The organism is Glutamicibacter uratoxydans (genome assembly GCF_006539925.1).
Classification (GTDB): domain Bacteria; phylum Actinomycetota; class Actinomycetes; order Actinomycetales; family Micrococcaceae; genus Glutamicibacter; species Glutamicibacter uratoxydans.
Window position 1 is genome coordinate 1 of record NZ_BJNY01000015.1, and the last position, 98,375, is coordinate 98,375.

Below are 98,375 nucleotides of genomic sequence, written 5' to 3' on the forward strand. Positions count from 1 at the left end.
CGGATTCCCGGGAATCCGCGCGCCGTGGGGTGTTTCACAAGACGAGACTTGCCTGACTTTTAAGCCCCCGAAGATGACTCGGATGCATTCACGGTACTAAGGTAAGTTCTGAAACATCACCGTAGACTCAAGGCCCGCGCCTACCAGCGCAAAACCCTGTGTTCTGCGACCCGATCCCCTGGTCGGCCAAAGCCGACCTCACTTAGCTAATTACGAGGGAGCGTTCACGTGGCCGATTCGGCAGCAACGCAAGAATTTGATGTCCTCATCCTCGGCGGTGGATCCGCTGGATACTCGGCAGCATTGCGCGCCATCCAGCTGGGCTACAGCGTCGGACTGATCGAGAAGGAGAAGCTGGGCGGCACCTGCCTGCACACCGGCTGCATCCCGACCAAGGCTTACCTGCACGCAGCTGAGCTTGCCGAGAACGCTCGCGAGGGTGCCAAGTACGGCATCAACTCCTCGCTGCAGTCCATCGACATGGCCGGAGTACGCAAGTACAAGGAAGGCATTGTTGCTGGCAAGCACAAGGGCCTTGAAGGCCTGCTGAAGATGAAGAAGGTCAACGTTATCACCGGTAACGGCCGCCTCGTCTCGCAGGATTCCATCGATGTCGATGGCACCATCTACAAGGGCAAGAACATCATCCTTGCCACCGGTTCCGAGTCCAAGACCTTCGGTCTGGAAATCGGCGGCCGCATCCTCACCAGCACCGAAGCACTGAACATGGAGTCGGTGCCGAAGAGCGCCATCGTCCTGGGCGGCGGCGTGATCGGCGTCGAGTTCGCTTCCGTGTGGAACTCCTTCGGTGTGGACGTCACCATCGTTGAGGGCCTGCCATCGCTGGTTCCTAACGAAGATCCAGCCATTATCAAGGTTCTGGAGCGCGCGTTCAAGAAGCGTGGCATCAAGTTCAACACCGGTGTCTTCTTCGAGAAGGTCGAGCAGGATGCCAACGGCGTCAAGGTCTCGCTGGCCGACGGCAAGGTTCTGGAAGCCGAGATCGTTCTGGTGGCCGTGGGCCGCGGTCCAGTTACCGCAAACCTGGGCTACGAAGAGCAGGGCATCACCATCGACCGTGGCTTCGTCATCACCAACGAGCGCCTGCACACCGGCGTAGGCAACATCTACGCCATCGGCGACATCGTTCCAGGTGTCCAGCTGGCACACCGCGGCTACCAGCACGGCCGCTTCGTGGCCGAGGAAATCGCTGGCCTGAAGCCAACCATCGTCGAGGACATCAACATCCCGAAGGTGACCTTCTGCGAGCCTGAGATCGCCTCCGTGGGCTACTCCGAGCCAAAGGCTAAGGAGAAGTTCGGCGCCGACCAGATCGAGACCACCGAGTACAACCTGGCCGGCAACGGCAAGTCCTCGATCCTGGGCACCAGCGGCATCATCAAGATGGTCCGCGTCAAGAACGGCCCAATCGTGGGCGTTCACGGCATCGGCGGCCGCATCGGCGAGCAGATCGGCGAAGCACAGCTGATCGTGAACTGGGAAGCATTCCCAGAAGATGTTGCACAGCTAATCCATGCGCACCCAACCCAGAACGAGTCCCTGGGCGAGGCAGCTATGGCTCTGGCCGGCGCTCCTCTGCACGGCTAACGACGCATTTGAGTCATTCAGGCAGCGCGTTTTCTGGCGCGCTGCCTGAATGGACTAGGCTCGGAGGCAACGCCTCCTACAGAATTCAAGCTTTATAAACGAGGAGATACGGGACGATGTCTGAAACCGTAAACCTACCCGCACTGGGTGAAAGCGTTACCGAGGGTACGGTAACCCGCTGGCTGAAGCAGGTCGGCGACCGTGTTGAGGTAGACGAGCCGTTGGTGGAAGTTTCCACCGACAAGGTAGACACCGAGGTTCCTTCGCCAGTTGCTGGCATTATTGAAGAAATCTTTGTCGCCGAGGACGAGGAAGCCGAAGTTGGCGCACCTCTGGTCCGCATTGGCGACGGTTCGGGCGCCGGCGAAGCCGCTGCCCCAGCCGCACCTGCAGCCGAAGAGGCGCCAGCTGCCGCACCTGCCCAGGAAGCACCAGCAGCACCTGCCGCTGAAGCTGCTCCTGCTGCACCAGCAGCCGGCGGCGCAGCTTCCGGCACCGAAATCACCTTGCCGGCACTGGGCGAATCGGTCACCGAAGGTACCGTCACCCGCTGGTTGAAGGAAGTCGGCGAAGAAGTAGCAGTCGACGAGCCTCTGGTTGAGGTTTCCACCGACAAGGTCGACACCGAGGTTCCTTCCCCGGTTGCCGGCACCCTGCTGGAAATCCGCGTCCCAGAAGACGAGACCGCTGAAGTTGGCGCTGTTATTGCTGTCATCGGTGCCGCCGGCGCCGCTGCCCCAGCACCTGCCGCCCCAGCCGCTCCAGCTCCGGCTGCAGCACCTGCACCTGCCGCTCCAGCAGCTCCAGTAGCAGCTCCGGCTCCAGCAGCCGCTCCTGCTCCTGCCGCAGCCCCTGCGCCAGCCGCCGCACCTGCACCAGCTGCAGCTCCAGCTGCTCCTGCCGCTGAGTCCAACGACTCCGGCTATGTCACTCCACTGGTCCGCCGCCTGGCCAACCAGCACGGCATTGACATCGCATCGGTCAAGGGCACCGGCGTCGGTGGCCGCATCCGCAAGCAGGACGTGCTTGACGCGGTAGCAGCCAAGGAAGCAGCAGCAGCTGCTCCGGCAGCCGCTGCAGCACCTGCTGCCGCAAAGCCAGCCGCACCAGCAGTCGAGGCTTCCTCGCTGCGCGGCACCACCGTCAAGGCTCCACGCATCCGCCAGGTCATCGCCCGCCGCATGCGCGAATCGCTGGACATCTCGACTCAGCTGACCCAGGTCCACGAGATCGACATGACCCGCATTGTGAACCTGCGCGCCAAGGCCAAGGCCAGCTTCAAGGCAACCAACGGTGTCAACCTGACCTACCTGCCATTCATCGCCAAGGCAGTCACCGAGGCACTGAAGGCTCACCCATCGGTGAACGCCAACTACGATGAGGAAAAGCAGGAGATCACCTACCACAACGCCGAGCACCTCGGCTTCGCGGTGGACTCCGAAAAGGGCCTGCTGGTTCCAGTTGTCTCCAACGCAGGCGATCTGAACCTTGCTGGCTTGGCCAACAAGATCGCCGACGTTGCAGCACGCACCCGCGGCAACAAGATCGGCCCGAACGAGCTGTCCGGCGGCACCTTCACCATCACCAACATTGGTTCGGTAGGCGCACTGTTCGACACCCCGATCATCAACCAGCCAGAGGTTGCCATCCTGGGCACCGGCACCATCGTGAAGCGCCCAGCGGTCATCACCGACGCTGAGGGCAACGACTCGATCGCCATCCGCCACATGATGTACCTGTGCCTGACCTACGATCACCGTCTGGTTGACGGCGCTGACGCCGGTCGCTTCCTGCAGACCGTCAAGGCACGTCTTGAAGGCGGCGCATTCGAAGGCGAACTGGGCCTCTAAGGATTCCAGATCACCCTAGACGCTAGGTAGAGAAGGTCGCTCCTCCCTTTATGGGGAAGGGGCGATTTTCTCGTTTTCTACGTTCGGTCGAATATCGATTAGGCTAGTAGTATGAACATCCTGTTTTCCATTCTGATTTTCGTGCATATCCTAGGCGCAGCAGCAATTTTCGGCGGCTGGCTGGCCAACTTCAAAACTCCAACCGTCACCAACTGGCAGTGGATTGGTGCACTGGTACAGCTGATCACCGGTCTGGCTATGGTCGGCCTTGCTGAAGCAAATGGCGGAGACGTCAACCACATCAAAATCGGCGTAAAGGCAGTAATCGCGATCATCGTCGTCGTAGCAGCTTTCATCGGCCGCAAGAAGGTCAAGGCAGGCGAGGAAGTTTCCAAGGGCCTGGCACACGCTGTTGGCGGCATGACCTTCATCAACATCGCAGTGGCAGTACTCTGGAGCTAAGCTGCTGAGAAATTCCACGCCCCGGCGCCTTCGAGCATAGGCGCCGGGGCATTTTTCTGCCTATTTTTGCCGGCTGATGACATTTCCCAGACGCCACTGCCCATCGACCAGTTTGACCTGCACCTTGATCCATTCCTCATCGCCGGCTTCAACTTCATGCCGCACCTTTCCTGACTTATCAGCATAGGTGTACCCGCTCATGCTCGACCTCGCGCCGAGCACAACTTCGTCGCCCTGTCCGCGTGCGACCACGTGCAAGTCCTGCAAAGAAGTGTGAAGACCCTGGATGTGCAATCCCAGTTTCCCTAGGTCCTCCACTGTCTTCTGGTCTCGGACAAGCTGCTCGGAGCCCTTCGCATAAATTCTCGACAGCGCCTTGGAATCCGAGGAATTGATCGCCTGGTCCCGTTGGTTCGAAAGCCTTACGAACGAGGAAATGACAGTATCCGATTCCATGGCACAGGCAGGTACTTGCGCGACGTCTTTTATTCGGCAAGGCTCCTGCATACTCGGTTCTGCAGCGACCGCTGGCGACTGCGCCTGTTGACCGGATGAAAGCAGCGAGACACCAAAAAAGCTCGCGGCCACCACACCGGCCGCAATCAAGACTGAAGCGGCAATCCTGCGGGCCCCAGGCGTCCTGTGCAGCGCGTGCCCCTGCCATCCCGGTTCCGCCTGCGTACCTTCTCTACGGCGCTTGGCTTCATGCCTACGCTTCTTTGAAGCCTGCACCGGGTGAATGGTTTCCATCAAGTGGTTTGTTTCGGTGTCGATACACCCTTCCCAATGAATCGGTTTCGCTTGGGTGCTGGAAAACAGTGTTCTAGCAAATTGCTCTGCGGTTGGGCGCTCATAGGGATCATCACACAGCGAATCAGCGATGAGGCACTGAATAATTTCGGGGACATCTGGAAATTTCAGCCGGACAGGCGGCCGACAGATCGTTTCCTCGGGAGGATTGCCCGAGAGCAAGAACCACAGGCAAGCTCCGAGTGCAAAAACGTCCTGCTCCCCCACTGAAGCTTCTGGGGCACCGCTGAATACCTCGGGAGCGATGAATCCCGGCGTTCCAGCCGGCTGCGTTGACTGCGCGGCGAGTGCGGACTCTTGAAAGTCAATAATCTTCGGCATCCCGGAGGCCGTCAGCAGGATGTTCTCCGGCGATATGTCCCCATGCCTGATACCGCCGGCATGAAGTCCACTGATAGTTTGCGCGATGGGTGCCAGCGCCGTCACCGCTTCGCCGAGCGATACGGCCGAGCGCTGCCTGACCAGCGAAGCCAGGCTTCCGCCCGGGCAGTACTCCATCAACAGCCCTTCGCCGAAATCCGTGCTGAGCATCCCGTAAAAATCGACGACATATTTCTGCTTCAGGCCGACGTTTTCTTGCATCAACGACGCAAGATTTTCCGAATCACCGGCAAGTTTGAGCACAAGATAAGTTTGGTCTGATTCTCGACGAATCAGCCAAACTTTACATGGTGACTTGGCTGTTAGCGGCTTTATTGTCATATACCCGGGGCACGTAGGCCACGCCAGGACGTTACCTATTTCACTCATATTTCCGTTGTACCGGAGAATAATAAAAAGCAAACTGGTTATCCACAGGCACTGCTACATTCCGTCGAATTAGCGAGGTTTCGTTGAACGGCGTAGGGTATTTTGCATGGCGATCGAATTCGAAAGAGTCGGACTCGGCACAAAATATGTACCTTATATGCAAGCCTGGGACTACCAGATCCAGTTGCATGATGCAGTAGCCGCGGACGAACAAACCCCCAAAGTCCTATTCCTAGAACACGAAGCAGTGTACACAGCAGGAAAACGGACTGAGCCTGAAGACCTACCCCTCGACGGTACCCCTGTTGTTGACGTAGATCGCGGAGGCAAACTCACCTGGCACGGTCCAGGGCAGCTCATTGGTTATCCCATAGTCAAACTACGCAAAATCAGCGCCATTCGACTGTATGTGGAAACCTTGGAACAAGCACTCATCAACGTCATTGATGAGTATGGAATCCCTACCGTTCAGGTCAAGGGCCGTTCCGGTGTTTGGGTTCCAGGCAAGGACGGAGAGCAGGACCGCAAAATTGCGGCCATTGGCATCCGCATCAACCACGGAGTGACAATGCACGGCTTTGCCCTGAATTGTTCGAATGATCTCACTGCGTACGAACAGATCATCCCGTGCGGCATTTCAGATGCCGGAGTCACTACAATGTCTAAGGAGCTGGGACGAGAAGTGTCTCCCAGCGATGTAGTCGATCGGGTGCAGGAAGAGATTGAGCGTCTCCTCAGCCCACAAGTCGTCTAGACAACAATTCCTTCCCTAAGAAAGAGCAGTCCATGAGCATCGAGCCAGAAGGCCGTCGACTACTTCGCGTTGAAAAGCGCAATGCTGCCGTTCCCGTTGAGCGCAAGCCTGACTGGATTAAGGCCAAACTCAATATCGGTCCTGAATATGTCAGCCTGAAGAACCTGGTGCAGTCCGAAGGCCTGCACACCGTCTGCGAAGAAGCAGGCTGCCCGAACATCTTCGAGTGCTGGGAAGACCGCGAGGCTTCGTTCCTCATTGGCGGTTCCGAATGCACCCGTCGGTGCGACTTCTGCCAGATCGACACCGGCAAGCCGGCTGCCTTGGATCGTTCGGAGCCATTCAAGGTGGCAATGAGCGTGAAGAAGATGGACCTGCGCTATGCAACCGTCACCGGCGTGGCCCGCGACGACCTTGAAGACGAGGGCGTCTGGCTGTACGCAGAAACCGTGCGCCGCATCCACCAGTTCAACGAGAACACCGGCGTGGAACTGCTGATCCCAGACTTCTCGGGCAAGCCGGAGAACCTGGACGCAATCTGCGACTCGGCCCCCGAGGTCTATGCGCACAACGTTGAAACCGTTCCGCGCATCTTCAAGCGCATCCGCCCCGCATTCCGCTACGACCGCTCCATGGATGTCATCACCCATGGCCACAAGCGCGGACTGATCACCAAGTCGAACCTGATCTTGGGCATGGGCGAGACCCGTGAAGAAATTTCCGAGGCAATGCGCGACCTGCATGAAGCAGGCTGCGATTTGCTGACCATCACCCAGTACCTGCGCCCAACCGAGCGCCACCTTCCGGTGGACCGCTGGGTCAAGCCACAGGAGTTCCTGGAACTGCAGCAAGAAGCCGAAGAAATCGGTTTCGCTGGCGTCATGTCCGGCCCCTTGGTCCGTTCTTCCTACCGTGCCGGCCGCCTCTGGGCCGGTGCTATGCGCAAGAAGGGCCGCGAGATTCCTGAGGCGTTGTCCCACATCGAATCCTCGGGCCACACCCGCCAGGAAGCTGCCTCGCTGATCAACGGCTAGTCACAGGCTAGCTGGCAGCTGCAGACGGAAAAGTCAGGGCTCTGGCGCCACCAAGTTTCTTCAAGCTCGGTGGCGGCGGAGCCCGACTACGTTGAGGCGGGCATCAGCTAGCTGCTGCGCACGTCGCAGCGTCTTCGAAAATGAACATAGAAATCTCGGGTAGAATTGAGGCACTATGGCCAAAAACTCCGATAACGATGCCGCCTCGCAGCCAAAGCGCGGTCTCTTTTCACGTAAACCAAAAGCTGAGAAGCAGAATAAAGAGCCAGGTCGCCTAAAGCAGATCGGCCAGGTCTTCCAGATGACCCGCCGCTACGACCCTATGGTCGTTTGGTGGATGTTGCTGGCAGCCTTGGGCGTTATCGCTGTAGGCCTGATCATTGGCATGTTGATCAACAACGTGGTCACCATGCTGATCATCGCCATCCCATTGGCACTGCTGGCAGCAATGTTCATCATGTCTCGACGAGCCGAGAAAGCCGCCTTCTCGCAGCTGGTCGGCCGCCCCGGCGCCGCCGGCGCAGCCATGAGCGTCCTGCGTCGCGGCTGGATCTTGAAGGAAGAACCGGTTGCCTACAACCGCCATCAGGACCTGGTCTTCATGGCGATTGGCCGTCCGGGCGTCGTGCTTGTCACCGAAGGTCCTACCGGGCGCGTGCGCGAACTGGCGATTGCCGAACGCAAGCGCATCGGCCGAGTGCTGAACAACGTGCCGATCCATGTCATCAACGCTGGCCAAGAAGAAGGCCAGGTTGAACTGCAGGACGTCGCCAAGAAGATGAAGAAGCTTCCAAAGTCGATCACCAAGCTCGAAGTTTCGGCAGTCGACAAGCGTCTTGGCACGCTGACTGCGAACCGCTTGCCTATTCCAAAGGGCATCGATCCAAATCGCGTCCGGCCCAACCGCCGTGCAACCCGCGGCCGCTAAAGCCCGATAAACCAAAAGAAACCGCCCATGAGCGGTTTCTTTTGGTTTAAGCCGAAGTTCGGCCTGGCCAGAAATGTTCCTATCTGATGTTGACCAAGATGCTCTTGGCAAGGCGGTCGTGCAATCCCCGCTGGTCTTTGTCGATCACGAGGGCTGGAACGAACAGGCACAGAAGCACAGATCTAATCAACCCCTGCAAGGACTTGAGCGCCTTGCCTTCCATGGATTGAACCTGCATCCCGAAGATGCGGTGCCCCAACGAGTGCCCTAGCAGGCCCACGCCCAAAAGCTGTCCGGCGAGGAATACTAGCAGGGTTGCTAATTCGTGGGAATTGAACAGCCAATAGCTGACCAGCATCGACAGGCCCCAGTCCAAGCAGACCGCCAGCAGCCTGCGGGGGAATCTTGCCACCGAACCCGGGCCGCGCTCGGGGCGGCCCAACCCTTCGCCGGGCCATTGCTGCGAGTTGAGCTGAGGCGGGCCTTCAAGCCACGAACTAAAGTCTTTACGTTCCACGCTCCAAGTCTATCTAGCCTGTCTGTGTAATCTTTCTGGAGCGTTACTGAGAAACAAACTGAAAATTAATTGGCTTGTTCCCCCAACTCAGAGACGTACGACACGCCCAAACTGCGCGCATGTAACGCGGATGAAACAATCGAGACACCATTGTGAAACGGATTCTAGGTAAAGTTGTCATGTAAGCAAGAGGACAGATCAGTTCCACAGATCGTTCCGTTTACCAAACTCATACCTCAACAGGGAGCAACCTGCACATGTTTACCAGTCCAGAAGAAGCTTTGGCCTACATCGCTGAAGAGGACGTCAAGTTCGTCGACATTCGATTCACTGACCTTCCAGGTGTACAGCAGCACTTCAACGTGCCAGCAAAGTCGGTCGACGCAGACTTCTTCGTCAACGGCCAGCTCTTCGACGGTTCTTCCATTCGTGGTTTCGCGGGCGTTTCCGATTCCGACATGCAGCTGATCCCGGATGTCACCACCGGTTTCATCGATCCATTCCGCCTGGAAAAGACCCTCGCGTTCAACTTCTCCATCATCAGCCCACGCACCGGTGAGCCATACCACCGCGACCCACGCGGCGTGGCAGAGCGTGCAGAGGCCTACCTCGAGTCGACCGGCATCGCCGACACCGCCTTCTTCGCTCCTGAAGCAGAATTCTTCATCTTCGAAGACGTCCGCTACGAGTCCAAGCCCCAGGGTGCGTTCTACAAGATCGATTCCGACGAGGCTCCATGGAACACCGGCCGCAAGGAAGAGGGCGGCAACCAGGGCTACAAGACCCCGTTCAAGGGCGGCTACTTCCCTGTCTCCCCTACCGACAAGCAGGCAGACCTTCGCGATGCGATCTGCATCGAGCTGGACAATGTCGGCCTTGAGGTCGAGCGCAGCCACCACGAGGTCGGCGCCGCAGGCCAGGCAGAGATCAACTACAAGTTCAACACCATGGTCCACGCGGCTGATGAGCTGATGCTCTTCAAGTATGTCGTGAAGAACGTGGCGGATGCTTGGGGCAAGTCGGCAACCTTCATGCCAAAGCCGGTCTTCGGCGACAACGGCTCGGGCATGCACGTGCACCAGTCGCTGTGGAGCAACGGCGAACCGCTGTTCTACGACGAGAAGGGCTATGCAGGCCTGTCCGACATCGCCCGCTGGTACATCGGCGGCATCCTGAAGCACGCCGACGCCGTGCTGGCATTCACCAACCCAACGGTGAACTCCTACCGCCGTCTGGTCAAGGGCTACGAAGCTCCGGTCAACATGGTGTACTCGCAGGGCAACCGTTCTGCCGGCGTCCGCATCCCGGTCACCGGTTCGAACCCGAAGGCCAAGCGCATCGAATTCCGCGCACCGGATGCCTCCTCGAACCCGTACCTGGCTTTCGCAGCCCAGCTGATGGCAGGCCTGGATGGCGTCAAGAACCGCATCGAGCCGGCAGAGCCGATCGACAAGGACCTGTACGAGCTGCCAGCAGAAGAAGCCAAGGACATCCAGCGTGCGCCGGAGACCCTTGAGCAGGCGCTGCAGGCTCTAGAAGCAGACCACGACTTCCTGCTCGAAGGCGGCGTTTTCACCGAGGATCTGATCCAGACCTGGATCGAGTACAAGCGCGAGAACGAGATCAAGCCATTGAGCCTGCGCCCGAACCCATACGAGTTCGAGCTGTACTACGGCTGCTAAGCAGCTGACGCGGGTCCTGCCCGCCTGAGTCCGCACAGAGTCCGCACGATTTGCCAGAGCATTGCTCCGCGCGAATCGTGCGGACTTTTTTGCGCCGGCACGCGGGCACAGGCGCAGCACGGCGGACGTTGGCGCTCTGGGCTATGGTGGTGAGTCATGGACACGTCAGATTGGGTCAGCGTTCAGCGCGAGGACGGGGAAACAGTCGGCTATCTGCAGCCTTTGGATCCGGCATACGAACAGGTGATAGCCCGCAACGTGCTCGGCCACGCGATCCAGAGAGGCATCGACTACCGCAGCGGGGAAGAACTGCTGATTGAACGGGGCATCAGCGAACTGATGAATGCGTGGATCATCACTGCTGGAGACCAGGCAGGCGATGAAGAATTCAGCATCCTGGAAGTCACCCCGCAGGAAATCATCCTCGGCAATGCGCTGCGGACCAAAGCGCTGGCGCCCACGCCGCGCATCAGCATTCCTTGGCCGGACACCGCACCAGTGCTTGCACGCGCTGGCCGCTAGGCGGCGCTAGTCGCACTCGGAGCGCAGAAGCTTGCCCAGCGGAGAAAGGTTCTGCTGCGGCGCGAGCGCCTGGCGGTAGCGGGCCCTCACTGCCTTCTGCGCGGCGCTGAGCATCGCGAAGCGCTTGCTCCACTCCCCCTTGGCCGCAGGCGCTGACAGTGAGCGGATGATCAGGTACACCTTGTCGCCGCGCTTATGCAGGATAAATGCCTCTTCGCCGTCGATCGGATGACCTTCGAGGGTCTTGTAGGCGTATCCGATCCGTTCAGGGCTCACCAGAACGTCGCAGACCTCGATGGGTTCATCAATGGTGACAGGTCCAATGGTCACCGAAAGCTTGGGGCGGGCGCCGAGCGCCACGGTGCTCTCAGGCTTGATGGTGAAACCGCTGCGCGTCTTCACCTTCCAGCGCATCAACGCGGCGGCCGCTTCCCTCCACAGCTCCTCGCCGGCGCCGAGCAGCGTTTCCTGTTCATAGACCTTGTAGCGCTTGTCGGTCGGGTTCCATTGGGCACTTGAAATATTGGTCAGCGACATGTGTGCACCTAGTCTTCGAATCCGTAAAAAAGTAGTTCAAAGATAGCCCGGGAGTGCCGGGTTGCGCGAAGGTAGTCTTCTTCCAGTTCCATCCCGGTGTTCGGCTCGTAGCCGCACCAGCGGGCCACCGCCTCCATTTCCCTGGCAGAGCTTGGCAGGACGTCGCTGGATCGGCCCGAGGTGATAATTTCGGCGCTGCGGATCTTCGTGGCCAGCCGCCAGGCGATGTCAAGCTGCTGGGCTTCCTGCTCGCCAATCAGCCCCAAGCCAGCCAGCTGGTCCAGCGCAGTCAAGGTAGAGGTAGTCCGCAGCTCCTCATGCTTCCAGGCATACTGCAGCTGATAGAACTGGACCAGCCATTCGACATCAGAGAGCGAGCCGCGGCCCAGCTTCAGATGGCGGTTGGGATCGGCGCCGCGCGGAAGCCGCTCCGCCTCCACCCTGGCCTTGATCTTCCTGATTTCGCGAATTTCTGCGTCATCAAGCCCGCGCCCATAGCGCAGCGGCTCGATCAACTTCATGAAGTCTTCTGCCAGCTGCTGATCGCCGGCGAAGGCCCTGGCACGCTGCAAGGCCTGGCGCTCCCAGACTTCCACCCAGCGTTCGTAGTAGGCGGCGTAGGAGTCCAACGAACGCACCAGCGCCCCCTGGCGGCCCTCGGGGCGAAGATCCGAGTCGATCTTCAGCTTGACTTCTGCAGGGATTGCCGGCTTGAGCGGCTTAGAGCTCCAAGAGATCAGGTCTGCCACCACCCGCGCCGCCTGTTCCTGGGCCAGCTGCGGGTCGGCCCCCTCCAGCGGCCGCTGGACGTAGAGCACATCGGCATCGGACCCGTAGCCGATCTCGTACCCGCCCTGGCGTCCCATGGCGATCACCGCAATGCTGCACTGGGCGCCATGTTCCTCGTGGTCGGCGCGCAGCAGCACCTGCAGTATCCCGTCGACCATTACCGAGTCGATATCCGACAGAGCCTGGCCCACCTGGTCCACGCGCAGCAGCCCCGCGCCGTCGGCGAGCGCAACGCGCAGGATCTCCCGGCGCCGCACCAGCCTGATCTGCCTGATGGCTGCTTCCGGCTGTTTGGTGCGTTGGATGATCGACGCGTTCTGCTGCAGCAGGCTGTCCCGGGTCTGGGGCGTGAGCGAGCTGTCGCTGCCCAGCCAGGCGGCGGCGGCCGGCTCGTTAGCCAGCAGGTCGGTCAGGAAGCGGGTATTGGACAGCAGGTGGCTCAGGCGTTCTGCCGCGGCGTTGGTATCCCTGAGCATGCCGAGGAACCAGTGGGTCTTGCCCAGCGCCTCGCTCAGCCTCCTGAAGCCCAGCAGGCCTGCATCCGGGTCGACGCCCCGGGCAAACCAGTCCAGGAGCACCGGCAGCAGCTGGCGCTGCAGCGAGGCGCGGCGGGACACGCCTCCGGTGAGCGCCTCGATGTGCCGCATGGCGGCCTTGGGGTCCAGGTAGCCCAGGGCGCTCAGGCGCGCTTGGGCGGACTCTGCGGTCAACCGCACTTCGTCCGCTGACAGGTTGGAGCTGCTGACCAGCAGCGGACGGTAGAAGATGCGTTCGTGCAGGGAGCGGACCAGCCGCTTGGTTTCGTTCCAGCGCCGCATCAAAGCTTCGGGGCTGGCATGCGCCAGGTCCCCGGCGCCGCGGATGGCGCGGGCCAGCACCCGCTGGGCGTGCTCTCCGCGCGGCATCAAGTGGGTGCGGCGCAGCTGGCTGAGCTGGATTCGATGCTCCAGCAGGCGCAGGAAGCGGTAGGAGCCGTCGAAGTTCACCGCGTCGTCGCGGCCGATGTACCCGGTGTCGCTCATGGCCTGGATGGCCAGGGTGGTGGTGGCTACCTGGATGCTGGGTTCGACGCGGCCGTGGACCAGCTGCAGCAGCTGGACGGTGAACTCTACGTCGCGCAGCCCGCCGGGGCCCAGCTTGATCTGCCAGGGCACGTCGTCCTTGCTGATGTTGTTGCTGACCCGCCGGCGCATTGCCTGCACTGACTCGACGAAGCCTTCGCGCTGCGAACTGGACCAGACCATGGGTGAGACCATGCGCTCGTAGGCCTGGCCCAGGTCCTTGTCTCCGGCGATGGCCCGGGCCTTGAGCAGGGCCTGGAACTCCCAGGAGTGCGCCCAGCGCTGGTAGTAGGCCTCGTGGGAGGACAGGGTGCGGGACAGGGCGCCGTCCTTGCCTTCGGGGCGCAGGTTCGCGTCCACTTCCCAGAGCATCGGCTCGGGGCCCGGGACCATAATGGCGCGGGCGGTATGCCCGCACAGCACCGTGGCGATGGCTCCTGCCTGTTCTTCGCTGATGCCGGGCAAGCTGCCGTGCACGTAGATGACGTCGACGTCCGAGATGTAGTTCAGTTCGCGGGCACCGCACTTGCCCATGCCGATCACCGAAACCTTGACCTGGTCGATGTCCTGGGCGCTGAATTGTTCTGCGGCTTCCGCGCGGGCGACGGCAAGCGCCGCTTCCAGGGCGGCGGCCGCCATGTCTGCCAGTTCTGCCGCAACCTGCGGCATGACCCACTGAGGCTGGGCGCTGCCCAGGTCCCGGTGGGCCAGGGACAGCAGCGCCAGCCGGTAGCCGACCCTCAGCTTGTTGCGGGCTTCTGCCCCGGTGCAGGAGGCCACCCAGTGCCCGTTGGGGCTTTGCACCGCTCCCACGGAGTCGAGCAGCGCGTTCTTGAGCGTCTGCGCATCGACGGGAACGAACCCCGTGGGCGGTGCGCTGCTGATGACTTCAAGCCCCTGGGCGCAGCGGATCAGGAATTCGCCCAGGGCCGAGGAGCTGCCCAGCAGGCGCACCAGTGCTTGGGCGCTGTGCGGATCGGAGAAGATCTTTACTGCCGCCGGGTGCTTGTCCACAAGGCGCAGCGCCAGCAGCAGCGCTTGGTCCGGGTCCGGCGCATGGGCCATCATCCTCACGATGAGCTCTGGATCTACGGTGGCAAGTTCCTTGGATTCGAGGAACTTCTTGGCCCGCTCGATGTCGGAGAATCCGGCGTTGATCAGTGCCCGTGAGGATATTACTGTCATGGCGTTGTTCTTGGCTCCTGCATTTCTTGCTGCGCTCGCGCGGAGGGGTTAAAGATTCCCCAGGTACTTGTCCAGTTCGTAGGGGGTGATGACCTGCCGGTATTCTTCCCACTCGGTGCGCTTATTGGCAAGGAATGAATTGAAGACCTGTTCTCCAAGGATTTCAGCCATCAGCTCGGATTCCTCCATGGCCCGCAGCGCATCGTGCAGGCTGCCGGGCAATGGCACGTGGCCCGAGGCGCGGCGTTCTGCCGTAGACAGGCTCCAGACATCGTCCTCGGTCGGATCCTCCAGCTCGTAGCCTTCGCGGATGCCCTTCAGGCCGGCACCCAACAGGCAGGCATAGGCCAGGTAGGGGTTAGCCGCCGAGTCGATGCCGCGGTACTCCACGCGGGCACTCTGGCCCTTGCCCGGCTTGTACAGCGGGACGCGCAGCAGGGCCGAGCGGTTGTTGTGCCCCCAAGAGCGGTGGCTCGGGGCTTCTCCCCCGCCCCACAGGCGCTTGTAGGAGTTGACGAACTGGTTGGTAATCGCGGTCAATTCCTGGGCGTGGTGCAGGATGCCGGCAATGAATGAGCGCGCTACGTCCGAGAGCTGGTATTCGCGTCCCGCTTCGAAGAAGGCGTTGGCATCTCCCTCGAACAGCGAAAAGTGGGTGTGCATGCCGCTGCCCGGGTGCTCGGCGAAGGGCTTGGGCATAAACGTTGCGTGAATGCCCTTCTGCATGGCCATTTCCTTGATGACGGTGCGGAAGGTCATGATGTTGTCCGCCGTCTGCAGGGCGTCGGCGTAGCGCAGGTCGATCTCGTTCTGGCCGGGGCCGGTTTCATGGTGGGAGAATTCCACCGAAATGCCCAGTGCTTCAAGGGTTGTCACCGAGGCGCGGCGGAAGTCCTGGCCCACCCCGTCGGGGACATGGTCGAAGTAGCCGCCGTTGTCGATCGGCTGCGGGCGACCGTGCTTGTCCAGCTCGGCGTTCTTCAGCAGGTAGAACTCGATCTCGGGGTGCGTATAGCAGGTGAAGCCCATGTTGGCCGCCTCGGTCAGCTGGCGCTTGAGCACCTGGCGGGGGTCGGCGTTCGACGGCTGGCCCTCGGGGGTGAGGATGTCGCAGAACATGCGGGAGGTCGGCTCGACCTCTCCGCGCCATGGCAGCAGCTGGAAGGTGGCAGGATCCGGCTGCAGCAGCATGTCTGATTCGGAGATGCGCGAGAGCCCGTCAATCGACGATCCGTCGAAGCCCAGCCCCTCTTCAAAGGCGTCTTCCACCTCCGCCGGGGCAAGCGCTACAGATTTGAGCGAGCCGACCACATCGGTAAACCACATACGCACGAATCGAACGTCACGTTCTTCAATGGTGCGCAGCACGAACTCTTGCTGACGATCCATCTTCCACCGCCTTGTAAATCCTCGAATCCGGCGCTTACTGGGCCGGTAGTAATCATGACCTGTTGCAAGACTATATCTTTTAGCACCCCCGCAGGTGCAAGCACCGCCAGCCTCAAGTGCGATACAGTCATTTCATGCCCCAACCATATGTAGCGAACCCTGAGAAAGGCCCGTCTCGCATTCGGGTTCACCACCTACAGCAAGCCAAAGAACGCGGCGAAAAATTCGCCATGTTAACCGCTTATGACGTCATGATGGCCGAAATCTTCGATTCCGCCGGCATTGAGATCCTGCTGGTCGGCGACTCTGCGGCGAATACCGTCATCGGCTACAGCTCGACCCTGCCGATCACCGTGGACGAAATGATCGTCTTCATCAAGGCCGTATCCAACGGCGCCAAGCGCGCCATGGTCGTAGCCGACCTGCCTTTCGGCAGCTACGAGCAATCCCCAGCACAGGCAGTCGAAACCGCCGTGCGCCTGATGAAGGAAGGCGGCGCCCACGCGGTGAAGATGGAAGGCACCGCCGCCTTTGCCGAGCACGTGCGCGCCATGGTGCTGGCAGGCGTGCCGGTCATCGGCCACATCGGCTTCACCCCGCAGGCCGAACATGCGCTGGGCGGGTACCGCATCCAGGGCCGCGGCGACGCCGCCGAGACCATGAAGCGCGATGCGCTGGCCTTCCAGGACGCCGGCGCGTTCTGCATCCTGATGGAAATGGTTCCAAGCCCGGTCGCTGCGCAGATCGACGAAGCCCTGCGGGTGCCGACCATCGGCATCGGCGCCGGAGCCTCGACCACCGGACAGGTGCTGGTCTGGCAGGACATGCTGGGACTCGGCGGACACCGCACCCCGAAGTTCGTCAAGAAATATGCGGACCTGCGCTCGGTGGTCACGGCGGCCGTGGGCGCCTACCACCAGGATGTGCTCACGGGGCAGTTCCCGAGCGAAGAATACGAGTTCGACAAGTAGCAGGCCGCGCAGCGCGATGAGGCTGCACCAGATGCCGCAGGCACCGGTTGGTTTCCCTTCCGGTGCCTGCGGCATTCGAGCTTAATCGTCTTCTTCGTCCTGTTCGTCCCAGGCCTCGTTGCGTGCCTGGACTTTGGCCATGGCATTGCGTGCTTCGTCTTCGCTGTCATAGGGGCCCAGCAGCTGCGACCAGTCGGACTGCGGGCCGCGTTCGATGGACTTGGTGGCCACGTTGTACCAATACTGGCCTTCGCCGGGGGTGCCAACCGAGCTCATGGTTTCTCCTTGGATCCAGGTGGGTTCTGTTGATCTCCACGCTAGCCTATCCGCAGTAGATTTAGCTCTCAATCAGGCCGGTGAAGTGCCGCATCGGGGCTCTTGACTGCCCCTCGGGCGCTAGAATGGGGCCATGGCAACTGCTGCAACTGCACCTATTGGAAATTTGATCCCGGGCGTCGTCTCCCCCCAGCTTCCCGTCCCGAAGCATATTGAACGACCTGAATATGTGGGCAAAAAAGAACCCGCAGAGAATACTGCCTCCGAGGTGAAGAGCCCAGAGGTCATCGAACGCATCCGCATCGCCTCGCGCATTGCAGCCCAGGCGCTGGAAGTAGTCGGCAAGGCCTGCCAGCCTGGCATCACCACCGATGAGCTGGACCGCATCGGCCACGAGTTCTTGATGGACCACAACGCCTACCCTTCAACCCTCGGCTACCGTGGCTTCCCCAAATCCCTGTGCTCCTCGCTGAACGAGGTCATCTGCCATGGAATCCCCGACTCCACGGTGCTGGCCGACGGCGACATCATCAACATCGACATCACCGCCTACATCGGCGGCGTGCATGGAGACAACAATGCGACCTTCCTGGTGGGAGACGTCGACGAAGAGTCCCGCCTGCTGGTCGAGCGCACGCAGATGGCGCTGACCCGTGCCATCAAGGCGGTGATGCCCGGCCGGGAGATCAACGTGATCGGGCGGACCATCGAAAGCTACGCCAAGCGCTTTGGCTATGGCGTGGTCAAGGACTTCACCGGACACGGCGTGGGCGAAGCCTTCCACTCTGGGCTGATTATTCCGCACTATGACGCGGCTCCTGCCTACAACACCCTGATCGAGCCGGGCATGGTGTTCACCATTGAGCCGATGCTGACCCTGGGCACGATCGAATGGGACATGTGGGCCGATGACTGGACCGTGACCACCAAGGACAAGAAGCGCACCGCCCAGTTCGAGCACACCCTGCTGGTCACCGATGACGGCGCGGAAATCCTGACCCTGCCATAGCCCGCGGGGAGCGTGCAACAAACAGCGAAGGGCCCGACCAGATTGGTCGGGCCCTTCGCTGTGGTGGATCTACTCTGCGCTCAGGGGGCGCTGGGTGCCCTTGGGCGAGCTGCTGCGCTGTTCGCGCAGCTTCTGCATGGCAGTTTCAAAATCCTGCAGGGACTGGAAGTTGTGGTAGACGCTGGCGAAGCGCAGGTAGGCTACCTCGTCTAGGCGCGAGAGCGGTTCCAAAATTGCCAAGCCCACCTGGTGGGCGGAAATTTCGGCGGCGCCGGAGGTGCGCACCGCCTCTTCAACTTCCTGGGCCAAGATCGCCAGATCGTGGTCTGTCACCGGCCTGCCCTGGCAGGCTTTACGCACGCCGTTGATGACCTTGTTGCGCGAGAACGGCTCCACTGCCCCGGACTGCTTCAAGACGCTCAGGCTTGCAGTCTCAATCGTGGTGAACCGCCGCGTGCACGAGGTGCACTGGCGCCGCCGCCGGATGGAGACGCCGTCGTCGGCAACACGGCTATCAACAACGCGCGAATCAGCGTTGCGGCAGTATGGGCAGTTCATGGCACCTCCAACTCATGGCAAACCGTGAAGTTGCGGACAAGCATAGCCGCACAATCCTCACATGTCATGTATTAGTTTAGCGCCTAGATGGCTTTCCTGATCGCGACCGCGTCGCCATGGGCCGGAAGGTCCTCCGCATTGGCAAGGTTGATCACATGCGCGGCCACGTCGCCCAGCGCCGCTTTGTCGTAGCTGATAACCTGGATGGCCTTCAGGAAGGTGTTCACGTTCAAGCCCGAGGCGTGCAGCGCGGTGCCGCTGGTGGGCAGCACGTGGTTGGAGCCGGCGCAGTAGTCTCCCAGCGATACCGGCGCAAAATCGCCGACGAAGATCGCCCCGGCGGCGGTGATGCGGGCGGCGTCCTGTGCGGACTGTGCAGTCATGATTTCCAGGTGCTCTGCGGCATAGGCGTTGCAGACATCGATGCCCTGTGCCACGTCCCTGACCAGGATGATGCCTGACTGGCTGCCGCCCAGCGCCGTGCGCACGCGCTGACTGTGCTTGGTGGCGGCCACCTGGACTTCCAGTTCCGCACGCACCTGGGCGGCGAGTTCGGAAGAATCCGTGACCAGAACCGCCGCGGCATTCTCGTCGTGTTCGGCTTGGGAGATCATGTCCGCCGCCACGAATCCGGGGTTGGCGGTGGAATCTGCCAGAATTGCGATCTCGGTAGGGCCTGCCTCCGCGTCGATACCGACAACTCCCTTGACCAGTCGTTTTGCGGTGGCAACGAAAACATTGCCGGGGCCGGAAACCACGTCCACCGGCTCGATGCCGCCGCGCGGGTCCCCTGGCGCCTCCACGCCGTAGGCGAAGGCCGCCACGGCCTGGGCGCCGCCCATGGCGTGGACTTCGGTGATGCCCAGAAGCTTGGCCGCGGCAAGAATGGTAGGGTGCGGCAGTCCGCCGAATTCCTTCTGCGGCGGGCTGGCCAGTGCCAGCGACGCAACGCCCGCCGCCTGGGCCGGCACCGCATTCATGATCACCGAGGAAGGGTAGACTGCCAGGCCGCCGGGCGCATACAGTCCCACTCGGCGCACCGGAACCCAGCGCTGGGTCACGCTGCCGCCGTTGCTGTAGCCGACCACCGCGTCGGAGGGAACCTGCGCGGCGGCGAATTCACGGGCGCGGGCGATGGATTCTTCCAAAGCGGCGCGGACCTGCGGGTCGAGTTCTTCTAGGGCCCGGTCAAGTTCGGCCTGGGCGACGCGGGTATGCTCCAGTTCCACATGATCGAAGCGCAGCGCCAGATCCTTCAGCGCCTGCATGCCATGGGCACGCACGTCGTCGATAATCTGTCCCACTGCTTCAGCGGCAGTCTGGGAATTGACTGCCGGCCGCGGCAGATGGGCCTTGAGCTGAGCGTAGGAGAAGTCCTGCTCGCGCCAGTCAAGGGTTGCCAGTTCGGAAAAGGTGGTTTCTGGGTTGGAGTTCACGATCCTTAGTTTAACGCCGAAGACCGGCAGAGGTATCTATTGATTACCTCCGCCGGTCATCTAACTTTCTCCGGGGCGCCGCGGCTATACGTCCAGGCAGTGCGGGCCCAGCAGCACCTTCAGGTCGCCGAAGAGTGCAGGGTTGGGGTTCACCCGGAAGTTCATTCCCAGGCGCATCAGCGAGGTGCCCCGGCTGCCGGAGAGCTTGACGCGGACCTCGGTGTTGCCGCGGTGCGTGCGCAGGACGTCGCCCAGCTGCTGCACCAGCGACTCGGTGGCCTTGTGCGTCGGGATGCCGATGACTACCGGTCCACCGTTGGCGTCCTCGGAGAGCTCGGGAATCATCATTTCTTGGGCGTTGAGGGTAATCGAGCCGTCGTCGCGCCGCTGGACTCGGCCCTTGATCACCACGATCAGGTCATCTGCCAAGATCTCGGCAATCGGCTGGTAGGCCTGGCCGAAGAACATGACTTCCATGGAGCCGGAGAGGTCTTCGACCTCGCAGCGTGCATAGGGGTTGCCGCTCTTCTTGGCGATGCGTCGCTGCAGGCCTGAAATCATGCCGGCAATCGAAATGATGTGTCCATCTTGCGGCCCGTCATCCGACAAAACATGGGTGACCGACATGTCGGCGTACTGCTCCAGGGCTGAGCCCAGTCCCTGCAGCGGGTGGTCCGAGACGTACAGGCCGAGCATGTCCCGCTCGTAGGCCAGCTTTTCCTTCTTCTCCCAGTCCGGAAGGTCGGGAATCGCCACGGCCATGGCATCGGAAGCTTCCGATGAGTCCAACGCGCTGAACAGGTCGAACTGGTTGGCCGCCTCGTTGCGCTTGAGCTGGATGACCGAATCCACCGCTTCTTCATGGATTGCCACCAGGGCGCGGCGCGGATGGCCCATGGAGTCGAAGGCGCCGGCCTTGATCAGCGATTCAATGGTTCGCTTGTTGCAGACCACTGCGGGGACCTTGTTCAGGAAGTCGCTGAAGTCTGCATACGCGCCTTTTTCGGTGCGTGCCTGGACCATGCCGTCAACCACGTTGGAGCCGACGTTGCGGATCGCTCCCATGCCGAAGCGGATGTCCTCGCCGACAGGGGTGAAGGTCAGCGCGGATTCATTCACGTCCGGCGGCAGCACCGTGATGCCCAGGTGGCGGCATTCGTTCAGGTACAGGGCCAGCTTGTCCTTGTCGTCGCCCACCGAGGTGAGCAGCGCCGCCATGTATTCAGCTGTGTAGTGCTCCTTGAGGTAGGCGGTCCAATAGGAGACCACGCCATAGGCCGCCGAGTGGGCTTTGTTGAACGCGTAGTCGGAAAACGGCAGCAGGATGTCCCACAGGGTCTGGACTGCCTCGTCCGAGTACCCGTTGTCGTTCATGCCCTGCTTGAAGCCGGCGAACTGCTTATCCAGTTCCGCCTTCTTCTTTTTACCCATGGCGCGGCGCAGAATATCTGCCTGGCCCAGAGAGTAGCCTGCAAGCTTCTGCGCAATGGCCATCACCTGCTCCTGATACACGATCAGGCCGAAGGTGCCTCCGAGGATTTCTTCCAAAGGCTCCGCCAGCTCAGGGTGGATCGGCACCACGTCTTGCAGCTTGTTCTTGCGCAGCGCGTAGTTGGTGTGCGCATTGGCGCCCATGGGGCCCGGGCGGTAGAGCGCCAGCACAGCGGAGATGTCTTCAAAGTTATCCGGGCGCATCATCTTCAGCAGCGATCGCATCGGGCCGCCGTCAAGCTGGAACACGCCCAAGGTATCGCCGCGGGCCAGCAGCTGGTAGGTTGCCGCGTCGTCCAGCGCAAGGGTTTCCAGGTCGATCTCGACGTTCTTGTTGGCCTTCACGTTTGCCAGCGCGTCGGAGATGATAGTGAGGTTTCGCAGACCCAGGAAGTCCATCTTGATCAGCCCCAGGCCTTCACAGGTCGGGTAGTCGAACTGGGTGATGACCTGTCCATCCTGGATGCGGCGCATAATCGGCACCACGTCGATGATCGGATCGGAGCTCATGATCACGCCTGCGGCGTGCACACCCCACTGGCGCTTGAGCCCTTCCAGGCCCTTGGCCGTTTCAAAGACGCGCTTGGCTTCCGGGTCGGTGGCGACCAGGTTGCGGAAGTCCCCGGCCTCCGAGTAGCGCTTGGAGTTCGGGTTCTCGATGTCGTTGAGCGGGATGTCCTTGGCCATGACCGCAGGAGGTAGCGCCTTGGTGAGGGTTTCGCCCATGCTGAAGGGGTAGCCGAGCACACGCGAAGAGTCCTTCAGTGCCTGCTTGGTTTTGATCGAACCGTAGGTCACGATCATTGATACGCGTTCGTCGCCATACTTCTCGGTCACATAGTGGATCACTTCAGAACGGCGGCGATCATCGAAGTCGACGTCGAAGTCGGGCATGGAAACGCGTTCCGGGTTCAGGAAGCGTTCGAAGATCAAGCCGTGCTGCAGCGGGTCGAGGTCGGTGATGCGCATGGCGTAGGCAACCATGGAGCCTGCACCGGATCCGCGTCCGGGTCCCACGCGGATGCCGTGGTCCTTGGACCAGTTGATGAAGTCGGCCACCACGAGGAAGTAGCCGGGGAAGCCCATCTTGATAATGATTCCCAGTTCGTAGTCGGCCTGCTTGCGCACATCCTCTGGGACGCCGCCCGGGTACCGGTACGCCAGCCCCTTGTCCACTTCCTTGATCAGCCAGCTGGTTTCGTCTTCCCCCGGCGGGCAGGGGAATTTCGGCATGTAGTTGGCGTTGGTGTCAAAGGTCAGCTCCACGCGGTCCGCAATGTTCAGCGTGTTGTCGCAGGCTTCGGGGAATTCCTTGAACAGCTCACGCATTTCGCGCGCGCTCTTGAGGTAGTAGCCCGAGCCGCTGAAGGCGAAGCGGCTGCCGCCCTGATCGTAGGTCGGTTCGTCCAGGGTCGAGCCGGAGTTGATCGCCAGCAGCGCTTCGTGCGCCTTGGCGTCGGCCTCATGCGTGTAGTGAAGGTCGTTGGTTGCGACCAGTGGAATCTGCAGTTCCTTGGCGATGCGTAGTAGATCCTTGGTGATTCGGCGTTCGATTTCCAGGCCGTGGTCCATCAGCTCACAGAAGTAGTTCTCCTTGCCGAACAGATCCTGGAATTCTGCGGCCGCGGCCTTAGCGGCATCATATTGGCCCAGGCGGAGCTTGGTCTGGATTTCTCCGGAGGGGCAGCCGGTGGTGGCGATGATGCCTTCGTGGTGGTCGTTGAGCAGCTCTCGGTCCCAGCGCGGATATTTGCCGAAGACAGAGTCCAGAGAGGCGCGCGAGGAGCCTTTGAAGAGGTTGTCCATGCCCTTGTTGTTGTAGGACAGCAGAGTCATGTGGTTGTAGAGGCCGCCGCCGGAGACGTCGTCGCTCTTCTGGCGTTCTTCGGTGCGCCACTTCACGCGAGTCTTATCGGTGCGGTGCGTGCCAGGAGCAACATAGGCTTCAACACCGATGATCGGCTTGACCCCGGCACCGGTAGCCTGGCGCCAGAAGTCGAAAGCTCCGAAAAGATATCCATGGTCGGTGATGGCCATGGCTTCCATACCTTGGCGGTTGGCCTCGGCGAACAGTTCGCCTAGTCGCGCAGCTCCATCAAGCATAGAGTATTCGGTATGGGTATGAAGATGAACAAATCCGTCACGTGTCGCACTCACCCATCTAGTCTAACGACACATTCTGGGTATTCAGTGGCTCTTGTCCCAAGTGTGCCCAACAGCAAAGGACCACCTGCTGCGGCTGGCAGCGGCGGCCCTATGCTAGAGGTTAGTAGGTTCCTTCGCGCAGCAGTTCAAGTGCTCCGTGAAGATCATCCGGGTATTGGCTTTCGTATTCGACCCACTGGCCTGTCACCGGGTGTTCGAAGCCCAGGCGCTTGGCATGCAACCACTGGCGGGTCAGGCCGAGCGCCGCCGAAAGCTTGGGGTCTGCGCCATAGGTCTGGTCTCCGGCGCAGGGGTGGCCGAAGGCAGAGAAATGGACGCGGATCTGATGGGTGCGTCCGGTTTCAAGATGCACTTCCACCAGGCTTGCCCTTCCGAAGGCCTCGATGACCTTGTAGTGAGTGACTGAGTTCCTCCCGCCGTCCAGGACAGCGAATTTCCAGTCATGCCCCGGGTGGCGGCCAATCGGCGCATCAATAGTGCCCTGCAGCGGATCCGGCAGCCCCTGGACCACTGCATGGTAGATCTTCTTCGGGGTACGCTCCTTGAAGGCACGCTTCAGCGCCGTGTAGGCGCGCTCAGTTTTCGCCACCACCATCAGCCCGCTGGTTCCAACGTCCAAGCGGTGCACAATACCCTGGCGCTCGGCGGCCCCGGAAGTCGAAATGTTATAGCCTTCGGCGATCAATGCGCCGACTACTGTTGGCCCAACCCAACCCGGGGACGGGTGGGCTGCTACGCCTACCGGCTTGTCGATGACGACGTAGTCCTCGTCGTCGGCAATAATCTTCAGGTCTTCCACGGCTACCACCCTAATCTCCAGCGGGTCAGCCTGCGCCGGGATGTCAACCGACAGCTTGTCGCCGGATTTCAGTTTCAATGATTTCGCAATTGCTTTCCCGTTGACCTGCACATGGGATTCCTTGCACAATGTCGAGGCGAGGGTGCGGGGAATCTGCAAGGTGCGGGCCAAATACGCATCCAACCGGGCTCCACTGTCGGCTGGCTCGACAACCAGTTCGTGGTGGGAAGCTTCAATGGCACCGCTCATGCTTCAGGGTCCGTTGGTGCGTCGTCGTTCTTGCCCGTGGCCTTGGGCTGATCGCCAATGCTTCCGTCAAAGTTGACGCCTCGGATCAGCAGGTAGGCCACGGCGATCATCGAGCAGACGATGAAGGAGTCGGCGACGTTGAAAATGGCGAAGTGATTGACCGAAAACATGTCCACGACGTGTCCGAAGCCGAAGTACGGTTCACGGAAGATGCGGTCTCCCAGGTTGCCCAGCACACCGCCCAGCAATGCGCCCAAGGCGATGGCCCAGCTGAGGATCTTGACCTTGCGGATCAGCAGGTAGGTGACGTAAACGGCCACGGCCGCCTGCAAGATCGCGAACAAGATCGTCAGGTTCTCCCCCATGGAGAACGCCGCGCCCGGGTTCAGGATGTAGTGGATGGAGAAGAAGCCCGGAATAACCTCGATCAAATCGCCAAGCTCCATGTTGGCGGAAACAAATGTTTTGACACCCTGGTCGAGGATCAACGCGATCGCAGCGATCACGAGGCCCAAGAGCAGATAGCTTCTTCTACTGGAGGCTGCACTGTCAAGTGGTGATTCGCCCACGCTGTTTCCCATCAAAATCCTTTTTAAACGTCAACAGTGGTGCCGGAGAATATCCGAGCACCACCGTTGATCTTACTTTATGACGTGTTCAGTTACTGAACGAACGGCAACTAGTTGGCCTTGCCTGCCGAGCCGTCGATCGAGCCCTGGGACTCGAGGTCGCGCAGCTGGCCTTCGATGTAGGTCTTCAGGCGGGCACGGTAGTCGCGCTCGAAGCCGCGCAGCTGCTCGAGCTTGCGCTCAAGGACGGACTTCTGCTGCTCAAGTGCAGACAGGGTCTTGCGGCTCTTCTCTTCAGCGGTATTGACCAGGGTATCTGCCTCGGTCTTTGCTTCGGAGATGATCTTGTCACGCTGTTCAACACCGGATGCAACGTATTCGTCGTGCAGGCGCTGTGCCATTGCCAACACGTTGGCGGCGGACTCTGCCGAAGGGGCAGGCGCAGCAGCAGCGGCTGGAGCAGCTGGGGCCGGAGCTGCAGCCTTCTTCTCTTCAACTGGCTTAGCAGCTGGAGCAGGAGCCGCGGCCTTCTTCTCCTCGACTGGCTTAGCAGCTGGAGCAGCCTTGACTTCCTCAGCAGGCTTAGCTTCAGGCTTCTTCTCTTCAGCTGGCTTGGCTGCCGGAGCTGCAGAAACTGGTGCAGGTACTGCCTGTTCCTTGGCAACTGCGTTAGCATCCTCACCGAGTTCAGCTAGGCGGCGGCGCAGGGTCTCGTTTTCACCGGTTAGGCGACGGAGCTCCACCACGATCTCGTCGAGGAAATCATCTACCTCGTCCTGGTCGTAGCCTTCACGGAACTTAGTCGGCTGAAAGCGCTTATTGACAACGTCTTCTGGCGTCAAAGCCATTTGGTCACCTCAATACTGGGTCATTTTCGCAGGGCCTGTGGTTTGCCATACGAAACACTTACCGTTCTTCAGTGTCGCGACCGGTGAAGTCGGAGCACTATTTCCTCAAGGGTATAACGATTTGGTCACTAATTACGAAACCAAGTCGCTCCCCCGAGTCTCATTTCTTTGAATCTACCTTGCCAAACACCTGCGGACAATCCCTCTGGTCAAAGAGAATTTCCTACTCAGATGCCTGTACTTGCTCCAATATTGGCGACGATCAGTTTTGCGATGATCACGACAATAAAGAAAATCAAAAAGGACAGGTCAAGCCGGATTCCACCGATATCCAAGGGCTTGATGCGACGGCGAAGCCAGCGCAGCGGCGGATCGGTGATCGAGACGATCACCGAGGCGACAATCAAGGCAATACCTTGAGGACGCCAATGCCGAGCAAAGTTTTCCGTAATGTCCAACACAATTCTCATCAAAAGGAGAATTTGAAGTACTGCTAAAGCGAGATAGATGATCCCGAACACCATGTTTGTGCGCTCGCTCCTGGCGTCTTAGCTCTGGTTGAAGAAAGTAGCCTGGGCTTCAGACTGCTTGCGGTCTTCACCAAGCACTTCGACGGTGGAAGGCGAAAGAAGGAAGACCTTGTTCGTTACTCGCTCGATCGAGCCATGCAGCGCGAAGACCAAGCCAGCAGAGAAGTCGACCAAACGCTTGGCGTCGGTTTCACCCATATCGGTGACGTTCATAATCACCGGAATGCCGTCACGGAAGTTCTCACCGATGATTTTTGCATCGTTGTAAGAACGAGGGTGCACGGTAGTAATCTGACGCAATTCGGAGTCCTCATCCCTCACTGAAGGGGCACGCTTGATGGGGGTCACCGGTGCACGATATTCGGCATCCGGTTCTGGAGTGGTTTGTTGCGGAGCTGCAGGTCGAACCGCCGGCTGGACACGAGGTGTCTCCACTGGCCGACTCGGCGCAGGGTCTTCTACAACGCGAACCTGAGGCCGCGGTTCTGGCTTTTCAACGGGTGCTTCATCCTGCTCGACGGCATCCGCCAAGCCAAGATAGACCATTGCCTTACGCAGTCCGTCAGCCACGATACTTCTCCTCGTTTGTCCCGTGCATGCGCCCCATGCATGATTCCGCTACTTCGACGCTATCGTAACGAATTCCAGTAGCAATGTTCATTCGGCTTTTTCTGTCCGGCGTGTCGCATCCGCATTGATATCACGCCATATCAGTCCTGCGAGCCTGCCTGATTTTTCGGATCTGCGATATGAGAAAAATCGCTCATCCTCTAGTGTGCACGCGCCGCTTTGCAGCACCTGAACCCCGAGGTTTTCCAATTCCTGCTGCGCCGAAGCCGGCAGATCCAGGGAATCAGTCCCCCAGCTGGTCGTTGTCCGGATTCCGGGACGCAATGATTCAGATTCTTCGGCCATCTGTACGGGCACCTCATAGCAGCGGCCGCAAATTGCCGGGCCGATGACGGCTTCGATCTGGGAGGCACCCAATTCATGAAGTCGGACCACCGTTCGTGCCAGGATCCCGTCAAGCAAGCCGCGGCGACCCGCATGGACTGCGGCCGTCACCGTAGGGCCGGACGGCCCACCGGTACCTACAAACAATACCGGCAGACAGTCTGCCACCATCACGGCAAGGGGCACCTCGCCGCTGGCGTCAATTAATGCGTCGCAGGTTGGCGCCGGAGGTTCGTTCCATTGGCTGCGCTCTACAAGTTCGGCGTCGTGCAGGATGTTCGAATGAACTTGGTTCATGAATTGCAAAGAGAAACGTCGAACCCCGATCCTGTCCTCCAATCTAGCTCGATTCTCCCCGACAGTATCGGGGTCATCGTTCACGTGCAGGGCGAGGTTTCCCTCGGACTGCGTGGTGAAAGCTAGCTGGATTCTCGGATCGAGGTTCGATGCGAAATGTAGCACTTCTGGTCTTCTTGCCGTGTTTACTTCAAGAAGTCCGGAACATCCAAGTCGTCGTTGGAACCATTCAGGTCTGAATCGACGACGTCTGGCAGATCCTGGAAGGAGCTGCGCTCGGCAGCGGCAGGCTTCTCCTCGGCTACAGGCGCCGGTGCCGGAGCGGCCGGCTCCACTGGTGCAGCAACAGGCTCTACCGGGCGGGACGCAACAGCGGGCTTAGCTGCAGCGGCAGGCGCCATTGGCTTGCTGGTGACATCAGGCTCATCGAAGCCGGCGGCAATCACGGTGACGCGTGCCTCATCACCCAGGGCGTCGTCGATCACGGCGCCGAAGATGATGTTTGCTTCTGGGTGGGCAACTTCCTGGACCAGGCGGGCAGCCTCGTTGATTTCGAAGAGGCCCAGATCCGAACCACCCTGAATCGAGAGCAGCACGCCGTGGGCGCCGTCGATGGAAGCTTCGAGCAGTGGGGAGGCAATAGCCAGCTCGGCCGCCTTCACTGCGCGGTCTTCGCCGCGGGCCGAACCGATGCCCATCAGCGCCGAACCTGCACCCTGCATCACGGACTTGACGTCGGCGAAGTCGAGGTTGATCAGGCCCGAGGTGGTGATCAGGTCGGTGATGCCCTGGACACCGGAGAGCAGCACCTGGTCGGCCTGGCGGAATGCATCCAGAACGGAGACGTTGCGGTCCGAGATGGACAGCAGTCGGTCGTTAGGAATCACGATCAGGGTGTCGACTTCGTCGCGCAGCGCCTCGATGCCGGACTCGGCCGAGTTGGCGCGGCGGCGGCCTTCGAAGGTGAACGGACGGGTGACCACACCAATGGTCAATGCGCCCAGGGAGCGTGCGATGCGCGCTACGACTGGTGCGCCGCCGGTGCCGGTGCCGCCGCCTTCGCCCGCGGTAACGAAGACCATGTCTGCTCCGCGCAGTACGTCTTCGATTTCCTCTACATGATCTTCGGCTGCCTGACGGCCAACCTCTGGGTTGGCGCCGGCGCCGAGGCCGCGAGTCAGCTCGCGCCCTACATCCAACTTGACGTCGGCGTCGCTCATGAGCAGTGCCTGAGCGTCGGTGTTGATGGCGATGAATTCAACGCCCTTCAAACCGACTTCGATCATACGATTGACTGCGTTTACACCGCCACCGCCGATTCCGACGACTTTAATGACCGCGAGGTAGTTCTGTGGAGCTGCCACGTCCCGCTTCCCTTGTTAGATGTGCTACATATTTCACGACTCAGGCGCGAAACCTTCACCTTTAGCCTTAAGGTTAGGTTCCTGTCAAGCTATCGCTAGTTAGAACGCTATGAGTCATGTCGTCTTAGTGCAACGACCGCTTCTAGGCGTGTCGTCTATTCAAGACTATCTTTCCAGAATTTTTCGCAAGAATGTTCATCCCGCGCCCGAGTGCTCCGACTTAATACGTCACCGGATTCTCCGGGTTTGACACGTCGATGGTCTTCTTCGTCAAAGTCTTTTCCTTCAATTCCTTGAGGAAGATCTTGGCCACCTCGTTCTTCAGCGCCGCATTATTTCCATTCCCCCAAATCAATACATGTTTATTGGGAAGAGCCAATTCGACGAAGCCGGCATCGGTCAGGCTCGCTGTGGAGACCTGCCCAAGGATCTTCTCGTCAACGCCCGAGAGGACGCTGGCCAGTTCCTTGAATTTCTCCGGGTCTTTCGTCGCGTCGGAAGCTTTGATCTTCGGCAACTTGGTTTTGTCCTTGCTGCCAAGCTTCTTCAGTTTCGTGCCCGTGTCGGAGACCAGGTAGTTGGTCTTTCCGTCGACCAGGATTGCCACCGGAGTCGATTCGAGGATTTCCACGACGAGCGTGTCAGGCATCTGCGCACGGACCACGACGCCCTCCAAAGCTGGTTGCTCACCCAGCAGCTCGGTCACCCTGGCCTCGGAAATTCTCGGCAGCGGCGTCCCCTCCAAGGGCGCCAGGGCCTTGAGCACCTGTTGTTCATTGATCAGCTTCGTGCCGGTGACCTTAATGTTTTTGGCGGCCAAAAGAGGCGAGAAGCTGAGCACCAATACGGTGATAAGGCTCAGCACGACGATGATCCCTGCGGTGATCAGCAGGATCTTGCGCCGCCTTTTCTCGGGGCTTTGAGGTAGTTCAACAACCTTGGCGTGATGGTCCATTGGTTCCTTTTACTGGCTCAGAGGGACTAGGACTTAGGCAAGCGCATCCAAGATCTGCGGGCCCAGGTAGGTGACATCGCCGGCGCCGACGGTCATGACGATGTCGCCTGCTTCCGCCTGCCCCGCAACATGCGCCACTGCCTGCTCCGGGGCGAAGACATGGGCCGGGACTTCTACGCGCTGGGCAATCAGCTCGCTGGTGACACCGGGAATCGGAGCTTCGCGTGCCGGGTAAATTTCCAAGAGGGTCACGCTGTCTGCCAAGGAAAGCTCCTGGGCAAACTGGCGGTAGAACTCGCGGGTACGGGAGAACAAGTGCGGCTGGAAGAGAACGTGGAGCTTTCCGTTGCCTGCCACGGCACGTCCTGCCTTCAGCGCCGCGGAAACCTCGGTGGGATGGTGTGCGTAATCGTCGTAGACCCGCACGCCTGAAGCTTCTCCCTTGAATTCGAACCGCCGCGCGGCGCCGCTGAAGCTGCCAAGGGCTTCCAGCGCTTCGTCGACGTCCATTCCCGCATTGATGCCGACCGACAGCGCGGCGGCGGCGTTGAGCAGGTTGTGCGCCCCAGGCACCGCAAGGTTCAAGACGTGTTCCTGGCCGCTGCCCCATTCGATGGTTGCGGCGAATCTGCCGCCGTCGCGCACATGCGCGTCGGAAAGGCGGCGGTCTGCATGCTCTGCAAAGCCGTAGGTCTGCACCCGCAGGTCGGGGCGCTTCAGGCGCATCGTGCGGGCCAGCTCGTTGGCCCCCGGGTCATCGGCGCAGCAGATCAAGAGGCCGTCCTCGGGCAGCAGGCTGGCGAAGTCGACAAACGCCTGATGCACTGCCTCGGCGGTGCCGTAGTGGTCAAGGTGGTCGGCTTCCACATTGGTCACGATGATGACATCGGGGCGGTAGTTTAGGAAGGAAGCGTCGGACTCGTCGGCTTCTGCCACGAAGTATTCGCCGGTGCCCAGCTCGGCGTTGGTGCCTAGGCTGGCGATATTCGCGCCGACGGCAAAGCTCGGTGCGGCGCCGATGGTCTTGAGCATGTGGGCGGTCAGCGATGTAGTGGTGGTCTTGCCGTGGGTTCCTGCCACCGCAACGATCATTTCATGGCCGCGCATGGTTGCTTCCAAGCCCTGAGAACGGTGCAGGATCTTCAGGCCTCGGGCCACTGCCTCGTCATATTCGGCATTACCCGGCTTGATGATGGATGAAACCACCACGGTATCTGCATCGCCCAGATTGGCAGGGTCGTAGCCGACGCTGATGCGCGCGCCGCGGGCGCGCAGGTCATCGAGCACTGGAAGGTCCTTGGCATCCGACCCGGAGACGCGCAGCCCATAGTCGAGCATCAGCCGGGCAACGGCCGATACGCCTACGCCGCCAACACCCATGAGGTGTACTTTGCCTAGCTCAGCGTTGAGCTCTTGGGCTCGATTCGACATTATTCAGCCTTCCTGTCCCGAGGTGCTGCGGGATGAAATTTCAGCGATGATCTTGCGCGCCATGTTCTGCGCTGCGTCGCGCCGGCCTAGGGCGGCCGCGGCCCGTGACATCTCTTCAAGTTTATGCTGATCTGCCAGCAGCGGTGCGACATGCCCGGCGATGTAGTCCTTGGTGAAGGCCTTGTCGTCCACCAGCACTGCTCCCCCGGCGGCCACCAGTTCGCGGGCATTGAGCTTCTGCTCGCCGTTGCCGATCGGCAAGGGCACCAGCACCGACGGGGTGCCTGCGACTTCCAGCTCGCAGACGGTGCCGGCTCCCGAGCGGCAGATCATCAGGTCTGCGGCGGCGTAGGCGTACTCCATGCGGTCGACGTACTCGACCTGATGGTAGCGTTCGTGGGCCAACAGCTGTCCGCTGGCATCCATGATCTGCTTGCCGCGGCCGGTGATGTGCACGACGTTGACCCCGGCATCGGCCAGCAGGCCAAGACTTTGGGCCACCGCGGTGTTAATGCTCTGTGCGCCCGAGGAGCCGCCGGTAACCAGCAACAGCGGGTTCTGGTCGCTGACGCCGAAGAAGGCACGGGCTTCTTCGCGCAGGGCGGCCCGGTCCATCTGGGCCACGTTGGAGCGCATCGGCATGCCCACCTGCTCCTCGCCGGGAAGCCCCGTATTGGCGAAGGTGGTGCCCACCGCCACCGCGGTTTTGGCGCCGACCTTATTGGCCATGCCCGCCTTGGAGTTGGCTTCATGGACAAAGATCGGCACGCCGAGCTTCTTGGCGGCGATATAGGCAGGGGTGCAGACGTATCCGCCGACTCCCAGCAGTGCCTGGGCGTTGCTTTCCTTCAACACGCGCTTGGCTCCGTTGACAGCCTTGATGAAACGCAGCGGGAACTTGAACAGGTCCAGGTTGATGCTGCGCGGCATCGGGGCTTTAGGGATCAGTTCCAGCCGGTATCCGGCCTCCGGCACCAGCTTGGTTTCAAGTCCGCCGGGAGATCCGATGGCGGTGATCTCCGCGCCCGGAATCTCATCCTTGACGGCATCCGCGATGGCGAGCATGGGCGAAATATGTCCGGCGGTGCCTCCGCCTGCGACGACCAGAGAAATCGTATCGCTCATGGTGGTGATCTGCTCCTTGGGTACGCTGCCAGTAGCTGGCGTGAAATCTTAAAAGTAGTGTGTGCGAAATAGCTGCAAAAGCTTATTCGTGGGCGTCCGGCTGCTGGCGTGGAGCCGGGGCTTCAGCCGTAAGCTGCGCCAGCTTCTGCTCCCTGGCGCTGGAGAGCACAAAGCCCATGGCGAGCATGACGGCGAGCATGGCCGAACCGCCGGAGGAAATGAACGGCAGCGGCACGCCAATCACCGGCAGCACGCCGGTCACGGTGCCTAGGTTCACGAAAGTCTGGCCGATGATCCACGCCATGAGGCAGCCCATGAGCACCTTGGTGTATAAATCTGCCGCGCGCGCGGCGATCCGATACATGGCAAGCGCGAGGACAGTGAACAGCGCCAAGACGAACAGCACGCCGATCAAGCCGAACTCTTCACCGAGGATGGAGAAGATGAAGTCGTTCTGCGCTTCGGGCACATAGGACCACTTCATGCGGGACTGCCCCGGGCCCACGCCGAACCAGCCGCCAGAGGCGAAGGCATGCAGGCCCATATTGGATTGGTAGCACTCATTCGAGGAATCGCACTGGCCCAGCCACGCCATTATGCGTGAGCGGCGGTTCTGAGAGCTGACGACAGCTACTGCCAATCCAGCGAAGCCAACAGCGCCCAGACCGAGTAGCCATTTCATTTTCATTCCGCCCATGAACATCGCCGTGGCGATAATCATCAACAGAACAAGTACCGTACCGACATCCTTGCCGACCAGCACCAGGCCGACAATGACTATGCCGACCGGCGCAACTATAGGCACCGCCAAATGCTTAAAGTTGGAAATCAAATGCTGCTTCTTTTCAAGCATGAATGCTGAAAAGACCGCCAGGGACAGCTTGGCGAATTCGCTGGGCTGCAGGCCGAAGCTGCCGATCTTGATCCAGTTGCGGTTGCCAAGCACGGTGTGACCCAAAGGCGTAAATGCCACCAGGAACAGCAAGAAAACCGCCGCGAAGACCGATGGCCAGGCAAGCTTTTTCAACGTTGCCGGCTTGATGAACTGCATGGCAAGCATGCAGCCGATGCCCACCAGGGCGAACACCGCCTGGGACAGGGCCACGGTGAAGCCGTTGCGTCCTGCGGCAATGGCCTCGACGGAGGCCGAAGACTGGACCATGATCACACCGAACACTGCCAGCACGATGGATGCCAGCAGCACCAGCCAGTAGTCGGTCACCGCCAGGCGCTCCCCACGCCTGCCTACCTGGTCCAGAAATTTCTGGGCCTTAGACTCGGTGGCATCGGGGCGGGGGCTGGCTGGATTCTGGCGTGCTGCCCCGGTTCGTCCTGGCTGCCTACGCTCTTTGGTCACCACCCATGCCCCCGTCTGTCTTTCCGGTCCCGCCATTGCGGGGAATCCTACTGCTGCTTGTTGTTGGAATCTTGATCCGAAGAATCACTATCCATCAGATCACCCACCGCACTGATAAAGGCGTTGCCACGCTGTGCATAGGAGGTGAATTGGTCCATGGAGGCGGCGGCCGGTGCCATGAGCACGGTATCCCCCGCGACCGCTAGTTCGGCCGCCTTGCGCACAGCACGGGTCATGACCTGCGTTCCGCTCGGCGCGGTGCCGTCGTCCGCAATGCTCTGCGCGGTGATGTCGAAGACCGGGACCTCTGGCGCCTTTTCGGCCAGTGCCGAGCGCAGCGACTGGATGTCGGTGCCGATCAGCAGCACGCTGCTCAGCCGCTGGGCATGCTTGGCGATCAGCTCGTGGTAGTCCACGCCCTTGGACAGGCCTCCGGCAATCCAGATCACCTTGGTGAACGCAGCCAGCGAGGCATCGGCGGCATGCGGGTTGGTGGCCTTGGAGTCGTTGATCCACAGCACGTCGTTCTTGCGGGCCACCGCCTGGATGCGGTGCGCGCCGGCGTCGAAGCCGCTCAAGCCCTTGAGCACCGCCTCGGGGTCCACCCCGTAGGCGCGGGTCAAGGCAGAGGCGGCAGCGGCGTTGGCGGCGGTGTGCCGCGGCACGATCTCGGAGATCTCATTCAGGGCGATCAGCTCCACCGCGCTATTGCGGCGGTCGTCCAGGTAAGCGCGGTCAACCAGCAGGCCCTCGACCACGCCGACCATGGAGATCGACGGGGTGTTGGTAGTGAAGCCGATGGCGCGGCAGCCTTCGATGACATCCGCATCTTCCACCATGGAGATGGTCACCGGCTCCTCGGCGTTGAAGATCGCGGCGACCTGGGTGCGCTCGTAGATCTTCGCCTTGGCTGCCTTGTAGTTCTCAAATCCGTCATGCCAGTCCACGTGGTCTTCGGCAATGTTCAGCACCACGGAGGCTACCGGCGAAATGCTGTGCGTGTAGTGCAGCTGGAAGCTGGAGAGCTCCACGGCGAAAACGTCGTACTCTACCGGGTCGCGCACTGCGTCGAGGATCGGGGTGCCAACATTGCCCACTGCGATGGCCTTCAGGCCCTGGGCCTGAAGGATCGCTTCGGTCATGCCCACGGTGGTGGTCTTGCCGTTGGTGCCGGTGATCACCAGCCACTTCGGCGCGGTGCGCCCGGCGCGGTTCTGCACGCGCCAAGCAAGTTCGATGTCGCTCCATACGGCGATCCCCGCCTCGGCCGCTTCGGCGATGACAGGGTGGCGCGGGTTCCAGCCCGGGGAGGCGATGACCAGCTCTGGGGCCTGTCCATCGATCTGCGGCAGGTGCGCCACATGCGCTGCACCGAGCAGCACCTCGTGGGCGCCGACGATCTTCAGGGTTTCGCCGCGCTGGCGGTTCAGCTCGTCGTCGCGGCCGTCGAGCACGGTAACCACGGCGCCGAGCTCGATCAGGGTGTCTGCGGCAGAGAAGCCGGACAGGCCCAGGCCCGCCACCAGAACGCGCAGGCCTGACCAGTTGGCATCCCAGCTGTTCAGCGCATCGAGTTTTTCATTGGCGTTTACGCTCACAGTGCAACGACCCATTCAGAGTAGAAGATGCCAAGTCCTGCGGCGACGAAGAGTCCTGCAAGGATCCAGAATCGGATGACGACGTTTTCTTCGGACCATCCCGACAGCTCAAAGTGGTGCTGCAGCGGCGCCATCTTGAAGACGCGCTTGCCGCCGGAGAGCTTGAAGTAGCCCACCTGGATGATGACCGACAGGGAGATGATCACGAACAGGCCGGCGATGACCACCAGCAGCAGTTCGGTGCGCGAGAGGATCGCGAAGGCCGCCACGGCGCCGCCGATGGCCAGCGAACCGGTGTCGCCCATGAAGATCTTGGCTGGCTTGGCGTTGAACCAAAGGAAGCCGATCAGTGCGCCGGAAAGGATGGCGCCCAGCAGGGCCAAATCCTGCGGGTCGCGCACGCTGTAGCAGACGTCCAGGGCGTTGACGTTGCTGCAGGCCTGGTTCTGCTGCCAGATGCCCATCAGGGTGTAGGCGCCGAAGACCATGATCGAAGCGCCGGTGGCCAGGCCGTCCAGGCCGTCGGTGAGGTTCACGCCGTTGGTGGTTCCGGTGATGATGAAGTTCGCCCAGATCACGAACAGCACCAGGCCCAGCATCGGTCCGGCGAAGGCCAGATCAATGTTGGTGTCGCGCAAGAAGGAGATCGCGGTGGAAGCCGGGGTCAGGTCCAGGTCGTTCGGGAACTGCAGCGCCAGCACGGCAAAGCTGATGCCAAACAGGCCCTGCAGCACGATCTTCTGCCAGGGGCTCAGCCCCAAGGACCGCTTCTTGAAGATTTTGATGAAGTCGTCGAGGAAGCCGACCAGCCCCATGCTGCCGAAGAGGAAGAGCACCAGCAGGCCGCTGGCGGTGATTCCGGAGCTGACCCTGCCCAGCAGGCCGAGGATCAGGTGGGTGGCGAAGTAGGAGATGAAGACCGCAAGGACGAACACCACGCCGCCCATGGTGGGCGTGCCGGATTTCACCGCATGCGAGTCAGGTCCGTCGTCACGGACCACCTGCCCGTATTGCTTCTTGGTCAGGAGCTTGATGTACAGCGGCATGAATACCACTGTGAGCAGCAGCGATAGGCCTGCTCCGATAATGAGTCCGATCATGCCCGGCTACCTTCCTGTCCGGAGGCCGCGATCTGGTCGCCCAGGTGTCGCAGTCCAGCACCGTTGGAAGACTTGAACAATACGATGTCTCCCGGTTCCAACTTTTCTTCCAGAAGCGCGCGCGCTTCCTGCGCATCTTCTACGTAGTAGGCCTCGTCGCCCCAGCTGCCTTCAAGCACGGCCGAGTTGTACGCCGCCTTGGCGCCGCGGCCGACGACCACAAGCTTCTTGATGTTCATCCGCACCGCCATCCGGCCGAGCAGGTCATGCTGGTAGATGGACTCTTCGCCCAGTTCCAGCATTTCGCCCAGCACCGCCCAGGTGCGGCGGGCCGGCGCATCGGCGCTGGGAAGGCCGAGCTCGGCCAGGGTGACCAGGGCCGCGCGCATTGATTCGGGGTTGGCGTTGTAGGCGTCGTTGATGATGCTCACGCCGTCGGCCCGTTCGATGCGCTCCATGCGCCAGCGGCTGCCGGCCGTGCGGCCGTCCAGGACGCGGGCGATCAGCTCCGGCGCTACGCCCAGCTCGTTGGCGGCGTTGGCGGCCGCAAGGATATTTGCCACGTGGTGGCGTCCGAGCAGCCCCGAGGTGATGCGCTGGCTGTAGCCGTTAGGGAATTCGAGGGTCAGCTCCGGCTGCCCGTTGGAGTTGACCAGCACGTCGCTGGCCCAGACCCCGGCGTTCTCCGGCTTGGCCGAGCCGCTGCCGAAGTAGCGCACCGCCGCGCCCGCGGCCCGCTGCGCCATACGTGCCACGCGCGGATCTTCGGCGTTGAGCACTGCGACGCCGTCGGCGCCCAGGGCCTCGACCAGTTCGCCCTTGGCTTTTTCAATGTTGTCCACTCCCCCGAATTCGCCGGCGTGGGCGGTGCCCACGCACAGCACGACGCCAATTTTCGGGTGCACCATGTCGGTGAGGTAGGTCAGGTGCCCCAGCCCGGTGGCGCCCATCTCGATGACGAGGTATTTGGTGTCATCGGTGGCGTTGAACACGGTCAGCGGCACGCCGACCTCTCCGTTGTAGGAGCCTATCGGGGACACCGTCGGGGCGACCTCGGAGAGGATCGCGGCCAACAGGTCCTTAGTGGTGGTTTTTCCGGCGGAGCCGGTGATGCCGATGACCTCGGCATTGTTCTTGGCTTTGAGGTAGTTCACGATGTGGGCGGCGATGCGGCCCATGGCTTCGACCGCGTCGTCGACGATGACCGCAGGGTGTTCCTGGCGGTGTTCGTCGTAGGTCACGCGTTCAGCCAGCGCGAGCACGGCACCGGCGGCCAGGGCCGAATCGATGAAAGCGTGGCCGTCGGAGAATTCACCCGGCTTGGCAACAAAAAGCGAGCCTTGTACTACTTCGCGGGAGTCAGTGGTTGCCGAAGAAACCACCGTGTCAGGCGCAACGCTGGCGGTTGCATGCCCTCCGGTGATCTTCAGCAGATCGGTCAGAGACAGTTCAATCATGGCATTAAGGACTTTACACTTGGGCGAGGATAAACGTGGACTTGGACGTACTAGTGGATGGTCACAAAACCATGAAGATTCAGCGCATTTGCCAGCTCCACCCGGTCATCGAGTTCCACGTCGATTCCTGCGACATCTTGGCTGACTTCGTGTCCGCGGCCTGCAACGAGGATCGCGTCGTTTTCCGCCGCCAAACTCACAGCAAACTCTACGGCTTTGGCCCGTGGCGCGAGGTTGAAAAGCTGCACCTTCGGACGTTCTGAGTCGATCACCTGCTGGGCTCCGGCGGCCACCTGGGCGCGGATCGGAGCAGGGTCTTCGCTGTGCGGGTCATCGTCGGTGACAATCACGATGTCTGCGTGGCGCGCCGCCACCGCGCCCATGTCCGGACGCTTGGTCTTGTCCCGGTCTCCGGTGGCGCCGAAGACGATGATGCGCCGGCCGTCTGAGCCCGGGCGCATTGAATCCAAGGCCTTGGCAATGGCGTCGGAGTTGTGAGCGAAGTCCACCACCGCTACCGGGGCGTGGCCGACGACCTGCATGCGGCCGGGCACCGCCACCGAGAGCGGGTCATTGGCGTCCAGTGCTGCCTGCAGCGCGTCCAGCTCGACGCCGCTGGCAAGGACCATCAACACCGCCAGCGCCGCATTGGCCACGTTGAACATGCCAGGCAGCGCAGTGCGTGCGCTGATGCTGCGCCCGTCGCGGTGCAGCAGGGTGAAGCTGTGGCCCAGGGCGAAGTGTTCCAGCTCGATGACCCGCCAGTCGGCCTTGTCATTGGCTTCGTCCAGGCTCAGTGATTCGGTGGGCACCAGCGCGCGCTGGGCCAGCTGCACCCCGTAGTCGTCGTCGACCAGCACCACTGCGCGCTGGCTGTGGGCCGGGGTGAAAAGCTGCGCCTTGGTCTCGAAGTACTCCTGCATGCTGCCGTGCAGATCCAGATGGTCCTGGGTGAGGTTGGTGTAGCCTGCCACCGCAAAGCGCAGCGCGTCCACGCGCCCGTAGCTGAGCGAATGGCTGGAGACCTCCATGGCCACCGACTGCACCTGCTGTTCGGCCATGCGGGCCAGCACACCGTGCAGCTGGGTGGACTCGGGGGTGGTGAGCACGCTGGGAATGATCTGCCCGCGGGCGGACATCTCAATGGTCCCCACCAGTCCGGTCTCCACGCCCAGGGCATCGAGGATGGATCGGATCATGAAGGTGGTGGTGGTCTTGCCGTTGGTGCCGGTCACGCCCAACAGCTGCGGGCTGCGCTCGGCGGTGCCGTAGACCCGCTGCGCAGCGGCCGCGGCGATCTTGCGAACATTGTCCACACTGGCCACCGGCAGTCCAAAGCCTTCGCCCAGGTGGCCGAGCCCGGCCTGGTCGGTAATCACTGCGGTGGCCCCGTTGGCCGCCGCGGTGGCGGCGAACTCGGCCCCGTGGCGCTTGGCGCCGGAGATGGCGAGGAATACGTCGCCGGGCTGGACTACCTGCGGGTTTAGGGCGACGCCCAGAATCCTGGGATTGTCCGTTGCTCCCGCCGCGGTCCGCTGACCGCCGATGGCTGCGCAGAGATCGTCGAAAAAGATGGTGGAGACGTCCTGTGGACGCAGATGCCGTTCCAGCTCGCGGGGCGTGCCGGGTTCCTGGACTACCAAGGTTTCTTCTGTTCCTTACCTATAAAGGCGTCGTACGCCTCAGATTCGGTCGTGCTCGGTGGCACATTGTATGTATGCAGGGTGTGGCTCATGACCTCGGTGAAGGTGTCGGCCACCGAGAACTGCTTCCAGTCGCCCTTCGGGCGGTACATCGTGGCGACCACTACGTACTGTGGATCATCCAGCGGTGCGACGCCGGCGAAGGAATAGGTGTAGCCGTCGTAGCCGCCGTTGGGTCCAGCCGCCTGGCCGGTACCGGTCTTACCGCCGACGCGGTAGCCCGGTATCTTCATTTTAGTACCGGTGCCGTGTTCGACGACGCCCTCCATGAGCTTGAGCATCTCGGCGGCGGTGGATTCCTTCACCACGCGCTCCTCTTTGGGATTCGCCGGGTCGGAAATCGAGCCGTCCTCATTCTTGTACCCCGAGATGAGGCTTGGCTGGATGCGCACGCCGCCATTGGCCAGGGTCTGGAAGATCGCCGCGGTATGCAGCGCCGACTGCGAATAGCCCTGTCCGAACTGGGTGGTGTACTGCTGGCGGCGGTCCCAGTTCTCCGGCGAGGCCAGCTGGCCGGCGGTGGCGCCGTTCAGGCCCACATCGATGGGCGAGCCCAGGCCGAAGGCGCGCATGTAGTCATAGCGGGTCTTGCTGCTGATCTTGTTGCCCACCATCACGGTGCCGGTGTTGTAGGAGCGGGCGAAGATGCCGGCGGCGGTCATGTCATAGGTGGCGTGTTCCAAGGAGTCGTGAATAGTTTCCTTGGTGAAGGTCTTGGCGTTGGGCACGGTGAACGCATCGGTGGGCTTGACCGCCCCGGCGTCGATGGCCGCCGCAAAAGTCGCGGCCTTGCCTGTGGAACCAGGCTCGAAAGCGCGGGTTACGGACACCGAACGGCGGAATTCAGGATCGGTGGCGCCGGGATTGTTCGGATCCAGCTCTGCGGAGTCGCCGATGGCCAGCAGCTTGCCGGTCTTGACCTCTTCCACAATGACGGTGACCCAGTCGGCGTTGAACTGCTTGCGCTTGGCTTCCGCGGCGCGCTGCGCCTCGTACTGGATGTCCGAGTCGAGGGTCAGCATGATGTCCTGCCCGTTCACAGCTGGAGTTTCATCCAGGTCGGTGGTCGGGATGCGCACGCCGTCGGCGCTGACTTCGTAGCTTCGCTTGCCCGGGGTGCCGGCCAGGTGCTTTTCCTGGCTCAGTTCCAGGCCTTCGGCGCCGACGACGCCGGTCTGATCTTCGGAGTTTCGGACGAAGCCCAGCAGCGGGCCTGCAATGACGCCCTGCGGGTACTGGCGCTCGCTGCGCAGCTGGGAGGACAGGCGCGGGATGCCGATTTCCATGGCCTCGTTGCGCACCTCGGGGGTGACGCTCTTGGCGATGACAACATAGCCCTTTGGCTTGGCGCCGTTCTGCGGGCGGATGGCTTTGGTCAGCTCATCGACGTCCTGGTCCAGCACCTCGGACAGTTCCTTGATCGCCTGTTCCCAGGAAATCTGTTCGCGCACATTGGAGCCGTCGCGCTTCTTGCGGCGGATCTGCTCCGTCTGCTTGCGCTGGTCCAAAACCAGGTCGTAACGGTCCACCGAAACCGCCAGCGTGGTCCCGTTCTTGTCGAGGATCGAGCCGCGGTTCGGCTGAATGACTTCGGTTCGGCTGCGGTTCTGCTGCGCGGTGTCGGCAACTGCGCTCATGTTAATCCCCTGCACCCAGAACAGGCGCAGAGCAATCACCACCAGCAGCGTGAGCGACAACAGCAGGACGAAGCGCATGCGCTTCTTCGCGGTATTGATAATCGACGAACTCACGCAGAACCTAACTTTCCGTCAACCTGAATTTCTAGCGGTGGTGAACCGTTCGTGACCAAGCTTAGAAAGACAAGCCTAGTTCGTTGGGGATTTCATGTTTGGCGCTGGAATCGTGCCCCCGTTGAGTTCCGCATTGGTGAATTCTGGGCGTCCGTCCTCGTTCACCTTGCGATCCACAGTGGCCGGCGCCTTTGCGGCATCGGAATCCGTGGTCTTCGCCTCTGCCTTTTTGCCCACTGACGTCTGCGGAGTCTGTGACTTGGCTTCCTGCTTTTCAGGCTTGGCCTTGGCCTTGGCGCCGTTGATCGGCTCGCCCGGCAGCGGAAGCGTCTCATACTTCTGCTTGGCTTCTTCGCCCTTGACCGCGTCCTCTGCCTGCTGGGTGATCTTCCCCTCAGTGAGGTCGATCATGCCCGGTGCGCTCGGTGCAACCAGTCCAAGATCCTTGGCCTTCTTGGCCAGCGCCTGGGGCGCGGAGAGCGACTGGGCTTCCTTGAGCAGTGCCTGGTTTTCCTGCGACAGCGCACGTTCTTGGTTGCGCAGCGAAACGATGTCGTACTGGCGCTGGGCTACCGAGGTATTCATCAGCACCAAGGTGACAATCAGGCCGACGAAGAGCATCACCATGACCACGGAGGTCACTACCACCGAACGCTTGTTGCCCTGGGTGATCCGCGGCACCAGGGAGAGGGTGACGCGATGCGGCGAGTCGACGACCGGCAGGTCGCTAGCTGGAACGGGCTCTGGGCGCACCGCACGGGCAACATTGCCGTCAACCATGGCTTGTGCGGTGACGGCGGCATTCTTCTGCACGCGGCGCTGGGCTCGTTGGCTCATGCTAGCTCCTCTTAAGAACTCGTTCCACGGCCCGAAGTCGGGCCGAGGCTGCACGGGAATTTTCTGCTATTTCAGCTTCGCTGGGCTTTTCGGTGCCCTTGGTCAGCACCCTGAATTCCGCTTTGTGCTCTTCGAGCTCTACTGGGAATCCTGGAGGGGCCGAGGATGTTGATCCTTGGACGAAGTGGCGTTTGGTGATCTTGTCTTCCAAGGAGTGATAGCTCATGACCACCACTCGGCCGCCGACGTTCAAGGACTGCATTGCCGCCGGAATCGCACGTTCCAACACGTCCAATTCTTCGTTGACTGCGATGCGCAAGGCCTGGAAGGTCCGCTTGGCGGGGTGTCCGTGGTTTCGGGCCGCCGCTGCCGGAACCACCGAACGGATCACATCCACCAGCTGCGCGGTGGTGGTTATTCGTTCTTTGGCACGGGCCTCGACGATCGCAGTTGAAATGCGTCCGGCGAACTTTTCCTCGCCCCATTGGCGAATGATCCGCAGCAGCTCGTCGCGTTCCAGGTCATTGACGAGATCCTCTGCTGTCGGTCCAACTGAGGTGTCCATGCGCATATCCAGCGGCGCGTCGTAGGAATAGGCGAAGCCGCGTTCACGCTCGTCAAGCTGCAGGGATGAGACACCTAGGTCGAAGAGCACGCCGTCGACACCCGGATATCCGAGGTCTTTGACGACGTCGGCAATTTCGTCGTAGACGGCGTGGACCAAATCCATGCGGTCCTGGAATGGCGCCAGCCGCGCACCGGCCAGTGCGTGGGCCTGCTCGTCACGGTCTAGGCCGATCAAGTGAAGATTATCGAAGCGCTGGAGGACGGCCTCCGAGTGGCCGCCCATTCCCAGGGTGCAGTCGACGACAACAGCTTCGCGTCCTTCTGCATTGGCCCGCTCAACTCCTGGTGCAAGCAGATTGACGCAACGGTCCAGAAGTACTGGAACATGTCGTTCGGATGCTGGTCGCTGGGAATCCTGATTCGGCACTGCGCCCCCTTTTCGCGTTCAAATCTGTTGCTGAGATCAGATCCCCCTCCAACCCTTTGGCGGTGAACTGTTCTGGCTCCGGGGAAGTGAAGCCAGAACATTTCCCCCTCAAGGTGGCTGGAGATCTCATCCCAGCATCGGCTACGTGGTTGATGTCCGGCGGTCGAACAATCAATCCTCGTCAGTGTCGGAAAATGCTTCTTCCTGTTCCTGCAAGTACTGCTGCCAGGCTGCTGTATCCCAGATTTCGATACGGTTGCCCGCTCCGATAACTGTGACTTCACGATCCAGTCCCCCATAGGTTCGGAGAATCTGAGGAATCGTGACACGGCCTTGCTTATCTGGAACCTCGTCTGAAGCACCAGACAAGAACACACGCGCATAGTCTCTGGCTTTTCGAGAAGTTAAAGATGCTTGAGCCAATTGCTCGTGTTGCTTCTCGAATTCTCGTTGGCTGAAAACGTAGATGCAGCGCTCCTGTCCACGTGTGAGCACAAGTCCATAGGACAACTCGTCACGGTACTTAGCAGGCAGAATGAGGCGGCCCTTTTCATCCAAGCGTGGTGTGTAAGTTCCAAGGAACATGCACACCGCCTTTCACGAAATGTGGTCGGAATCCCCAATTCCCTCTACTGCACTCCACTTTACTCCACAACCCTCCACTGTCAACGCGCCAACTGGGGTATCCCGAATGTTTAGAGATAAAAATGAGCGTATTTTCCAAGGTTTCTGGACGTTTTCGCAGTGGAGGGATCGGGAACTCCCTCGACTGCCACAAGCCCAGCAACATGCCTAGAACGGAAGTTCTTTCCCGTATTTCCGCGGATGACTGAACGAGTGGACCAGAATGGAGGACGATGGGGAGGAAAGTGGAGCGCTTTGGATAGGCGCTTTCGGACCTGAACCCTTGGAGTATGCCGAGAATCGCAACTCGCATTTTTCCGTGTGTCGATTGCACGCTGCGCGAAGGGCACGTGAACCTTGTCTGCTGCGCCGGCCGATAGCGGGCATAAAAAAATGAGGTGCAACCGATGTGGTTGCACCTCGCTTGAAACTAGTTGTCTCAGCCGTCAGACTGGTCTCGCTTACGCTGGTTCCATTTCTCTTCAAGCCCGGACATAAATTGGGAGTTGCTGCCCGATGCAGCCTTTGCGCCATGGACCCGCGCCTGGCCAACCTTCCCCGTTGCCGATTTCTTTAGCGCCAACATGACTCCACCGAACATCACTGCAAAGCCAATGACTCCTACGACGATGAGTTGCTGGGAAATACCGAACAATAGGCCAGCGAGCCCAAGGATCACTAAAAGGATGCCTAGAGCAATGTTTCGGGTTGAAAGCCGCCCCGTGCTAGCTGGGGCTTTCATGTTGGAGGCAAAGCGACGGTCTTCATGCAGCTGCTTTTCCAACTGCTCCAACAGACGCTGCTCGTGTTCCGATAGCGGCATCGCCTTCTCCTTCCAATGACTTTCTAGACGGTCATTCACCATCCCCCAGTTCAACGCATGACCTCGGAATTAAGTTCCCAGACCGGTGCTTGAACCTACTTCAAGGATAGTCTCTTTTGACTCTACCCTGCCAGTTGATCTTCCACACTGTTAACTAATACATAGGTACCGATAGGCGGCTATTTATCCTTCGTGTCCAAAAAACGCGCCGGGCCAAGTGAAGACTGCGGAAATTTCTGGATAATGAGATCCACGACCCGCTCGGCATCCCTCGTCTTTTCCTCCATCGGGTCCAAGCTCAGCTGGATTCCACTTTGGGGACTCTCCAACCGCTCAGCTTTAACCCCCAGCAAACGAATTGGCTGTTTGAGCGGGAAGAGATGCCTGAGCAACAGATTGGCTTCTTTTCCAATGGCTGAAGAAGAATCAGTGGCCGCCGCGAGTGTCCTGCTCCGATTAACCGTGCTGAAGTCCTGGTATTTGACTTTGATCCCAATGGACCGCGTGCTCTTGTCTTGGGCACGCAGCCGCTGGCCCAAGCGGTGGCCGAGCTTAAGTAGTTCGTGCTCGAGAATGTCCGGGGACCAGATGTCTTCAGAGAAAGTGTGTTCCGCAGAAATGCTTTTTTCTTCACGTATGGGTTGAACTGGGCGGTCGTCGATCCCCTGCGCCAGCAGATAGAGCCCCCGGCCATGCTCTCCGAAGTGCTGGGCTAGCCGCTTCTCACCCATCTGCGCGAGTTGTGCCACGGTATCTATTCCCAGTGAATGCAACGACTGCGCCGTACGCTTTCCCACACCCCACATCTTCGAGACGGGCAGCTGATGGAGAAACTCAACGGTACGCTCTGGCGGTACGACAGTTAAACCGTTCGGCTTCGCGTAGCTAGAAGCTAACTTCGCAACGAATTTGTTCTTGGCGATGCCTACGCTCGACGGCAGACCGAACCTGCTGGCGATTTCTTCTCGAATGCTTTTGGCAATGGCGACCGGCCCACCGAGCATTCGCATGCTGCCGGTGACATCGAGGAAAGCTTCGTCGACGCTGACCTGCTCCACCAACGGGGTAATCGATTGCAGATAGCCAATGATCTGTCGAGAAAACTGATAATACTGCTCGTGCCGCGGCTCGATAATCACAGCTTCCGGCATCAGCGCCATCGCCTGATTCATCGGCATGGCAGAGTGCACACCGCGAGCGCGGCAATCATAAGAGGCGGAGAGAACAACGCTTCTACCACCAGGGTATCCGACGATGACCGGTTGACCGATCAATTCCGGATGACTCAAGAGCTCTACGGAAACAAAAAACGCGTCCATATCGACATGGAGAATCGCTCGTTGTTCGTGCTCGGCCATACAAACAAGTCTAACTGCGCACCATAAATATTCGAAAGTGCATTCGAAAATCAATCGCGGCCTATCTCACCCGGGCCGGGTTTGCGTACCGTCGCCGCGGCACATTCCCGGTACAGTTGATAATAGACACCTAGTTCGAACCGCGTAGAAATGAATTTGCATGTCGATGCCTGAAAATACCTCGTCCCTCGAGTCAGAAGTCCAGGGACTGAGTCGGGTTTTTACGGATGCTGTCGCGCGCAAGCTAGAAGACTTCCTCGAAGCAAAGAATCAGGAAGTTTCTTCGATCACGACCAGCGCCACGGAAATCGTCAACGCCATTCGAGATTTGACGCGCGGCGGAAAACGCCTCCGGCCACTATTCGCCTACTGGGGTTTCCTGGGAGCTGGCGGCGATCCCTCATCGCCTGACGCGGTGCAGCTAGGCGCCGCCCTTGAGCTGTTCCAAGCAGCAGCCCTGATCCACGATGACATTATCGACAATTCCGATACCCGTCGTGGACGTCCGAGCGTGCATAAGCATTTCGAGGCGCAGCACCAGTCTTTGGGCCTTTCCGGCAGTGCCGAGCACTACGGCATGGCAAGTGCGATACTCACCGGCGATTTATGCCTCTCTTTAAGTGAGGAGCTCTTCGCCTCGATACCAAGCGTCAACGCGCCAACCCGCGAAATCTTCAACCGCATGCGCACACAAGTGATGGCAGGCCAGTACCTCGACGTCCTCGAAGAATCTGCGGGTCCCGCCTATGATCCTGCAGAAGCAGTCAAACGAGCCCGGACGATCGTCAGGTTCAAGTCGGCTAAATATTCCACCGAAAACCCTTTCCTGCTGGGAGGAGCGCTGGCACAAGCAAGCGCCCCACTGCTGGAAAGCTACAGCGCTTTCGCTCTGCCCCTGGGAGAAGCATTCCAGCTGCGCGATGATGTCTTGGGAGTATTCGGAGATCCTGCAATCACGGGCAAGCCCGCCGGTGATGATCTGCGAGAAGGAAAGCGCACCGAACTAATCGCCCACGCCTTGTCCTTAACGACAGCCGCCAATCAAGACTTCATCCAAACACGCCTAGGAGCCACCGACCTGAGCGATGCCGAAGTACAGAAGCTCAGCGAGATCTTGCGCGACAGCGGTGCACTGGAAGCGACCGAGCAGAGCATTAGCGAATTGACGGAGCAGTCACTGGAAGCACTCGGGAAGATTCCGGTCTCCTCACTGGCACTGGGCGGCATGAAATTCCTCAGCGACGCGGTGACCAAACGCAGCAAGTAGCCAGATGGCTAGGTCAAGAATTGATAAACAAAAAGTCTCGTTCATCCATTGGGGATGAGCGAGACTTTTTTGCTTTGCAGTGCGCTTGGCTACCAGGCCAAGGACTGGGCGCGGCGGCGAATTTCGGTCTTTCGCCCCGTGCGCAACGCATTCATCGGCGTACCAGGCAGCGACTCATCTTCGGTAAACAGCCAAGCGATGCTTTCCTCATCGGAGAAGCCAGAATCCTTCAGAACCGAAAGAGTACCCTTCAGGCTGTCAACGATCTGGTCATCTTGGAGAAAATCTGCAGGGATCGAACGCACTTTGCGATCGCCAATTCGCAGATCGATAATGGCTCGTTCATCCAGCAGCCGGTGCACTCGGCGGATATCAACGTCTAGGATCTCAGCAACAGTTGGCAAGTTGAGCCACTGGCCTACAAGGTTTTCGATGTCTTTCACCCTTTAAGGTTCCCACAAATCGTAAATAACCGCAGAAAATTGGCTAGATCGAGTCCCAGTTGTTCCCATGCGTCACTTAAGTAGTGTAAATTTTCATGTATCACTTTGATAACAATTGCAACACGATCCTCACTCAGCACAGTTGGGCTGGTAGTACGCGATCGTGATGGCAATCATCGCTACCGTACAACTGAGGAATGCCTACATGCCCCACGAAGCGAAATCCGCATCCAAGCACACGCTAGGCGTCGTTGCAGGCGCAGCGATCCCCGCCGCAGTGATTGGCAGCCTCGCGCTGGCTCCGGCGGCTCAAGCTGCTCCGGTCAGTCCTGTATCCACTCCAGGATCCGCTGCCAAGTCGATTACTCCCGAAAACATCAAGCTTGCTGAAGATCAGATCAAGGCTCATTTGATCGCTTCACGCGTTTCAACGCTTGGCCTCCCGGCCAAGGCAAGCGTGAAAGAAATCAAGATTCCAGCCGGAGCGACGCTGTCCGGCCTTGCCGCCGAATACAACACCACCGTCGGCAAGCTCAAGGATCTGAACCATCTGAAGAGCGATTTCATCGTTGCCGGCAAAACCTTGAAGGTACCCGGCCACGGCTCGTCCAGCAGCTCTTCCAAGTCCAACGGCTCGAACTCCTCCTCGAAGTCGCACACCGGCAGCTACACCGTCAAGGCTGGCGATACCCTCAGCGGCATCGCACACAAGCACAACATGAGCTTGTCCAGCCTCGTGGACCTGAACGACATCTCGGCCAATAAGACGATCTATCCAGGCAACAAGCTCAAGGTCAAGGGAGGGTCGAACTCCAACTCCGATTCAAACAGCTCCTCCAAGAGCTCGTCATCGTCGACCAAGTCCTCGGCAACCTACACGGTAAAGGCCGGAGACACCCTGAGCGGAATTGCCGCCAAGCACAACATGAGCCTGCAGGCGCTGCTGAGCAAGAACGGCATTTCGGCCAGCAAGATCATCCGCCCAGGCGACAAGATCAAGATCAACGGCAGTTCAAACTCCTCTTCGTCGAATTCAAAGAGCAGCGCTCCAAAGTCTTCGAAGTCCAGCGCAAGCTACACTGTCAAGTCCGGCGACACCCTGAGCGGCATCGCTGCCAAACACGATATGAAGCTTTCGCAGCTTCTTTCGCTGAATGGAATCTCCGCCAGCAAGAAGATCTTCCCGGGCGACAAGATCAAGGTATCTGGTTCGAATGGCTCATCGAATTCTTCCAGCAAGGCTCCCAGGAGCAGTGCGCCAAAGTCCTCCACCTATACGGTGAAGTCCGGCGACACGCTGAGCGGGATTGCCACCAGCCACAATATGAAGCTGGCGGCCCTGCTGGAGTTGAACCCATCAATCAGCACCCAAACGCCGCTGAAGATCGGTACCAAGCTCAAGGTCAACGGTTCATCGATTTCCTCTACGTCGGACAACTCAAAGCCGCGAAAGGTGCCTAACACCTTCTTGGGCCGCACCTACGAAGACCACGTGGTCAATGACGCCAATGAGAACAAGAACTACCTGGATTCCATATCGGTGCCAAGCCGCTCCGAGATGCAGAGCATCATTACAGCCCAGGCCAACCGCATGGGCGTAGACCCAGCGCTGGCTCTGGCTCATGGCATGCAGGAATCCGGCTTCAACATGCGTGCGGTCTCACCGGCCAACGCCATTGGCGCCATGCAGGTCATCCCAAGCACCGGAGAGTGGATTTCCGGACGCGTCGGCAAGAAGCTGAACCTCATGGATCCACAGGACAATGCCTTGGCTGGCGTCGCAGTCATCCGCTACAACTTGGACAACACCGACAACCTGGACGAAGCCATCGCTGCGTACTACCAGGGCCTGGGCGGCGTGCGAAAGTACGGCATGTATGAAGACACCAAGAAGTATGTTGCCAGCGTGAAGTCGCTGATGCAGCAGTACCGCTAGAAACCAAAGAAGAAGGCGAGCCGGGATGATTCCCGGCTCGCCTTCTTCTTTGGTTTGGATGACGTTTGGCCTGCGGCAGCAGCCTACCGGTCCAAGGTCAGCGGCATGTCAATGACAACGCGTGTTCCCGTCGGCTCGCCGTCAAGCCATTGGATCTCACCGGAGAGTTCGCTGTTGACCAGCGTACGCACGATCTGCAGCCCGAGGCCTTCACGCCGATCCCCCTGCGGCAGGCCGTGTCCGTCATCCTCAATGGTCACCCGCAGCCATTCTCTGGTGTCGGCTCCGCGATAGCGTTCGGCGATGAGGGCAACGTTGCCATCCCTGTGGGCCAAGCCGTGTTCCACGGCGTTCGTGACTAGCTCGTTGATGACCAGGGACAACGGGGTTGCCAGGTCCGCGTCAAGCATCCCGAATTTGCCTTCGCGCCGAGTTGAAACCTTCTGGCCCGGAGAAGCGATCTCCACGATAAGGCGGAACTGGCGATCCATGAGCTCGTCGAACTTGACCGTTTCGTTCAGGCCCTTGGAGAGGAAGTCGTGCACCGATGCGATGGTCGACACTCGGCGCATTGCCTGTTCGAGACCCTGCTTTCCTTCATCGGAATTCATACGCCGAGATTGCATCCGCAGGAGCGCAGCTACGGTTTGCAGGTTGTTCTTCACCCGATGGTGGATCTCGCGGATGGTGGCGTCCTTGGTGACGAGTTCCTTCTCGCGGCGGCGAAGTTCTGAAACATCGCGGCACAGGACCAGCGCGCCCCAGCGCCGGGACTGGTCGCGCAGCGGGATGGCGCGCAGCGAGAGCGTCACGCCGCGGTGCTCTACTTCAGTGCGCCACGGCATCTTTCCCTGCAGCACCAGCGGCAGGGTTTCATCGACGACGCGGCGGTCGCGCACCAGCGCCATGGTCAGATCCGCGAGGCGCTGGCCCTGCAGTACGTCTGCGGCGCCGAGCCGACGGAAGGCGGAGACGGCATTGGGGCTGGCGAATTCTACGGCGCCGCCTGCTTCAAGCCGGATGAATCCATCGCCGACGCGGGGTGCTCCCCGCCTAGACCCTGTGGGGCTGGCAAAATCGGGCCACAGCCCTCGGGTGGACATCATCAGCAAGTCTTCGGCGCTTTGGCGGTAGACCAGTTCAAGATTTGATGGGGTTCGCGATTGATTGCGGTCGAAATGAGAGGTGATCGCCGCGATGGTGCGGTTCTGGCGTACCAACGGTATCGCCTGAACACTTGTCAGCCCGGGAATGATCTCGGTGCCGGCCTGGTCAGCAGAACGCTGGATCTGCCGGGTCTTCCAGGCTTCATCCACCATGATGCGCAGATCCTTGCGGATCCGCTCGCCGACGAAGTCGGTATGGAAGGTCGTGTGCGAGGTGGAAGGGCGCACATGAGCCAACGCGGTATAGGAACCGTCGCCGGTGGGGAACCAGAGCACCAGGTCAGCGAACGCGAGGTCAGCTACCAGTTGCCAGTCCCCCACCAGCAGGTGGAGCCAGTCCTCATCACCGGGGCCGAGGTCGGCTTTTAGACGTAGATCTTCGGTGATGAGGGCCATAAGGGGTGATTACCTCCGGACGATGGAACGCAGCAGGCGAAGGGCGACGGACAGCGATGCCATGTCATCGCGTTCCAGGCTGTTCACTTCAGCGAACATTGCCTTCGCACGATCAAGATTAGCCGCGTTTGCTTCCTCCCACGCTGCAACACGCTCGTCAGCGGTGGCGAACTCGCCCTCGACGTCCAGCACGTTCGCGGTCATGTCGATGATCGTGGTGTACAGATCATCGCGCATGGCCGCGCGGGCCAGAGCCTGCCAACGATCCGAACGAGGAAGGTTGGTGATGCGGTTGAGCAGGTTGTCCACCTGGAACATGTCGTAGAGCACAAAGTAGGTTTCCGAAACCTTGGCCACGTCGTCCTGGCGGCGCTGCACCAAGTCTGCCACGTCCAGCAGCGCGTAGGACTCGAACTGCGAGGCCCACATGCTGGCGCGGCGTTCCCCGATGCCCTTCTCCATGGCATCTGCATGCCACTGCTGGAAGCGTTCCTGGTCGTTACCGCGCAGCAGGCTTGGAAGTTCTTCGCGCAGCTGCGTGACAATTGCCTCGTAGCGCTCGACAGCCTGGCTGACCAGCAGCTCCTGGTCGACGCGGTTGATGAACCAGCGGGTGGCGCGGTCGAGCAGGCGGCGCATGTCGTGGTGCTGGCGTCCCCAGTACTCGACATCCGTGCCGGCAGGCTGGGCGTTGATGGCCTCGAACTGCGCATCGAAGCGGTAGACCTCGCGCAGCGCGCAGAAGACCTTGGCGATCTGCAGTTCGCTGGCACCGGTTTCTTCCATGGCGCGGAAGACATAGGTGATGCCGCCGATGTTCACTACATCATTGGCGATCACCGTGGCGATGATCTCCTTGCGCAGCGGATGCGACTGCAGCTGGGTGCCGAAGCGCTCCACCAGGCGTGGCGGGAAGTAGCGGTGCATGGTCTTGGCGAAGTACGGGTCTTCTGCCAAGTCTGATTCGGTCAGCGCGTGGGCCAGCTGGATCTTGGCGTAGGCGGCCAGCACCGACAGCTCTGGAGCAGTCATGGCCTCGCCGGCGGCACGGCGCTCGTCCAGCTGCTCTGCGGTTGGCAGGAACTCCAGCGCGCGGTTCAGGTCTGCGTGCTCCTCCAGCCACTGCATCAGGCGCTCGTAGGCAGGAGCCCAGGTCAGCGCCGCATGCTTTTCGTTCAGCAGCAGCACGTTCTGGTTGAAGTTGGTCTGCAGCACCAGGTCGCCGACGGTGTCGGTCATCGCCAGCAGGAAGTCCTTGCGCTCCGCTGGGTCGATGTTTCCGGCCTTGATCTGGCGGTCGACGAAGATCTTGATGTTCACTTCGCGGTCCGAGGTATCCACACCTGCGGAGTTGTCGATCGCGTCGGTGTTCAACAGGACGCCCTTGCGGGCTGCCTCAATGCGGCCCAGCTGGGTCATGCCCAGGTTGCCGCCTTCGCCCACGACCTTCACGCGCAAATCTGCGCCGTCGACGCGGATGGCGTCATTGGCGCGGTCGCCGACCTGGCCGTTGGTCTCCGCCGAAGACTTCACGTAGGTGCCGATGCCGCCGTTGTAGAGCAGGTCTACCGGAGCGGACAGGATGGCCTTGAGCAGCTCGTTCGGGGACATTGCGGTCACCGAAGCGTCCAGGCCCAGGACCTCGCGGACCTCGGGGCTGACCGGAACCGACTTCAGGCTGCGCGAGTAGACGCCGCCGCCGGCGGAGATCAGCTCTGGGTTGTAGTCTGCCCAGCTGGAACGCGGGGTGAAGTACAAGCGCTCGCGCTCGTCGAAGGCCACCGCCGGGTTCGGGTTCGGATCCAGGAAGATGTCGCGGTGGTCGAATGCGGCGACCAGCTTGACGGTCTTGGTGCGGCGCAGGCCGTTGCCGAAGACGTCGCCGGACATGTCGCCCACGCCCACTGCGGTGAACTCTTCGCTCTGGGTGTCGATGCCCAGCTCGAAGAAGTGGCGCTTGACCGATTCCCAAGCGCCACGGGCGGTGATGCCCATGCCCTTGTGGTCGTAGCCCACCGAGCCGCCCGAAGCGAAGGCGTCGCCCAGCCAGTGGCCCTTCTCCTCGGAAATCGAGTTGGCGATGTCGGAGAAGCTTGCGGTGCCCTTGTCGGCGGCGACCACCAAGTAGGTGTCGTCGCCGTCGCGGCGCACAACGTTCTTCGGGGACTCGACGTGCTCGCCGTTCTCGTCGGCGACCAGGTTGTCGGTCAGCTCCAGCAGGGTGCGGATGAAGATGCGGTAGGCCGCCTTGCCTTCTTCCATCCATGCGCCGCGGTCCACTGCAGGGTTTGGCAGCTGCTTGGCGTAGAAGCCGCCCTTCGCGCCGGTAGGCACGATGACCGAGTTCTTCACCATCTGGGCCTTGACCAGGCCTAGGACCTCAGTGCGGAAATCTTCACGACGGTCCGACCAGCGCAGGCCGCCGCGGGCCACTGCGCCGAAGCGGAAGTGGGTGCCTTCGATGCGAGGCGAGTAGACCCACAGTTCGTGCTTCGGGCGAGGGAATGGAGCGAAGTCGATTTCCTCCGGTGCCAGCTTGAATGCCAGCGCCTGGTGTCCCTGGGCATAGTAGTTGGTGCGCTTGGTGGCTTCGATGACCTTCACGATGCGGCGCAGCAGGGTGTCGGCGTCCAGGGTTGGAACTGCTTCCAGCGCCTGGGCGATCTGCTCGTGGGCAGCTGCACGGGAAGCTTCGGACTGCTCGGCGGACAGCTGAGGGTCGAAGGTGGCGTGGAACAGCGCAACGATGCCGTGGGTGACGTCTGCGTTGTTGACCAGTGCGTTGGCGATGAAGCCGGTGGAGTTTGGCACGCCAAGCTGCAGCAGGTAGTGCGCGTAGCCGCGCAGCATGGCGACTTCTTCCCAGTCCAGGCCTTCGCGCAGCACCAGTGCGTTGAGCTTGTCGGACTCGGCGGCGTTGCGGACCACTGCCGCGTAGGCGGCGGCGAGCTTGTCCTGCACTGCATCGAAGTCGATGCTCTCATCGACCTTCAGGCCCATGTCATAGATGAAGCGCTGGCCGATGCCCTCTGGGTTCAGCTCGTAGGGGCGCTCGTCCACAACTTCCAGTCCCAGGTCCTGCAGCACCGGAAGGATGCGCGAGAGCAGCAGCGGGCGGTCGACGTAGATCTTCATGCGCTTGGAAACCAGTGCATCTTCGTCGTCGGTGCGCGGGTTGTAGAAGGAGACGACAGGGCCGTGGGCGGCCGATTCCTCATCCAGTTCGGCCAGCAGCTCGATGTCGCTCAGTGCATCGTCGATCTCGAACTGGACCTTGTAGGAGGCTGGGAAGGCCTCGGCCCACATGCTGGTCAGCGAGTTGGCCTCGCCCAGTTCAAGGTTGGCGCGTGCGGTGTCCACGATGGCTTCGGACCAGGAGCGCACTGCGGTGGCAATGCGGTCTTCCAGGGCCTTGCGGTCCACCACCGGGGCCAGACCGTGGCGCTGCAGGCGCAGGCGGTAGAACAGGCGGACCAGCGAGCCGGAGCCCAGCTGTGCTTCGTACTCTACGGATTCTGCGTTGAAGGTGTTCTGCAGCTCCTGCTCGACGCGGTAGCGCACCGCGGTGGAGAAGCGGTCGCGCGGGATGTAGACCATCGCAGTCACGAAGCGGCCGTAGTCATCGGTGCGCAGGAAGACCGAGGTGCGGCGGCGTTCCTGCAGGCGCAGGATGCCCAGGGCTGCTTCGGTCAGGTCCTCGACGCTGATCTGGAACATTTCATCGCGCGGGTAGGTTTCAAGGATCGTGGTGATGTCCTTGCCCGAGTGCGAGTTGGGTGCGAAGCCGGTGGACTTGAGCACCGCAGCAGCCTTCTCGCGGGCCACTGGTACGGTGTCCACACTCGAGGTGTACATGCTGGAGGAGAATAGGCCGATGAAGCGGCGTTCACCGTTGACCTCGCCGTTAGCGTCGAAGCTCTTGACGCCCACGTAGTCCAAGTACACGCCGCGGTGCACGGTGGAGCGGGAGTTCGCCTTGGTAACGATCAGTGCGCGCTTGTCGCGGGCCGTGATGCGGCCGCGCTTGGTCAGATGCTGCGGGCCCTGGTTTTCCAGGTCGCGCATCAGGCCCAGTCCAGTGCCTTCGTTGGGCACCAAGACGTCTTCGCCGTTGACGGTCTGCAGGTCGTACTGGCGGTAGCCGAGGAAGGTGAACTTGTCGTCGGCCATCCATTCGAGCAGCTGCACTGCCTGGTCCAGCTCGGCGATCTCGCCGGCATTGGCGGTCTGCGGCAGGCTCTGGGCAATCTCGCGTGCCTGGTCGAGCATGGCGGCCCAGTCGGTGACTGCAACACGCACGTCGTTGAGCACCTTGTGCAGGGTGGAGATGATCTCTTCTGCCTGCGCATCGTTCAGCTCGCGGGCGAGTTCAACGGAGATCCAAGACTCGACCTTGGTCAGCGAATTGGTCGAAGTCAAGGTGCTCAGGTCGGCCAGCGCAGCGGTGTCTCCGCTGGCAACATGCTGGGTGCCGGTGAAGCTCAGTTGGGAGATCTCGCCGTTGGCGCGGTCGCGCGCGACCACGAACGTTGGGTGGACAACCAGCTGGATTGGGGCCTTGAGCTGGACCAGCGCGGCGGTCACGGAGTCAACCAAGAATGGCATGTCATCGGTGACGATGTTAACTACCGAAACACCGGCATGACCGGTGATGGCGACGTTTGCTGTATCTGCTTCGCGCTGATAACCAATTTCCAGATGGGCGGCGACACGCGATTGGAGTTCGTCTGGCCGATAAGCCGCAACGTCCTCCTTCGCGATCTGGCCGTAGTACTCGCTCACCAAGGATGGGGTGAGAGTCGCATCCATGAATGATTCAGACATGCTGGATTCCGACGAGTTCAAGTGAACGCCTCCAAGAACGATGTTCGATCGGCCCGCGCCGTTGCGGGCCTATAGTTTTATCCACATTACATGTTTTCAAAGACTCGTTGTTCACCGGCTCCGCTCAAATCGACGGCTTGCCCCCTTTCGGGAAGAATCCGTAGATTTAATGCCAGCTAGTTGCCGGATTGAGGCGCGAAGTGAACTTTTTGGAGCGATCTCTAACAGTGGGCTTCCTGCCAAGATTGCAGCACTGCAGACCGCGTTGTCATTGGGCAAGAAGCCAACGATTAAGTGCGTTGGCCCAAAGCGCTCCCAAGCCTCTTCAACGCGGCGCTTCGGACTGCGTCCAGAGTTGGCCACTGCGACCTTGTTGAATATGATTTTCACCTCAATCCCAGGAACCCTTTCCTCCAGCTCGTCCAATGCCCTGATGGCGCGCGGAATTCCCAGGCTGTCGGCCGCGACCACCATAAATATCTCGTCTGCGCACTGCAGCATTTCTACTGTGACTGCGTTGCGCTGCGGCGCTTGGGTATCGAAGCTCAGCTGCTCGTCTAGTTCAATGCACGCGGCGACATCCACGACCACCATGTCGTGGTGGCTGCGCAGTGCTTGAATGGCGCGGCGCAGCGCCGCGGCGCGTACTTCCGGCCATCGGCTGGCACGAGGGATGCCGGTGGCAACCTGGATCACGAAGCCGCCAACTTGGACAGCCATGCAGGCAGCCTTGAGCCTTGCAGGATCGGCGGCGCCGGAATCTGCAACACGGCAGATCTGCGCAATGGAGGCTGATTCGTCCATCAAGCCCAGCTGGATGGCGATAGACGCGGCGTAGGTGTCGGCATCCACGATGACGACCGATTGCCCCTGTGCCGCTGCCTCAACCGCATAGTTCAAGGCGAGGGTGCTGCGGCCGGGCGAGCCTGAGGCACCCCAAAAGCAGACCATCCGCCCTTGATGTTCCTGGGCCTGCCGAGTCTGGGCGCTGGCCGCGTCGTGCGCGAGGTCATGATGTCCGTGCAGGAATTCTTGGGCGTGAAGGATCCGCGCTTCTAAATCGATCATGCTGATGTTGTCTGCAACCTCGATCAGGCCTGATTCTGCTGTTTGCTCCTGTGGGTCGGCATCACGCAAAACCACCACTGTACGTTGAAGCTTCAGGTCATCGAGCTGCTCCGGCGGCGGCACTAGGCTTCGCTGAGCAATGAGCAGCACATCAACTGCTTCCACAGTACAGACGGCTATTGCTTCGGGGACTTCATCGCAGACGCGCACGACGATCAGTTCTCCACGATATCCCTCGACCTCGCGCACCAGATGTTCTTCACGTCCCAGTATCACCACCGTCAGGCTCATGTCTGGTCCCCGGCAGGATTGTAGATCACCGTCAGCCGCGCGTCGTTGGCCAATGCTTGCAGGAACGATTCCAGTGCATCTGCTTCCACTAAGAGTTCGAGATTAGTGCCATTGTTTCCCACAATGCCGCCGGCACGGTCGCTGCGTGCCGAAACCTCAACCATGGTTGCAAGCTGGTCAGGAACGCCATAGGCTGCGCCGCCCGCTTCACGCTTAGCCACCCAGACATCCACGAATGTCCCCGGGGTGATCGCCTCGCTCAGCCCTGTGGGAAGCTCGATATTGACCGGTCTCCGCGAGCCCAGCTGGCTGCTGGTGATCGAGGTTTGCGGGATCAGTTCTCCCGCTTCAATAAATGTGTTGGCCCTTGCCTGTTCAAGCTGAGTTTCTTCGACTACCAAGTAGTGCTGCAGCGAGTCACCGAGCTGCACTTCCTTGGTTTTGAGGTTCTCATGGGTCAGCTGCTCCCCCAGGGTGATATTTGTTGCCGCAACGTAGACTGAGGTTGTCTCGTTCATTCCCCTGACAAGGAATACAGTTCCGATAACCGATGCAGTGATGAGCGCAGCTCCAAGCGCCAGTCTGGGATCCTTCCAACCAGGGCGTTTGACTCTCGCTGCAAGCTTGGGAAGCGATTCCTTGGAACGTTGTTCACTGGGCACAACCAACACCTCCATGCCACCGATGCATTTGATGTGAGCCTACGACAACTTCCATGTGCACGAAAGGCACTTTATCGATCTGTGGATTAAATCCCCTTGGGTATTACGACCCATCCAATGGCGTCCAGCGGTATGACTGCTTGCTCGCTCACCGCTGAGTCTCGGGCAAATTCGTCGCGCGGATGCACGAGCATGACCAAAAAGTCCTTTCCAACCTGGCCCATCGTCCCTTCGGCCAGTTCATCGCCGTTGAGGGCGCAAATCTGGACTCGGTTGCGGTCCCGCATGATGCCTCGCAACAGCGTTGGAAGCTTGATCTTCGACCGATTCACGCGGCATCGGCGCGTTCCAGCACGCGGTGCGGTAATGCTTAGGCGGCGCAGCGCCTGCAGGTTGATCACCCAATCTGCGGCCTCCGAATCGATACAGAGGTAGCCGTCGCCGAGTGGGCCGAGCCTTCCCGAAACTTCGAGCTTGGATCCCAGCTGCAGCCGCAGCATTTGTCCGGCCAGTTTTTCTAGACGCTCGGCTAACGTTTCTGTGGCCTGTTCGGCCCTGATGCTCTGCGTGATTTCTTCGCGAAGCTGCGCAGCGATTTCTCCTTGCAACTGCGATTCCAGATCATCGAATAGAGATTCCCACCGCATGTGCCCACTGTACGAGTCAATTCAATTTCTCGAAACCCTCTTCCCTAAATCACACGGAAGTGTCATTATGTGAATCTAACTTTATCAAATTTGATCAAACATCAGTGAATGAGGTTGTTGATGATGATTACGCAGAGGAAGCTGTTCATCTCCGTCACATTCTGCGGTTCAGCTGCATTTGCCGCCGCCGCAATTTCATACTGGTTTTTCAACACCCGGCCAGTTTTCAATCCCGAAGTCTCGGCCACAGACAGCATGCTGCTTCTAGTCCTAGCTGCCGGGCTAGTGCTCTGCCTGCTGGCCTTGCTGAGAGCATTGCTGGTATTGCTTGTGCGCTGGGCTGCACGCAACCACCATCATCGGCTTCTGCGGGCAGCCCACCGCTGGGCTCCTGCATTGACACAAGCAGTAGTAGGTACAGCCCTGAGCACCTCGATGCTTTTGGCTAGTTCACCTGCCGCAGCCGCGGCACCACAAAATCTGCAAGCTTCGTCAATCGACGCCACGTACACCGTCGCGGCAGATCAATCCCAGCAGGCGTCATCGGAGAACTCTTCGCTTCTGCCGACCCCTCGCTGGAGCGCAGAACCGTTGCCCGTTCAGCTTCCCCGGGTTCTGGGCGCCCCGCACTCCCAGCGGCAGGCACCGGACAAAGCCAGCACGGAAATCATCGTCAAGCCGGGCGACACCTTGTGGAGCATTGCCGATGCGCAGTTGGGAAGGCAGGCAACGATCGCAGAAATTTCAGCCTTCTGGCCGCGGATCTATGAAGCGAACCGGAAGATCATCGGTGAAAATCCGGATCGCTTGGAACCAGGAATGGTCTTGCAAGTACCCCACATTGCCTAGTGTGAGGCCCTTGCGCAGTGCACCGGGCCGCATGCCGTCCACCCACTACCTCAGGAGAAGTCCCATGAGCATCGACACCAGCTACCAGGATTTAATCCATGCCGAGTTGGCAGAAGTACAGCCGCAAGCTGAGCAGCCCGAAGCGCGCTCCAGCCGTTGTCACAACAGATTTGTCCAGGGACGCAACGATGTGCCGTCGCCGGATTGCATTGCTTTTTCAATGGATCACATTTTTCACCGCTGCGCCACCAGCGACCCGGAGAAGGTTTGCATTATCCGACTCTCACATGCGGTATCGCGGGCAGTCTTCGAGATCATTGCAGGATACCGCAGCGTGTCGCAATTGAGCTTCATTATGACTGCTGAGTGCATCAGCAAACTCCGCAATCAGGCCCTCATCGAAACTGACGGCTACAAAATCGACCCGGAACCCGGCACCAGCCATGGACGCGTCCAATCGATGCGTCTGCACTCCACCTTGGGCGGTGCGTGGGAGTGCACAGTGATTCTTGGCTTTAAATACCGCGTCCGCGCCGTAGCTCTTCGAATAGAGCCTTGGCACGGACGGTGGCAGGTGACGGGGCTAGAAATGCTTTAGCGCTTGTTCTTAGCCTTCTTCTTGTTCTTCTGTGGATTAGAAGCAGGCTCGCGGGTGGTGTTCGCGTGGCCGTCCTCATCCGGACCGGTGTACTGCAAGTTGGTTGCCGGGGCAGGTTCGCTCGGACCGGCCTGGGCAGCTTCCTCGGCGCCGGTGGGCACCTCAAGGTTGAACAGGGTGCCGATGCTTTCCTCGCGGATGCCTTCCATCATGGTCAGGAACATGGTGTATCCCTCGCGCTGGTATTCAACCAGCGGGTCGCGCTGAGCCATGGCGCGAAGGCCGATGCCTTCCTTGAGGTAGTCCATCTCGTAGAGATGCTCCTGCCATTTGCGGCCGATGGTCGACAGCACTACCCGGCGCTCCAGATCACGCATGACGCCGGAACCGATCTGCTTCTCGCGCAGTTCGTACTGGTACTGCGCGTCGGAAAGGATCTCACGTTCGAGGAACTGGGCCGAAAGATGGGCAACTCCCCCAGCTTCTTCGGTCACTTCACTCAGGGTGATGCCGATTGGGTACAGCTGCTTCAAGTTCAGCCACAGCTGCTTCAGATCCCACTCGTCAGGATTTCCAACCTGGGTTGCTTCCACAACCATGGCCTTGACGACATCTTCGAGGAAGTGTCCAACCTTTTCTTGAAGGTCGTTTCCTTCGAGGATTGCCCGTCGATCAGTGTAGATGGCTTCACGCTGGCGGTTCATCACGTCGTCGTATTTCAGCACGTTCTTGCGCTGCTCGGCGTTCACGCCTTCAACCTGGGCCTGGGCGGACTCGATAGCTCGGGAGACCATCTTCGACTCCAGCGCAACGTCATCTGGCATTGACGGATTGTTCATGATCCGCTCAGCCATGCCCGAGTTGAAGCGGCGCATCAAATCATCGGTCATCGACAGGTAGAAACGCGACTCGCCTGGGTCTCCCTGGCGTCCGGCACGACCACGCAGCTGGTTGTCGATGCGACGTGATTCGTGGCGTTCGGTGCCCAGCACATACAGGCCACCCAGCTCGGCAACCTCGATTGCTTCTTTAGCAACGGTCTTCTTTGCTTGGGCGAATACTTCGTCCCACTGCTTGTTGTATTCGTCCGCGTGGAGCTCTGCGTCCAGGCCTCGACGCTCCATTTCAGCAACCGCCAAGAACTCAGCGTTGCCGCCGAGCATGATGTCGGTACCGCGGCCAGCCATGTTGGTGGACACGGTGACCGCATTCTTTCGACCGGCCATGGCGACGACCGAAGCTTCACGCGCGTGCTGCTTTGCATTGAGCACTTCGTGGCGGATACCCTTCTTCGCCAACAGTCGGGAAAGGTATTCGCTCTTTTCCACGCTGGTGGTGCCCACGAGGATCGGCTGGCCAGTCTTGTGGCGCTCGGCGATATCCTCGACCACAGCATTGAACTTGGCGATTTCGTTCTTGTAGATCAAGTCGGCCTGGTCTTGGCGGATGGCGGGCTTGTTGGTTGGGATTTCCACGACGCCGAGCTTGTAGGTGCCCTGGAACTCCGCGGCTTCGGTCAAGGCAGTACCGGTCATACCGGAAATCTTGTCGTACATGCGGAAGTAGTTCTGCAGGGTAATGGTCGCCAAGGTCTGGTTTTCAGCCTTGATCGTAACATTTTCCTTGGCTTCGATGGCCTGGTGCATGCCTTCGGAGTAGCGGCGGCCTTCTAGTGCGCGGCCGGTGTGCTCGTCCACGATCATGACTTCGCCGTTGACTACAACGTAGTCCTTGTCCTTCTTGAAAAGTTCCTTCGCCTTGATCGCATTGTTCAAGAACCCGATCAATGGGGTGTTGCTGGCTTCGTAGAGGTTGTCGATGCCCAGGTAGTCTTCTACCTTCTCGATGCCTGTTTCGAGCACGCCAACGGTGCGCTTCTTTTCATCAACCTCGTAGTCGTCCTCGCGATCCAGCTTCGCTACGATCTTTGAAAATTCGACGTACCAGCGGTTGACGTCGCCCGATGCCTGGCCCGAAATAATCAAAGGCGTACGAGCCTCGTCAATCAGGATGGAGTCGACCTCATCGACGATGACGAAGTTATGTCCGCGCTGAACGAGTTCGTCGCTGCTCCAGGCCATATTGTCGCGCAGGTAGTCGAAGCCGAATTCGTTGTTCGTGCCGTAAGTGATGTCTGCTGCGTACTGCTTGCGCCGGGCTGCAGGGTCCATATTGGCCAGGATGCAGCCGCAAGTCAGGCCCAGGAAGCGGAAGACGCGTCCCATCAGGTCCGACTGGTACTGGGCGAGGAAGTCGTTGGTGGTCACCACATGTACGCCCTTACCAGTCAAGGCATTGAGGTAGGCAGGTGCGGTAGCAACCAGAGTCTTACCTTCACCGGTGCGCATTTCTGCAATGTTACCCAGGTGCAGTGCGGCGCCGCCCATCAGCTGGACATCGAAGTGGCGCATGCCCAGCACGCGGTCTGCGGCTTCGCGCACGACAGCGAATGCTTCAGGCAGCAGGGCATCAAGGGACTCGCCGTCTGCCAACCGGGCGCGGAACTTGTCAGTCTCTGACTTCAGCTCCTCATCGGTCAGTGCGCGAATCTCGTCTTCCAACGTATTGATGGTCTCGGCGTACTTCCGAAGAACCTTGAGGGTCTTCTTATCGCCGGTACGCAGAATACGTTCTAACAATGATGCCACGTGGTAGCTCCCAATATCTCAAGCACAGTAAATCTGGCGTATTTAGTCTACGTGAGGAAAACCGCCACGATGGCTATTTCCCCGTACCTTGCATGGTTCTTATGGCCAACAAAAACCACTTGAACAGTCGACTCACAGTTTATGCTCGACCTCATCCAGTCCCAGCCATGAAGCCATCATGGTAAGTTCACTGGCGAGTTGGCGCTCAATTTCAGGATCCGACTCTTGCTCATAGTGCACAGATTGCACTTTGAGCACTTGCTTCTGCCGTTCAGCTTTCAGATCAATACGCCCCACGAATTTCTCGCCGAGCAAAATCGGATACACGTAGTATCCGTAGCGGCGCTGCGGCTGCGGGACGTAGATCTCTACGCGATAGTTGAAGTCGAAGAACGCTTCTAGGCGCCGGCGATTGAAAACCATCGAGTCAAAGGGCGAGAGCAGGCGCAGGTCGTCATCGATTTTGCGTGGGATAGATGTACCAGGCAGCAGGTAGCATTGCTTGCTGATCCCCCGGACCGAAACTGACTCGACTTGTCCGCGCTGGCTCATGTGTTCGAGCTGGGCTCCAACCAGCTTGAGTGGAAGCCTGAAGTACTCTGCAATGCAGTGATCGGTCCCGATGCCCTGGGAACGCAGGGAACGAAGAATCAACCGCTCCAATGCGGCCTCTGGAACCACTGGCGCACCGTCTCCAGGCAGGACGTCCGAGGCCAGCGCAAAGCGGCGTTCGAACTGGCTGCTGCGCCCGAGCGAAAGAATCTTACCCTGCGCAAAAAGCGACTCGGTGACGTATTTCGTGTCGTTCCAGTTCCATCCCCAGTGCGTTTTCTCTCCCACCGGAGCGACGTTCAGCGCGCTGCTCAGCTCTCTTGCCGTAGTTCCAGGACACTGCCGCAGGTAGTCGATGACCTTCCGAGAAAGTTCATGATGCTCGGCAGTGAAATGCTCCGAACGGTCAATCCAGCGCCGCCGCTGCCAGGCAATGAGATCTGGCACGAGGTCGCTGCGGACATAGCTTGCCTCATGGGCCCAATATTCGGTGGTCCGCGCATGCTTTTTCGATACATGCGAGTCAAGCAGCGCGGTGTCGTAGCTTCCCAGCCGGCTGAACAGCGGCATGTAGTGGGCGCGTGTCACGACGTTAATCGAGTCTATCTGCAGTTGAGCGATCGAATCCAGGGTCGAATTGATCTTCCGGGTAGTCACCGGCTCACGCCGGCGCGCCCGGGACAAAGATTGGGCGGCCAGCGCAACCCTGCGTGCCTGAGACAGGCTGAGGGTGCGTTGGCCGCCCGCTGGTATCAAAGTGCTAATGACTAGCCCTCGGTCGCCATGGCCTTGTCGCGGTAGCCGCGAGTCTCCGTTGCGGAAACCTCATCGGCATTCAGCGATGCGTCCAAGGTGATGACGCCGTACTGGTACTGCGTGCGTCCGTAGACCACGGAGTGCTCACCGGTTGCCTCGTCAATGAACAGGTAGAACGGATGGCCTACAAGCTCCATGCGGTCAACAGCGTCGTCCACGCTCATGACCTCAGCAGGGAAGGACTTGCGGCGAATGACAACCGGCGAGTACTCGCGGTTTGCCTCGGCTTCTTCCGCTTCGCTGGCTGCACGGGCTGCCAGCGTCTCTTCAACCAGCGACTTCTCGGTAGAAACTACCGGCAGGGAGCTGGTTGCCTGGTGCACTGCAACCGGGGTGTGACTTCCGCGGTGGACCTTGCGCTTGTCACGAGCCTTGCGCAGGCGCTCGAGGAGCTTTGCGAAAGCGACATCAAAAGCGGCAAATTTGTCTGCCCCGCGAGCCTCAGCTCGAATGGCAGGTCCACGTCCGACGACCGTCAATTCCACGGAGAGTGCGGTGCTCTGGTCACGAGCATGAGCTTCCTTGACGACCTTCACGTCGATGCGCTGGACCTTCGTTGCCAGCTGGTCGACCTTGGTGATTTTCTCGTCAACATACTCACGGAAACGATCCGAAATGGTGATGTTGCGTCCGCTGTAGTTCAGCTCCATGGTGTCCTCCAAAATAGAGTCGGGTGACACAACAGTTGCGGAGTTTTCGCCTCCGAACTGAAGATGGGCTTTCGCTGCATCTCTAGGATGCAACCCATACTTCACTGTAGGCCACGTCGGCGAAGTTTCATATGCCCTTTAGCTACATTTCATATCGCGTTGAGCGTAATCACACCTCTTCCCCATCCGAAGGTCCCTTGGTAAGCGCCAAAACCACCGCACCCAGCACCTCATAGCCCGCGTTTTCACAAGTGATTGCGGCTTTTTTCAGAGTTGAACCGGTGGTCATAACGTCGTCAACCAGCAGAATCGGCTGTCGGCGAACAGCCGGTTCCTGGGCAATGAAGCTGATCTTCGCCCCTCGCCGGGCCGAGCCTGACTTACTTTTCTGGGTACCGGTGAACAGCTGGCCGGTGCTGTAGTGCAGCAGCGTGTCGATGCTCAATCCCCGAGCCAGCAGTCCGCGCTGTTCCGCCGCGCGCAACAACGCCAAGACCGGACGATAGCCCCTTTTGCCGACCGCCTTCAGAGAGCTGGGCATGGGAACCAATAGTGTTTGACGGTCCGCCGGTTGCGGAACGAGCATGGAGTTCAGGCAGGCAGCAAGATAAGGCGCAAAGACCTGGCGCAGGAAATACCGTTGATGATCCTTATAGGCCAAAACTGCGCGCGCCAGTTCATTGGCGTAGATTCCGGCGGCTGCCACAGGGATCTGCCGCTGCAGTGCGGCCAATTCTAGATAGACCTGCTGGCCGTGCGGCAGCGGAGGAAGCCGTAGCTGTTCGTGCAAGGCCCGCCTGCAGTCGCTGCACAGCCTGTGGTCTGCACGCGAGCAGACCGCACAGCTTGCAGGAAGCAGCAGGTTTGCTCCCTGTACCGCGGCGAATTCGATGCTGCGCACCGGGGCCGAATGCACCAGGCGGTCAAGTGCGCCGTCCCATGACTGGTTGCCCATACCCCCATATTGGGCCTGTCGGCCGTCAGCACAGGCGCTTCGGGTCCCAGGTGTGCATATCAGCCGGGGTAGGCAACATCCTTGGCGAAGTCGTCAAGGACATGCCACGAGTTGCCGACCCTGGTAAACAGCTGGTCGACGGTTTCTGCATAAACTTCCCGCTGGTCGCCGATGCCTGAGGTAATTCCTGTCATGCCCAGCAGCACCTGGAAGTCTTCGCTGCCTCCGGTGAAACTCATCTGCACGGGGGCAACCTGGTCGGTGCTGCTCAGGCCCGCCACGATGATCGAGCGGTCAGAAGCCCACACCGCAGTATTGACCGGCACGTGCGGGTACATCCTCATCGGGGACTTGGACAGGCCGCGTGGAATGCCCTCGGAGTCGCGGATGATTCCAGCGACATACACCGTGGTCGTCTCGTTCTTGGTGGCAACTATTAATGCCCGCGACCCGTCGCGGGAAATGCGCAGCGAATCCACCGTCGCGTTCTCCAGCCAGGAGACGTTGATGGGTCGGCCTTCGCCCTGGTTCTTGGCGTTGTCCGGAATCGCGTGGATGGGATTCTTTTCCTTGTTGTCGGCCGTCCAGGTCCATCCGGCCACGTCCATGGACGGCTGGATCAGCTTCTTGCCTTCCATGGCAAGGCTCAGCTTGCCGTCTTCCCCGATGGTCCACATTTGGGTCCGGGAGCCGTTCAAGAAGGCATAGCGGTTGCCCACCGGAGACATTGCAGGTTCCACCGGCTTGAACGCGGAGATATCCGGCAGCCCGCCGACGGGAATCAGCGACAGCCCCTTGACGTAGACCAGCGAGTTTTTCGATACGCCGATCAGCGTATCCGGGGAGCTTGGATTGATCTTCGCCTGTTCAATGCTCGTGCCCTGGTCCGCCAGGGTCACTTCGGTTTCATTCTGCAGCATCTTCACTTTGGTCACTGAGTTCTTCAAAGTGGTCAGCGTTGCATCCAGCTGCTGCTGCATGAGCAGCAGGGTCTGATCGGTGGCGTCTTCGAAGGTTGCCGCGTCGAGGTCTACCGTTGCGGTACCGTCGCGTACAGGCACCGCCGAACGCACCAGAGAGCCGGCGGAATTGAAGGCTGAGACTACCGAATTCTGCAGGTAGGGCGCCGGGCCCTTGAGCAGGGCCTGCACCATCGAGGTCGCTGTGCCGCTGCCGTTGGCGAACCAGCGGATGTCGGGAACCAGATACTTGTGGTTGAAGTTGTAGAAGTACAGGGTCTGGGCCGCGAAAATCTTGTTGAAGGTGGAGGCTTCGAGCATGATGCCGTTGGGGGCATCAGAGATCCGCCACTGCTCGTCGACCTTGCTGACCGCCACATCCACTGCCCTGGTCGAGTGGTCCGGGTACGTGGTGCGCACCCCGTTGGCATCCACGTCCCCGATGATTTCCAGCTGGATGGTGTACTGGTTGGTCCCTGCGCCGTTGACGACGTTGACAGCTTCGTAGATCAGCGTGTTGGTGTCTCCGCGCCACTTCTGGTTCAGCTCCGGGGTCAGGTATTCGCGGGCCACCGCGTAGTCCTCGTCCACCGAACGGCCGGCGGCGACGAAGCCGTCGACGATGGCGCGGGCATCAGCCCCGTCGGCCGGGCCGTCGGCGGTGTAGCTGTAGCTGTCCGGCCCGTCGTCATTGGAGTCCACGTCGATCTGCTGCACCGTGGAGGATCGCGGAATCGATGCACAGCCGCTGGCGGCGAGCATGAATCCAAGCAGCAGGACCAGGGTTCGAAGCAGTGAGCGTTTCATGAGTTCTCCTGGGCACCGGCGGCAGGGCCGGGTGCCGAAGGGTCGGTGACGTCGTCGTCGGCGTCCTCATCGGCAAGCACCAGCGGGGTGAATCCGATCTTCGGCACCTCGCCGGTCAGCGGGAAGCTGTCTGCGCCGCTGGCCACCGGCGTCGGCTCCGCGGTGGGCTCCAGCGGCAGCGGGGAGGAATCGATGGTGTCCGCAGAGGTGCGCGGCAGGGTCAGCCGGAAGACCGAGCCTTCGCCGATCTTGCCCCAGGCTTCCAGCCGCCCGTCATGCAGCCTGGTGTCCTCCATCGCGATGGACAGGCCCAAGCCGGAGCCGCCGGTGGTGCGCGCGCGGGCAGGGTCTGCGCGCCAGAAGCGGTCAAAAACGTGCTTGCTTGACTCTTCCGACATGCCGATGCCGTAGTCCCGCACAGTCACGGCCACGGCGGTTTCATCCCCCGCCACGGTGACGTCGATGGGCTTGGCCTCGCCGTGCTCCACCGCGTTGAGCACCAGGTTGCGGATCACGCGTTCCACGCGCCGCGGGTCGATCTCCGCCACGCAGCCTTCGGTCGGCGCATTGAGCCTGATGATTGTGCCGTATTCGTCGGCCACCGGGGTGGCGGTGACGATGACCTTGCCGACGATCACGTTCAGGTCCACCGATTCGCGGTCCAGCACCGCCACGCCGGCGTCGAAGCGGGAGACCTCCAGCAGGTCGTTGAGCAGGTTCTGGAAGCGCTCGATCTGGTTGTACATCAGCTCGGCAGACCGCGCGGTGAGCGGGTCAAAGTTCTCGCGGGCGTCGTGGATCAGCTCGGCGGCCATGCGTACGGTGGTCAGCGGCGTGCGCAGCTCGTGGGAGACGTCGGACACGAAGCGCTGCTGCATGGCCGACAGGTTGTTCAGCGCGGTGATCTGCTCCTGCAGCGAGGCGGCCATGTGGTTGAACGCCGTGCCCAGGCGCGCCACTTCATCGCGGCCGGAGACCTTCATGCGACGGTCCAGGTCTCCGGCGGCGATGCGCTCGGAGACATAGGCCGCGTCGGCCACCGGCCGGACCACGGTGCGGGCCACCGACCAGGCGACGAAGCCGACGACCAGCAGCAGCACCATGCCGGTGAAGGTCATGGCGCGGTTGATGAAGGCTAGGGTCTCCTGCACGCTGGACAGGTCGTAGACAAGGTAGAGGCCGTATTCGCGGCCCGGCGGGATCAGCACCTTGGTGCCGATGATGAGCCCCGGGTTCTTTTCATTGTCCGCGTTCAGCTGGATGGAACGCCAGAAGATGCCCTGCTCGGCCGCCACGCGTTCGGCCAGGTCCTGAGGGATGATGCGCGGGGTCAGCGACCCGGAGGCCATCGGCCCGACGTAGAGGTTTTCATCCCCGGCGATGGGCATGAGCACAAAGTCGCGGATGACGGTGGCGCCGTCGCCTTCGAGGGTGGCCAGGGTTGAGTTGACCAGAGCCTGGGTGGAGGCGCGGTCGGTGGTGGCGGCGGATTCAAGAATGGAGCGGGCCTGGGTCAGGCCGCGCTCGGATTCTTTTTCGATCTGGTTGAAACGCTCTTGGAAGAGCGTGGAGGCGATCTGGTTGGAGAGGAACGCGCCGGCGGCGAGCAGCGCCAGCGAGGTGAACAGCAGGGTCGAAATGACCGTGCGGTACATCAGATAGCGCTGCCAGCGGTTGCGTAGCACGTTGATGGGACGCTGGATCCAGTGCTTGATCCGGTAGAAGCGCGTTACCTGAGGGAGATCATTGACACGCACATCGACCGGCACCAGCTCTTTTCCGGTCGGGGCGTGACTGCTCAACTTTGCGAACCAGCCTTGTATCCGACGCCGCGCACAGTCTGGATGATCGCAGGCTTCTCCGGATCAACTTCGATCTTCGAGCGCAGGCGCTGCACGTGGACGTTGACCAGACGGGTGTCCGCGGCATGGCGGTAGCCCCAGACTGCCTCCAGCAGCTGTTCGCGGGAAAAGACCTGCCACGGCTTGCGGGCCATGGTGACCAGCAGGTCGAATTCCAGCGGGGTCAGGGACACGACCTGGCCCGAACGGGTCACGCGGTGGCCTGCGACGTCGATGCTGACCTCGCCGACCTGCAGGGTTTCAGCCGCATGGGTTTCGCTGGGGCGCAGCCGGGCGCGCACGCGCGCCACCAGCTCTGCCGGCTTGAAGGGCTTGGGCACATAGTCGTCGGCGCCGGATTCCAGGCCTCGCACCACATCGGCGGTGTCCGACTTGGCGGTGAGCATGACGACCGGGACGTCGGATTCGGCCCGAATCTGCTTGCAGACCTCGATGCCGTCAATCCCGGGCAGCATCAGGTCCAGCAGCACCAGGTCGGGGTTCGCTTCGCGGAATGCTTCCAAGGCGCCGGAGCCGTCATAGCAGAACGACGCGTCAAAGCCGTCGTTCTGCAAGACGATGCCGATCATTTCTGACAACGCCTCGTCATCATCAACGACCAGAATTCGTGCCTTCATGCAATTTCCCCCTGAAAATTTTGGTTCGGCGTTTTTGCTGCTGTCTGTCCAGATGTAATTCCTCGTCAGTCAGCTATCGGGATGATTTGAGTCATCTGGTGATCGCCGATATTCCTAAGATACATGAACCAGCCTTAAAGATGCCCTGAGACTGGCGCAATTTCCTCCGTTTAGCAGGCAAAGCCCAGCTAGGCGTCTACCCGCGTCTGCTCCAGCGCCTGCGCATAGCCGGTGATGTGCCCCAGCGTCTGAATGACCTGCGCCGCCGAAGACTCGGCAAAGCTGCCGCGCGGCATAAGCGTGAGCTGGCCCAGGCGATGCAGCGACAGGCCGAGCTGGCGCCAGGGGCGCAGGATGGTGTTGACGCCGTCGACGACGCCGGGGGCCTTGCCTCCCGGTTCCAGCACCTGCAGGAAGATCTGCCCCTCGGCTTCCACCAGCCCGGCAATGCGCTCCCATTGTCGGTGGCCCAGCCCGGCTGGATCGATGACCCACCCGCGGATTCCTGCCTGGTGCAGAATGTCGATGCGTTCGACCAGCTGCTCGTCCTGGCTGGGAAGGTTGGCCACCAGGTGCGCCGCATCCGACCCGAGCGCATCCTCAAGAATCTGGGTGAACTGCTGGTACCCGGCGCGGACTTCGCTGCGCGGTACCGAGCGCAGGGTGCGGTAGCCGCTGGCGGTGGGCACCGTGCCGTCCAAGACCGCTGGCAGCATCGGCTCGTCGAGCTGGATGGTGAAGTGCTTGATGGTGGTGCTCTTGGCCAGTCGCTGGATCTGCGCTGCCACCCCATGGGCGTAGGCTTCTATGACGTCGCGGCGGGCGCCGTAGTCGCTCAGCACCCGTTCTCCGCCGCTCAGGTAGAGGCCGGCGGCCAGGGTATAGGGGCCGGTCACCGTGGTTTTCAGCCGCTCCGGATGCTTCTTTTCTGCGCCGGCGATGTCGGCCAGCAGGTTTTCATCGCTGCGCAGCAGGCTGCGGGCGCGGCGTGCGTCAATGCCATCGGGCACGGCGATGCGCCACCCGTGCGGCTGCAGGTCAAAGCCCATGTCGGCAACCAACGCGGCGCTGCGTCCCAGCGGGTCGGCACCCACCCCGCGCTGCGCAAGCTGAGGAAAGACTGCAAGGTTCGGCTCGCCGAGTTCCCCGCGGATGACTTTGTGGATCTCCACCGGGTCGGTGCCTGGAAAATGGCAGAATGCCGTGGCGTGCACGCCGGCGTGCGGCCCGACCTGGCTGGCAGTGCTCGAATCAGGCATCTGCACCGTTGGACTTGTGCGAATCAGAGATGTGCTGGTGATGGCGGATGACCTCAGAGATGATGAAGTTCAAGAACTTTTCTGCAAACTCGGGGTCCAGATGCGCCTCGTGGGCCAGGCTGCGCAGGCGTTCGATCTGCGCTTTTTCACGGTTCGGATCGCTCGGCGGCAGCTGGTGGGTGGCCTTGAGGTGCCCCACGCGCTGGGTGGCCTTGAAGCGCTCGGCCAGCAGATACACCAGCTGGGCGTCGAAGTTGTCGATGCTCCCGCGGATGGAAAACAGCTCATCGAGCACTTCCTGCTGCACTTCTCCCTGCAGGGAGCTGGCATGCGGGTCGAAGGTTTGCGTTGACTCGTTCAGGTTCGGCTCGCTCATAATCTGTAGTTTACGTGGTCACCTGGCTCTTGACCCAGAAGGTGACGCCGGGCACTTAAAGGCGAAGAGCCCGCGGCGGACCACCGTGAATTCACAGTGGTCCGCCGCGGGCTCAGACCTGTTCGGGCACCGCCGCTAGGCCTGCTGGCGGTTCAGCTCCTCGATGCGTGCACGGCGCTGGGCCTGCTCGCGGGGATCTGGCACCGGAAGCGAGGCGATCAGGCGCTGGGTGTAGTCGTGCTGCGGGTTGGCCAAAACCTTGGAGCCCAGGCCTTCTTCCAGCAGGGTGCCGCGGAAGAGCACTCCGACCCAGGTGGAGAGCTGGTCAACCACCGCAAGGTCATGGGAGACGAACAGGGCGGCGAAGCCCAGCTCAGCCTGCAGCTCGCGGAACAGCTCCAGCACCTTGGCCTGCACCGACACATCCAGTGCACTGGTCGGCTCGTCGGCAATGAGCAGCTTGGGCTCTAGGGCCAGCGCGCGGGCCAGCGAGGCACGCTGCCGCTGGCCGCCGGAGAGCTCGTGCGGGTAGCGGTCGGCGAAGCCCGCCGGAAGCTGCACAGCTTCCAGCAGCTGGCCCACCTTGGTGCGGGTGGCGGAAGCGCCCAGCTGGCGGTGCACCATCAGCGGTTCGGCTACGCATTCGCCGATGGTCAGGTGCGGGTTGAAGCTGGCCGCCGGATCCTGGAACACGAAGCCGATCTGCTCGCGCAGCGGCTTGAAGGTGCGCTCCTTGAAGTTGGCCATCTCGTAGCCCAGCACCTTCAGCGAGCCGCCGGTCATCTTGTTCAAGCCGGCGATGGTGCGTCCAATGGTGGTTTTTCCGGAGCCGGACTCCCCCACCAGGCCGTAGACCTCGCCGGCATGGATCTTCAAATCCACCCCGTTGACGGCGGTGAATCCCGGGGCGCCCATGCGCCCTGGGAAATGCACCACCAGCTCCTTGGCTTCCACCAGCACCTCGGAGCCGGCTGCGGGGCGCTCTTCCATGCCTTCTGAAGCGCTTTGCCGGCCCAGGTGGGGCACTGCAGCCAGCAGCGAGCGGGTGTATTCCTCCTGCGGAGCTTCAAACAGCTGCAGCGCCGGGGCCTGCTCGACAATCTTGCCCTGGTTCATCACGATCACGCGGTCGGCGATGTCTGCGACGACGCCCATGTTGTGGGTGATGATTACGATCGCGGTGCCCAGCTCGTTGCGCAGTTCGCGCAGCAGCGCCAGGATTTCTGCCTGCACCGTGACATCCAGCGCGGTGGTCGGCTCGTCGGCGACGATCAGCTGTGGCTTCAGCGCCAGCGCGGCGGCGATGACCACGCGCTGCTTCTGTCCGCCGGAAAACTGGTGCGGGTAGTAGTCGACGCGCTGTTCAGGATCCGGGATGCCCACCTGGCGCATGGCCTCGATGGCCCGGGCCTTGGCTTCCTTCTTGGAAATCTTGGCATGCGCCCGGATGCCCTCCATGATCTGCCAGCCCACGGTGAACACCGGGTTCAGAGCCGTGGACGGCTCCTGGAAGACCATGGCCACGTCCTTGCCGCGCATTTCGCGCAGCGGCGCGCCGTGCAGGGTGAGCATGTTTTTGCCGTTGAGGTACACGGCGCCATGCGAGGCACCGTTTTCTGCCAGGATGCCCAGCGCCGTGCGCGCGGTGACGGACTTGCCGGAGCCTGATTCGCCCACGATGGCAAGGATCTCCCCGGCCTTGACTTCCAGGTCGACGCCGCGCACCGCGGGCACTGCCCCGGCGTCGGTGACGAAGTCGATGTTGAGGTTTTCAATGCGCAGGACGTTTTCACCCTCGCTGGTGACGGTTGCTGCGTGGCTCATGCCTTGCCTCCTGCCTGGGTGATGCGCTTGGCCTTTTTGCGGCTGAAGCGGCGCAGTCGCGGATCGTTCAGGTCGTTCATCGACTCGCCGACCAGGGTCAGTCCCAGCACGGTGAGCACAATGGCGAGGCCAGGGAACAGGCCGGTCCACCAGATGCCGCTGGTGGCATCCGACATGGCTCGGTTCAGGTCATAGCCCCATTCCGAGGCGCTGGTCGGCTCGATGCCGAAGCCCAGGAAGCCAAGGCCTGCCAGGGTCAGCAGCGCTTCGGTGGCGTTCAGCGTGAAGATCAGCGGCAGGGTGCGGGTGGCGTTGCGCAACAAGTGCGTGAACATGACCCGCCATGGGCTAGAGCCGATCACCTGGGCGGACTCGACGAAGGGCTCTGCCTTCAGGCGCATCACCTCGGCGCGCACCACGCGGAAATACTGCGGGATGAACACCACGGTGATGGAAATGGCAGCTGCCATGACGCCGCCGTACAGGGACGACTGGCCCTGGGAAATCACGATCGACATCACGATGGCCAGCAGCAGGGACGGGAAGGCGTAGATCGCGTCGGCCAGCACGACCATGATGCGGTCGAACCAGCCGCCGAGGTAGCCGGAGATCAAGCCGAGCAGCACGCCGATGAACAGCGACATCACCACGGCGGCGATGATCACCAGAATGGCTGTCTGCGCGCCGTAGACGGTGCGGGAGAAGACGTCGTAGCCGCTGGCGGTGGTGCCCCAGATAAATTGGCCTCCGGGAGCCGCCTGGCGCGGGAAGTCCCCGTTGGCGTCGGATGACTGGGCGAAGTCATAGGGGGCGATCAACGGAGCGAAGACCGCACAGATGACGAAGAGGGCGCTGAAGATCAGGCCCGCGACGAGCATTCCACGCTGCAGGCCGGAAGACATGCGCAGGTGCGAGATGATCGGAAGCTTGGCGGCCCAGCTTTGATTTGCTTTGGACAGAGTTGCTGTACCCATGGCTAGTACCTGACTCTCGGGTCGATCAGTGCGGCCAAAATATCAACGATGAAGTTGGTGACCGCCACGATGATTGCCAACAGCACCACAATGCCCTGGACCGCCACGAAGTCGCGGGCGGTCAGGTACTCGGCCAGCTTGAAGCCCAGCCCCTTCCATTCGAAGGTGGTCTCGGTCAGCACGGCGCCGCCGAGCAGCATGGCGATCTGCATGCCCATCACGGTGATGATCGGGATCAGCGCCGGACGGTAGGCGTGCTTGGTGGTCAGGCGGAACTCGCTGACGCCGCGCGAACGGCCGGCTTCCACGTATTCGCGGCCCAAGGTGCCGATGGCGTTGGTGCGCACCAAGCGCAGGAACACGCCGCCGGTAAGCAGGCCCAAGGCGATGGCAGGCAGCAGCGCATGCTCCATGACGTTGCCGAAGGCTGCCATGTTACCGCTGCGCAGCGCATCGAGCCAGTAGATGCCGGTCGGCGCCTGCAGGTTGGTCAGCTGCAGTTCTGTCTGCCAGTCGGCGCGCCCTGCAATCGGCAGCGCATGCAGCCAGACGCCGAAGATCAGCTTGAGCAGCAGGCCGGCGAAGAAGACCGGGGTGGCGTAGGAGAGGATGGCCAGCACGCGCAGCACTGCATCCGGGTAGCGGTCGCGGAACTTCGCGGCGACCAGGCCCAGCGGGATGCCGACGATCAGCGCGACGAGCACCGAGTTGATGGCCAGTTCCAGTGTGGCCGCGCCGTAGGTGGTCAGGATTTCGGACACTGCGCGGTTGTCGCTCAGGGTGCGTCCCAAATCTCCGGTGAAGATCTTGCCCAGGTACTCGAAGTACTGCAGGATCAGCGGCCGGTCATAGCCGGCCTCGTGGATGCGGGCGGCGAGCTGATCCGGGGTCAGGCGTCCGCCCAGCGCCGCGGTGATCGGGTCGCCGGTAATGCGCATGAGGAAGAAAACAACCGTGATGAGGATGAACACGGTGGGGATGATGAGCAGGAATCGAGTAATCAGGTAGCGGAGGAAGCCGCCGCCCTTCTGCTTCTGCTTGGCTGGCTTGGGTGCCGCCAGTGGGCTGGGTACTTGCCCCGGTGGTGACGTGATGGTCATCGTCAGTCCTTTGAAGTCGCAAATCTGATGCGTGGGGCGCCCTGTTCAGGGCGCAGACTTAGGGGATCCGCACGACACGATCCGGTGTGATCGGCCGTGCGAACCCCCTAGAGGTGTGGGTTGGAACAGGCAGCCGCCGGCTACTTGCTCAGTACGCCCAAGCGGAACTTGAACGATGCGTCCAAGGTCTTGTCGACGTCCTTGACGTCCTTGCCCGCAACAGCAACCTGGGCTCCCTGCAGCAGCGGGAGGGTGGACAGGTCCTTGGCGACCATGGTCTGCAGCTCTTCGATGGCCTTGGTGCGCTGTGCAGTGTCGGTCATGCCGCGCTGCTCTGCGATCAGCTTGTCAACGTCCTTGTTGTCGTAGTTGTTCGACAGGAAGTTGTCCTTGGCGAAGAACGGCGACAGGTAGTTGTCTGCATCCGAGTAGTCGGGGAACCAGCCCAGCTGGTAGGCCGGGTAGTCGGTGACGCGCTGCTTCTGGTAGGTGACCCACTCGGTGGACTTCAAGTCCACCTTGAACAGGCCGTCGGCTTCCAGCTGCTTCTGGATCATGGCGTACTCGTCGCCTGAGCTTGGACCGTAGTGGTCTGGGTTGTACTGCAGAGCGAGCTTGACCGGGGTCTGCACGCCTGCGTCTTCCAGAACCTTCTTGGCCTTGGCGGCATCCGGCTTGCCGTCGGTGCCGTACAGATCCTTCAGCGGCTCGATGGCGCCGGTGAAGCCCTGCGGCACGTAGGAGTAGGCAGGGGTGTAGGTGTCCTTGTAGACCTCGGTGGCAATGGCCTGACGGTCGACCAGGTTGGCGGCCGCCTGGCGTACCGCCAGGGCCTTGGCGGCATCGGCGTCAGCGGTCTTGGCACCATATGGCATGGTGTCGAAGTTGAAGACGATGTAGCGCAGCTCGCCGCCCGGGCCCTTGTGGACTGTCAGGTTGTCCTGCTTTTCCAGGTCCTGGATGTCGGTCGGGGTCAGCGAACGCCATGCCACGTCGATGTTGCCCTGCTGGATGTCCAGCTTCATGTTGTTGGCATCAGCGTAGTACTTGATGGCGGCGGACTTGTTCGCGGCCGCGCCGAGCACGCCGGCGTAGGAGTCATTGGCCGAGAAAGAGATCAGGCTGTTCTTGTTGTACGAGTCGATCACGTACTGGCCGCCGAAGGCCTTGGCCGAAACGATCTCGGTGTCGTCCAGCACCTTGTCTGCCGGGAAGACTTCGTCGTCCACGATCGGGCCGACAGGCGAGGTGAGCACCTGCGGGAAGGTCTGGTCGTTGGCTACCTTGAGCTTGAAGACCACGGTGTTGGCATCGGGTGCGGTGATGGACTCGACGTTGCCCAGCAGCGAAGACGGACCGTTTGGATCGGCGATCTTCAGCTGGCGGTCGAAGGAGAACTTCACGTCCTTGGAGTCCAGGTCGTGGCCGTTGGCCCACTTCAGACCCGACTTGAGCTTGACGGTGTACTCGTTGGGCGAAGTGAACTCGGCGGATTCAGCAAGATCGTTGGACGGATCCGGGCTACCCGGCTTCGAGTTCAGCAGGAATGGGAAGATCTGGTTCATGACCATGAATGAGCCGTTGTCATAGGAGCCGGCCGGGTCGAGGGAAGTGACCTTGTCGGTGGTGCCCAAGGTGATCGGCGAGCTGGCGGCGTCGCCGCCGCCGCTGCCTTCATTGCCGCTTGGAGCAGCTGAGGTGCAGCCGGTGAGTGCGAGAGCGGAAATACCCAAAACGGCTGCGGCGAGACGCAGCCCGTTCTTTTTGCGAGTCATTGAGTGATCCTTAATAATCCGTGAGCATGTTTCTGGTGGTGATGAATAACACATGCTTCACATAAGACTATGTGATGAAAGCCACCTATGACTAATGCATTGGCTGCTTGGATCGTTTTTCTTGGGCCTCGGGCGGGCAGAACCGGTGTTCTGCATCACGAGTTCACCTTCTCAACGTGATGTGCGACGGCCGTGCTGGTGGTTCATTCTGGGCGTGAACTACGCTGGTAGGTAATGATGACACGAAGAGACGCGGCCATTGCGTTGGATATTCCCCTAGAAATGGCCAAGAAGCACGGCATTCCCGGCAAGATCAGCGAGGCTGATTTCCGTGAGCTGAACACCAATCCCCCTGCGTGGTTGGCGCAGTCGCGCTCCAACCGCACCGGCAAGCGCCCGGTGTGGATTCATTTGGTCTGCGAAGTCTGCGGAGCCGAAGACTATGAGCGGCCGAAGAAGTGGTGGCCGTCCTTCGACTTTGTCCACTGCAATACCCACTCCCCGGCCCAGCTGCCCAAGCTGGAGGCTGGAAAGACCCGGGTGGAGTACCAAGATATTTCTGCGCGCATGTTCGGCATCGTCGACGAAGCCTAAAAACTGCGCACAAAAGCCACGGCAGCGAACACACATGGTGTGCGCTGCCGTGGCTTCTTCACGTCCCTAGTCGCTCACGTGGATCATGCCGTGGGCGCCCTTTTCGGCATCCGACATGTAGTGCGTGACGAAGGGATAGTTTCCGGCTTCGGGAAGGCTCAGTTCAACGAATCCGCCCTGTGCCGGCGCAAGGGCCAGGGTTTGGGAGCCCCCGCTGGTTTTGTCCCTGGCATCGAGCAGATAGCTTCCTTCGAAGAACACCGAATCGAACTGCCCGCCGATGACGTGGAAGGAGCTGGGACGGTTGGGGCCTGCGTCCAACACCCAGATGCGGATCTTCTCATTGGCCTTGACCTGCAGCTGATCGAAGCCGTACTGGTTGGCATAGCCGTTGAATACCACCAGGTCCGGATTCTGGGTTGCCACCTTCTCAACGTCCACCGGTTCGCCCTGCGCGCCGAGGTAGTACTCGGACTGGACCATCAAGAACGAAGCGTCCACTTCCGGCAGGTCCTCGGGCTCGATCACCACGGCTCCGAACATGCCGTTGGCTATATGCGCGCTCATTGGCTGGGTCGAGCAGTGGTACATCCAGATGCCGGACTTTGTGGCGGTGAAGGTGTAGGTCAGCTCCTCGCCAGGTGCGATGGTCCGCATCGGCTTGTCGGGGGCCAGGGATCCTGCGTGGAAATCGATTGAATGGCCCAGTGTGCCGTCGTTGTACAGCGTGATTTCAAACTTGTCGCCGACCCGCCCGTGAAGGGTCGGGCCGGGCGCTGTGCCGTTGAAGGTCCACAGTTTCTGGGTGAACCCCGCGGCGACCTCAGCTTCCAGCTCGCTGACGGTGAATTTCTGCTTGTGCACCATTGGCTTGCCGTTGTTCTTGGGCAGCTTATCCAGCACCGGATTGTGTGCCTTGAAGTTTTCTCCCGGCGTGGCCATCAGGTCTGGTTTTCCGTCCTGGGGCGTGGCATTCCCCGAATGATCCATCCCCGGCATGCTGCCGTGGGCTTGGGCATCAGGCTGCTGCGTCGGAGCGGGGCTGTCCTGTCCGGAGCCTGCACTGCCGTCGGCGGCGCCGGTGACCGCGATGTGCATGACCATGCCCATTTGGCGGTGCCCGACGATGGAGCACCAGCCATCCAGATCCGCGGTGATGATTCCCGCGTCGACCTCTGCGCTCTGCCCCGGGGCAAGCCGTCCTGACTCGGCGCCGTTGGCCAGCACCAGGTCGTGGACCTGGGAGGCGTCGGTGTTGGTGAGCTTGATGACCAGCCTGGTGCCGGCTTCAACTTCAATACGCGACGGGGTGAAGCGCATGTTCTGGGCGGTCATTTCCACGGTCTTCACCGGCGCAGTGTCTCCACCTGCTGCGGAACTCTGGTTCTGAGTTGCCGCTGCCGGCTCGCGCATGCCGGCGGCAGCTGGATCAAGGGCGACGCCAAGCGCCACGGCCAGGACCACTGCCATGAATCCTGCGGCGGCCTGTCCCAGGCGCTGTCCCCTGGGCCGCGCACCTTCAGGCTCCACCGGAGTGCGGTCCTTGGCTGGAAGCCCGGCCGGCACGGCCCCTGCCTGCTTCTTTGCAGTCCGGTGCGCTTTCAAGGCGCCGAAGAGCACCGGAATGAAAGCTGCCATGGCCACGAGGTACAGCACCGAGGCAAGGACCCTGACCAGGGAGGACACCGGCAGGGCGCAGACCAGCAGGGCCGTGTTCGCCATGCTCACGCGCCAAGAGGCGCCGCGGTCAAAATAGGTGGCCGCCGCGCGCACCGGCCGAGGTCCCCCGCCCAATGCCACCGGAATCAGGTAGGACAGCGCACCAAGCAGGATCTGCGCTCCGAAGCCTGCCACGAGGTACGGGGCGACCGTGTCGAAGATGCTTCCCATGGCCACCCAGTCGCTGCTGGCGGCCATCCCGTAGAGCGTCCACACCAGGGTTCCGATCCACCAGCTCACGGCGCCGAGCACCGACAGGGTGGCGAAGCTGCGCGGAGGCTTGGCCTTGGCGGCGTAGATGAATGGTGCGGCCATGAAACCGAGCCCTGTCAAATAGACCAGCACGCCTGCAGCCGCGGCAGGCAGCAGCCCTGCCGCGGCGCCCGAGGCTGAGACCAGCACGCCGGCAATGAGCATTGGAAGGGCGCGGCGCAGGCGCAGTGCCGCATTCGGCGCGATCTTGGTGCGCAGCATCGTTGGCCACAGCGTGATCAGGGTGCCGGCCACGGTGAGCCCCACCCAGCCGAGCAGGTTGACCAGTGCATGGGCGAGCATGATGCGCTCATGCAGCGGGGATGCCAGCGAGGTGGATAGCCAGGTGCCTAGCCCTGCTCCGACGGGCAGGAAGCAGGCGGCGGCGATGTAGTAGCGCACGCTGGGGCTGTAAGGAGAAGGCAGTGCGCCCTTCATCCGGCGATAGAGCCATATCCCGTGCCACAGGGCGGCGGCGGCAATGCTCGTTGCGCCAAGCAACGTGATGGGCCATAGGGTGCCCAGCACCCCGATGACCACCACGACGGCGCCACCGTTCATCATCCCAAGGCGGATTGACTGTTCCCGGCGCGACTTTTCGGTCACCACGAGCTTGAGCAGCGCGGTGGCGAAGTACTGCGACCAGACCAGGATGGCGTGGGAGAGCGCGCCGAGCATCAGCAGGTGGATGAGCAGCCAGCGCGGCGCCGGCAGCTGGCGGTGGATCAGCGCCACCGCCACTACCAGGATCAGCCAGATCGCCGTGGGCAGATCCCGCAGCGGCCAGAAGCCGCGGTTGGAAACCTTGTTCGGCACCGGAGAGGAACCGAGCTGGATGTTCATGAGGAATGAACCTTCTTCCCATTGTCAATGGAGGCGTAGACTGCGGACCCCGCCGCAACGAGCACAAAGAGCAGCAAAGCGAGCACATTGAGCACCCCGCCGATCTGCCAAGCCAGATGCAGGCCCAGTCCGTCGCCGAGCCAGATCCTGATGACCAGTCCAAGGTGCATCAGCAGCGCCGGGATCCACATGGCTTTGCGGTAGGGCAGGTCCACTGCCAGCACCGCCGGCAGGATGGTGGAGGCATGGGCCATGATCATCGACATCACAAACCCGAGGAAGACCGCATGGATGACGGTGTCGTATCTGGCGGTGGTGTTCGGGTAGCCGAGCATCCAAGCTGCCGCCGCGATGAACAGCCAAAAGTATCCCGTCAGCAGGCAGGCGGCCATATAGCGCGGGGCGCCGGTGGATTTGATGGTCCTGCGTGCCACGTCGTTGGCCGCCAGCCAGATAACCTGCGCTGCCAGCGCCAGGCCGAACAGAACCGTGCCGACGTCGATGAAAAGCGTGGCTGCCAAGGCACCGAGCATCAGCGCAAAGGCCAGGACCGGCGCGAGGGCTTCTGCCCGAGCGCTCAGCTGCACCCGGGCCAGCTCTACGCGCTCTCCGGCGATGGTTGCGACCATGAACGTCGCCAGCCACGGAAGCAGCAGCGGGATCTGCACTCCCCCGGTCCACAGCACCACCGCGGCCAGGCCTGCGCAGGCGCCGAGCATCTGGATCAGCACCGCGTCGGCGCGCTGGCGCTTCCACAGCGGAACATAGATCGCGAGCACGCCTGCCATGCCTGCGATCAGCAGCGCCCCGGTGGCCCACTGAGGGATGGCAATCAGCTGGCTCGCGCCGCCGGAGACCAGCAGGATTGGGGCAAGATAGCCCAGCGGCTTGCCCAGCGCCGCCGCGCGCTCCAGGCAGATCAGCGCGCCCACAAATCCATAGACCATGATCAGCCCGTGGGCCGGGGCCCAGTAGGCCGCGGGCACGGGAGCCGGCACGTCAAGCAGCAGCAGCGCGGCGTCAAGCCCGATCAAAAGGCACAGTCCTGCAGGGAGCATCAGCGACAAGCGCCAGCGCCCGCCCCGTTTGCGGCGCTTGGGCTTGGCTGCGACAGGGGTGTTCATCGGGTCTTTCCGGCAGGTTCGTTCATGTTGAGGATGCAGCCGCGGTTTTCGCCGGCAAAGGGGTGCAGCTGGATGCCGCCGGCATCAGCTCCCTGGGCTTCGGCCAGCCCGCGCACCATGCCCAGATGCACATTGCAGACAATCTGCTGGTGGTCGGCCACTGCGCTGAGCAGCGGGCAGCTGCGAAGGGTCAGGCTGCCGCCGGCATTGGCTTCCGGCGAGAACCCCAGTTCTTCAAGGGAGCGCAGCACCGGGTCGGTCGACTGGGACAGGTCATTGGCTCCGGCAAGTGATGATGCCCAGCGCCTGCCCGCCGCGATGGCCTCGGCGGCAGGGTCCGCGCTGGCGGCGGCGATCTGTCCGGCGAGCGCCGAGGCGAGCTGGGCGAAGGGGCTCGGCCCGCTCTGGGCCGGCGTCCAGATCCAGGCCGGTCTGCCCCGGCCGCTGGCGGCCGCTAGGCTGCGGCTGAGGTAGCCGTCGGCGTGCAGGGCTTCGAGGTGGGCCCTGACCGTGTTTTCGTGGAGGCCCAGATGCTGGGCCACCCAGTTCAGGCTGACCCCATCGGTGTGCGTTTCGATCAGGGTGAGGATTTTCTCCCGGGTCGGGGAATGTACGCGCCCGGCGCCGCTGCGCCGTGGTTGGCGCCTAGGTTCCTTGGAACTCATGGAGTGGTTCCTTTCCCGGGTGAGATTTCGCCCTCAACGTATTTTCCACTGAGTTAAGTGTAATAAAATGAGTCCTGTCATGCCACGCAACGTGGCGATCGGAACACTGCGGCCAGGCCGCGGGTCTAAAGGAGAAGGTTCATGGCTGAGTTCATTGAGATTTCGTCGAGCAAGGAAGAAGCTTCCAAGGTTCAGCCCGGCGGCACGTGCGCCTGCGGCGGCCACGACGAAGACCTGCCGCTGCTCGATGTCCAAACCATCCCGCATGCGGTGCGTCATGCCGCGATCTTCGGTGCTCTGGATTCGATCCGCCCGGGCTCTGGGATCATCCTCTCTGCTACGCACAACCCGGTACCGCTGCTGGCCCAGCTGCAGGCGCGCAGCCCTGAAGCCTTCGAGATCAGCTACCTTGAAGAAGGCCCGGAGGTCTGGAAGATCAAGTTCGTCCGCAACTAGTCCATTTGCGGCCTAGCAAAACGAATAAACGCCATCGCCCTGGTTCAACAAGCGTTGAACCAGGGCGATGGCGTTTGCTGTCTGCGGCCTAGCTGACCTGCGCCGGATCCCAGGCGCTGGAGCGGGCCGAGTCGATGGTTGCCTGGCCGAGCACGCGGGTGCCCTGGTAGACCACCATGGTCTGGCCCGGCGCCACGCCGCGCATGCCCTCGGGGAGGTTGACCACCAGGTGCTCCGTCCCGTTGTCGGTGCGTTCCATGTGGGCCACCGCCTCCACCGGGTCTCCGTGGGCGCGCACCTGCACCATACATTCGAAACTGGTGCCTGCGGAGATCTCATCGATCGGCTTGCCGGCCCAGGACACGCGGATGCCGGTGAGCTGGTCTACCGCCAGCAGCGCCTCCGGCCCGACGATGACCTTGTTTTCCTTGGGGCGGATTTCCAGGACGAAGCGCGGCTTGCCGTCGGCCGCCGGGCGCCCTAGGTGCAGGCCCTTGCGCTGGCCCACGGTGAATGCCTGTGCGCCGCCGTGTTCGCCCAGCTGGTTGCCCTCGTGGTCGACGATGGCGCCTGGCTTCATCTCGATGCGCTCGGCCAGCCATCCGCGGGTGTCTCCGTCAGGGATGAAGCAGATGTCGTAGCTGTCCGGCTTATTGGCCACGGTCAGCCCGCGGGCCGCGGCTTCGGCGCGGACCTCGGCCTTGGACGGGGTTTCTGCCAGCGGGAACATGCAGTGATCCAGCTGTTCGTGGGTCAGCACGCCGAGCACATAGGACTGGTCCTTAGCCCAGTCGGCCGCGCGGTGCAGTTCGGGGTTGCCTGCCTCGTCGCGGATGACCTTGGCGTAGTGGCCGGTGCACACCGCGTCGAAGCCTAGGGCCAGCGCCTTTTCCAGCAGCGCGGCGAACTTGATCTTCTCGTTGCAGCGCATGCACGGGTTGGGGGTGCGGCCTGCCTCGTATTCGGCGACGAAGTCGTCCACCACGTCTTCGGCGAAGCGGTCGGAGAAGTCCCACACGTAGAAGGGGATGCCCAGCTTGTCGCAGGCGCGCCAGGCGTCGTTGGAGTCTTCCACGGTGCAGCAGCCGCGCGAGCCGGTGCGCAGGGTGCCGCGCATGCGCGAGAGGGCCAGGTGGACTCCCACCACGTCGTGGCCGGCTTCAACGGCGCGGGCCGCGGCCACCGCCGAGTCGACGCCGCCGGACATTGCTGCGAGTACCTTCATCGTGAAAAACCTGTTCCTGCTGTGTGAATGCTGCTTTCATCGGCTGCCATGCCAGCCTTCCTTGCCCGCTCATAAGCCTGCGGCAAGGCCTCCAATAATGCGTCAACGTCTTCTTGGGTGGTTCTATGCCCCATTGTGAAGCGTTGCACACTGCGCGCTGTGCGCGGATCCCTGCCCATGGCCAGCAGCACATGCGATGGCTGGGGCACTCCGGCGGTGCAGGCCGAGCCGGTGGAGGAGGCGATCCCCTGCATGTCCAGCATGAACAGCAGCGAATCCCCCTCGCATTCCGGGAAGGTGTAGTGCAGGTTTCCCGGCAGCCGGGTCCCTGCATTGCCTTCATCCCGCGGTCCGTTGAGCACCGCTTCGGGAACGAGTTCGGCAATGCGCTGCACTGCGAATTCGCGCAGGGCGGCGAGCCGGGCCGATTCCTCCGCCAGGTGTGCCCGCACATCGGCTGCGGCGGCCGCGAAGCCTGCCGCGGCGGCGGCGTTCATGGTGCCCGAACGCATCTTCCGCTCGTGCCCGCCGCCGTGCTGCACCGGGGTCAGCGTGATGTCCCGGCGCACCAGCAGTGCGCCGATGCCAACCGGTCCGCCGATCTTATGCGCGCTGATGGCCATGCTTGCCAGCTTCGACTGTGCAAAATCCACGTCTACCGCGCCGAAGGCCTGCACCGCGTCGCTGTGCGCGGGAATGCCGTAGCCTGCCAGCAGTTCGGCGAACTGGGCCACCGGCTGCACCGTGCCCACCTCGTTGTTCGCCCACATGATGGTGCCCAGGGCGATGGACTGATGGTGCTGCGCCACCAGGGCTGCGGCGGCGTCCAGATCCAGCACGCCGTCGGCGTCCACCGGCATCCACAGCAGCCGGGCGCCCTCGTGCTCTTCGAGCCAGGCGGCGGTGTCAAGCACCGCATGGTGCTCGATGCCGGAAACCAAGATGCCCCGGGCCTGCGGGTTGGCCTGCACGCGGGACCAGTACAGCCCCTTAAGCGCCAGGTTGTCGGATTCGGTGCCCCCGGAAGTGAAGATCACTTCGCTGGGGTGGGCTCCGGCCGCTTCGGCGAGCGCCGTGCGGGCATCGTCAACGACGCGGTTGGCCCGCCGCCCCGCCGAATGCAGCGAGGAGGGATTCCCGGTGCGGGCGAATTGTTCGGTGATGGCCGCCAGCGCCGCCGGGTTCATGTCGGTGGTTGCCGCGTGGTCCAGGTATACGGCGGAAGTATTCATATCCCTTCAATGGTACGAGCTTTGCGCACCTAGTTAGAATGCCCGATCCGTGTGAATTCCCCGACCTCGATAGCTTCAAGGCTTGGATCGCGCAGGATCGCGTCGATCAGCGCGGCCGGGCCGCCCACGATGGTGCAGTCGTCATAGGGTTCGGTGGACAGCATCCACGAGTGGTCGGCGGCGAAGGCCAGCGACGGGCGCTGGCGCTGCTCCCCTTCTGCAGTCTGCGCCCACAGCGGGTTGGCGATGAAGGCCGCGTCGACTTCGAAGAGGTGGTAGTTGCGGTAGCCGCCACCAAGTTCCAGCGCCCCTTGGGCCAGGTCTTCGCTGCTGAAGGCGGGCTTCTGGGCTTGGGCCAGCGCCGTCTGGTAGGCAGCCTGGTTCTCCTCTTCGCTCAGCGAGGCATCGGGCTCCAGCTCGATCTGGATTCGCTCCCCGCCCTCGATGAAGGCATAGCCCGCCCAGAGACCGGCGATGAACTTCTGGCCTGCCGTTGCTTTGATCAGGTGCTGCGCCAGCTGATTCCAGAGGTTCTCGGGAAGCTCGTCCAGCGGCAGGTCGGTGTCCACCCAGGCGTCTTCGGCCACCGGATTTCCTGCCGAGTCCAGCCCGGCCACGGTTTCGAAGAGGTCTGCGGCGGTCAGGATGTGGTTGCGGCTGGCGGCCACGGCCGCCCAGGTGACCTGCTGGTCGTCCTCGTCGAGGGCAGGGTGCAGAATGCGGACGTAGCGTTCATAGCCGACGGGCACCTGTGCGGTCACTGTCAGGGGGTCGGCGCTGGCGCAGGCGTTGATGATCCACTGGCCGGCAGTGGGTGAAACATGGGAAAGCTGCATGACTTAAGACTACCCAGCCGTCTTGGACATCGACTGTTTGACCGCAGTCAATGATATGAATGGTGAAGTACTTTGAACCATAAAGCTTTGATGACAAGGGAGCCGCCAGCAATGTTTCTGCCAGATCTGAAGGTTCCCATCCATCACTTCTCCCGCAAGAGCATTGACTTCTCCCAGCGGATCGCCGTCATGGCGGTGATCAACCGCACCCCCGACTCTTTCTATGACGCCGGGTCCACCTTTGGCCTGGACCAGGCGGTGTCAGCAGCGATGGCGGCGGTGGAGGCAGGGGCCGACTGGGTGGACATCGGCGGGGTGCCCTTCTCTCCCGGTCCGGAGCTGCCCTGGCAGGAGGAGGCCGCGCGCATCGTCCCGGTCATCGAGGCGGTGCGCCGGCGCAGCGATGTGATCATCTCCGCCGACACCTTCCAGCCCCAGGTCGCCCAGGCGGCGATCGACGCCGGCGCGGACGTCATCAACGACACCACCGGCCTGGCCTACCCCCAGCTGGCGGAAGTGGTGGCAAGGAACAACGTGCACATCGTGCTGACCCATTCGCTGGCCAAGCCGCGCACCATCTACCCGCGCCCGCACTATGACGACGTGGTGGCCGAGGTCCGCTCCTACCTCAACCAGCGGGTGCGGCTGGCCAAGAGCTTCGGCATCGACGAATCGAAGATCATCATCGACCCGGGCCACGACCTAAACAAGAACACCCGCCACACCCTGGATATCACCGCGAACTTCCAGGACATCGCCTCGCTGGGCTACCCTGCCCTGGCGGCGGTGTCCAACAAGGACTTCATCGGAGAGACCCTCGACCTGCCCAAGGCCGAGCGCGTGGTGGGATCCATGGTCGCGGCCACCATGTGCGCCATGGGCGGAGCGCGCATCATCCGCATGCACAATGTCGCCGAGTCGGTGCAGACCGTGCGGCTGATCGAAGCGGCCCAGGGCTGGCGCCAGCCGGTAAAGCAGATCCACAATATGGGAGACGTCAATCCTCCAGCCCATCCCGAACGCGAAACCAGTTCCCAGTCCTAGGGGTCAGACCATGAGAGCACTGCTGCCCGAGGCGCGCGAAGCCGTCAGCGACGAGTACCTGCTTGAACGCTATGACAGCAAACAGCGCCCGTTCATCCGCTTCAACTTCGTCTCCAGCGTGGACGGCAGCGCCCAGCTGAACGGACTGTCCGGCGCCCTGGGCACCGAGGCCGACCATCGGGTGTTCACCCTGCTGCGGCGCCTGGCCCAGGTGGTGCTTGTCGGCTCGGGCACGGTGCATGCAGAAGGCTACGAAGGGCCTCTGGTCTCGGACGCCGACCGCGCCTGGCGCACCTCCCATGGGCTGGCCGCGGATCCAGTGCTGGCCATTGTCTCGCGCAGCCTGAGCCTGGGCCCCGACATGGCAGTGCTGAACCAGTCCCCCGCACCGGTGCTGCTGTTCTGCGCCGAACCTGTCAATGAGCAGGTGCGCGCCAGCTATCCGCAGAATGTGCAGATCATCCAGGTCGGGCAGGCTAGCGGAGGGGCCGATCCAGCGCAGGTCGTACAAGAGCTCACAGCCCGCGGTCTGGACTTCATCCATGCAGAAGGAGGTCCTCGCCTCTTCGGCCAGTTCGCGGCGGCAGGCCAGCTGGATTCGCTGTGCCTGAGCTATTCGCCGGTGCTTGCCTCCGGCCAGGGGTCCAGGATCTGCGTAGCGCAACATGAGCAGCAGCTGAAGCTGCGGCTGCACACCCTGCTGGAAAAAGAGTCGATGCTGCTGTGCGACTACCGGGTACAGCGCTAGCTCCTCGGGCAATTCATGCGGCTCTCAGCAAAAGCCCAGAGTCGCAAAGCCTTCGCCACAGGTCATTAGCTAGGATTGAAACCACCAGCTGATCCCTGCACGCCGCCGAAAGGACCTTGCCCCTCGATGAACACGCCGAGCCCCCACGAAATTCTTGGCGTTTCCACCACGGCAAGCTTCGAAGAAATCAAGGTCGCCTACCGCAGGGCGGCCCGCGCCACTCACCCCGACCTGGGCGGAAGCGAAGAAGCGTTCAAGCAGGTGCAGCAGGCCTACCAGGTGCTTAGCGACCGGCAGTCACCCGATGCGTTCGACCGCTCCTTCCAAGCCCCGGGACAGGCTCCGCGCGCCGGCTACGCGGCGCGGCCCTATGACGAGCGCCTGCGTACCAACACCCAGCAGCCCAAAGCCCAGCTGCCCACCGAATACGTTCCGCCGTTGGATGACGCGAGTTTCACCGCGCTGGACGCCGCCCGCTCGCAGCAGCGGATGCACGGAGAGCCGCGCAAGCGGGGCCTGTTCGCCGCACGTTCCCGGCTGACCCGTGAGGCGGTAGCCATCAACCTGCTGTCCAAAAACCTGTTGACGGTTCTGCCGGCGGCCCGGCTTGTCACCGGACTGCATGCGCCCGGCGGCGGGCATTATGACCACGTGGTCACCGCCGGATACCGGATGGCGGTAATCAACACCATGATGCTGCCAGAGGGCTACTACTCCTATGACGGCGCCGTGCTGCGCCACGGCAACAAGCTCACCCAGCCACCGGTCATCCAGATTTCGGGGATGCAGCGGGCCTTTATGCAGATGAATGTGGCAGCCTACACGCTGGTGCTCGCTGCCAACGGCAACCACCATGAGCCGGTGATCGAATACCGGCGCAATGCGGAGCCATCGGCCTCGGCGTCCCAGAATGTTGTCAACGCCGCCACGCTGGTGCGCGAGCTGAAGCTGTTCCTGGGCTCGGGGCCCTCGCCGAACGTCGTGGACCGCGAGGTGCTGGCCAGGCTGCTTGGCGGCATGTACTGATCTGGTCGGCGGGCAGGGAAAACACCATTAAACTGGAAACGTGTTTCGTATAGTTTTCAATGCTCCAGAAATTCCGGGTAACTCCGGAAACGCCATCCGCCTCTCGGCCATCACCGGTGCCCAGCTACACCTGGTCAAGCCGCTGGGCTTCAATTTTGAAGATGCAAATCTGAGGCGGGCAGGCCTCGACTACCATGATCTGGCCTTTGTGACAGTGCACGAGAATCTTGAGGAATGCTTCGAAGCCCTAGGCGAGGGGCGCGTTTTCGCCTTCACCTCCGAAGGTCAAACCGTGTACAGCGACATCAGCTACGAACCCAGCGACATTTTCCTCTTCGGCAAAGAATCGGTGGGGCTGAGCGCCGAAGACAAGAAGCATGAGCGCGTCACCGACTTGGTGCGCCTGCCGATGCTTCCGGGGCGCCGTTCCTTGAATTTGGCCAATACCGCATCCATCGTCGCCTACGAGGCATGGCGCCAGCAGGGCTTCGCCGGGGCATAAAATACCAGCTCGATCCAGCCACGTATACAGCTTTACCCAATCTTTATAAAGTAGGCTCTTTACTGTGCCTGCGAAACTGCAGGTATTGAACTATGCCCACGACAACTCGGGAGTAACCAAGACTATGAACGGTAGCGAATCCCAGCACCGCGAAGATCCGCAGGACGAGAATCTTGGACTGGACCTAGTGAGCCAGGTATCCAGCACTTCGCGGGCAGAATCTGCTTCGAAGCCAAAACGCTGGATCTTCGGCATCATCGGAGCCGTCATCGTCGTTGTACTGGCCCTTGTCGGTTTTACGCTGCTCAACAGCGGCAACAAGGCATCCATTGCCTCCGGCGCCGTCGACGCTGTCACCCAGACGGTCGCCCTGCAGCACGGCGGCGAAGCGGTTTTGAGCACGTCCAAGGCAAACAACGCCATCGGCGTGAAAATCACCGGGCTGCCTCCGCTGGATGACTCCCAGGAATACGTTGTCTGGGCAGTACATGAAGAGACCGGCGCCTCGGTGGTGGCTTCAAGCAGCGGTGAAGACATCGACGACGGGGTCACCCCGGCAGATGACGTGCTGGCCATCCACATCACCATCGAAGACACCCCGGTCCCCCAAGCTCCATCGGAGGACACCGAAGCTTCGGTCGACCTTCCGCTGAAGCCGAAGGCCGATCAGCAGGATCAGGCCAAGGGCCAAGGCTAGGAATCTGGCTAGGCATTAAAAGCGGGTGGGGCCTGTTCACGTTCATTGAGAACGTGAACAGGCCCCACCCGCTTTGTTGTTTCTTCAGCCCGGTGCGCCTTGGCGGCTAGAAGCCAGCAATGGTGTCATCCGCATTGACTGCGACCAAGTGGAAGGCTTCGGCAAGCGACCCCTCGGGCAGCTGTCCGCGCTGGGCGTTCAACTTGCACTGCTGGGCGACAAAGTTTTCCATGGCGGCGACATCAGGATGCTGGGTGAAGTGGGCCCGCAGCGCATCCATTTTCTGTCCAAAGAAATCGGTGATGTTGATAAAACCGTTTTCGCGTTCCTTGGGTGCACCGTACAGCCACAGCCACGGCACCTTGTAGGCTTCAAGGCTTTCCTCCTGCAGCAGCTGCGGATAGGCGAACGGGTTCTCCACCGCAGGGTAGATCGCCCTGGTCACCGCTTCGCCGCAGGCAAGGTGGTCCGGGTGCGAACGCTGGATTCGATCCCAATTGCGTTCAGGATGCATGGCCATCACGATCGTTGGACGCACCTGCCGGATAAGCCTGACGACCTTGGCCATCACCTCATGGCTGGCTTCCAGGTAGCCGTCGCGCTCCCCCATGAAATGCACCTGCTGCACTCCCACACGGGCCGCGGCCACACGCTGTTCCTCGTGGCGCAGCCGTGCGGTCTCCTGCGGGTCGCGCTCGTCGAATCCGCCGGCGTCCCCGTCGGTCATGATGCAATACTGCGCCTCGACGCCCGCGGCGCTGAGTGCGGCAATGGTGCCGGCTGCACCGAAGTCAAGATCGTCCGGGTGCGCGGCGAAGGCCAGGACCCGCTGGGTCGAGGCAGCGATGAACTGCTGTGCGTCGATCATGCCTGGCGGCGTCGAATCTCGGCGGCGGCCTGCGGCAGCACCTTGGCCAGGTCGCCGACAATGCCCAAATCAGCGATCTCGAAGACCGGAGCATCCATGTCCTTGTTCACCGCGACAATGAACTTGCTGGTCTGCATTCCAGCCTTCTGCTGGATGGCGCCGGAAATTCCAGCGGAGATGTACAGCTGCGGCGAGACGGTGACGCCGGTCTGGCCGATCTGCGCGTCGTGGGAGATCCATCCAGCATCGGTGGCGGCGCGGGAGGCGCCAATGGCGGCGCCCAAGGCGTCGGCCAGGTCTTCCACGGCGCTGAAGTCGCCGTCAACGCCGCGGCCGCCGGCCACGACGATGCGCGCTTCGCTCAATGCCGGGCGGTCCGAGGCTTCCTTCTGGTCTGCGGCGACGATGCTCACTGCCGGCACCAGAGGGGCCGCCAGTTCCAGGTTCTTGACCTCGACGCTGTCCTGGCAGTCCAGCGGCGCATCTTCGATGCTGTTGGGCTTGACGGTGGCGATCAGCACGCCGGTGGCGGACTTTACGCTGGCGCTGTAGCCGCCTGCCAGCTCGTCCTTGGTGGCGATCAGGTCGGCGGAGACGTCGATGACATCGGTGACGATTGCGGCGTTGCGGCGCACTGCGATGCGCGCGCCCAGTTCGCGGCTGAAGCTGTCGTTCTCCAACAGCACCAGGTCTGCGTCGGTGTGCTGCAGTGCCGCGTCGAGCACCGAAAGCTCATGGGTGCCGAAGCTGGCCTGCGGATTCTCAGCCTGCAGCACAGTGGCAATGCCGTAGCTGCCGAAGACCTTGAGAGCCTCCTCGCCTGGAACCGAAGCTATTGCGACGGTCGGGTTTTCGAATCGGGAGGCAAGGGTCAGCAGTTCTCGCTGGGCCTTGCTGGGCACGGTGGAAACGTGGGAGAAAAATACAAGTGCAGAAGACATGTTCGCGATAGGTCCTTAGATCAGCTTCTGTTCGGCGAGGAAGTCAACCAGTGCAATGCCTGCTTCTCCGCTGTCGGTAATGATGGTGCCGGCTTCTCGCGAAGGGCGCTTGTCTGCGGCCAGCACACTGGTGGTGGATCCTTCGGTGCCGACTTCTGCTGCGGAAAGTCCCACAGCTGCCAGATCGACTTCCTCGATGGACTTCTTCTTGGCGGCCATGATGCCCTTGAAGTTCGGGTAGCGCGGATTATTGGCCTGGTCGGTCACCGACAGGACTGCTGGAAGCGCAGCCTTCAAGGTCAGCCGCTGGTCTCCATGTTCGCGGTGGATCGTAACTTCACGCTGCGCCGCGTCGAATTCAACAGACTGGGCGTGGGTCAGCTGGGCGAAGCCGAGGCGCTCTGCCAACTGTGCGGCGATCACCGAGGTCTCCGCATCGGTGGATGCCATGCCGGTGAGCACCAGGTCGACGTTCGGCACATGGGACACCAAGGCCGCCAGCGCCTTGGACGTGGCTACGGTGTCTGAACCGGCAATAGCGTCGTCGTTCAGGTGAAGGCCCGAGGAAGCACCCATCTGCAGGGCCTTCCTGACCGAGTTGGCGGAGCTGCTTGGGCCGACGGTGGCGGCAATGACTTGATGGCCCGCCGCGAATCCTCCGTTGTCTTCAACGATGGCCAGCGCCGCTTCCACCGCATACTCGTCGAGTTCCGAAAGAACAGACTCCGAGCGGTCCAAGCGCAGCGAGTCTTGAGAGATATGTCGGTCAAACTGAACATCTGGAACATGCTTGACAAGCACCACCAAAGTCAGTGGCGTGTTGTTCGCGTCGCTCATGCGAGCCTTCCTCAAACTAGGCAACACCGGGAGGCGATGCTGCCTGCCCGGAAAATTCATCAGTTTCTATCGTATCTACCCAAAGCAGGGTTGAAGGCCTTTATCGCTCATAGAACAACACGTGACGCGGTTGGTTCTTCACCACACCGCGCCACGTGTCGTTGCGTGACTATATGACGATTCTTGAAGTCATATTTACTGCTCGCTCAATGAGCCAACGGTTGCGCTGGCGCTCTGTTCCTTTCCATTGCGCAGGAAGGTGATCTCTGCCTGCCCGCCGGCGGGAACTTCGCGGATCGCCGCGGTAACCGTCTGGGAATCGCGCACGGCACGCCCGTTGACCGAGGTGATCACGTCGCCGGACTTCAGGCCAGCCTTGTCGGCTGCCGAACCGTTTTCCACCTTCACTACGGTGGCCCCCACCGAGAACGACGTGGTCGGGGCCCCGGATGCGTTCTTGGAGCCCGCTGTCGCCTGTACGGTGGCTCCAAGCAGACCATGGGTGGCCTTGCCGTCCTTGATGAGGTCGTTGGCGATGCGCTTGGCGTAGTCGATCGGGATGGCGAAGCCCACGCCGATGGAACCGGAGTCTTCGCTGCCGCCGGCGGAGGCGATGGCCACGTTCACGCCGATGATCTTGCCCTGGGAGTCCACCAGCGCGCCGCCGGAGTTGCCATGGTTGATTGCCGCGTCGGTCTGGATCACGTTGACGTAGATCGAGCCGCTGGAGCGCTGCTGCTGCTGCTGGTTTTCCTGGCCCGGGAACTGGAAGTTGAACTGGCTTCCGTTATCTCCATTGCCCTCGGTCGAGGTGCTGTCAGGCACTGCCGAGGAAGCAATCGAGATTGTGCGGTTCAAGGTGGAAATGATGCCGTCGGTGACGGTGCCGCTCAGGCCCAGCGGCGCGCCGATGGCCACAGCGGTATCGCCGACGTTCAGCGCCGAGGATTCGCCCAGGGTGGCTGGCACCAGGTTCTGGGCGTCAATTTTGATGATGGCAAGGTCTGAGAGCGGGTCGGTGCCCACCACCTTGGCGCTGTAGACATTGCCGTCGTTCGTCTGCACCGAAATCTGCGGGTTGGCTACCTGGCCGCCCAGCGTGACCACGTGGGTGTTGGTCAGAATGTGGCCGTCCTTGTCGTAGATGATGCCGGAGCCGGAACCGCTGGAACCATTGCCGGAGACCTCGATGGTCACCACGCTGGGGCTAGCCTTGGCAGCGGCTGCGGTGACTTCGGTGACCGAGTCGGGATTGTTGATGACCACTCCGGCCTGCGGCGCCGGAGAGTTGGATACCGGCGAAGCATCGTTTCCGGAAATGAAGTAGGTGGTTCCCGCTGCGGTGAGTCCGCCGATCAGCGCGGCGGCGACCATGCCTGAAATCAGGGTCGTGCCGGAGAACATTTTCTTGCCTGCAGGCTTACGCTCTGGTGGAACCGGGTAGCCGGCATGGGCTGCATCCGGCGCGCTGTAGGCTGCCGAGTATTCCGAGTCCTGGGTATTGGGCTGCTGCTCGCCGTAGAAATTGGAAGATCCTGCTGTCTGGTTCGCGGCGGCGGAGTCTGGCTGCTGCGGTTCAACTCGCGGGTAGGCGGAGGTTGGTTCGCCGACTGCTGCCTGCGCTTCGGTGCGCGGCAGGTTGACGGTCGGCTCGGCCGATGCATTGGCGGATTCCGTTGGATTGCTTGGCTGTGCAGAGTCACCCAAGTTGGTGTCGCGCGGCTCATTCGGATTCTGGCTCATGATTCGCCTCTTTCGAATTCTAGGATCTCTTGGGTTTTATTAAACAGGTGTGGTCTGTGGCAAAAAACTGCACATTCTTTGCGATCGCTGTGAGTTAACTATTCTGGCAGCTAAATGTCGTGGACGTGGCTCACTGGGGCAAATAGAATCAAAACGAAGTGAAAAATCACCTTCTTCTAAGGGCAAGACAATTGTTTGCTCCTTATTAAGATCGACGTGGCAATACAGGTGGGAACGTATGGGAATCAGAGTTCGACAATTGCTGGCTGGTGCCGCGGTGGCATCGGTGGCAGCTTTAGGACTAGGCGCCCCTGCCATGGCCGAATCCCCGGTGACAATCCCGCCTGGACAGTTCGTCATTGACAACTCTAATGCTCTCGGCTCGGATGCGAAGGATCTAGAAAAGCAGATCAAGGAACTTCGCAAAGACACCGGCATCAGCCTGTTCGCCGTCTATGTGGATGAGTTCAGCAACCCGAGCGATGCGCAGAAGTGGGCTGAACAGGTTTTCAATAAGAAGAATATGGGCAGCTCTGATGCGATCCTCGTCGTGGCGACCCAGCAGCGCCAGGCCTATCTCGGCAGTCAAGACAACAGTCCGATCAATAAATACCGCCAAGACATCTTCTCCAAAAATGTTCTTCCCGCGCTCGGCGACAACGACTGGGCTGGAGCCGCTGAGGGCGCCATCAAGGGCATCGAAAACGCCGCCAATGGCAAGTCGGTAAGCTCCAGCTCTTCGGGCATCAGCTTCTTCTGGGTCATGATCATCGTGGCCGGCGTAGGCGTCGTGGGCTTCTTGGTCCTTAACAGGCGCAGCAAGAACAAGAGCGCGCAGCTCCCCCAGGGCGGCCCGCAGGGTGGACCACAGGGCGGGTTCGGACAGCCGCAGCGCCAGCTGGTGCCTTTGGACCAGCTGCGCCGCCAAGCAGACCAGCTCTTGGTTGCCGCCGATGATTCGATCCGCTCTTCTGAACAGGAACTTGGTTTTGCCGAAGCACAGTATGGCAAGGCGGCCATTGAAGTGTTCTCCAACGATCTGGCAGCGGCCAAACAGCATCTTTCCGAATCGTTCCGGCTACAGCAGCAGCTCGACGACGACATTCCAGACACCGAGCAGGACCAGCGCAATTGGCTTGGCGAAATCATCAACCGCTGTGGCCAAGTTAATGAGAATCTTCAGAAACATGCTGATGAGTTCAAGTCCCTGCGCCAGCTAGAGCAGAATGCCGAGACTCGAATTGCCGAAGTCTCGGCAGAGCAGGAACCGTTGAGCCAGAAGCTGTCAGCCCGAGTTGCAGTGCTGGAGCAGCTCACCGCCAAGTACGACCAGTCCGCGGTATCGCAGATCATGGATAATGCCGAGCAGGCCTCCGAGCGGTTGACCTTCGCGGCCTCGGCATTGAAGCAGGCTGGTGAACAGCTTTCCAGCGACCGTGCCGGTTCCGCTCTGCTGATCCAAAACGCCGAGGAAGCCCAGGACCAGGCCGAGGTGCTGATGGAAGCAATCTCGAAGTCAGCACAGGCCTTGAAGCAGGCTGACACGGACTTGGAGTCGGCAGTGGCGCTGGCCGCCCGCGATGTGGCGCAGGCCAAAGCCTTGGTCGACAACGGCTCGCAGCCGGCATTGGCCGGTGCTGTAGCCAGCGTGATGAGCACACTGAACAACATCAAGCAGTCGATCCAGGGCGGCAAGCACAATCCGCTCGCGCTGATCGCCCAGCTCGATGATGCAAATAAGCCATTGGCCTCTTCTCTGGCCTCGCTTCGCAACCAGGCTGAGCAGCAGCAAGCTGCGCGCGAACAGCTGCAGAGCCTGATGCGTACCGCTGAGTCGCGGATCAACGGAACCGAAGATTACATCCGTGCCCGGCGCGGCGGCGTGAGGTCTTCTGCCCGTACCCGATTGTCCGAAGCCCGGCGCTGCCTGGATGATGCACAATCCATGGCTCAGCGGGCCCCGGCGACTGCTGTAGCTGCCGCCCAGCGCGCCATCCAGCTGGCCGACCAGGCGGCCAATATGGCGGAGCAAGATGTCAACGGCTTCGGTGGAGGCGACGGATTTGGCGGAGGCTACGGCCAACGTGGACGCGGCGGCATGTTCGACGGCCTCGGAGGCGCCATGCTCGGTGGAATTCTCATCGATTCGATTCTCCACGGCGGCGGCCATGGCGGAGGCAACTCCGGCGGTGGAATGTTCGGCGGAGGAGGCTTCGGCGGCTTTGGTGGAGGCGACGGTGGATTCGGAGGCGGCGACGGCGGCGGCTTCGGTGGTGCCGGAGGCAGCTTCTAGACACCTAGCTCTCAAGTTTTTGCAAGTGTAGTACCCATGTTCGTGAACATCTGAAAGACAGGAAATTCAACCATGGCAAAGCAGTCTATTTTCGGCCGCATCACCCAGCTGGCCAAGGCAAACATCAATGCACTTCTTGATTCTGCCGAGGACCCGCAGAAGATGATGGACCAGATGGTCCGCGATTACAACGACAACATTGCCGAGGCGGAGCAGGCAATTGCCCAGACCATTGGCAATCTGCGCATGATCGAAGACGACTACAAGGAAGACGAGCAGGCTGCTGCCGATTGGGGCAACAAGGCTCTGGCGGCGTCGAACAAGGCCGACGAATTCCGCACTGCGGGGAATGCTGCTGACGCGGCAAAGTTCGACAATCTTGCAAAGGTCGCCATTCAGCGCCAGATGCAGTCCGAATCTGAAATGAAGACCGCAGAGCCGACCATTGCTTCGCAGCGTGAAATCGTTGAGAAGCTCAAGACTGGCCTGAACCAGATGAAGGAAAAGCGCACCGAGCTGACCAGCAAGCGCGATGAGCTGATTGCCCGTTCCAAGGCAGCCCACGCACAGAACCAGGTCAATGAAGCCGTCAAGGCCGTGAACATCATGGATCCTTCCAGCGAGATTGGCCGCTTCGAGGAGAAGGTCCGCCGCGAGGAAGCACGCGTTCGAGGAGCCGCCGAGCTGGCTTCTTCCAGCTTGGACGCCCAGTTCGAGTCCTTGGAGGATCTTGGCGAACAGACTGAAGTTGAAGCCCGCCTGGCGGCGCTGAAGGCCAAGCAGACCGGCCAGATCGAAGGCTAGTCGCCAGTTCCAGTCACTGACTTGATTGCCCCGCATCCATAGATGCGGGGCAATCAAATTTTTTGTCGAATAAAAAGAAAAGACGGAAGCATTTTCT

General features: G+C 61.2%; 83 protein-coding genes. 23 read left to right on the top strand and 60 right to left on the bottom strand.

The features are described from left to right. Positions 1–228: 228 nt before the first annotated feature. The 3 genes from lpdA (at position 229) to AUR04nite_RS12880 (ending at position 3,920) form a co-directional block, all read left to right on the top strand. Entirely contained in the window at positions 229–1,608 is a 1,380-nt protein-coding gene (lpdA, locus tag AUR04nite_RS12870) for a dihydrolipoyl dehydrogenase (RefSeq protein WP_141365667.1), read from the top strand. 116 nt (positions 1,609–1,724) lie between these two features. Beyond that, a complete protein-coding gene (sucB, locus tag AUR04nite_RS12875; RefSeq protein ID WP_141365669.1) occupies positions 1,725–3,458 on the top strand; it encodes a 2-oxoglutarate dehydrogenase, E2 component, dihydrolipoamide succinyltransferase in 1,734 nt (577 codons plus the stop codon). Between the two features lie 111 nt (positions 3,459–3,569). Further along, entirely contained in the window at positions 3,570–3,920 is a 351-nt protein-coding gene (locus AUR04nite_RS12880; RefSeq protein WP_141365671.1) for a hypothetical protein, read from the top strand. A gap of 60 nt (positions 3,921–3,980) precedes the next feature. On the opposite strand, the gene AUR04nite_RS12885 is transcribed toward AUR04nite_RS12880, so the two are convergent. Next, on the bottom strand, positions 3,981–5,354 hold the full coding sequence (locus tag AUR04nite_RS12885) for a serine/threonine protein kinase (protein WP_170184202.1): 1,374 nt from the start codon (positions 5,352–5,354) through the stop codon (positions 3,981–3,983). A gap of 232 nt (positions 5,355–5,586) precedes the next feature. Between AUR04nite_RS12885 and lipB the strand changes: the two genes are divergently transcribed. The 3 genes from lipB (at position 5,587) to AUR04nite_RS12900 (ending at position 8,196) form a co-directional block, all read left to right on the top strand. After that, positions 5,587–6,234: a lipoyl(octanoyl) transferase LipB gene (gene lipB / locus AUR04nite_RS12890; RefSeq protein ID WP_141365675.1), complete on the top strand. Its 648-nt coding sequence runs from the start codon at positions 5,587–5,589 to the stop codon at positions 6,232–6,234. Positions 6,235–6,266: 32 nt separating this feature from the next. Then, positions 6,267–7,268: a lipoyl synthase gene (gene lipA / locus AUR04nite_RS12895; RefSeq protein WP_141365677.1), complete on the top strand. Its 1,002-nt coding sequence runs from the start codon at positions 6,267–6,269 to the stop codon at positions 7,266–7,268. A gap of 175 nt (positions 7,269–7,443) precedes the next feature. Beyond that, entirely contained in the window at positions 7,444–8,196 is a 753-nt protein-coding gene (locus AUR04nite_RS12900) for a DUF4191 domain-containing protein (protein WP_141365679.1), read from the top strand. Between the two features lie 79 nt (positions 8,197–8,275). Here AUR04nite_RS12900 and AUR04nite_RS12905 read toward each other — a convergent pair whose 3' ends face one another. Beyond that, a complete protein-coding gene (locus tag AUR04nite_RS12905; protein ID WP_141365681.1) occupies positions 8,276–8,713 on the bottom strand; it encodes an RDD family protein in 438 nt (145 codons plus the stop codon). A 257-nt stretch (positions 8,714–8,970) separates the two neighbouring features. Here AUR04nite_RS12905 and glnA (AUR04nite_RS12910) point away from each other — a divergent pair, with 257 nt between their 5' ends. Together glnA (AUR04nite_RS12910) and AUR04nite_RS12915 are read left to right on the top strand one after the other, a co-directional pair. Further along, positions 8,971–10,395 (top strand): type I glutamate--ammonia ligase, encoded by a 1,425-nt coding sequence (gene glnA / locus AUR04nite_RS12910; protein WP_141365683.1) that lies wholly within the window; start codon positions 8,971–8,973, stop codon positions 10,393–10,395. 156 nt (positions 10,396–10,551) lie between these two features. Beyond that, positions 10,552–10,917, top strand: a complete 366-nt coding sequence (locus AUR04nite_RS12915; RefSeq protein WP_141365685.1) for a hypothetical protein — start codon at positions 10,552–10,554, stop codon at positions 10,915–10,917. Positions 10,918–10,923: 6 nt separating this feature from the next. Here AUR04nite_RS12915 and AUR04nite_RS12920 read toward each other — a convergent pair whose 3' ends face one another. From AUR04nite_RS12920 to glnA (AUR04nite_RS12930), 3 genes are read right to left on the bottom strand one after another with little or no spacing between them, the layout of a single operon-like run. Continuing rightward, on the bottom strand, positions 10,924–11,454 hold the full coding sequence (locus tag AUR04nite_RS12920) for a DUF1990 family protein (RefSeq protein ID WP_141365687.1): 531 nt from the start codon (positions 11,452–11,454) through the stop codon (positions 10,924–10,926). 8 nt (positions 11,455–11,462) lie between these two features. Then, entirely contained in the window at positions 11,463–14,489 is a 3,027-nt protein-coding gene (locus tag AUR04nite_RS12925) for a bifunctional [glutamine synthetase] adenylyltransferase/[glutamine synthetase]-adenylyl-L-tyrosine phosphorylase (protein ID WP_141365691.1), read from the bottom strand. Between the two features lie 48 nt (positions 14,490–14,537). Beyond that, positions 14,538–15,878 (bottom strand): type I glutamate--ammonia ligase, encoded by a 1,341-nt coding sequence (gene glnA, locus AUR04nite_RS12930; RefSeq protein ID WP_141365694.1) that lies wholly within the window; start codon positions 15,876–15,878, stop codon positions 14,538–14,540. Positions 15,879–16,012: 134 nt separating this feature from the next. On the opposite strand from glnA (AUR04nite_RS12930), the gene panB reads away from it, so the two are divergent. After that, a complete protein-coding gene (panB, locus tag AUR04nite_RS12935) occupies positions 16,013–16,849 on the top strand; it encodes a 3-methyl-2-oxobutanoate hydroxymethyltransferase (RefSeq protein ID WP_141365697.1) in 837 nt (278 codons plus the stop codon). 81 nt (positions 16,850–16,930) lie between these two features. Here the strand turns inward: panB and AUR04nite_RS12940 are convergent, their stop codons facing one another. Beyond that, a complete protein-coding gene (locus tag AUR04nite_RS12940) occupies positions 16,931–17,125 on the bottom strand; it encodes an SPOR domain-containing protein (protein WP_141365700.1) in 195 nt (64 codons plus the stop codon). 133 nt (positions 17,126–17,258) lie between these two features. Here AUR04nite_RS12940 and map point away from each other — a divergent pair, with 133 nt between their 5' ends. Then, the gene (gene map, locus AUR04nite_RS12945; RefSeq protein WP_141365702.1) at positions 17,259–18,134 is read left to right on the top strand and encodes a type I methionyl aminopeptidase; all 876 of its coding nucleotides are present in this window, start codon (positions 17,259–17,261) and stop codon (positions 18,132–18,134) included. A 69-nt stretch (positions 18,135–18,203) separates the two neighbouring features. Here map and nrdR read toward each other — a convergent pair whose 3' ends face one another. From nrdR to dinB, 24 genes are all read right to left on the bottom strand, one after another. Further along, entirely contained in the window at positions 18,204–18,692 is a 489-nt protein-coding gene (nrdR, locus tag AUR04nite_RS12950) for a transcriptional regulator NrdR (protein ID WP_141365705.1), read from the bottom strand. An 83-nt stretch (positions 18,693–18,775) separates the two neighbouring features. Further along, positions 18,776–20,131 carry a histidinol dehydrogenase gene (gene hisD / locus AUR04nite_RS12955; protein ID WP_407646704.1) on the bottom strand — a complete coding sequence of 452 codons (1,356 nt, stop codon included), beginning with the start codon at positions 20,129–20,131 and terminating at the stop codon, positions 18,776–18,778. Between the two features lie 81 nt (positions 20,132–20,212). Continuing rightward, positions 20,213–23,776, bottom strand: coding sequence for a DNA polymerase III subunit alpha (dnaE, locus tag AUR04nite_RS12960; protein ID WP_141365709.1), 3,564 nt, complete (start codon positions 23,774–23,776; stop codon positions 20,213–20,215). A 109-nt stretch (positions 23,777–23,885) separates the two neighbouring features. Continuing rightward, a complete protein-coding gene (locus tag AUR04nite_RS12965; RefSeq protein WP_141365711.1) occupies positions 23,886–24,833 on the bottom strand; it encodes an RluA family pseudouridine synthase in 948 nt (315 codons plus the stop codon). Continuing rightward, positions 24,830–25,402, bottom strand: coding sequence for a signal peptidase II (lspA, locus tag AUR04nite_RS12970; RefSeq protein WP_246055523.1), 573 nt, complete (start codon positions 25,400–25,402; stop codon positions 24,830–24,832). Before lspA ends, AUR04nite_RS12965 begins: the two co-directional genes overlap by 4 nt. Positions 25,403–25,512: 110 nt before the next feature. After that, positions 25,513–26,250, bottom strand: a complete 738-nt coding sequence (locus tag AUR04nite_RS12975) for a DivIVA domain-containing protein (RefSeq protein ID WP_141365714.1) — start codon at positions 26,248–26,250, stop codon at positions 25,513–25,515. Positions 26,251–26,477: 227 nt separating this feature from the next. Continuing rightward, positions 26,478–26,774 carry a YggT family protein gene (locus tag AUR04nite_RS12980; protein ID WP_141365716.1) on the bottom strand — a complete coding sequence of 99 codons (297 nt, stop codon included), beginning with the start codon at positions 26,772–26,774 and terminating at the stop codon, positions 26,478–26,480. Between the two features lie 24 nt (positions 26,775–26,798). Continuing rightward, on the bottom strand, positions 26,799–27,350 hold the full coding sequence (locus AUR04nite_RS12985; protein ID WP_141365718.1) for a cell division protein SepF: 552 nt from the start codon (positions 27,348–27,350) through the stop codon (positions 26,799–26,801). Between the two features lie 87 nt (positions 27,351–27,437). Continuing rightward, the gene (locus AUR04nite_RS12990; protein WP_141365720.1) at positions 27,438–28,196 is read right to left on the bottom strand and encodes a polyphenol oxidase family protein; all 759 of its coding nucleotides are present in this window, start codon (positions 28,194–28,196) and stop codon (positions 27,438–27,440) included. Positions 28,197–28,216: 20 nt separating this feature from the next. Continuing rightward, on the bottom strand, positions 28,217–29,395 hold the full coding sequence (gene ftsZ / locus AUR04nite_RS12995) for a cell division protein FtsZ (RefSeq protein WP_141365723.1): 1,179 nt from the start codon (positions 29,393–29,395) through the stop codon (positions 28,217–28,219). Between the two features lie 220 nt (positions 29,396–29,615). Further along, positions 29,616–30,350, bottom strand: coding sequence for a cell division protein FtsQ/DivIB (locus tag AUR04nite_RS13000; RefSeq protein ID WP_141365726.1), 735 nt, complete (start codon positions 30,348–30,350; stop codon positions 29,616–29,618). 33 nt (positions 30,351–30,383) lie between these two features. Further along, the gene (murC, locus tag AUR04nite_RS13005; protein ID WP_141365729.1) at positions 30,384–31,781 is read right to left on the bottom strand and encodes a UDP-N-acetylmuramate--L-alanine ligase; all 1,398 of its coding nucleotides are present in this window, start codon (positions 31,779–31,781) and stop codon (positions 30,384–30,386) included. A gap of 3 nt (positions 31,782–31,784) precedes the next feature. Further along, complete coding sequence (gene murG / locus AUR04nite_RS13010; protein WP_141365732.1) at positions 31,785–32,906, bottom strand: undecaprenyldiphospho-muramoylpentapeptide beta-N-acetylglucosaminyltransferase; 1,122 nt, start codon at positions 32,904–32,906, stop codon at positions 31,785–31,787. Between the two features lie 82 nt (positions 32,907–32,988). Beyond that, positions 32,989–34,263, bottom strand: coding sequence for a putative lipid II flippase FtsW (gene ftsW / locus AUR04nite_RS13015; RefSeq protein ID WP_246055524.1), 1,275 nt, complete (start codon positions 34,261–34,263; stop codon positions 32,989–32,991). A gap of 47 nt (positions 34,264–34,310) precedes the next feature. Continuing rightward, the gene (gene murD, locus AUR04nite_RS13020) at positions 34,311–35,876 is read right to left on the bottom strand and encodes a UDP-N-acetylmuramoyl-L-alanine--D-glutamate ligase (RefSeq protein WP_141365736.1); all 1,566 of its coding nucleotides are present in this window, start codon (positions 35,874–35,876) and stop codon (positions 34,311–34,313) included. Then, positions 35,858–36,961 carry a phospho-N-acetylmuramoyl-pentapeptide-transferase gene (mraY, locus tag AUR04nite_RS13025; protein WP_141365738.1) on the bottom strand — a complete coding sequence of 368 codons (1,104 nt, stop codon included), beginning with the start codon at positions 36,959–36,961 and terminating at the stop codon, positions 35,858–35,860. Before mraY ends, murD begins: the two co-directional genes overlap by 19 nt. After that, positions 36,958–38,418 carry a UDP-N-acetylmuramoyl-tripeptide--D-alanyl-D-alanine ligase gene (locus tag AUR04nite_RS13030; protein WP_141365740.1) on the bottom strand — a complete coding sequence of 487 codons (1,461 nt, stop codon included), beginning with the start codon at positions 38,416–38,418 and terminating at the stop codon, positions 36,958–36,960. The genes mraY and AUR04nite_RS13030 overlap by 4 nt, the downstream gene beginning before the upstream one ends. Before the next feature lie 50 nt (positions 38,419–38,468). Beyond that, positions 38,469–40,061 (bottom strand): UDP-N-acetylmuramoyl-L-alanyl-D-glutamate--2,6-diaminopimelate ligase, encoded by a 1,593-nt coding sequence (locus tag AUR04nite_RS13035; protein WP_141365742.1) that lies wholly within the window; start codon positions 40,059–40,061, stop codon positions 38,469–38,471. Continuing rightward, entirely contained in the window at positions 40,055–41,872 is a 1,818-nt protein-coding gene (locus tag AUR04nite_RS13040) for a peptidoglycan D,D-transpeptidase FtsI family protein (RefSeq protein ID WP_246055525.1), read from the bottom strand. The genes AUR04nite_RS13035 and AUR04nite_RS13040 overlap by 7 nt, the downstream gene beginning before the upstream one ends. A gap of 75 nt (positions 41,873–41,947) precedes the next feature. Next, positions 41,948–42,709 carry a hypothetical protein gene (locus AUR04nite_RS13045; RefSeq protein ID WP_141365744.1) on the bottom strand — a complete coding sequence of 254 codons (762 nt, stop codon included), beginning with the start codon at positions 42,707–42,709 and terminating at the stop codon, positions 41,948–41,950. Position 42,710: 1 nt separating this feature from the next. Then, positions 42,711–43,703: a 16S rRNA (cytosine(1402)-N(4))-methyltransferase RsmH gene (gene rsmH, locus AUR04nite_RS13050; RefSeq protein WP_141365746.1), complete on the bottom strand. Its 993-nt coding sequence runs from the start codon at positions 43,701–43,703 to the stop codon at positions 42,711–42,713. A gap of 171 nt (positions 43,704–43,874) precedes the next feature. Next, positions 43,875–44,288, bottom strand: coding sequence for a division/cell wall cluster transcriptional repressor MraZ (mraZ, locus tag AUR04nite_RS13055; RefSeq protein ID WP_141365748.1), 414 nt, complete (start codon positions 44,286–44,288; stop codon positions 43,875–43,877). A 478-nt stretch (positions 44,289–44,766) separates the two neighbouring features. Then, the gene (locus tag AUR04nite_RS13060; protein WP_141365750.1) at positions 44,767–45,150 is read right to left on the bottom strand and encodes a DUF3040 domain-containing protein; all 384 of its coding nucleotides are present in this window, start codon (positions 45,148–45,150) and stop codon (positions 44,767–44,769) included. 179 nt (positions 45,151–45,329) lie between these two features. Beyond that, the gene (dinB, locus tag AUR04nite_RS13065; RefSeq protein ID WP_141365752.1) at positions 45,330–46,508 is read right to left on the bottom strand and encodes a DNA polymerase IV; all 1,179 of its coding nucleotides are present in this window, start codon (positions 46,506–46,508) and stop codon (positions 45,330–45,332) included. A gap of 160 nt (positions 46,509–46,668) precedes the next feature. On the opposite strand from dinB, the gene AUR04nite_RS13070 reads away from it, so the two are divergent. Further along, positions 46,669–47,775: a polyprenyl synthetase family protein gene (locus AUR04nite_RS13070; protein WP_141365754.1), complete on the top strand. Its 1,107-nt coding sequence runs from the start codon at positions 46,669–46,671 to the stop codon at positions 47,773–47,775. A gap of 89 nt (positions 47,776–47,864) precedes the next feature. Here the strand turns inward: AUR04nite_RS13070 and AUR04nite_RS13075 are convergent, their stop codons facing one another. Then, positions 47,865–48,218: an Rv2175c family DNA-binding protein gene (locus tag AUR04nite_RS13075; RefSeq protein WP_141365756.1), complete on the bottom strand. Its 354-nt coding sequence runs from the start codon at positions 48,216–48,218 to the stop codon at positions 47,865–47,867. A gap of 205 nt (positions 48,219–48,423) precedes the next feature. Between AUR04nite_RS13075 and AUR04nite_RS13080 the strand changes: the two genes are divergently transcribed. After that, positions 48,424–50,154 (top strand): lytic transglycosylase domain-containing protein, encoded by a 1,731-nt coding sequence (locus tag AUR04nite_RS13080; protein ID WP_170184203.1) that lies wholly within the window; start codon positions 48,424–48,426, stop codon positions 50,152–50,154. Between the two features lie 83 nt (positions 50,155–50,237). On the opposite strand, the gene AUR04nite_RS13085 is transcribed toward AUR04nite_RS13080, so the two are convergent. From AUR04nite_RS13085 to AUR04nite_RS17945, 6 genes are all read right to left on the bottom strand, one after another. Beyond that, positions 50,238–51,716: a sensor histidine kinase gene (locus tag AUR04nite_RS13085; protein WP_141365760.1), complete on the bottom strand. Its 1,479-nt coding sequence runs from the start codon at positions 51,714–51,716 to the stop codon at positions 50,238–50,240. Between the two features lie 9 nt (positions 51,717–51,725). After that, positions 51,726–56,540 carry an NAD-glutamate dehydrogenase gene (locus tag AUR04nite_RS13090; protein WP_246055526.1) on the bottom strand — a complete coding sequence of 1,605 codons (4,815 nt, stop codon included), beginning with the start codon at positions 56,538–56,540 and terminating at the stop codon, positions 51,726–51,728. Positions 56,541–56,651: 111 nt separating this feature from the next. After that, the gene (locus AUR04nite_RS13095; RefSeq protein WP_141365762.1) at positions 56,652–57,899 is read right to left on the bottom strand and encodes an AAA family ATPase; all 1,248 of its coding nucleotides are present in this window, start codon (positions 57,897–57,899) and stop codon (positions 56,652–56,654) included. Further along, positions 57,896–58,417 carry an RcpC/CpaB family pilus assembly protein gene (locus AUR04nite_RS13100; protein WP_170184204.1) on the bottom strand — a complete coding sequence of 174 codons (522 nt, stop codon included), beginning with the start codon at positions 58,415–58,417 and terminating at the stop codon, positions 57,896–57,898. The genes AUR04nite_RS13095 and AUR04nite_RS13100 overlap by 4 nt, the downstream gene beginning before the upstream one ends. 230 nt (positions 58,418–58,647) lie before the next feature. After that, positions 58,648–59,208, bottom strand: a complete 561-nt coding sequence (locus tag AUR04nite_RS13105) for a hypothetical protein (RefSeq protein ID WP_141365766.1) — start codon at positions 59,206–59,208, stop codon at positions 58,648–58,650. Positions 59,209–59,309: 101 nt separating this feature from the next. After that, complete coding sequence (locus tag AUR04nite_RS17945; protein ID WP_170184205.1) at positions 59,310–59,456, bottom strand: hypothetical protein; 147 nt, start codon at positions 59,454–59,456, stop codon at positions 59,310–59,312. Positions 59,457–59,463: 7 nt separating this feature from the next. Between AUR04nite_RS17945 and AUR04nite_RS13110 the strand changes: the two genes are divergently transcribed. Beyond that, complete coding sequence (locus AUR04nite_RS13110) at positions 59,464–60,057, top strand: LysM peptidoglycan-binding domain-containing protein (RefSeq protein WP_170184206.1); 594 nt, start codon at positions 59,464–59,466, stop codon at positions 60,055–60,057. 64 nt (positions 60,058–60,121) lie between these two features. Then, on the top strand, positions 60,122–60,655 hold the full coding sequence (locus tag AUR04nite_RS13115; protein ID WP_141365771.1) for an Rv3235 family protein: 534 nt from the start codon (positions 60,122–60,124) through the stop codon (positions 60,653–60,655). On the opposite strand, the gene secA is transcribed toward AUR04nite_RS13115, so the two are convergent. The 13 genes from secA to AUR04nite_RS13180 form a co-directional block, all read right to left on the bottom strand. Then, on the bottom strand, positions 60,652–63,303 hold the full coding sequence (gene secA / locus AUR04nite_RS13120; RefSeq protein ID WP_141365773.1) for a preprotein translocase subunit SecA: 2,652 nt from the start codon (positions 63,301–63,303) through the stop codon (positions 60,652–60,654). The genes AUR04nite_RS13115 and secA overlap by 4 nt on opposite strands. A 132-nt stretch (positions 63,304–63,435) precedes the next feature. Further along, positions 63,436–64,539, bottom strand: coding sequence for a winged helix-turn-helix domain-containing protein (locus AUR04nite_RS13125; protein WP_218024685.1), 1,104 nt, complete (start codon positions 64,537–64,539; stop codon positions 63,436–63,438). Positions 64,540–64,622: 83 nt separating this feature from the next. Beyond that, positions 64,623–65,321: a ribosome hibernation-promoting factor, HPF/YfiA family gene (gene hpf, locus AUR04nite_RS13130; RefSeq protein ID WP_141365777.1), complete on the bottom strand. Its 699-nt coding sequence runs from the start codon at positions 65,319–65,321 to the stop codon at positions 64,623–64,625. Positions 65,322–65,490: 169 nt separating this feature from the next. Continuing rightward, positions 65,491–66,276 (bottom strand): ComF family protein, encoded by a 786-nt coding sequence (locus AUR04nite_RS13135; protein ID WP_141365779.1) that lies wholly within the window; start codon positions 66,274–66,276, stop codon positions 65,491–65,493. Positions 66,277–66,335: 59 nt separating this feature from the next. Then, positions 66,336–68,042: an LpqB family beta-propeller domain-containing protein gene (locus AUR04nite_RS13140; RefSeq protein WP_141365781.1), complete on the bottom strand. Its 1,707-nt coding sequence runs from the start codon at positions 68,040–68,042 to the stop codon at positions 66,336–66,338. Then, positions 68,039–69,844 (bottom strand): MtrAB system histidine kinase MtrB, encoded by a 1,806-nt coding sequence (gene mtrB / locus AUR04nite_RS13145; protein ID WP_141365784.1) that lies wholly within the window; start codon positions 69,842–69,844, stop codon positions 68,039–68,041. Before mtrB ends, AUR04nite_RS13140 begins: the two co-directional genes overlap by 4 nt. Beyond that, positions 69,841–70,521 (bottom strand): MtrAB system response regulator MtrA, encoded by a 681-nt coding sequence (gene mtrA / locus AUR04nite_RS13150; RefSeq protein ID WP_141365786.1) that lies wholly within the window; start codon positions 70,519–70,521, stop codon positions 69,841–69,843. The genes mtrB and mtrA overlap by 4 nt, the downstream gene beginning before the upstream one ends. A gap of 188 nt (positions 70,522–70,709) precedes the next feature. Continuing rightward, positions 70,710–71,780 (bottom strand): uroporphyrinogen decarboxylase/cobalamine-independent methonine synthase family protein, encoded by a 1,071-nt coding sequence (locus AUR04nite_RS13155; RefSeq protein WP_141365789.1) that lies wholly within the window; start codon positions 71,778–71,780, stop codon positions 70,710–70,712. Next, positions 71,773–72,156: a chorismate mutase gene (locus tag AUR04nite_RS13160; RefSeq protein WP_141365792.1), complete on the bottom strand. Its 384-nt coding sequence runs from the start codon at positions 72,154–72,156 to the stop codon at positions 71,773–71,775. Before AUR04nite_RS13160 ends, AUR04nite_RS13155 begins: the two co-directional genes overlap by 8 nt. 135 nt (positions 72,157–72,291) lie before the next feature. Beyond that, a complete protein-coding gene (locus tag AUR04nite_RS13165) occupies positions 72,292–73,980 on the bottom strand; it encodes a dipeptide ABC transporter ATP-binding protein (RefSeq protein WP_141365794.1) in 1,689 nt (562 codons plus the stop codon). Further along, positions 73,977–74,954, bottom strand: a complete 978-nt coding sequence (locus AUR04nite_RS13170; RefSeq protein ID WP_141365796.1) for an ABC transporter permease — start codon at positions 74,952–74,954, stop codon at positions 73,977–73,979. Before AUR04nite_RS13170 ends, AUR04nite_RS13165 begins: the two co-directional genes overlap by 4 nt. A gap of 2 nt (positions 74,955–74,956) precedes the next feature. Then, on the bottom strand, positions 74,957–76,054 hold the full coding sequence (locus AUR04nite_RS13175) for an ABC transporter permease (RefSeq protein ID WP_141365798.1): 1,098 nt from the start codon (positions 76,052–76,054) through the stop codon (positions 74,957–74,959). Between the two features lie 140 nt (positions 76,055–76,194). Further along, on the bottom strand, positions 76,195–77,829 hold the full coding sequence (locus AUR04nite_RS13180; protein ID WP_141365800.1) for an ABC transporter substrate-binding protein: 1,635 nt from the start codon (positions 77,827–77,829) through the stop codon (positions 76,195–76,197). A 234-nt stretch (positions 77,830–78,063) separates the two neighbouring features. Here AUR04nite_RS13180 and AUR04nite_RS13185 point away from each other — a divergent pair, with 234 nt between their 5' ends. Then, entirely contained in the window at positions 78,064–78,423 is a 360-nt protein-coding gene (locus AUR04nite_RS13185) for a hypothetical protein (protein WP_141365803.1), read from the top strand. Positions 78,424–78,489: 66 nt separating this feature from the next. Here AUR04nite_RS13185 and AUR04nite_RS13190 read toward each other — a convergent pair whose 3' ends face one another. From AUR04nite_RS13190 to AUR04nite_RS13200, 3 genes are read right to left on the bottom strand one after another with little or no spacing between them, the layout of a single operon-like run. Continuing rightward, the gene (locus AUR04nite_RS13190; RefSeq protein ID WP_141365806.1) at positions 78,490–81,237 is read right to left on the bottom strand and encodes a multicopper oxidase domain-containing protein; all 2,748 of its coding nucleotides are present in this window, start codon (positions 81,235–81,237) and stop codon (positions 78,490–78,492) included. Beyond that, positions 81,234–82,361, bottom strand: a complete 1,128-nt coding sequence (locus tag AUR04nite_RS13195; RefSeq protein WP_141365808.1) for a hypothetical protein — start codon at positions 82,359–82,361, stop codon at positions 81,234–81,236. Before AUR04nite_RS13195 ends, AUR04nite_RS13190 begins: the two co-directional genes overlap by 4 nt. Beyond that, positions 82,358–83,026 carry a helix-turn-helix transcriptional regulator gene (locus AUR04nite_RS13200; RefSeq protein ID WP_141365811.1) on the bottom strand — a complete coding sequence of 223 codons (669 nt, stop codon included), beginning with the start codon at positions 83,024–83,026 and terminating at the stop codon, positions 82,358–82,360. The genes AUR04nite_RS13195 and AUR04nite_RS13200 overlap by 4 nt, the downstream gene beginning before the upstream one ends. 141 nt (positions 83,027–83,167) lie before the next feature. On the opposite strand from AUR04nite_RS13200, the gene AUR04nite_RS13205 reads away from it, so the two are divergent. Beyond that, a complete protein-coding gene (locus AUR04nite_RS13205; protein ID WP_141365813.1) occupies positions 83,168–83,482 on the top strand; it encodes a DUF2249 domain-containing protein in 315 nt (104 codons plus the stop codon). Between the two features lie 88 nt (positions 83,483–83,570). Here the strand turns inward: AUR04nite_RS13205 and mnmA are convergent, their stop codons facing one another. The 3 genes from mnmA to AUR04nite_RS13220 are packed head-to-tail and all read right to left on the bottom strand — an operon-like array spanning position 83,571 to position 86,775. Next, a complete protein-coding gene (gene mnmA / locus AUR04nite_RS13210; RefSeq protein WP_141365816.1) occupies positions 83,571–84,707 on the bottom strand; it encodes a tRNA 2-thiouridine(34) synthase MnmA in 1,137 nt (378 codons plus the stop codon). After that, complete coding sequence (locus tag AUR04nite_RS13215; RefSeq protein WP_141365818.1) at positions 84,704–85,939, bottom strand: cysteine desulfurase family protein; 1,236 nt, start codon at positions 85,937–85,939, stop codon at positions 84,704–84,706. The genes mnmA and AUR04nite_RS13215 overlap by 4 nt, the downstream gene beginning before the upstream one ends. Before the next feature lie 29 nt (positions 85,940–85,968). Further along, positions 85,969–86,775 carry a hypothetical protein gene (locus AUR04nite_RS13220; RefSeq protein WP_141365821.1) on the bottom strand — a complete coding sequence of 269 codons (807 nt, stop codon included), beginning with the start codon at positions 86,773–86,775 and terminating at the stop codon, positions 85,969–85,971. 111 nt (positions 86,776–86,886) lie between these two features. On the opposite strand from AUR04nite_RS13220, the gene folP reads away from it, so the two are divergent. The 5 genes from folP (at position 86,887) to AUR04nite_RS13245 (ending at position 90,792) form a co-directional block, all read left to right on the top strand. After that, entirely contained in the window at positions 86,887–87,819 is a 933-nt protein-coding gene (gene folP / locus AUR04nite_RS13225) for a dihydropteroate synthase (RefSeq protein ID WP_141365824.1), read from the top strand. Positions 87,820–87,829: 10 nt separating this feature from the next. Continuing rightward, positions 87,830–88,567 carry a dihydrofolate reductase family protein gene (locus AUR04nite_RS13230; RefSeq protein ID WP_141365826.1) on the top strand — a complete coding sequence of 246 codons (738 nt, stop codon included), beginning with the start codon at positions 87,830–87,832 and terminating at the stop codon, positions 88,565–88,567. A gap of 126 nt (positions 88,568–88,693) precedes the next feature. Further along, the gene (locus tag AUR04nite_RS13235; protein WP_141365828.1) at positions 88,694–89,593 is read left to right on the top strand and encodes a J domain-containing protein; all 900 of its coding nucleotides are present in this window, start codon (positions 88,694–88,696) and stop codon (positions 89,591–89,593) included. Positions 89,594–89,633: 40 nt separating this feature from the next. After that, positions 89,634–90,095 (top strand): tRNA (cytidine(34)-2'-O)-methyltransferase, encoded by a 462-nt coding sequence (locus AUR04nite_RS13240; protein ID WP_141365831.1) that lies wholly within the window; start codon positions 89,634–89,636, stop codon positions 90,093–90,095. 64 nt (positions 90,096–90,159) lie between these two features. Beyond that, complete coding sequence (locus AUR04nite_RS13245) at positions 90,160–90,792, top strand: hypothetical protein (RefSeq protein ID WP_141365833.1); 633 nt, start codon at positions 90,160–90,162, stop codon at positions 90,790–90,792. A 106-nt stretch (positions 90,793–90,898) separates the two neighbouring features. On the opposite strand, the gene AUR04nite_RS13250 is transcribed toward AUR04nite_RS13245, so the two are convergent. The 4 genes from AUR04nite_RS13250 to AUR04nite_RS13265 all read right to left on the bottom strand — a co-directional run bounded on the left by AUR04nite_RS13250 (position 90,899) and on the right by AUR04nite_RS13265 (position 95,181). Further along, entirely contained in the window at positions 90,899–91,660 is a 762-nt protein-coding gene (locus AUR04nite_RS13250; RefSeq protein ID WP_141365835.1) for a PIG-L deacetylase family protein, read from the bottom strand. Then, on the bottom strand, positions 91,657–92,601 hold the full coding sequence (locus AUR04nite_RS13255) for an electron transfer flavoprotein subunit alpha/FixB family protein (RefSeq protein ID WP_141365837.1): 945 nt from the start codon (positions 92,599–92,601) through the stop codon (positions 91,657–91,659). The genes AUR04nite_RS13250 and AUR04nite_RS13255 overlap by 4 nt, the downstream gene beginning before the upstream one ends. Before the next feature lie 15 nt (positions 92,602–92,616). Continuing rightward, positions 92,617–93,438 (bottom strand): electron transfer flavoprotein subunit beta/FixA family protein, encoded by an 822-nt coding sequence (locus AUR04nite_RS13260; RefSeq protein ID WP_174787886.1) that lies wholly within the window; start codon positions 93,436–93,438, stop codon positions 92,617–92,619. A 195-nt stretch (positions 93,439–93,633) separates the two neighbouring features. After that, the gene (locus AUR04nite_RS13265) at positions 93,634–95,181 is read right to left on the bottom strand and encodes a S1C family serine protease (protein WP_141365839.1); all 1,548 of its coding nucleotides are present in this window, start codon (positions 95,179–95,181) and stop codon (positions 93,634–93,636) included. A 238-nt stretch (positions 95,182–95,419) separates the two neighbouring features. On the opposite strand from AUR04nite_RS13265, the gene AUR04nite_RS18440 reads away from it, so the two are divergent. Together AUR04nite_RS18440 and AUR04nite_RS13275 are read left to right on the top strand one after the other, a co-directional pair. Then, positions 95,420–97,474, top strand: coding sequence for a TPM domain-containing protein (locus AUR04nite_RS18440; RefSeq protein WP_141365841.1), 2,055 nt, complete (start codon positions 95,420–95,422; stop codon positions 97,472–97,474). 72 nt (positions 97,475–97,546) lie between these two features. Then, positions 97,547–98,278 (top strand): PspA/IM30 family protein, encoded by a 732-nt coding sequence (locus AUR04nite_RS13275; RefSeq protein WP_141365843.1) that lies wholly within the window; start codon positions 97,547–97,549, stop codon positions 98,276–98,278. Positions 98,279–98,375: the final 97 nt, after the last annotated feature.

Excerpts from the sequence above, each read along its gene's own strand:
- mraZ (WP_141365748.1), bottom strand. The coding sequence starts at position 44,288 with ATGTTCCTTGGAACTTACACACCACGCTTGGATGAAAAGGGCCGCCTC.
- hpf (WP_141365777.1), bottom strand. The coding sequence starts at position 65,321 with ATGGAGCTGAACTACAGCGGACGCAACATCACCATTTCGGATCGTTTC.
- AUR04nite_RS13205 (WP_141365813.1), top strand. The coding sequence starts at position 83,168 with ATGGCTGAGTTCATTGAGATTTCGTCGAGCAAGGAAGAAGCTTCCAAG.
- AUR04nite_RS13140 (WP_141365781.1), bottom strand. The coding sequence starts at position 68,042 with ATGAAACGCTCACTGCTTCGAACCCTGGTCCTGCTGCTTGGATTCATG.
- AUR04nite_RS12915 (WP_141365685.1), top strand. The coding sequence starts at position 10,552 with ATGGACACGTCAGATTGGGTCAGCGTTCAGCGCGAGGACGGGGAAACA.
- AUR04nite_RS13105 (WP_141365766.1), bottom strand. The coding sequence starts at position 59,208 with ATGCGGTGGGAATCTCTATTCGATGATCTGGAATCGCAGTTGCAAGGA.
- AUR04nite_RS13200 (WP_141365811.1), bottom strand. The coding sequence starts at position 83,026 with ATGAGTTCCAAGGAACCTAGGCGCCAACCACGGCGCAGCGGCGCCGGG.
- AUR04nite_RS13215 (WP_141365818.1), bottom strand. The coding sequence starts at position 85,939 with ATGAATACTTCCGCCGTATACCTGGACCACGCGGCAACCACCGACATG.
- AUR04nite_RS12880 (WP_141365671.1), top strand. The coding sequence starts at position 3,570 with ATGAACATCCTGTTTTCCATTCTGATTTTCGTGCATATCCTAGGCGCA.
- lipA (WP_141365677.1), top strand. The coding sequence starts at position 6,267 with ATGAGCATCGAGCCAGAAGGCCGTCGACTACTTCGCGTTGAAAAGCGC.
- mraY (WP_141365738.1), bottom strand. The coding sequence starts at position 36,961 with ATGATCGGACTCATTATCGGAGCAGGCCTATCGCTGCTGCTCACAGTG.
- AUR04nite_RS13175 (WP_141365798.1), bottom strand. The coding sequence starts at position 76,054 with ATGACCATCACGTCACCACCGGGGCAAGTACCCAGCCCACTGGCGGCA.
- AUR04nite_RS13160 (WP_141365792.1), bottom strand. The coding sequence starts at position 72,156 with ATGAGCGAGCCGAACCTGAACGAGTCAACGCAAACCTTCGACCCGCAT.
- AUR04nite_RS13255 (WP_141365837.1), bottom strand. The coding sequence starts at position 92,601 with ATGTCTTCTGCACTTGTATTTTTCTCCCACGTTTCCACCGTGCCCAGC.
- murG (WP_141365732.1), bottom strand. The coding sequence starts at position 32,906 with ATGAGCGATACGATTTCTCTGGTCGTCGCAGGCGGAGGCACCGCCGGA.
- AUR04nite_RS13045 (WP_141365744.1), bottom strand. The coding sequence starts at position 42,709 with ATGAGCCAACGAGCCCAGCGCCGCGTGCAGAAGAATGCCGCCGTCACC.
- panB (WP_141365697.1), top strand. The coding sequence starts at position 16,013 with ATGCCCCAACCATATGTAGCGAACCCTGAGAAAGGCCCGTCTCGCATT.
- murC (WP_141365729.1), bottom strand. The coding sequence starts at position 31,781 with ATGTCGAATCGAGCCCAAGAGCTCAACGCTGAGCTAGGCAAAGTACAC.
- murD (WP_141365736.1), bottom strand. The coding sequence starts at position 35,876 with ATGGGTCGTTGCACTGTGAGCGTAAACGCCAATGAAAAACTCGATGCG.
- AUR04nite_RS12920 (WP_141365687.1), bottom strand. The coding sequence starts at position 11,454 with ATGTCGCTGACCAATATTTCAAGTGCCCAATGGAACCCGACCGACAAG.
- AUR04nite_RS13275 (WP_141365843.1), top strand. The coding sequence starts at position 97,547 with ATGGCAAAGCAGTCTATTTTCGGCCGCATCACCCAGCTGGCCAAGGCA.
- AUR04nite_RS13190 (WP_141365806.1), bottom strand. The coding sequence starts at position 81,237 with ATGAACATCCAGCTCGGTTCCTCTCCGGTGCCGAACAAGGTTTCCAAC.
- AUR04nite_RS13080 (WP_170184203.1), top strand. The coding sequence starts at position 48,424 with ATGCCCCACGAAGCGAAATCCGCATCCAAGCACACGCTAGGCGTCGTT.
- AUR04nite_RS13060 (WP_141365750.1), bottom strand. The coding sequence starts at position 45,150 with ATGCCGCTATCGGAACACGAGCAGCGTCTGTTGGAGCAGTTGGAAAAG.
- AUR04nite_RS13115 (WP_141365771.1), top strand. The coding sequence starts at position 60,122 with ATGAGCATCGACACCAGCTACCAGGATTTAATCCATGCCGAGTTGGCA.
- map (WP_141365702.1), top strand. The coding sequence starts at position 17,259 with ATGGCAACTGCTGCAACTGCACCTATTGGAAATTTGATCCCGGGCGTC.
- AUR04nite_RS13095 (WP_141365762.1), bottom strand. The coding sequence starts at position 57,899 with ATGAGCCTGACGGTGGTGATACTGGGACGTGAAGAACATCTGGTGCGC.
- AUR04nite_RS13250 (WP_141365835.1), bottom strand. The coding sequence starts at position 91,660 with ATGATCGACGCACAGCAGTTCATCGCTGCCTCGACCCAGCGGGTCCTG.
- AUR04nite_RS13220 (WP_141365821.1), bottom strand. The coding sequence starts at position 86,775 with ATGCAGCTTTCCCATGTTTCACCCACTGCCGGCCAGTGGATCATCAAC.
- AUR04nite_RS13070 (WP_141365754.1), top strand. The coding sequence starts at position 46,669 with ATGTCGATGCCTGAAAATACCTCGTCCCTCGAGTCAGAAGTCCAGGGA.
- AUR04nite_RS13235 (WP_141365828.1), top strand. The coding sequence starts at position 88,694 with ATGAACACGCCGAGCCCCCACGAAATTCTTGGCGTTTCCACCACGGCA.
- folP (WP_141365824.1), top strand. The coding sequence starts at position 86,887 with ATGTTTCTGCCAGATCTGAAGGTTCCCATCCATCACTTCTCCCGCAAG.
- AUR04nite_RS13090 (WP_246055526.1), bottom strand. The coding sequence starts at position 56,540 with ATGTCTGAATCATTCATGGATGCGACTCTCACCCCATCCTTGGTGAGC.
- AUR04nite_RS13155 (WP_141365789.1), bottom strand. The coding sequence starts at position 71,780 with ATGCCTGATTCGAGCACTGCCAGCCAGGTCGGGCCGCACGCCGGCGTG.
- glnA (WP_141365683.1), top strand. The coding sequence starts at position 8,971 with ATGTTTACCAGTCCAGAAGAAGCTTTGGCCTACATCGCTGAAGAGGAC.
- mtrA (WP_141365786.1), bottom strand. The coding sequence starts at position 70,521 with ATGAAGGCACGAATTCTGGTCGTTGATGATGACGAGGCGTTGTCAGAA.
- AUR04nite_RS12975 (WP_141365714.1), bottom strand. The coding sequence starts at position 26,250 with ATGGCTTTGACGCCAGAAGACGTTGTCAATAAGCGCTTTCAGCCGACT.
- AUR04nite_RS13185 (WP_141365803.1), top strand. The coding sequence starts at position 78,064 with ATGATGACACGAAGAGACGCGGCCATTGCGTTGGATATTCCCCTAGAA.
- AUR04nite_RS12980 (WP_141365716.1), bottom strand. The coding sequence starts at position 26,774 with ATGGTGTTCGGGATCATCTATCTCGCTTTAGCAGTACTTCAAATTCTC.
- AUR04nite_RS13100 (WP_170184204.1), bottom strand. The coding sequence starts at position 58,417 with ATGAACGAGACAACCTCAGTCTACGTTGCGGCAACAAATATCACCCTG.
- glnA (WP_141365694.1), bottom strand. The coding sequence starts at position 15,878 with ATGGATCGTCAGCAAGAGTTCGTGCTGCGCACCATTGAAGAACGTGAC.
- AUR04nite_RS13170 (WP_141365796.1), bottom strand. The coding sequence starts at position 74,954 with ATGGGTACAGCAACTCTGTCCAAAGCAAATCAAAGCTGGGCCGCCAAG.
- AUR04nite_RS13110 (WP_170184206.1), top strand. The coding sequence starts at position 59,464 with ATGCTGCTTCTAGTCCTAGCTGCCGGGCTAGTGCTCTGCCTGCTGGCC.
- AUR04nite_RS13195 (WP_141365808.1), bottom strand. The coding sequence starts at position 82,361 with ATGAACACCCCTGTCGCAGCCAAGCCCAAGCGCCGCAAACGGGGCGGG.
- AUR04nite_RS13230 (WP_141365826.1), top strand. The coding sequence starts at position 87,830 with ATGAGAGCACTGCTGCCCGAGGCGCGCGAAGCCGTCAGCGACGAGTAC.
- AUR04nite_RS13030 (WP_141365740.1), bottom strand. The coding sequence starts at position 38,418 with ATGATTGAACTGTCTCTGACCGATCTGCTGAAGATCACCGGAGGGCAT.
- AUR04nite_RS13000 (WP_141365726.1), bottom strand. The coding sequence starts at position 30,350 with ATGGACCATCACGCCAAGGTTGTTGAACTACCTCAAAGCCCCGAGAAA.
- AUR04nite_RS13265 (WP_141365839.1), bottom strand. The coding sequence starts at position 95,181 with ATGAGCCAGAATCCGAATGAGCCGCGCGACACCAACTTGGGTGACTCT.
- AUR04nite_RS13260 (WP_174787886.1), bottom strand. The coding sequence starts at position 93,438 with ATGAGCGACGCGAACAACACGCCACTGACTTTGGTGGTGCTTGTCAAG.
- AUR04nite_RS12965 (WP_141365711.1), bottom strand. The coding sequence starts at position 24,833 with ATGAGCGGTGCCATTGAAGCTTCCCACCACGAACTGGTTGTCGAGCCA.
- AUR04nite_RS13135 (WP_141365779.1), bottom strand. The coding sequence starts at position 66,276 with ATGGGCAACCAGTCATGGGACGGCGCACTTGACCGCCTGGTGCATTCG.
- lipB (WP_141365675.1), top strand. The coding sequence starts at position 5,587 with ATGGCGATCGAATTCGAAAGAGTCGGACTCGGCACAAAATATGTACCT.
- nrdR (WP_141365705.1), bottom strand. The coding sequence starts at position 18,692 with ATGAACTGCCCATACTGCCGCAACGCTGATTCGCGCGTTGTTGATAGC.
- AUR04nite_RS12940 (WP_141365700.1), bottom strand. The coding sequence starts at position 17,125 with ATGAGCTCGGTTGGCACCCCCGGCGAAGGCCAGTATTGGTACAACGTG.
- mnmA (WP_141365816.1), bottom strand. The coding sequence starts at position 84,707 with ATGAAGGTACTCGCAGCAATGTCCGGCGGCGTCGACTCGGCGGTGGCC.
- dinB (WP_141365752.1), bottom strand. The coding sequence starts at position 46,508 with ATGGCCGAGCACGAACAACGAGCGATTCTCCATGTCGATATGGACGCG.
- AUR04nite_RS13165 (WP_141365794.1), bottom strand. The coding sequence starts at position 73,980 with ATGAGCCACGCAGCAACCGTCACCAGCGAGGGTGAAAACGTCCTGCGC.
- AUR04nite_RS18440 (WP_141365841.1), top strand. The coding sequence starts at position 95,420 with ATGGGAATCAGAGTTCGACAATTGCTGGCTGGTGCCGCGGTGGCATCG.
- sucB (WP_141365669.1), top strand. The coding sequence starts at position 1,725 with ATGTCTGAAACCGTAAACCTACCCGCACTGGGTGAAAGCGTTACCGAG.
- AUR04nite_RS12925 (WP_141365691.1), bottom strand. The coding sequence starts at position 14,489 with ATGACAGTAATATCCTCACGGGCACTGATCAACGCCGGATTCTCCGAC.
- AUR04nite_RS13180 (WP_141365800.1), bottom strand. The coding sequence starts at position 77,829 with ATGACTCGCAAAAAGAACGGGCTGCGTCTCGCCGCAGCCGTTTTGGGT.
- AUR04nite_RS13085 (WP_141365760.1), bottom strand. The coding sequence starts at position 51,716 with ATGGCCCTCATCACCGAAGATCTACGTCTAAAAGCCGACCTCGGCCCC.
- AUR04nite_RS12900 (WP_141365679.1), top strand. The coding sequence starts at position 7,444 with ATGGCCAAAAACTCCGATAACGATGCCGCCTCGCAGCCAAAGCGCGGT.